The sequence below is a fragment of the Rhizobium sp. 05L429 genome, assembly GCF_056397645.1.
On record NZ_JBFTNV010000009.1, the window covers coordinates 57,672 to 173,014 of the forward strand.

Annotated in this window: 97 protein-coding genes, 1 tRNA gene and 2 pseudogenes (1 of these 100 only partly in view); 40 read left to right on the plus strand and 60 right to left on the minus strand. The window is 58.8% G+C overall.

The features are described 5' to 3' along the window. Positions 1-39: 39 nt before the first annotated feature. Positions 40-522, plus strand: a complete 483-nt coding sequence (gene secB, locus AC1DNW_RS11770; protein ID WP_477852757.1) for a protein-export chaperone SecB — start codon at positions 40-42, stop codon at positions 520-522. A gap of 58 nt (positions 523-580) precedes the next feature. Here the strand turns inward: secB and dnaQ are convergent, their stop codons facing one another. The 5 genes from dnaQ to AC1DNW_RS11795 are packed head-to-tail and all read right to left on the minus strand — an operon-like array spanning position 581 to position 4,199. After that, positions 581-1,291, minus strand: a complete 711-nt coding sequence (gene dnaQ / locus AC1DNW_RS11775; RefSeq protein ID WP_113310249.1) for a DNA polymerase III subunit epsilon — start codon at positions 1,289-1,291, stop codon at positions 581-583. Further along, positions 1,284-1,895, minus strand: a complete 612-nt coding sequence (gene coaE / locus AC1DNW_RS11780; RefSeq protein WP_113310248.1) for a dephospho-CoA kinase — start codon at positions 1,893-1,895, stop codon at positions 1,284-1,286. Before coaE ends, dnaQ begins: the two co-directional genes overlap by 8 nt. Next, positions 1,895-2,752, minus strand: coding sequence for a shikimate dehydrogenase (locus AC1DNW_RS11785; protein WP_477852758.1), 858 nt, complete (start codon positions 2,750-2,752; stop codon positions 1,895-1,897). Before AC1DNW_RS11785 ends, coaE begins: the two co-directional genes overlap by 1 nt. Further along, on the minus strand, positions 2,745-3,344 hold the full coding sequence (locus AC1DNW_RS11790; protein ID WP_113310246.1) for a Maf-like protein: 600 nt from the start codon (positions 3,342-3,344) through the stop codon (positions 2,745-2,747). The genes AC1DNW_RS11785 and AC1DNW_RS11790 overlap by 8 nt, the downstream gene beginning before the upstream one ends. Positions 3,345-3,377: 33 nt before the next feature. Further along, the gene (locus AC1DNW_RS11795; RefSeq protein ID WP_477852760.1) at positions 3,378-4,199 is read right to left on the minus strand and encodes a pyruvate, water dikinase regulatory protein; all 822 of its coding nucleotides are present in this window, start codon (positions 4,197-4,199) and stop codon (positions 3,378-3,380) included. Positions 4,200-4,600: 401 nt separating this feature from the next. Between AC1DNW_RS11795 and hemE the strand changes: the two genes are divergently transcribed. The 8 genes from hemE (at position 4,601) to AC1DNW_RS11835 (ending at position 13,380) form a co-directional block, all read left to right on the plus strand. After that, positions 4,601-5,638, plus strand: a complete 1,038-nt coding sequence (gene hemE / locus AC1DNW_RS11800) for a uroporphyrinogen decarboxylase (protein ID WP_113300837.1) — start codon at positions 4,601-4,603, stop codon at positions 5,636-5,638. Next, positions 5,638-6,174 carry a protoporphyrinogen oxidase HemJ gene (hemJ, locus tag AC1DNW_RS11805; RefSeq protein ID WP_113310244.1) on the plus strand — a complete coding sequence of 179 codons (537 nt, stop codon included), beginning with the start codon at positions 5,638-5,640 and terminating at the stop codon, positions 6,172-6,174. The genes hemE and hemJ overlap by 1 nt, the downstream gene beginning before the upstream one ends. A gap of 197 nt (positions 6,175-6,371) precedes the next feature. Beyond that, the gene (gene rho / locus AC1DNW_RS11810; protein WP_477852763.1) at positions 6,372-7,637 is read left to right on the plus strand and encodes a transcription termination factor Rho; all 1,266 of its coding nucleotides are present in this window, start codon (positions 6,372-6,374) and stop codon (positions 7,635-7,637) included. A gap of 105 nt (positions 7,638-7,742) precedes the next feature. After that, a complete protein-coding gene (gene mnmE / locus AC1DNW_RS11815) occupies positions 7,743-9,065 on the plus strand; it encodes a tRNA uridine-5-carboxymethylaminomethyl(34) synthesis GTPase MnmE (protein ID WP_113310243.1) in 1,323 nt (440 codons plus the stop codon). 66 nt (positions 9,066-9,131) lie between these two features. After that, the gene (mnmG, locus tag AC1DNW_RS11820; RefSeq protein WP_113310242.1) at positions 9,132-11,006 is read left to right on the plus strand and encodes a tRNA uridine-5-carboxymethylaminomethyl(34) synthesis enzyme MnmG; all 1,875 of its coding nucleotides are present in this window, start codon (positions 9,132-9,134) and stop codon (positions 11,004-11,006) included. A gap of 28 nt (positions 11,007-11,034) precedes the next feature. Then, positions 11,035-11,652 carry a 16S rRNA (guanine(527)-N(7))-methyltransferase RsmG gene (rsmG, locus tag AC1DNW_RS11825; RefSeq protein ID WP_113300832.1) on the plus strand — a complete coding sequence of 206 codons (618 nt, stop codon included), beginning with the start codon at positions 11,035-11,037 and terminating at the stop codon, positions 11,650-11,652. Positions 11,653-11,671: 19 nt separating this feature from the next. After that, complete coding sequence (locus tag AC1DNW_RS11830) at positions 11,672-12,466, plus strand: ParA family protein (protein WP_477852765.1); 795 nt, start codon at positions 11,672-11,674, stop codon at positions 12,464-12,466. A 32-nt stretch (positions 12,467-12,498) separates the two neighbouring features. Then, entirely contained in the window at positions 12,499-13,380 is an 882-nt protein-coding gene (locus AC1DNW_RS11835) for a ParB/RepB/Spo0J family partition protein (RefSeq protein ID WP_113300830.1), read from the plus strand. Here the strand turns inward: AC1DNW_RS11835 and holA are convergent, their stop codons facing one another. Genes holA through leuS form a run of 3 tightly spaced genes read right to left on the minus strand, consistent with a single transcriptional unit; the run spans position 13,381 to position 17,578 of the window. After that, complete coding sequence (gene holA, locus AC1DNW_RS11840) at positions 13,381-14,424, minus strand: DNA polymerase III subunit delta (RefSeq protein WP_477852767.1); 1,044 nt, start codon at positions 14,422-14,424, stop codon at positions 13,381-13,383. Between the two features lie 12 nt (positions 14,425-14,436). Continuing rightward, positions 14,437-14,958 (minus strand): LPS assembly lipoprotein LptE, encoded by a 522-nt coding sequence (gene lptE / locus AC1DNW_RS11845; protein ID WP_113300828.1) that lies wholly within the window; start codon positions 14,956-14,958, stop codon positions 14,437-14,439. Beyond that, the gene (gene leuS / locus AC1DNW_RS11850; RefSeq protein WP_477852769.1) at positions 14,948-17,578 is read right to left on the minus strand and encodes a leucine--tRNA ligase; all 2,631 of its coding nucleotides are present in this window, start codon (positions 17,576-17,578) and stop codon (positions 14,948-14,950) included. The genes lptE and leuS overlap by 11 nt, the downstream gene beginning before the upstream one ends. Before the next feature lie 194 nt (positions 17,579-17,772). Here leuS and AC1DNW_RS11855 point away from each other — a divergent pair, with 194 nt between their 5' ends. Both AC1DNW_RS11855 and AC1DNW_RS11860 read left to right on the plus strand, forming a co-directional pair. Then, on the plus strand, positions 17,773-18,432 hold the full coding sequence (locus AC1DNW_RS11855) for a YggS family pyridoxal phosphate-dependent enzyme (RefSeq protein ID WP_477852771.1): 660 nt from the start codon (positions 17,773-17,775) through the stop codon (positions 18,430-18,432). 416 nt (positions 18,433-18,848) lie between these two features. Then, positions 18,849-19,784, plus strand: coding sequence for a flagellin N-terminal helical domain-containing protein (locus AC1DNW_RS11860; RefSeq protein WP_113300825.1), 936 nt, complete (start codon positions 18,849-18,851; stop codon positions 19,782-19,784). Between the two features lie 71 nt (positions 19,785-19,855). Here AC1DNW_RS11860 and AC1DNW_RS11865 read toward each other — a convergent pair whose 3' ends face one another. After that, a complete protein-coding gene (locus tag AC1DNW_RS11865) occupies positions 19,856-20,557 on the minus strand; it encodes a DUF1013 domain-containing protein (protein WP_113300824.1) in 702 nt (233 codons plus the stop codon). A 230-nt stretch (positions 20,558-20,787) separates the two neighbouring features. Between AC1DNW_RS11865 and acs the strand changes: the two genes are divergently transcribed. After that, the gene (gene acs / locus AC1DNW_RS11870) at positions 20,788-22,743 is read left to right on the plus strand and encodes an acetate--CoA ligase (RefSeq protein WP_477852773.1); all 1,956 of its coding nucleotides are present in this window, start codon (positions 20,788-20,790) and stop codon (positions 22,741-22,743) included. A gap of 31 nt (positions 22,744-22,774) precedes the next feature. Here the strand turns inward: acs and AC1DNW_RS11875 are convergent, their stop codons facing one another. Together AC1DNW_RS11875 and AC1DNW_RS11880 are read right to left on the minus strand one after the other, a co-directional pair. Continuing rightward, entirely contained in the window at positions 22,775-23,218 is a 444-nt protein-coding gene (locus AC1DNW_RS11875) for a thermonuclease family protein (protein WP_113310237.1), read from the minus strand. Between the two features lie 48 nt (positions 23,219-23,266). Then, complete coding sequence (locus AC1DNW_RS11880) at positions 23,267-23,491, minus strand: DUF1674 domain-containing protein (RefSeq protein WP_113310236.1); 225 nt, start codon at positions 23,489-23,491, stop codon at positions 23,267-23,269. Positions 23,492-23,602: 111 nt separating this feature from the next. Here AC1DNW_RS11880 and htpX point away from each other — a divergent pair, with 111 nt between their 5' ends. The 4 genes from htpX to purH all read left to right on the plus strand — a co-directional run bounded on the left by htpX (position 23,603) and on the right by purH (position 29,529). Beyond that, on the plus strand, positions 23,603-24,565 hold the full coding sequence (gene htpX / locus AC1DNW_RS11885) for a zinc metalloprotease HtpX (protein ID WP_477852775.1): 963 nt from the start codon (positions 23,603-23,605) through the stop codon (positions 24,563-24,565). Beyond that, positions 24,556-25,947, plus strand: a complete 1,392-nt coding sequence (locus tag AC1DNW_RS11890; protein WP_113300819.1) for an RsmB/NOP family class I SAM-dependent RNA methyltransferase — start codon at positions 24,556-24,558, stop codon at positions 25,945-25,947. Before htpX ends, AC1DNW_RS11890 begins: the two co-directional genes overlap by 10 nt. 102 nt (positions 25,948-26,049) lie before the next feature. Then, positions 26,050-27,717, plus strand: coding sequence for a heparinase II/III domain-containing protein (locus AC1DNW_RS11895; RefSeq protein WP_113310234.1), 1,668 nt, complete (start codon positions 26,050-26,052; stop codon positions 27,715-27,717). A 195-nt stretch (positions 27,718-27,912) separates the two neighbouring features. Beyond that, positions 27,913-29,529, plus strand: a complete 1,617-nt coding sequence (purH, locus tag AC1DNW_RS11900; protein ID WP_113310233.1) for a bifunctional phosphoribosylaminoimidazolecarboxamide formyltransferase/IMP cyclohydrolase — start codon at positions 27,913-27,915, stop codon at positions 29,527-29,529. A 44-nt stretch (positions 29,530-29,573) separates the two neighbouring features. Here purH and AC1DNW_RS11905 read toward each other — a convergent pair whose 3' ends face one another. Together AC1DNW_RS11905 and AC1DNW_RS11910 are read right to left on the minus strand one after the other, a co-directional pair. Further along, positions 29,574-30,992: an MFS transporter gene (locus AC1DNW_RS11905; protein WP_113310232.1), complete on the minus strand. Its 1,419-nt coding sequence runs from the start codon at positions 30,990-30,992 to the stop codon at positions 29,574-29,576. Further along, on the minus strand, positions 30,989-35,767 hold the full coding sequence (locus AC1DNW_RS11910; protein ID WP_477852777.1) for an NAD-glutamate dehydrogenase: 4,779 nt from the start codon (positions 35,765-35,767) through the stop codon (positions 30,989-30,991). The genes AC1DNW_RS11905 and AC1DNW_RS11910 overlap by 4 nt, the downstream gene beginning before the upstream one ends. Positions 35,768-36,044: 277 nt before the next feature. Between AC1DNW_RS11910 and pdxY the strand changes: the two genes are divergently transcribed. The 3 genes from pdxY (at position 36,045) to AC1DNW_RS11925 (ending at position 39,339) form a co-directional block, all read left to right on the plus strand. Continuing rightward, positions 36,045-36,920 (plus strand): pyridoxal kinase PdxY, encoded by an 876-nt coding sequence (pdxY, locus tag AC1DNW_RS11915; RefSeq protein WP_113300814.1) that lies wholly within the window; start codon positions 36,045-36,047, stop codon positions 36,918-36,920. Between the two features lie 60 nt (positions 36,921-36,980). Continuing rightward, positions 36,981-37,622, plus strand: coding sequence for a carbonic anhydrase (locus AC1DNW_RS11920; protein ID WP_477852779.1), 642 nt, complete (start codon positions 36,981-36,983; stop codon positions 37,620-37,622). A gap of 91 nt (positions 37,623-37,713) precedes the next feature. Next, positions 37,714-39,339: a GGDEF domain-containing protein gene (locus AC1DNW_RS11925; RefSeq protein WP_113310253.1), complete on the plus strand. Its 1,626-nt coding sequence runs from the start codon at positions 37,714-37,716 to the stop codon at positions 39,337-39,339. Positions 39,340-39,392: 53 nt separating this feature from the next. On the opposite strand, the gene AC1DNW_RS11930 is transcribed toward AC1DNW_RS11925, so the two are convergent. The 3 genes and pseudogenes from AC1DNW_RS11930 to AC1DNW_RS11940 all read right to left on the minus strand — a co-directional run bounded on the left by AC1DNW_RS11930 (position 39,393) and on the right by AC1DNW_RS11940 (position 41,758). Then, positions 39,393-40,214, minus strand: a complete 822-nt coding sequence (locus AC1DNW_RS11930) for a lytic murein transglycosylase (RefSeq protein WP_113310229.1) — start codon at positions 40,212-40,214, stop codon at positions 39,393-39,395. A 168-nt stretch (positions 40,215-40,382) separates the two neighbouring features. Beyond that, the gene (locus AC1DNW_RS11935) at positions 40,383-41,417 is read right to left on the minus strand and encodes an aspartate-semialdehyde dehydrogenase (RefSeq protein ID WP_113300811.1); all 1,035 of its coding nucleotides are present in this window, start codon (positions 41,415-41,417) and stop codon (positions 40,383-40,385) included. A gap of 111 nt (positions 41,418-41,528) precedes the next feature. Continuing rightward, a pseudogene (locus tag AC1DNW_RS11940) lies at positions 41,529-41,758 on the minus strand (hypothetical protein). A 69-nt stretch (positions 41,759-41,827) separates the two neighbouring features. Here AC1DNW_RS11940 and AC1DNW_RS11945 point away from each other — a divergent pair. From AC1DNW_RS11945 to AC1DNW_RS11965, 5 genes are all read left to right on the plus strand, one after another. After that, positions 41,828-43,582, plus strand: a complete 1,755-nt coding sequence (locus AC1DNW_RS11945; protein WP_113310252.1) for an alkaline phosphatase — start codon at positions 41,828-41,830, stop codon at positions 43,580-43,582. 100 nt (positions 43,583-43,682) lie between these two features. Then, the gene (locus AC1DNW_RS11950) at positions 43,683-44,144 is read left to right on the plus strand and encodes a hypothetical protein (RefSeq protein WP_477852781.1); all 462 of its coding nucleotides are present in this window, start codon (positions 43,683-43,685) and stop codon (positions 44,142-44,144) included. A gap of 6 nt (positions 44,145-44,150) precedes the next feature. Next, the gene (locus tag AC1DNW_RS11955) at positions 44,151-44,840 is read left to right on the plus strand and encodes an ABC transporter ATP-binding protein (RefSeq protein WP_477852783.1); all 690 of its coding nucleotides are present in this window, start codon (positions 44,151-44,153) and stop codon (positions 44,838-44,840) included. Further along, the gene (locus AC1DNW_RS11960; protein ID WP_477852784.1) at positions 44,837-46,129 is read left to right on the plus strand and encodes an ABC transporter permease; all 1,293 of its coding nucleotides are present in this window, start codon (positions 44,837-44,839) and stop codon (positions 46,127-46,129) included. The genes AC1DNW_RS11955 and AC1DNW_RS11960 overlap by 4 nt, the downstream gene beginning before the upstream one ends. 208 nt (positions 46,130-46,337) lie before the next feature. Beyond that, positions 46,338-48,224 carry an MFS transporter gene (locus AC1DNW_RS11965; RefSeq protein ID WP_477852786.1) on the plus strand — a complete coding sequence of 629 codons (1,887 nt, stop codon included), beginning with the start codon at positions 46,338-46,340 and terminating at the stop codon, positions 48,222-48,224. A gap of 88 nt (positions 48,225-48,312) precedes the next feature. Here AC1DNW_RS11965 and lpxE read toward each other — a convergent pair whose 3' ends face one another. Together lpxE and leuB are read right to left on the minus strand one after the other, a co-directional pair. Further along, complete coding sequence (lpxE, locus tag AC1DNW_RS11970; RefSeq protein ID WP_477852788.1) at positions 48,313-49,047, minus strand: lipid A 1-phosphatase LpxE; 735 nt, start codon at positions 49,045-49,047, stop codon at positions 48,313-48,315. A 260-nt stretch (positions 49,048-49,307) separates the two neighbouring features. Further along, positions 49,308-50,420: a 3-isopropylmalate dehydrogenase gene (leuB, locus tag AC1DNW_RS11975; protein ID WP_113310225.1), complete on the minus strand. Its 1,113-nt coding sequence runs from the start codon at positions 50,418-50,420 to the stop codon at positions 49,308-49,310. A gap of 181 nt (positions 50,421-50,601) precedes the next feature. Between leuB and AC1DNW_RS11980 the strand changes: the two genes are divergently transcribed. Beyond that, on the plus strand, positions 50,602-51,534 hold the full coding sequence (locus AC1DNW_RS11980; protein WP_113310224.1) for a pyridoxal-phosphate dependent enzyme: 933 nt from the start codon (positions 50,602-50,604) through the stop codon (positions 51,532-51,534). A 62-nt stretch (positions 51,535-51,596) separates the two neighbouring features. Here the strand turns inward: AC1DNW_RS11980 and leuD are convergent, their stop codons facing one another. From leuD to AC1DNW_RS11995, 3 genes are all read right to left on the minus strand, one after another. Beyond that, entirely contained in the window at positions 51,597-52,205 is a 609-nt protein-coding gene (gene leuD, locus AC1DNW_RS11985; RefSeq protein WP_113300804.1) for a 3-isopropylmalate dehydratase small subunit, read from the minus strand. Positions 52,206-52,337: 132 nt separating this feature from the next. Beyond that, complete coding sequence (locus AC1DNW_RS11990; RefSeq protein WP_113300803.1) at positions 52,338-52,757, minus strand: VOC family protein; 420 nt, start codon at positions 52,755-52,757, stop codon at positions 52,338-52,340. 108 nt (positions 52,758-52,865) lie between these two features. After that, entirely contained in the window at positions 52,866-53,096 is a 231-nt protein-coding gene (locus AC1DNW_RS11995; RefSeq protein ID WP_113310222.1) for a hypothetical protein, read from the minus strand. 113 nt (positions 53,097-53,209) lie between these two features. On the opposite strand from AC1DNW_RS11995, the gene AC1DNW_RS12000 reads away from it, so the two are divergent. Both AC1DNW_RS12000 and AC1DNW_RS12005 read left to right on the plus strand, forming a co-directional pair. Next, positions 53,210-54,115, plus strand: a complete 906-nt coding sequence (locus AC1DNW_RS12000; protein WP_113310221.1) for an HpcH/HpaI aldolase/citrate lyase family protein — start codon at positions 53,210-53,212, stop codon at positions 54,113-54,115. Further along, positions 54,115-54,321 carry a DUF1737 domain-containing protein gene (locus tag AC1DNW_RS12005; RefSeq protein WP_113310220.1) on the plus strand — a complete coding sequence of 69 codons (207 nt, stop codon included), beginning with the start codon at positions 54,115-54,117 and terminating at the stop codon, positions 54,319-54,321. Before AC1DNW_RS12000 ends, AC1DNW_RS12005 begins: the two co-directional genes overlap by 1 nt. 1 nt (position 54,322) lies before the next feature. On the opposite strand, the gene AC1DNW_RS12010 is transcribed toward AC1DNW_RS12005, so the two are convergent. Then, positions 54,323-54,760 (minus strand): metallopeptidase family protein, encoded by a 438-nt coding sequence (locus tag AC1DNW_RS12010; protein ID WP_113300799.1) that lies wholly within the window; start codon positions 54,758-54,760, stop codon positions 54,323-54,325. Positions 54,761-54,921: 161 nt separating this feature from the next. Between AC1DNW_RS12010 and AC1DNW_RS12015 the strand changes: the two genes are divergently transcribed. The 5 genes from AC1DNW_RS12015 (at position 54,922) to bfr (ending at position 61,738) form a co-directional block, all read left to right on the plus strand. Further along, a complete protein-coding gene (locus AC1DNW_RS12015) occupies positions 54,922-55,866 on the plus strand; it encodes an ImuA family protein (protein ID WP_477852789.1) in 945 nt (314 codons plus the stop codon). A 10-nt stretch (positions 55,867-55,876) separates the two neighbouring features. Beyond that, positions 55,877-57,325: a Y-family DNA polymerase gene (locus AC1DNW_RS12020; RefSeq protein WP_477852855.1), complete on the plus strand. Its 1,449-nt coding sequence runs from the start codon at positions 55,877-55,879 to the stop codon at positions 57,323-57,325. Beyond that, a complete protein-coding gene (locus AC1DNW_RS12025; protein ID WP_477852791.1) occupies positions 57,322-60,804 on the plus strand; it encodes an error-prone DNA polymerase in 3,483 nt (1,160 codons plus the stop codon). Before AC1DNW_RS12020 ends, AC1DNW_RS12025 begins: the two co-directional genes overlap by 4 nt. A 96-nt stretch (positions 60,805-60,900) precedes the next feature. Further along, positions 60,901-61,287 carry a (2Fe-2S)-binding protein gene (locus AC1DNW_RS12030; protein ID WP_113310217.1) on the plus strand — a complete coding sequence of 129 codons (387 nt, stop codon included), beginning with the start codon at positions 60,901-60,903 and terminating at the stop codon, positions 61,285-61,287. Further along, entirely contained in the window at positions 61,253-61,738 is a 486-nt protein-coding gene (bfr, locus tag AC1DNW_RS12035) for a bacterioferritin (protein WP_113300795.1), read from the plus strand. Before AC1DNW_RS12030 ends, bfr begins: the two co-directional genes overlap by 35 nt. 88 nt (positions 61,739-61,826) lie before the next feature. Here the strand turns inward: bfr and AC1DNW_RS12040 are convergent, their stop codons facing one another. The 6 genes from AC1DNW_RS12040 to rsfS all read right to left on the minus strand — a co-directional run bounded on the left by AC1DNW_RS12040 (position 61,827) and on the right by rsfS (position 67,569). Then, positions 61,827-62,360: an RNA pyrophosphohydrolase gene (locus AC1DNW_RS12040; RefSeq protein ID WP_477852792.1), complete on the minus strand. Its 534-nt coding sequence runs from the start codon at positions 62,358-62,360 to the stop codon at positions 61,827-61,829. 12 nt (positions 62,361-62,372) lie between these two features. Next, positions 62,373-63,572 carry a divergent polysaccharide deacetylase family protein gene (locus AC1DNW_RS12045; protein WP_477852793.1) on the minus strand — a complete coding sequence of 400 codons (1,200 nt, stop codon included), beginning with the start codon at positions 63,570-63,572 and terminating at the stop codon, positions 62,373-62,375. 76 nt (positions 63,573-63,648) lie between these two features. Beyond that, a complete protein-coding gene (locus AC1DNW_RS12050; protein ID WP_477852795.1) occupies positions 63,649-64,971 on the minus strand; it encodes a S41 family peptidase in 1,323 nt (440 codons plus the stop codon). Next, positions 64,961-66,370: a murein hydrolase activator EnvC family protein gene (locus AC1DNW_RS12055; protein ID WP_113310250.1), complete on the minus strand. Its 1,410-nt coding sequence runs from the start codon at positions 66,368-66,370 to the stop codon at positions 64,961-64,963. Before AC1DNW_RS12055 ends, AC1DNW_RS12050 begins: the two co-directional genes overlap by 11 nt. Positions 66,371-66,524: 154 nt before the next feature. Beyond that, a complete protein-coding gene (gene rlmH, locus AC1DNW_RS12060; RefSeq protein ID WP_477852797.1) occupies positions 66,525-67,007 on the minus strand; it encodes a 23S rRNA (pseudouridine(1915)-N(3))-methyltransferase RlmH in 483 nt (160 codons plus the stop codon). Between the two features lie 118 nt (positions 67,008-67,125). Beyond that, a complete protein-coding gene (gene rsfS, locus AC1DNW_RS12065) occupies positions 67,126-67,569 on the minus strand; it encodes a ribosome silencing factor (protein WP_113300790.1) in 444 nt (147 codons plus the stop codon). A gap of 209 nt (positions 67,570-67,778) precedes the next feature. Here rsfS and AC1DNW_RS12070 point away from each other — a divergent pair, with 209 nt between their 5' ends. Beyond that, complete coding sequence (locus AC1DNW_RS12070) at positions 67,779-68,156, plus strand: winged helix-turn-helix domain-containing protein (protein WP_113300789.1); 378 nt, start codon at positions 67,779-67,781, stop codon at positions 68,154-68,156. Here the strand turns inward: AC1DNW_RS12070 and modC are convergent, their stop codons facing one another. From modC to obgE, 7 genes are all read right to left on the minus strand, one after another. Continuing rightward, positions 68,157-69,227: a molybdenum ABC transporter ATP-binding protein gene (gene modC, locus AC1DNW_RS12075; RefSeq protein WP_113310214.1), complete on the minus strand. Its 1,071-nt coding sequence runs from the start codon at positions 69,225-69,227 to the stop codon at positions 68,157-68,159. Further along, positions 69,224-69,925, minus strand: a complete 702-nt coding sequence (gene modB / locus AC1DNW_RS12080) for a molybdate ABC transporter permease subunit (protein ID WP_477852799.1) — start codon at positions 69,923-69,925, stop codon at positions 69,224-69,226. Before modB ends, modC begins: the two co-directional genes overlap by 4 nt. A 76-nt stretch (positions 69,926-70,001) precedes the next feature. After that, positions 70,002-70,793, minus strand: coding sequence for a molybdate ABC transporter substrate-binding protein (modA, locus tag AC1DNW_RS12085; protein ID WP_113310213.1), 792 nt, complete (start codon positions 70,791-70,793; stop codon positions 70,002-70,004). 494 nt (positions 70,794-71,287) lie between these two features. Further along, on the minus strand, positions 71,288-71,887 hold the full coding sequence (locus AC1DNW_RS12090; protein WP_477835800.1) for a nicotinate-nucleotide adenylyltransferase: 600 nt from the start codon (positions 71,885-71,887) through the stop codon (positions 71,288-71,290). A gap of 37 nt (positions 71,888-71,924) precedes the next feature. Then, the gene (locus AC1DNW_RS12095) at positions 71,925-73,208 is read right to left on the minus strand and encodes a glutamate-5-semialdehyde dehydrogenase (protein WP_477852800.1); all 1,284 of its coding nucleotides are present in this window, start codon (positions 73,206-73,208) and stop codon (positions 71,925-71,927) included. Further along, on the minus strand, positions 73,201-74,370 hold the full coding sequence (gene proB / locus AC1DNW_RS12100) for a glutamate 5-kinase (RefSeq protein ID WP_113310209.1): 1,170 nt from the start codon (positions 74,368-74,370) through the stop codon (positions 73,201-73,203). The genes AC1DNW_RS12095 and proB overlap by 8 nt, the downstream gene beginning before the upstream one ends. Then, complete coding sequence (obgE, locus tag AC1DNW_RS12105; protein ID WP_113300781.1) at positions 74,363-75,433, minus strand: GTPase ObgE; 1,071 nt, start codon at positions 75,431-75,433, stop codon at positions 74,363-74,365. The genes proB and obgE overlap by 8 nt, the downstream gene beginning before the upstream one ends. A gap of 83 nt (positions 75,434-75,516) precedes the next feature. On the opposite strand from obgE, the gene AC1DNW_RS12110 reads away from it, so the two are divergent. Then, on the plus strand, positions 75,517-76,383 hold the full coding sequence (locus AC1DNW_RS12110; RefSeq protein ID WP_113310208.1) for an endonuclease/exonuclease/phosphatase family protein: 867 nt from the start codon (positions 75,517-75,519) through the stop codon (positions 76,381-76,383). Between the two features lie 38 nt (positions 76,384-76,421). Here AC1DNW_RS12110 and AC1DNW_RS12115 read toward each other — a convergent pair whose 3' ends face one another. The 4 genes from AC1DNW_RS12115 to rplU form a co-directional block, all read right to left on the minus strand. Next, entirely contained in the window at positions 76,422-77,009 is a 588-nt protein-coding gene (locus AC1DNW_RS12115) for a GNAT family N-acetyltransferase (RefSeq protein ID WP_113310207.1), read from the minus strand. Continuing rightward, on the minus strand, positions 77,006-77,662 hold the full coding sequence (locus tag AC1DNW_RS12120; protein ID WP_113204273.1) for a GNAT family N-acetyltransferase: 657 nt from the start codon (positions 77,660-77,662) through the stop codon (positions 77,006-77,008). Before AC1DNW_RS12120 ends, AC1DNW_RS12115 begins: the two co-directional genes overlap by 4 nt. Positions 77,663-77,787: 125 nt before the next feature. Further along, the gene (rpmA, locus tag AC1DNW_RS12125) at positions 77,788-78,057 is read right to left on the minus strand and encodes a 50S ribosomal protein L27 (RefSeq protein ID WP_007824841.1); all 270 of its coding nucleotides are present in this window, start codon (positions 78,055-78,057) and stop codon (positions 77,788-77,790) included. Between the two features lie 34 nt (positions 78,058-78,091). After that, a complete protein-coding gene (gene rplU / locus AC1DNW_RS12130) occupies positions 78,092-78,409 on the minus strand; it encodes a 50S ribosomal protein L21 (RefSeq protein WP_037102071.1) in 318 nt (105 codons plus the stop codon). A gap of 302 nt (positions 78,410-78,711) precedes the next feature. Between rplU and AC1DNW_RS12135 the strand changes: the two genes are divergently transcribed. Further along, a tRNA-Ser gene (locus AC1DNW_RS12135) sits at positions 78,712-78,801 on the plus strand. Positions 78,802-79,138: 337 nt separating this feature from the next. Next, positions 79,139-80,752 (plus strand): site-specific integrase, encoded by a 1,614-nt coding sequence (locus AC1DNW_RS12140; protein WP_477852801.1) that lies wholly within the window; start codon positions 79,139-79,141, stop codon positions 80,750-80,752. Between the two features lie 51 nt (positions 80,753-80,803). Here AC1DNW_RS12140 and AC1DNW_RS12145 read toward each other — a convergent pair whose 3' ends face one another. The 20 genes from AC1DNW_RS12145 to AC1DNW_RS12240 all read right to left on the minus strand — a co-directional run bounded on the left by AC1DNW_RS12145 (position 80,804) and on the right by AC1DNW_RS12240 (position 109,841). Continuing rightward, positions 80,804-81,271: a hypothetical protein gene (locus AC1DNW_RS12145; RefSeq protein WP_477852802.1), complete on the minus strand. Its 468-nt coding sequence runs from the start codon at positions 81,269-81,271 to the stop codon at positions 80,804-80,806. A gap of 126 nt (positions 81,272-81,397) precedes the next feature. Continuing rightward, entirely contained in the window at positions 81,398-81,745 is a 348-nt protein-coding gene (locus tag AC1DNW_RS12150) for a hypothetical protein (protein WP_477852804.1), read from the minus strand. 494 nt (positions 81,746-82,239) lie between these two features. Continuing rightward, entirely contained in the window at positions 82,240-83,046 is an 807-nt protein-coding gene (locus AC1DNW_RS12155; RefSeq protein WP_477852806.1) for an ATP-dependent metallopeptidase FtsH/Yme1/Tma family protein, read from the minus strand. Continuing rightward, entirely contained in the window at positions 83,043-84,899 is a 1,857-nt protein-coding gene (locus AC1DNW_RS12160) for an AAA family ATPase (protein ID WP_477852808.1), read from the minus strand. The genes AC1DNW_RS12155 and AC1DNW_RS12160 overlap by 4 nt, the downstream gene beginning before the upstream one ends. Next, positions 84,899-85,252, minus strand: a complete 354-nt coding sequence (locus AC1DNW_RS12165; RefSeq protein WP_477852809.1) for a hypothetical protein — start codon at positions 85,250-85,252, stop codon at positions 84,899-84,901. Before AC1DNW_RS12165 ends, AC1DNW_RS12160 begins: the two co-directional genes overlap by 1 nt. 98 nt (positions 85,253-85,350) lie before the next feature. Then, a complete protein-coding gene (locus AC1DNW_RS12170; RefSeq protein WP_477852811.1) occupies positions 85,351-86,418 on the minus strand; it encodes a hypothetical protein in 1,068 nt (355 codons plus the stop codon). Positions 86,419-86,945: 527 nt separating this feature from the next. Continuing rightward, the gene (locus tag AC1DNW_RS12175; RefSeq protein ID WP_477852812.1) at positions 86,946-88,076 is read right to left on the minus strand and encodes a hypothetical protein; all 1,131 of its coding nucleotides are present in this window, start codon (positions 88,074-88,076) and stop codon (positions 86,946-86,948) included. A 746-nt stretch (positions 88,077-88,822) separates the two neighbouring features. Continuing rightward, a complete protein-coding gene (locus tag AC1DNW_RS12180) occupies positions 88,823-92,134 on the minus strand; it encodes a DUF499 domain-containing protein (protein ID WP_477852814.1) in 3,312 nt (1,103 codons plus the stop codon). A gap of 20 nt (positions 92,135-92,154) precedes the next feature. Further along, positions 92,155-95,031 (minus strand): DUF1156 domain-containing protein, encoded by a 2,877-nt coding sequence (locus AC1DNW_RS12185; RefSeq protein WP_477852815.1) that lies wholly within the window; start codon positions 95,029-95,031, stop codon positions 92,155-92,157. A gap of 79 nt (positions 95,032-95,110) precedes the next feature. Beyond that, the gene (locus AC1DNW_RS12190) at positions 95,111-98,611 is read right to left on the minus strand and encodes a helicase-related protein (RefSeq protein ID WP_477852816.1); all 3,501 of its coding nucleotides are present in this window, start codon (positions 98,609-98,611) and stop codon (positions 95,111-95,113) included. A gap of 373 nt (positions 98,612-98,984) precedes the next feature. Then, on the minus strand, positions 98,985-99,716 hold the full coding sequence (locus AC1DNW_RS12195; RefSeq protein ID WP_477852818.1) for a hypothetical protein: 732 nt from the start codon (positions 99,714-99,716) through the stop codon (positions 98,985-98,987). Next, the gene (locus AC1DNW_RS12200; protein ID WP_477852819.1) at positions 99,713-102,724 is read right to left on the minus strand and encodes an HsdM family class I SAM-dependent methyltransferase; all 3,012 of its coding nucleotides are present in this window, start codon (positions 102,722-102,724) and stop codon (positions 99,713-99,715) included. The genes AC1DNW_RS12195 and AC1DNW_RS12200 overlap by 4 nt, the downstream gene beginning before the upstream one ends. 30 nt (positions 102,725-102,754) lie before the next feature. Then, positions 102,755-103,042, minus strand: coding sequence for an XRE family transcriptional regulator (locus AC1DNW_RS12205; protein WP_477852821.1), 288 nt, complete (start codon positions 103,040-103,042; stop codon positions 102,755-102,757). A gap of 321 nt (positions 103,043-103,363) precedes the next feature. Then, the gene (locus AC1DNW_RS12210) at positions 103,364-104,989 is read right to left on the minus strand and encodes a hypothetical protein (RefSeq protein ID WP_477852823.1); all 1,626 of its coding nucleotides are present in this window, start codon (positions 104,987-104,989) and stop codon (positions 103,364-103,366) included. Between the two features lie 16 nt (positions 104,990-105,005). Next, positions 105,006-106,433 (minus strand): hypothetical protein, encoded by a 1,428-nt coding sequence (locus AC1DNW_RS12215; protein ID WP_477852825.1) that lies wholly within the window; start codon positions 106,431-106,433, stop codon positions 105,006-105,008. A 778-nt stretch (positions 106,434-107,211) separates the two neighbouring features. Then, a complete protein-coding gene (locus tag AC1DNW_RS12220; RefSeq protein ID WP_162748646.1) occupies positions 107,212-107,445 on the minus strand; it encodes a hypothetical protein in 234 nt (77 codons plus the stop codon). Positions 107,446-107,628: 183 nt separating this feature from the next. Continuing rightward, on the minus strand, positions 107,629-107,916 hold the full coding sequence (locus AC1DNW_RS12225; protein WP_113300894.1) for a hypothetical protein: 288 nt from the start codon (positions 107,914-107,916) through the stop codon (positions 107,629-107,631). 345 nt (positions 107,917-108,261) lie between these two features. After that, a complete protein-coding gene (locus AC1DNW_RS12230; RefSeq protein ID WP_113300893.1) occupies positions 108,262-108,471 on the minus strand; it encodes a cold-shock protein in 210 nt (69 codons plus the stop codon). 23 nt (positions 108,472-108,494) lie between these two features. Then, on the minus strand, positions 108,495-108,623 hold the full coding sequence (locus AC1DNW_RS12235; protein ID WP_477835805.1) for a hypothetical protein: 129 nt from the start codon (positions 108,621-108,623) through the stop codon (positions 108,495-108,497). Positions 108,624-108,917: 294 nt separating this feature from the next. Beyond that, entirely contained in the window at positions 108,918-109,841 is a 924-nt protein-coding gene (locus AC1DNW_RS12240) for a LysR family transcriptional regulator (protein WP_113300892.1), read from the minus strand. A 170-nt stretch (positions 109,842-110,011) separates the two neighbouring features. Here AC1DNW_RS12240 and AC1DNW_RS12245 point away from each other — a divergent pair. Further along, a pseudogene (locus tag AC1DNW_RS12245) lies at positions 110,012-111,540 on the plus strand (MFS transporter). Between the two features lie 176 nt (positions 111,541-111,716). Continuing rightward, positions 111,717-111,986 (plus strand): DUF2934 domain-containing protein, encoded by a 270-nt coding sequence (locus AC1DNW_RS12250; RefSeq protein WP_113311983.1) that lies wholly within the window; start codon positions 111,717-111,719, stop codon positions 111,984-111,986. Between the two features lie 180 nt (positions 111,987-112,166). On the opposite strand, the gene AC1DNW_RS12255 is transcribed toward AC1DNW_RS12250, so the two are convergent. Beyond that, a complete protein-coding gene (locus AC1DNW_RS12255) occupies positions 112,167-112,811 on the minus strand; it encodes a ThuA domain-containing protein (RefSeq protein WP_477852827.1) in 645 nt (214 codons plus the stop codon). A 368-nt stretch (positions 112,812-113,179) separates the two neighbouring features. On the opposite strand from AC1DNW_RS12255, the gene galE reads away from it, so the two are divergent. Together galE and AC1DNW_RS12265 are read left to right on the plus strand one after the other, a co-directional pair. Further along, entirely contained in the window at positions 113,180-114,163 is a 984-nt protein-coding gene (gene galE, locus AC1DNW_RS12260; RefSeq protein WP_113311984.1) for a UDP-glucose 4-epimerase GalE, read from the plus strand. Next, positions 114,141-115,343: the 5' portion of an alkaline phosphatase family protein gene (locus AC1DNW_RS12265; RefSeq protein ID WP_113311985.1), read on the plus strand. Its footprint extends 342 nt past the window's final position; 1,203 of the gene's 1,545 nt are visible here — the first part of the coding sequence; it begins with the start codon at positions 114,141-114,143; the stop codon falls past the right edge of the window. Before galE ends, AC1DNW_RS12265 begins: the two co-directional genes overlap by 23 nt.

Consider the following 115,343-nt stretch of genomic DNA (forward strand, 5'->3'; position numbering starts at 1 on the left):
AGATGGCGGCACCATCCAATGCCCCTCGAGGAAAATCCCATGGCAGACGACAACAACAGCAACGGTGCAGCGAGCCCGACCCTTTCGATCCTTGCCCAGTACGTCAAGGATCTCTCCTTCGAAAATCCGGGCGCCCCGCGCTCGCTTCAGGCCCGCGACAAGGCACCGGCGATCAACATCAATGTGAACGTCAATGCCAATCCGCTGTCCGATACGGATTTCGATGTCGTGCTTTCGCTGATCGCCGAAGCCAAGGAAGGCGACAAGACGGTATTCCATACCGAGCTCGTCTATGGCGGCGTCTTCCGCGTTGCCGGCTTCCCGCAGGAGCACATGCTGCCGGTTCTCTTCATCGAGTGCCCGCGGATGCTCTTCCCGTTCGCCCGTCAAATCATTGCCGACGTCACGCGCAATGGCGGCTTCCMGCCGCTGATGATCGATCCGATCGACTTCGCGCAGATGTTTGCGCAGCGCGTTGCCGAAGAGCAGACCCGTTCCAAGGTTCAGGCCGTTCCGAACTAAGCCGGTCTCACAGGCACTCAAATTCAAATGCCCGGGTTTTGCCCGGGCATTTTTGTTTTCAGTTGAGCTGATCGTATTTCGACCAGACCGCCTTCTGACCAAGCTTGGCGATCAGGGTGTCGTGGGCCTCGGCCTCCGCTTCGCTCAATCGCGGCGCCAGCGGCCGTGGCCGCTCGATGATGGCGGCGATCACAACCTCTTCCACCGAGACATCATCAGCGCGCTGTCTCGCGGGACCGGCAAGACCGAGTGCTGTCTGCCGGCCGCCGATCATCTCGATATAAACTTCGGCGAGAAGTTCGGAGTCGAGAAGGGCGCCGTGTTTCGTACGGTGCGAGTTGTCGATGCCATAACGACGGCAGAGAGCATCCAGCGAATTCGGACCCATCGGATGCTTGCGACGGGCAAGCGACAGGGTATCGATAACGCGATCCGGCAAGATTGGCGGCAAGCTGATCCTGGCTAGTTCGGAGTTGATGAAGCCCATATCGAAGGTAGCGTTGTGGGCGATCCATTTGCCATCGCCGAAGAATTCCAGGATCTGCTCGACGACATCGGCAAAAGGCGGCTTGTCCTTCAGGAATTCGTCTGTGATGCCATGAACGGCAAGCGCGTCAGGATGAACTTTCTGATCGCCCGGATTGACGAAAAGGTGGATCGTCCTTCCTGTCGGAAAATGATTGAAGAGTTCGATGCCGCCGATTTCGATGATGCGGTCCGTGCGGTTATCGAGGCCGGTGGTTTCCGTATCGAAAATGATCTCACGCATGCGGGGCTTCTTCCTTCGCTATCCGTCTTTTCAGGTCGGCGATGATCTCAGCCACCTGCTTTCTTGCCGCCTCAATTTCGTGGCTGGTATCCACGATATAGTCAGCTCGCCGGCGTTTTTCCGCATCGGGCGTCTGACGGGAGAGAATCATATTAAATTTCTCCTCCGTCATGTTCGGACGCGCAAGCACTCTTTCACGCTGAATCTGTGGATTGGCGCTGACGACGACGATGGCGTCGACCCTTTGCTCGGCGCCGGTTTCGAAAAGCAGGGGGATATCGAGCAGCACCATGTCCACGCCCGCCTGCTGCTGCCGGTCCAGGAATTCACTTTCGCGCTTGCGCACCAGCGGATGAACGATCTGTTCGAGCCGTTTGAAACCGTCAGGATTCTGCGCGAGCTGTCGGCCAAGTTCCTGACGGTCAACGGCACCGTTTTTCATCGTGCCGGGAAATGCGGCATCGACCAGGGGAGCTGCCTCGCCGGCATAGAGATCATGGACGACAGCATCGGAATCGTTGACCGCGACACCGGCTTCGGCAAAGAGCTTCGCCGTCGTCGACTTGCCCATTCCGATGGAGCCGGTGAGGCCGATCTTCAGCATCAGTGTTTTTCCATATCCGCGATGATCAGCGCGCGCAGCGTTTCATCGACGACCGGCCGTTTGCCAAACCATTTTTCAAACCCCGGCACGGCCTGATGCAGCAGCATACCGAGACCATCGACGATGGCGAAACCTTGTTCCTCCGCCTGGGCGAGGATCGGTGTTTTCAGCGGCACGTAGACAATGTCGGTGACCACGGCATCCGAGGCCAGCGGCGAGAAGTCGATCACGGGCGCTGCCTCGCCATCCATCCCGAGAGATGTGGTGTTGATGAACAGCCCCGCGCCTTTCATGACTTCACCAAGTGCGGCTGTGGGATGAGCATGGACCTTCGAACCGAAGCGATCGGCCAGTTCTCTCGCTCGCTCGACGGTGCGATTGACGACGTGGATTTCTCTGAAGCCACGGTCACGGACGGCCTGGATGACCGCACGGCTTGCGCCGCCGGCGCCGAAGACAACGACCTTATCATGACCGTCCCAGCCGGGGTGGCGTTCGTCGAGATTGGCGGTGAAACCGCGACCGTCGGTGTTGGTGGCAAGAAGTCTTCCGTCCTCCAKCCAAAGCGTATTCGATGCGCCGAGTTCGMCCGAGAGCTCGTCCGGCCGGTCGGCAAGTTTGAAGGCCAATTCCTTGTGAGGGATCGTGACGTTGCCGCCGACAAAACCGGCGCTGCCATCCCGCAAGGAAGTGATGAAATCCGCAAAGGCTTCCGGAGCGACCTCATGGGCTCGGTAGCTGCCAGGCAGATCGAGCGTTTTCAGCCAATGGCCATGGATCAATGGCGAGCGCGAGTGCTTGACGGGAAAGCCAGTGACAAACGCTTTCGGCCCATGTGTTTCACGTGAATCATCCATCGATCGCTTCCAGTTCCCGGAGTTTTGCAAGAAGGGGTAACATCGGCAGGCCGAGGATCGTGAAATAATCGCCGTCGATCTTCTCGAACAGCTGGATCCCCTCCCCCTCCAGCTGATAGGCACCGACACTCGCCAATGCCTTTGTACCGACGCGCTGCAGATGACGCGTGATGAAATCATCTGTCAGCGGGCGCATCGTCAGTACGGCATGTGCAACATGCCGCCACAAGACTTCTTCGTTCCGGACAATTGCGATTGCGCTGTTCAGGCGATGCGTCTTACCCGCGAGTACACGGAGATGATTGGCAGCATCAGCCATATCCTTCGGCTTGTGAAAGACCTGGGGACCGAGCGACATTGTCTGGTCCGAGCCGATGATTAGCGCGCCACTGAAGCGCCGGCTKACGTCGTTCGCCTTTGCTTCCGCGAGAACGAGTGCMACCTCATCCGGCGTTGCGCCCGATTTTTCCAGCCGAGCCTCGATTGCCCGTTCGTCGATTTGGGCGGCATGCGCTTCGAAAACCAGACCGGCATTTTCCATCAGCATCCGCCGGAACGGGCTCGACGATGCAAGAACGAGCTTCGGTGTCATTAATTCCTCGGCAGCGATTCAGTTGTTCAGCGCTTAACGCAGCTTCGGCCGCAGGGCAACGATGGCCGCTGCCGTTTCCTCTATCGAGCGTCGCGTCACGTCGATCATCGGCCAGTTATGCCGGGCGCAGAGGGAGCGCGCATATTTCAGCTCCTCCGAGATTGCCGCGCGATCGGTATAGTGCTCGCGGTCGAAACCGGGTGTCGTTCCGAGCAGACGATTTTCGCGAACTTGAGAAATACGGTCGGTGGTGGCGATCAAGCACACGACAAGAGGTTTGGTCGCAGTCAGCAAACCCTCCGGCAAAGGCACGCCATAGACGATCGGTATGTTCGCTGTCTTGATGCCGCGGTTTGCGAGATAGATGCTAGTCGGCGTTTTTGACGTACGACTGATGCCGACGATGACGACATCAGCCTCATTGTAATCCTCATGCACCTGACCGTCGTCATGATCCATGGTGAAGTTCAGGGCTTCGATACGGGCGAAGTATCCGGCGTTCATGACGTGCTGTGCGCCGACACGGCGCCTCGATGGCGCACCAAGATAGATCTGGAATKCACCAATGACCGGCTCCAGCACATTGACCGATGCCACGCCCATCTCTGCGCAACGCTCATCGATGAGGGTTGCGAGTTCCCGGTCAACGATTGTGTAGAGCACGATGCCGGGCTCATTGTCGATCGCCTGGAGGACCGGCATCAGCTGTTTGCGATTCCGGATCAGCGGATAGACATGTTCGATTGGCTGGCTGGACTTGAATTGCGCCGATGCAGCGCGGCCGGCAGAGATGAGAGTCTCTCCCGTTGAGTCAGAAATCAGATGCAGATGGAAGAAGTTCGTTCTGTTCTCCACGCTATTTTCCGTCACCTGTTGAAAAGACTGGATGGCGAAGAGCTAATGGGCCGGGGTGGACCGAGGCAAGGGAAAACCTGCCTCCTTATCCACATTCGGGTTTTTGCGATGTCATATCTTCGATGCTTGTGGATGACGGGGACGATATCGATATGTCCTACATTCATCCACAGTCTATCCACAGAGTGGGTTTCAAACCGGTGTCGACGAAGCCTCTGGAATCTTTTCAGGATTCGAATTTTCCATAGTTTTTGAAACGATAGGCGATTTTTTATTCGAGTTGTTCCGGGCTGCGTGACAATTGGCGTCGGCGGTGGATGGATTTTAATCCTTGATAGACACCGACTCTAAGAAATAGAAACCTTTTAAAATATCTTTGATTTTTTATAGGGAAGAAGCGCTTGAGCGAAACGCGCCGGAAAATTATGCGGGTTCTCGATGGTGAGACCCTCACGCCCCCTCCCCTCTGGTTGATGAGGCAGGCAGGTCGTTATCTGCCGGAATACAGGCAAACACGCGCCAAGGCAGGAAGTTTCCTCGATCTCTGTTATTCGCCCGACTATGCGGTGGAGGTCACGCTTCAGCCGATACGGCGCTATGGCTTTGACGCAGCCATCTTGTTTTCCGATATCCTGGTCATCCCTGATGCGATGAAGCGCAATGTGCGCTTTACCGAAGGGCATGGTCCGGAAATGGATCCGATCGATGAGACAGGCATCGCCGGACTGGATGGAGAATATGTCGTCGATTATCTGCAGCCAGTCCTGGAGACGGTGAAGCGTCTGAGGGACGAGCTTCCTCCAGAGACGACGCTCCTCGGCTTCTGTGGCGCTCCCTGGACGGTTGCGACCTATATGATTGCCGGTCACGGCACCCCGGACCAGGCGCCTGCCCGTCTGTTCGCCTACAAGCATCCGCGCGCGTTCGAGCATTTGTTGATGCTGCTTGCCGATGTCTCCGCCGACTATCTCGTGGCGCAGATCGATGCCGGCGCCGATGCAGTCCAGATCTTCGATTCCTGGGCCGGCGTTCTTGGCGAGAGGGAATTCGAAGCCTTTGCTATCCGTCCGGTTGCCCGCATGATTGCTTCGATCAAGGCGCAGCGACCGCAAGCGCGGATCATCGCCTTTGCCAAAGGTGCCGGCTACCAGCTGAAGACCTATCGGCAGAAGACGGGCGCAGATGCGATCGGGCTCGATTGGTCGGTCCCGCTTGCCTTTGCGGCCGAGCTGCAGAAGGACGGACCGGTTCAAGGCAATCTCGATCCGATGCGTGTCGTGGCGGGCGGCCGTTCGCTTGAGGATGGTATCGATGATATTCTTCAGGCGCTTGGAAACGGGCCGCTGATCTTCAATCTCGGTCATGGCATTACGCCACAGGCGGACCCGGAGAATGTGCGCCTGCTTGTCGAGCGCGTGCGTGGCGCTGGGGTTGCGTGATGGAAAAGCAGACGGATCAAAAACCGGGTGCCTATGCCCGCCGGCGTGCCCATTTTGCGCTCGCCTTTTTCGCTCTTCTTGCAGTCGGCCTCTTCGTCTGGAACCCCGACAATCTCTATCTCTGGATCAAGGCGCTGCATATCATCGCCGTGATCTCGTGGATGGCCGGGCTTTTCTACATGCCCCGCCTTTTCATCTACCACACGGATGCAGAACCCGGTTCGATTCAATCCGAGACCTTCAAGGTGATGGAACGCCGGTTGCTCAAGATCATCATGAACCCGGCGATGATGCTGACCTGGATCTTGGGCCTTTATCTTGCCTGGTCGGTTTATGATTTCCAGGGCGGGTGGCTGCATGCAAAGATCGGACTGGTTGTTCTCCTGACAATCGTGCATGTCTTTTTCAGCAGGGCTGTGCTGGCCTTCGAGCGGGATGAAAACCGTCGTTCGGCGCGTTACTGGCGCTTCATGAATGAAGCGCCAACGGCCCTGATGATCCTCATCGTCATCCTGGTGGTGGTGAAGCCTTTTTGAAGCCCAGGAGTTGCTGAAGTTAAATTTCAGTCATTTTAAGCAGCCCCCTTGCGGGCGGGGTTCTGACTCGCTATTTTCCGGCCACCTCATCTTCGTGGCATGTGTGTAGAGTTCAGTCGCCTGCGAGCCCTTTCGCAGTACCGAAAACGACCCAACATCGCCTTTCCCCTTATAAAATAACGAGTATTGGTCACTTCATGGCTGAAATGAAGCTTCAGGAACTTAAGAGTAAATCCCCGACGGATCTTCTGGCTTTCGCCGAATCGCTCGAGGTCGAGAATGCGAGCACGATGCGCAAGCAGGAGCTCATGTTTGCAATCCTCAAGGTTCTTGCCAGCCAGGACATCGAAATCATCGGCGAAGGCGTCGTTGAAGTCCTGCAGGATGGTTTCGGGTTCCTGCGCTCGGCAAATGCTAACTATCTTCCCGGTCCTGACGATATCTACATCTCCCCGTCCCAGATCCGCCGCTTCTCGCTGAAGACCGGCGATACTGTCGAGGGTCCGATCCGCGGTCCGAAAGAGGGCGAACGTTATTTTGCGCTCCTGAAGGTCAACACAATCAACTTCGACGATCCGGAAAAGATCCGTCACAAGGTTCACTTCGACAATCYGACGCCGCTCTATCCGAACGAGCGCTTCAAGATGGAACTGGATGTCCCGACCACCAAGGATCTTTCGCCTCGCGTGATCGATCTCGTGGCGCCTCTCGGCAAGGGCCAGCGCGGCCTGATCGTTGCTCCGCCGCGTACGGGCAAAACGGTTCTCTTGCAGAACATCGCTCACTCAATTACCGCGAACCATCCGGAATGCTATCTGATTGTTCTATTGATCGATGAACGCCCGGAAGAAGTCACGGACATGCAGCGGTCGGTCCGCGGCGAAGTCATTTCTTCCACATTCGACGAGCCGGCCGTCCGCCACGTTCAGGTCGCCGAGATGGTGATCGAAAAGGCTAAGCGGCTCGTGGAACATGGCCGCGATGTTGTCATCCTGCTCGACTCGATCACGCGCCTTGGCAGAGCCTACAATACGGTCGTACCTTCTTCTGGCAAGGTTCTGACCGGTGGTGTTGACGCAAATGCGCTGCAGCGCCCGAAGCGCTTCTTCGGTGCGGCACGTAACATCGAAGAAGGTGGTTCACTGACCATCATTGCGACGGCTCTGATCGACACCGGCAGCCGTATGGACGAAGTCATCTTCGAAGAGTTCAAGGGTACCGGCAACTCGGAAATCGTTCTTGATMGTAAGGTCGCGGACAAGCGTATCTTCCCGGCAATGGATATTCTCAAGTCCGGCACACGTAAGGAAKACCTGCTGGTTCCCCGTCAGGATCTGCAGAAGATCTTCGTTCTCCGTCGTATCCTTGCCCCGATGGGCACGACCGATGCGATCGAATTCCTTATCGACAAGCTGAAGCAGACGAAGAATAATGGTGACTTCTTCGAGTCGATGAATACCTGATTATTAGCCGGATTCTTCGGATCGAGGCTGGTGAGTCGTTCGTGCGACCGCCAGCCTTTTCTGTTTTGAATTGATTCGGAAACGAACCGATAGGCCGCACACAATATGGAAATGTGGAACGACACCATATTCGCTCTCTCCAGCGGTGCTCCTCCGTCAGGCGTATCTGTCGTTCGTGTCAGTGGAGCACAGAGCCAGGAAATCCTTCAGAGACTGATCGGGGAGATCCCGTCACCGCGAAATGCTGCTTATCGAACGATTCGGACTCGGAACGGTTTGCCGATCGACGCCGGACTGGTCCTTTTCTTTCCTGGTCCAGCTTCTTTCACCGGTGAAGACTCTGTGGAATTCCAGATACATGGTTCAAGAGCGGTCATATCGGCTCTCTTGGGCGAATTGGCAACATTTCCCGGGACCCGGCTAGCAATGGAAGGCGAGTTTAGTCGTCGCGCATTCGAAAACGGCAAGCTTGATCTTGTTGAAGTCGAAGGTTTAGCGGACCTAATCGCGGCCGAGACCGAAATGCAGCGTCGTTTGGCGCTCGAGCAGAGCTTAGGTGGTTTGTCGCGCCTATACGATTCGTGGGCGGAACGAATTACGCGCTCTCGCGCTCTGATCGAAGCGGAACTTGATTTTCCGGACGAGGATGACATCCCCGGATCTGTTTCCGACCAGGTCTGGGCGTCGTTAATGGAGCTGCGCGGGCAGATAGAGAATCATGTTTCCCATGCCGCAGTAGGAGAGATTGTCCGCGACGGTTTTAAGATTGTCATTGCGGGCGCCCCAAATGCAGGCAAGTCCAGCTTGATGAACTGGTTTGCTCAACGGGACGTGGCAATCGTCACTGATATCGCCGGTACGACACGCGATGTGCTCCATGTTGATATCAATCTGAACGGCTATCTGGTGAGGCTCTACGACACCGCGGGGTTACGAGAGACAGCCGATATCGTCGAGCAGGAAGGCGTCAGGAGAGCACATGTTGCGTTGGGCAATGCCGATCTCGTCGTCTTTTTGGCGGATATGGGATCTCCATCGCCGATAGATCCTTCCGACTTGGAGCGAGCATCGTCGCATGTTATTGTCGGCACCAAGCGAGACCTATATCCTTCCGCTGCCTTATATGACCTTCAAATTTCGACAGTGACGGGTGACGGCCTACTCGAGCTTCGGAGCTTTGTTTCTTCCTTCATCGAGCAGAAGTTCGGAGGATTGTCTTTGTCTGTACCCACCAGGCAGCGACACAGAAATTCGCTCTTTGAATGTTTGAGTGCTTTGTCGATGGCGATTGATCAGACGGGCCAGAGCTTGGAGATCAGAGCGGAGTCTTTAAGACTTGCAGGCGATCATCTGGGGCGTATTACCGGACGGGTTGACGTTGAGGATCTTCTTGGCGTGATCTTCTCGGAATTCTGTGTCGGAAAATGATTCACGTGGAACAATATTCGTCGAGGTCGCGAATAGTTTCACGTGAAACCTTTTGTGGAGTTGCGCATGAGCGCCAATAATTTTGATGTGATAGTAATCGGCGGTGGTCACGCTGGATCCGAAGCAGCTGCGGCTGCGGCGCGGATGGGTGCAAAAACCGCTTTGATCACGCATCGACGCGATACGATAGGTGTCATGTCCTGCAACCCGGCCATTGGCGGTCTGGGTAAGGGACATCTGGTTCGTGAGATCGACGCCATGGATGGCCTTATGGGCCGAATCGCTGATGCTGCCGGCATTCAATTCCGGATGCTGAATAAGAAAAAGGGTGCAGCGGTTCGCGGTCCACGCACGCAGGCGGATCGAAAGCTCTACCGCCTGGCGATGCTGGAGGCGATTGAATCCATCGCGAACCTTGAAGTTGTCGAGGGCGATGCGTTCGATCTCGATGTGAAGGAAAATCGAGTCGCTGGCGTAATAATGCAGGATGGGAGGCTCTTCTCGAGCCCTTCGGTTGTCATTACCACAGGAACGTTTCTGCGGGGCCTGATCCATATCGGAAGTGAAAAGACTCCCGCAGGCCGCACTGGAGAGCCGCCTTCGACTGGACTTTCAGCGACACTTGGTCGATTGGGCCTGAAGTTGGGTCGACTGAAGACCGGAACTCCTGCGCGGCTAAGTGGAAAGACGATCGATTGGGATTCGGTCGGGCGCCAGGCGGCGGATGAGGAACTGGTCCCCTTTTCTTTCATGACGGATCGCATTGTGAATCCGCAGGTCGAGTGCGGCGTGACGCGGACGACCGAGGCAACGCATCGTATCATCGTCGAGAATCTGCAAAAATCGGCGATGTATTCAGGGCAGATCGAAGGTGTTGGCCCTCGTTATTGCCCTTCKATTGAGGACAAGCTTGTTAAGTTTGGGGAGAGAGACGGTCATCAGATATTCCTGGAGCCAGAGGGGCTGGATGACGATACCGTTTACCCGAACGGGATTTCTACCTCGCTTCCCGCCGACGTGCAGGCGGCGTTCATCCATACAATTCCCGGCCTCGAACGCGTAGAGATTCTGCACCCCGGCTACGCCATTGAATATGACCACGTTGATCCGCGGGAGCTGTCGGCCACATTGGAGGTCAAGAAGCTTCCGGGTCTTTTTCTGGCCGGCCAGATTAATGGGACAACGGGCTACGAGGAAGCTGGTGCGCAAGGGCTCGCGGCTGGCCTTAACGCGGCACTTTCGAGCAGCAACTCAGCGCCCTTTGTCTTCAGTCGCACCAACTCCTATATCGGTGTGATGATTGATGATCTGACATCGCGCGGTGTTACGGAACCGTATCGAATGTTCACTTCACGCGCGGAATATCGGTTGACTCTTCGCGCAGACAACGCCGATGCACGGCTTACGCCGGTTGCACTTGAGCTTGGATGTATTTCCGCTGAGCGAAACAAGCGGTTTACCGACTATCGGGAGATGCTCGATAGCGGCCGGTCGCTGCTTCAGTCGTTGGCGGTGACGCCTACCGAAGCCCGCAAAGCTGGTCTTAATCTAAACCTGGATGGTCAGCGCCGTAGCGCCTATGAACTTCTTTCCTACCCCGAGTATGGCCTGGGGGACCTGGTCAGAGTGTGGAACGACCTAGGCTCTTTCTCCAAAAGGGTGGCGGAAGCACTAGAGATTGAGGCGAGCTACTCGGTTTATATGGATCGCCAGGCAACTGCTATCGAGATACAACGTCGAGACGAGAATCGATTGATCCCCGATGGCTTTGATTACAGCACACTATCGGGACTTTCAAACGAGCTGAAAAACAAGCTTGGCGCCCAAAAGCCTTCGAATATCGCGCAAGCTATGAAAGTGGATGGCATGACGCCAGCGGCAATTTCCCTCTTGTTGGTGCATATTCGTCGTCGCCCGGACGGCGGTAAGCATGTTGCGTAGTGACTGCACGGTTTGAGAGTCGGCTGGAATGGAATTAAACGGATTGCGTGTTTCACGTGAAACACAGGAACGGCTACAGCATTTCGCTGATCTCTTCACGAAATGGGCCAAGGCGATCAACCTTGTGGCTCCATCGACCATGGGGGATATGTGGAGCCGGCATATCTCAGATAGTGCTCAGATATTCCAAATCTCCCCTCACCCTCAAAACTGGGTCGATCTTGGAAGCGGCGGTGGCTTTCCCGGCATAATTACGGCGATCTTTCTGGCTGAGCAGCAGGGTGGCTGGGTCCATATGGTGGAAAGCAATAATAAGAAGGCAGCATTTCTGCGAACCGCTCTGCGAGAAACCGGCGCACGAGGCGAGGTGCATGCGATCAGAATCGAGGATGCAGCAGCGGCAATACCCGCTTGCGATGCCATTTCCGCCCGTGCACTGGCTGATCTCGATAAGCTGATCGAATATGCTGCGCCCTGGATGGTCGGTAAGGAAAATACCCGCGCTTTTTTTCACAAAGGGCGGGATTACCAGAGGGAAACCCAGAAAGCGCGTGGTCGCTGGGTCTTCGATCTGCTAGAACATAATAGCGCTGTTGAGCAAGATTCTGTAATTCTCGAAATATCGAAGCTCCAGCGCTTGTTTTAACAAATTGGATAATGCGGCAATGGCTGGCGAACGTAATCGGATTATCACCATAGCAAATCAAAAAGGTGGCGTGGGGAAAACGACCACCGCGATCAATTTGGCCACCGCTCTCGCTGCCATCGGCGAGCGGGTTCTAATTATCGATTTGGACCCACAAGGCAATGCAAGCACTGGTTTGGGAATCGACCGCCGCAATCGTAAGCTTTCCTCTTATGATTTGATGGTGGGGGAAGCTGGTGTCGCTCAGACCGCGCTTGAAACGGCTGTTCCTAATCTTTTCATCATTCCGTCGACGATGGATCTGCTCGGTGTCGAGATGGAAATCTCCCAGGACAGCGATCGCGTCTTCAAGCTCAGGAAGGCATTGTCTTCCTCTGAAGCTCTGGCCTTTTCTTATATTCTTCTCGACTGCCCACCTTCGTTCAATCTCTTGACGATGAACGCCATGGCGGCAGCTCATTCTGTGCTGGTGCCGTTGCAGTGCGAGTTCTTCGCGCTTGAAGGCTTGAGCCAGCTTCTGGAGACCGTTAATCAGGTCCGTCGAACAGTCAATCCGCAGTTGGATATCCAGGGCATTGTGTTGACGATGTTCGACGCTCGCAACAATCTGGCGCAGCAGGTCGTCAACGATGTTCGGACCCACCTTGGTGAGAAGGTGTATCACACGCTCATCCCGCGGAATGTCCGTGTCTCCGAAGCACCCTCATATGGTAAACCGRCAATTCTCTACGATCTTAAATGCGCCGGTAGCCAAGCCTATCTGCAGCTTGCATCCGAAGTTATCCAGCGGGAGCGGCAAAGACTGGCAGCTTGAAAGAGTGTATGACACAGTAGGCGAGTTTAGACATGAATGACGATACATCAAAAAGACGGCTGGGCCGCGGTCTCGCAGCCCTTATAGGCGAAATGGATCAGCCAGTCGCTGCTGAAACAGATCGGCCGTCGGTGAGCGCCGACCGGATGATCCCGATCGAGTTCGTCACTCGCAACCCTCGCAACCCTCGCCGTTTCTTTGATGATTCCGAACTTCACGACCTCGCGAGTTCGATCCGCCAGCACGGAATCGTGCAGCCGATCGTCGTTAGGACACTCGCCCGGGATCGTTACGAAATCATTGCCGGCGAAAGACGTTGGCGTGCCGCCCAGCTTGCAGGTTTGATCGAAATCCCTGTCATTATCAGGGACGTGGATGATAAGACGGCGCTGGAAATCGCGATTGTTGAGAATGTCCAGCGTTCCGATCTCAACGCACTTGAAGAGGCGCTCGGCTATGAGCAGCTGATAGCCGAGTATGGATACACCCAAAACGATCTCGGCGAAATCATCGGCAAGAGCCGAAGCCATGTCGCTAATTCCCTGCGCCTGCTGAAACTGCCGGAACCTGTCCGTGATATGCTGGCCGCTGGCAGCCTTTCGGCGGGTCATGCCCGCGCACTGGTTTCGACGTCGGATCCCTCCGCATTGGCGCGTACAATCGTCTCCAAGGGCATGTCAGTACGCGATGCTGAGAAGCTTGCGCAGAACGACATCAAAGCCCAGTCGGAGCCGCAGGTATCCGTTCAGAAGAACCAGAAGGATTCCGATACGTTGGCTTTAGAGCGTACGCTATCGGATACGCTTGGGCTTGATGTCTCCATCAATCACAAAGCCAGCGGCGGGCAGATCCGGATTTCTTATAAGTCCCTGGAGCAGCTCGAGGAAGTCTGCCGGCTTCTTGAACGGCGCTGATCAGGCCTGGGGGCGCCTTCCAGATTGCAGCGTCGTGGAGAGCAGCGTCTGCAGGGCGATGCTATCCTCCAGCATTTGGCGTTGTCTCGTTTGCAGTACGGCTGCCTGCAGACGTTTTGTTTCACGAGAAATGGCGTCTGCGCTCCAGGTTTTTAGCGCCTGTTCTATGATCGGCTTGCGACGGAAATGAAGATGCCTGCCCAAGGCCTGCATGATTTGCGCTGCCGGCAATCTTTTCTCATCCATCTCCGCGCGCATTGTGTCGAGAAGCTGGAATTGTCGAAGGCAAGCTTGAAGAACCAGAAAAACCGAGGTTTTGGAACTGGTGATCTTCTGCATCGCGTGTAGGAAGTTATTGCTATTGCCGCTCAATATCGCGTCGACTGCATCATCGACCGAAATTGCGCTGGCGTCACCGATTATTTCGGTAACGTGATGATCTTCAATCGTTCCCATGCCGCGGCAATAGAGAGCCAGTTTGCGAATCTCATTTCTGGACGCGATTCTGTCGCCGCCAATCAGCATGACGAGGGCCTGCCTGGCAGCCGGCGTAATGCCCAGTCCTTCAGGGGCGAGCTCACTGTCTATCAGCGCGTTCAACGCGCGGCCGTCGTCAGCGTAGCAGGGGATGGCGACGGCGATGCGGGCAGCTTCGACCGCCTTGCGCAAGGCCGATCCCTTCTTCAGGTCACTTGCTTCAACGATGATGCTGGCGGCCTCGAGCGAAGCACCTGATAGAAATGAGATAGCGTCGACGAGGTATTTCTCGTTTGCAGCACCCCTCACCCATATCAGCTTTTCACCGCCGAAAAGACCCATGGACTGGGCTTCATCGACCAGCCGTCCGGGCTCTTTCTGGAGATCGCCGACATCGAGCTTGGTAACGGAAAAGGGATCATTCTGATCGATTCCCGTTTTTCCAGCAATCATGCCCGCGCGCTCAGAAACAAGCCCGCGGTCTGGGCCATAGATCAGATAAATGCGATACTGGCGTGAGGATCTCTGCAGAAACCCTTCGAACTCATGGGATTTGATTTCCGCCACGCCACCGCTCCCCTAGCGGCTGAGCGCAGCAGCGAGGTCCGCTCCCACGAATTCGGCCGCCTGATTGGCGGCGCGATTTTCGGCATCGCGGATGGCGCGCTGCTTTGCAAATTCCTGACTTGGAAAGTCTACCAGGGCCGTCGCTTCGCGTCTGCCAGCCTTGATCACCTGATCGTCTTTGGTGGTGCGCAAAGTGTAGCTTACCGAAACAGTCGCACGGCCTGCGCGAGACGTATCCGAGGACTGAACAAGCAAAGTATCGGCAACGTAGGACGAAACCTGCATATCAACCATGTAATCGGGCTTGTCCGGTTCACCAGCACCGCGTGAAGCCAGGAAGATCAGATGGTTGCGAACTTCCTGTCCGACGCGCGTACCTGCTTCGGAAAAGCCAACGGAGCCGAGCTTCTCGTTAACCCCGGTGTTTTCGGAATAGAGTGGCCGAACCTGGCAGGCGGAAACGAACGCCGTGGACACAAGGATCGTGACGATGCCGGCGCGGCGCGCAAGCTTGCGGGCGAAATCAGACGACAATGTTTACAATCCTCTGTGGAACCACGATGATCTTCTTCGGTGCCTGACCGTTCAGGACATTCTTCACCGCGTCCAATTCCAGCACGGCTTCGGTGACGGCATTTTGATCTGCGTCGCGAGAAATTGTCAATTCGGCGCGCTTCTTGCCGTTGATCTGGACGGGCAGGATCACGTCGTTCTCCACGACGAGCGATTCGTCGTAGTCCGGCCAGGCCGCGTGGGCGATAAGATCCTTGTTGCCAAGGGTCAACCAGCATTCTTCGGCCAGATGTGGCGTCATGGGCGCAACGAGCTGGATCAGGATCTCGGCCGCGTTTCGGATGGCAGCCCGATAGCCTGCGTCGCCCTCCCCGGCTGCAACCTTCGTCAGCGGGCCTCCCAGCGCGTTGACCAGTTCGTAGATGCGAGCGACCGCTTTATTAAACCAGAGCCTGTCGTAGTCGTTCTGCACCGCCTTCAGCGTCTTGTGGGCGAGTTGCGAGATCGCCAGCGCTTCGCCTTCCTGTGCCGGCTTGGGTTCGACGGTGGACAGCGCCTCCGCCGCTTCCGACACCAGGCGCCAGAGGCGCTGCGTGAAGCGATGAGCGCCCTCCACGCCGGCTTCGGACCAGATGACGTCACGATCGGGCGGGGAGTCCGACAGAACGAAGAAACGCGCGGTATCGGCGCCGTATGAGGCGATGATATCGTCGGGGTCTACAACGTTCTTCTTCGACTTCGACATCTTTTCGATCGAGCCGATTGCGATTTCTTCGCCGCCTTCCAGCAGATAGGCGCAGCGCTTCCCGTCGATCTCCTCGATGCGAATGTCGGCAGGCGAAATCCATTCGCGGTGCATGCCGGCACCGCGGCTGTAGGTTTCGTGGACCACCATGCCCTGCGTGAAGAGGCCCTTGAACGGCTCCTTGACGTCTACATGGCCGGTCTCGCGCATCGCGCGGGTGAAGAAACGTGAATAGAGCAGGTGCAGGATCGCGTGTTCGATACCGCCGATATATTGGTCGACGGGCAGCCAGCGGTTGGCCGCAGCCGGATCTGTCGGCTGCTTCTCCCAAGGTGCCGTGAAGCGGGTGAAATACCAGCTCGAATCGACGAAGGTGTCCATCGTATCCGTCTCGCGGCGCGCATCCTTGCCGCATTGCGGGCAGGCGACGTGCCGCCAGGTCGGGTGGCGGTCCAGCGGGTTGCCAGGCTGATCGAAAGTCACATCCTGCGGCAGCTTAACCGGCAGGTCCTTCTTCGGAACCGGTATGACGCCGCAATCATCGCAATGGATGACCGGGATGGGGCAACCCCAGTAACGCTGCCGGGAAATGCCCCAGTCGCGCAGGCGGAAATTGACCCTGCGTTCGCCTTGTGGCGCATTGCCAAGCAAGGAGGAAGACAGCTTGTCGGCAACGGCCTGGAAGGCTTCGTCCGTCGTCTTGCCATCGAGGAAGCGCGAGTTGATCATCACGCCCTCGCCGTCATAGGCGGTATCGCCGACGGTGAAACTTGCGGCATCGCTATCCCTGGGCATGACAACCGGAACGACCGGCAGGCCATATTTGCGAGCGAAATCCAGATCCCGCTGGTCGCCGGAGGGGCAACCGAAGATGGCGCCCGTGCCGTAATCCATCAGAACGAAGTTGGCGACATAGACCGGCAGCTCCCAGGAAGCATCCAGCGGATGCTTGACGCGGATACCGGTATCCATGCCCTTCTTTTCGGCCGTCTCAAGGGCGGCAAGAGAGGTACCGGCGCGGCGGCATTCTTCACAGAAGGCTTCGATATCGGGATTCTTGCCCGCTATTTCCTTGGCAAGCGGATGGTCGGCAGCGATCGCCAAGAAGGACGCGCCGAACAGCGTATCCGGGCGCGTTGTATAGACTATGACCTCGGTTTCGCCTGCGGGGGCGGTTTCCGGAACGATTTCCCAGCGGATCGTCAGACCTTCGGAGCGACCGATCCAGTTCTTCTGCATCAGGCGTACTWTTTCCGGCCATTGGTCGAGCGTGTCGAGCGCGTCCAGCAGGTCCTGGCTGAAATCGGTGATCTTGAAGAACCACTGCGTCAGCTCGCGCTGTTCGACCAGCGCGCCGGAACGCCAGCCCCGGCCGTCGATGACCTGTTCATTGGCGAGAACGGTGTTGTCGACCGGATCCCAATTCACCTTGGACTGCTTGCGGTAGACGAGGCCCTTTTCCAGGAAGTCCAGGAAAAGGTGCTGCTGCTGCTGATAGTATTCGACATCGCAGGTCGCGAATTCGCGCGACCAATCCAGCGACAAACCCATCGCCTTCAGCTGCGCTTTCATCGAGCCGATGTTCTGATAGGTCCAGGATGCGGGGTGGACGCCGCGCTCCATAGCCGCATTTTCTGCCGGCATGCCAAAAGCGTCCCAACCCATCGGATGGAGGACGTTGTAGCCACGGGCGCGCTTGTAGCGCGCCACGACGTCGCCCATGGCGTAGTTGCGGACATGGCCCATGTGGATGCGGCCCGACGGATAAGGGAACATCTCTAGGACGTAATATTTCTCGCGCGGATCGGAGTTGTCGGTCTCGAAGACCTTTTCCTCGTTCCATTTCTGCTGCCAGCGGGGCTCAGCATCGCGCGGATTGTAACGTTCGGTGGCCATGTATCAGAATTTCCGGAAAATCAGGGGAGGTTGGTCGAGACCTTCACCATGAAACCACACAAGCGTCAAGTTTTGCGGGCGCTTCATGCGTTCGATCTCGGCTTTGAGGCGATTTTGCAGAGAGAAGTCTTGGCAAGGCTACGGCAGCCCAGTAGTGCATGCCGATGGATTTAGCCTGATGTCGGGACAAAGCGATGGAACTTCAAGAGCGATTGAACGAAGTATGGTCTAAGGTCGGTGCTGCGGAGCGGGATGCGGGTCGTCAGGCGCACACAGTGCAGCTCGTGGCAGTATCTAAGACCTTCGAGGCAGACACCATTCGCCTGGCAATCGAAGCCGKCCAGCGCATCTTCGGAGAAAACCGTGTTCAGGAAAGCCAGGGAAAATGGCMGGAGCTGAAGGCGGAAACGCCCGGCATCGAGCTGCACCTCATCGGCCCGCTTCAGTCCAACAAGGCTGCCGAAGCGGTCGCGCTCTTCGACGTCATCGAGACCATTGACCGTGAGAAGATTGCGCGTGCCATTGCCGAGGAAATGAAGCGGCAGGGCAAGGCGCTGCGTCTCTATGTACAGGTCAATACCGGCCTGGAGCCACAGAAGGCCGGCATAGTACCAGAGGATACAGCGACTTTCGTAAACTTCTGTCGCGATGAGCTCGGTCTTATCATCGAGGGGCTGATGTGTATTCCGCCGGCGGAAGAGAATCCCGGCCCGCATTTCGCCTTGCTCACCAAGCTTGCCGAAAAAAGTGGCGTGAAAAAGCTTTCGATGGGCATGTCCGGCGATTACGAAACTGCCATCGCGTTCGGCGCCACCAGCGTGCGCGTCGGCTCGGCGATTTTCGGAGCACGTTAACGAATAGCGGAAATACGCTCTTCGAATCAGAGGATCACTCATGATTGGGATGGGGTATCCAGCGGCCGTTGTTTGGAAAGCGATAATATTCATTAATATGAAAAAAGTTTAAGCCGGTGGTTTCCCTGGTTAACGCGCTATCACGCGACGGTCGCAAAAATCCCATAAGCTACTTAAATCATTGCGTAATTTTTGTCGATCCTCTTGGCTTTTCCAAAGTTCGTCGAGCGCTGCCGCAAGCCCTAACGAGAGCTTAAATTAAATTTTCCGCAAAGCTAATTGAGGAATTATTAACTATGTTGGGCGCAACCATTCGTTAACGGCAATGACCCGGCTCTCTCGGGTTTTGCATGAAGCGTCGCCGTTACCGGACTCGTCCGGATGACCCCTTTCACTTTGATTGCGGAAAACGGAACATGACAAGCATCCTTACCAACAACGCTGCTATGGCAGCGCTGCAGACCTTGCGCGGCGTAAATGACAGCCTCAAGGATACCCAGGGCCGAGTCTCCTCGGGCTATCGCATCGACAAAGCTGCTGACAACGCTGCCTATTGGTCCATCGCGACGACCATGCGTTCGGACAACAAGGCCCTCTCGGCCGTTTCCGACGCCCTCGGCCTCGGCGCTGCCAAGGTCGATACGGCCTACACCGCCATGGACAACGCCATCGACGTCGTCAGCGAAATCAAGTCCAAGATCGTCGCCGCTACAGAAAAGGGCGTCGACAAGACCAAGATCCAGGAAGAAATCGACCAGCTGCAGGAACAGCTGGTGAGCATTGCTCAGTCGGCCTCCTTCTCCGGTGAAAACTGGGTTGCCGGCGCTTCGGGCACAAAGAGCGTCGTCTCCTCCTTCGTCCGTGACGGTTCCAATGCCGTTTCGGTCAAGATGACGGACTATGTTCTCAATGCAGGTACGCTCGGTAACGTGCTGTTCGGCATGAACAGCAACGGAACGATCCAGACGACCAGCGGCATTATCGGCACCGCATTCAACGGCACCTATGGTAACGTCACCATCGTCATGCCGTCGATTTACGCACTCGACATCACCACCTTCACTCAGGGCCAGCTCGATGGAGCGCTTTCCGGCGTCGAACTCGTGCTTCAGGCCATGACGAATGCGGGCTCGCAGCTCGGCTCGATTTCGACCCGAATTCAGTTGCAGGAAACCTTCGTCAGCGCTCTGGGTGACTCGATCGACTCCGGTGTCGGTCGCCTCGTCGACGCCGACATGGAAGAAGAGTCGTCCAAGCTCTCCGCCCTGCAGACGCAACAGCAGCTTGCGATCCAGTCACTCTCGATCGCCAATTCCTCGGCACAGAACATTCTCTCGCTCTTCCGCAGCTAACAGCGCGCAGGAGAAAGGCAACAAAAAACCCCGCCAGTGGCGGGGTTTATTCGTTTCGGGAGCAGACGATCTCAGAACTGGTCGTCTTCGTCCTCATCCTTGGGGGCCGAGCGCAGCGAGCTCAGCTTGCGGAAGACGGCATCGGCGTCGATTTCCTTTTCTTCCTCACGCTCGTAGCTCGGCGTCAGACGCTCGGTTTCCTGAGCGGATTGCAGCGTTGCTCCGAGTTCGGCAGCTGTCGGCAGCGGACGGCCCTTGGACGCCTTTTCCACCTCCATGTCGAGATCGATCTGGCTGCAGAGGCCGAGCGTGACGGGATCCATCGGGGCCAGGTTTGCCGAATTCCAATGGGTGCGCTCGCGGATCTGCTCAATCGTCGACTTGGTGGTGCCGACGAGACGCGAGATCTGGGCATCCTTCAGTTCCGGATGGTTGCGAACCAGCCAGAGAATGGCGTTCGGGCGGTCCTGACGCTTGGAAACCGGCGTATAGCGCGGGCCACGGCGCTTGGATTCCGGCACGCGGACCTTCGGTTCGGAAAGCTTCAGCTTGTAGTTCGGGTTGCCTTCGGCGCGGGCAATCTCATCGCGGGAAAGCTGGCCGGTGGCGATCGGGTCGAGGCCCTTGATGCCCTGCGCGGCTTCGCCATCGGCAATCGCCTTGACTTCGAGCGGATGCAGTTTGCAGAACTGAGCGATCTGGTCGAAAGACAGGGCTGTATTGTCGACGAGCCAGATGGCAGTCGCCTTCGGCATGAGCAGCTGTTGAGCCATGGATATAGTCCTTCTATCGTCCGCGCCGGTCGCGGTCCGTGGATTGTCACCACAATGTCCGGGAAATATGGCGCTATATAACCGCACTGTCGCAGAATTGCAATTCTTCAGAAATGAAATGACCTTTGTCTAATTGCCGTCATCAGACTACCTGATATGAATTGCGCAATTCGAGTCCCGGCCGCTTCGAAACGATCGGCCGTCGCATAGCCTTGTGAGGAGGAGTTCCCATGTCGGAGAAGATCTATCCGGTTTCCAAACCGGTAAAGACCCGTGCGCTGATCGATCAGGCCAAGTACGAGCAATGGTACGAGGAAAGCATTGAAAACCCCGACAAGTTCTGGGGCAAACACGGCAAGCGGATCGACTGGTTCAAGCCTTATACCAAGGTCAAGAACACATCCTTCACCGGCAAGGTCTCGATCAAATGGTTCGAAGACGGCCAGACCAATGTTTCCTACAACTGTATCGACCGTCACCTGAAGACGAACGGCAATCAAACTGCCATCATTTTCGAGGGCGACAACCCCTATATCGACAAGAAGATCACCTATAACGAGCTTTACGAGCACGTCTGCCGCATGGCGAACGTGCTGAAGAAGCATGGCGTCAAGAAGGGTGATCGGGTCACCATCTATATGCCGATGATCCCGGAAGCGGCCTATGCGATGCTCGCCTGCGCCCGCATCGGCGCGGTCCATTCCGTCGTCTTCGGCGGCTTCTCGCCGGAAGCGCTTGCGGGGCGTATCGTCGACTGCGAGTCTACTTTCGTCATCACCTGCGACGAAGGCATTCGCGGCGGCAAGCCGGTCCCGCTGAAAGACAATACGGATACCGCCATCCACATAGCAGCCCGCCAGCATGTGACGGTCAGCAAGGTCCTCGTCGTGCGCCGTACCGGCGGCAAAACGGGTTGGGCGCCGGGTCGCGACCTCTGGCACCATCAGGAAATCGCCACGGTGAAAGCCGAATGCCCGCCGGTGAAGATGAAGGCGGAAGATCCGCTCTTCATCCTCTATACCTCGGGCTCGACGGGTAAGCCGAAGGGTGTCCTGCACACGACGGGTGGTTATCTCGTCTATGCGGCAATGACCCATGAATATGTCTTCGACTACCATCCCGGCGATATCTACTGGTGCACGGCCGACGTCGGCTGGGTGACAGGTCACTCCTATATCGTCTATGGACCGCTCGCGAACTGTGCCACCACGCTGATGTTCGAAGGTGTGCCTAACTTTCCGGATCAAGGCCGCTTCTGGGAAATCATCGACAAGCATAAGGTCAATATCTTCTACACGGCACCGACGGCGATCCGCTCGCTCATGGGCGCCRGCGACCACTTCGTCACTCGCTCTTCGCGCGAGAGCCTTCGCCTGCTCGGCACCGTCGGCGAGCCGATCAATCCGGAAGCCTGGGAATGGTATTATAATGTCGTTGGGGACAAGCGATCCCCAGTCATCGATACCTGGTGGCAAACGGAAACCGGTGGCCACATGATCACGCCGCTGCCGGGCGCCACCGACCTGAAGCCCGGTTCGGCCACGAAGCCCTTCTTCGGCGTCAAGCCACAGCTTGTCGATAATGAGGGCAAGGTGCTCGAAGGTGCGGCTGACGGCAATCTCTGCATTACCGATAGCTGGCCGGGCCAGATGCGTACGGTTTACGGCGACCACGAGCGTTTCATCCAGACCTACTTCTCCACCTATAAGGGCAAGTATTTCACGGGTGATGGCTGCCGCCGCGACGAGGACGGATATTATTGGATCACCGGCCGCGTCGATGACGTTCTGAACGTTTCCGGCCATCGCCTGGGTACGGCGGAAGTCGAATCCGCCCTCGTCTCGCATAATCTCGTCTCGGAGGCCGCCGTCGTCGGCTATCCGCACCCGATCAAGGGCCAGGGCATCTATTGTTATGTTACGCTGATGGCCGGCAATGAGGGCACGGATGAACTGCGCCAGCAGCTCGTCAAACATGTGCGCGCGGAAATCGGCCCGATCGCAGCGCCCGACAAGATTCAGTTCGCGCCGGGGCTGCCGAAGACCCGTTCGGGCAAGATCATGCGGCGTATCCTGCGCAAGATCGCCGAGGATGATTTCGGCTCGCTTGGCGATACATCGACGCTCGCCGATCCGGCTGTCGTCGAAGACCTGATCGCCAACCGGCAGAACAAGGCCACCGCCTGAGTTAGAGGGCCGCTTCGGAAACGGAGCGGCCTTATTCTTCCGCGCAGGCAAGCTGCGGTTTACGACCGCCATCATAGGCGCGGACCAACCCTTCCGTCAGCAGGTCCTGTGCGGGGTTGCGCCCGTCCATCAATGTGACATTGGCGAGGATACGTCCGAAATATTTGTCGCCGCTGATCTCGGTCAATTTGATGTCGGCGATGCCTGATGTCATTTCTTCCAGAGCATGGTGCGCGTCGATGCCAGCTTTTCTGATCTCAGGGCATTTAGAATGCATTTCGGGCGCGTCGATGCCGCGGATGCGGACGTAGACTTCCATCGTCTGCTGTGGCCAGGGCGTTGCAGCGACCAGCAGCGTGTCTCCATCGACGATCCGGATAATCCTAGCCGAAACCGGCCCGTCGATCTCATCCCGCGCGGCGAAAGCCGGCACGGCGCCAATAAACAGTAGAAGAATCGGAATTAACTTGCACATGAAAGGAATAAATTCCGTTCATGCCGMGAAGTCAATAGGAATATTTACTTAGAAGTCGATTGCGCGCCCGTTGATTTCATAGTCGCCGAAACGTGAGGGTTCCGCGCCTCCCCGTCCACCGATCTCCGGCGGCAGTTCGGCAAGCTTAGCATTCTTGCGGCGTTCTTCGGCCTCGGCCAGGGCCCGTCGGGCAGGAGGAGAAAGCATCTTACGCGGCGGTTCGGAACCTTCAGGCGCCGGGGTTTCCACATTATCGTTATCGGCCGTCTGCATGCTGCACTCCCGCCTGAAAATATTGAAAATGGCTGGCGAATAACCAAATCATAGTGCGTCGGCGGCAGGATTTAAAGCAGCGCGCCGCAATCAAGGAGATGGAGACCTCTGATGAACCTCGTGCGTACTGCCATGTTGCTTGCCTTCATGACGGCGCTTTTCATGTTTGTAGGCTTTTTGATCGGTGGCCGAGGCGGCATGATGATCGCCTTTCTCATCGCTGCAGGCATGAATTTCTTCTCCTACTGGAATGCCGACCGGATGGTGTTGTCGGCCTATCGGGCTCAGGAGGTCGATGAGTGCAACGCCCCGGAATTCTACCGTATCGTGCGCGATCTCGCCCGTAATGCCGGCCTGCCAATGCCGAAGGTTTATCTCTATGACAGCCCTCAGCCGAATGCCTTTGCGACAGGCCGCAATCCGGAGAATGCCGCAGTTGCCGCTTCGACTGGCCTGCTCTCGGCCCTCTCCCCGCAAGAGGTTGCGGGCGTGATGGCGCATGAGCTCGCCCACGTCCAGAACCGCGATACGCTGACCATGACGATCACCGCCACGCTTGCCGGCGCGATCTCGATGCTCGGTAATTTCGCCTTCTTCTTTGGAGGCAATCGCGAAAACAACAACAATCCCCTGGGCTTCGTCGGCGTACTCGTCGCGATGATCGTTGCACCGCTTGCCGCCATGCTGGTGCAGATGGCGATCAGCCGGACGCGTGAATATTCGGCGGACAGGCGCGGCGCTGAAATCTGCGGCAACCCGCTGTGGCTGGCTTCCGCGCTCGGGAAGATCGCCCGCGGGGCGGCACATGTGCCGAACTATGATGCGGAGCGCAATCCGGCCACCGCACACATGTTCATCATCAATCCGCTTTCCGGCGAGCGCATGGACAACCTGTTCTCGACCCATCCGAACACTGAAAATCGTATCGCCGCCCTGCAGGAAATGGCGCAGGGAGGCTTCGACGTCTCGACGCCGCCGGTTCGCGCTGCTAATCCGACACGCAAATCGCGGTCGGTTCCGAATACGKGTTCCGGCGGCGGTGACTCGCAACCACCGAAGGGTCCGTGGTCTTGAATTCAGACGGCAAGAAGAAGCCAGCTCACAAACATAAACCTTCCGCAGAACGCTCGGCGTCGGCGCCGGTAAAACCCGGCCTGCCGGCGCGGGCCACTGCCGCCAAGATCCTTGCCGCCGTAGTCGACAAGAAATTGCCGCTCGATGGAGCGCTGGATCACGAACATGGAAATCCKGCTTACAAGGCGCTCATTGAAAGCGATCGTGCGCTGGTGCGCGCCATTCTGAACACCACACTCAGGCATCTGCCGCGCATCGATGCGGCCATTGCTTCGCTGCTCGAAACGCCGCTGCCAGAAGGTGCGCGCGCTTTGCATCATGTGCTTGCCGTCGGTGCTGCGCAGATTCTCTATCTCGACGTTCCCGATCATTCGGCCGTCGACCTTGCGGTCGAACAGGCCAATCAGGATCCGCGTAACCGCCGTTTCGCCAAGCTCGTCAATGCGATCCTGCGCCGTCTCGGCCGCGAGAAGGAGCAAATCCTTGCGGAGATTGCAGACATTCCGCCGATGCCATCCTGGTTTATCGAGCGGCTCACCAAGGCCTATGGGCGAGAAGCGGCGCTTGCCATTTCCGAATCGCAGCTCGAGCCCGCTGCCATCGATCTCACCGTGAAATCCGATGCTGCTGGCTGGGCGGAACGGCTGAATGGCGTCGTTCTTCCGACCGGCGGCGTGCGACTTGCCGCTTTCGAAGGCAGCATTCCTTCGCTCGCCGGTTTTGAAGATGGCGAATGGTGGGTTCAGGATGCCGCTGCCTGCATCCCTGCAAAGCTCTTCGGGGATCTCACCGGCAAACGGGTTGCCGATCTCTGCGCTGCGCCGGGCGGCAAGACCGCCCAGCTCATCCTTGCCGGCGGCAGAGTGACGGCAATCGACCAATCGGAAAACCGATTGAAGCGTTTGCGCTCCAATCTGGAACGGCTTGGCCTCGAAGCGGAAACGATTGCGGTGGATCTTACAAAATTTGAACCGTCCGAGCGTTTCGACGCGATCCTTCTCGACGCGCCCTGCTCATCGACGGGCACGACCCGCCGGCATCCCGATGTGCTCTGGACGAAAGGGGCCGAGGATATCACCAAGCTGGCTGCGCTGCAGGAACGTCTCCTGCGCCATGCGGTAACGTTGCTGAACCCCGGCGGATTGCTCGTCTTCTCCAATTGCTCGCTTGATCCGCAGGAAGGCGAGGAGGTCGTGGCGCGCGTTCTCGAAGATGTGAACGGCGTTGAACGTGTTCCGATCGATGCCGGAAAATGGCCTGATATGCGCCAGGCCATTACACCGGCGGGCGAGTTCCGCACGCTCCCTACAATGCTGGATATGCCTGATGGTTTTGCGTCGGGCCTGGACGGCTTCTACGCGGCGGTGCTCAGACGCATCTGAATGCTATTATATTCTTATTTCATCACAAAATAATACATCGTGGCTGGTGAAATCGCTTTTGATTCATCTATTCTTAACCACGAGGGTCAATAGACAATTGATATGCAGTCCGGTCGGCGTCTTGCGAGCATGTATGTTCGKGAAGCTTGGCGGCGCGGTACGCGCCGTGCCGCACTTCTGCGCTTGCGTTTCTTCCGCCATGCCATATCTGCGCCGGAACGCCTGATCGTCGCGCCGACGGATCTGAGAGGCGTCGATTCACACGTTGCCGAAGAAATCATGGATGGCCGGTTTCCGCTTGCCGGGCGTATGTTGGAAACCGGCGGGAAGTCCCCCTTCACGCTGACGCTTCCGTCGCGCGCTTTCGCGGTCAGGCTCCATAGCTTCGGCTGGCTGCGGCATATGCGAGCCAACAAGAGCGAGCGCGGTTCGGCTGTTGCCCGCGTGATCGTCGATAGTTGGCTCTCGATCCATGGGGGCCGCATCGAAGGCATCGCATGGGAAACCGACGTCGTCTCGCAGCGCGTCATTGCCTGGCTGGCGCACTCTCCGGTCGTCCTGCAGAATGCCGATCGTGGTTTCTATCGCCGCTTCATGAAGTCGCTCGCCTTTCATATCGGTTATCTGCGCCGCATGGCGCCCTATTCGACTGGTGAAGTCCGCTTCCGGCTCCGCATCGCGCTCGCGACGGCCTCTGTCGCCATGCCGGTGCGTGCCTCGACAGTGCGGCGGGCAGCTCAAGCACTCGACCGCGAATTCGATAACCAGATTCTGCCTGACGGAGGTCATATCTCCCGCAACCCGCGCATCGGGCTGGAACTGTTGCTTGACCTGCTGCCGCTCCGGCAGACCTATGTCAATCTCGGCCACGATCTGCCGCAGAAGCTGATTTCGGGCATCGACCGCATGTATCCTGCCCTGCGCTTCTTCCGGCATCAGGACGGCGATCTGTCGCTTTTCAACGGCGCCACCTCGACGCTGGCGGACGAACTGATGTCCGTGCTGCGATATGACGAGACCGCGGGCCAACCTTTCAAAGCGCTGCCGCATTCACGTTACCAGCGGCTTGCGGCCGGCAAGACAGTGATCATCGCCGATACCGGACCGCCCTCGCCCGGCTGCTTCAGAACAGCCCACGCAGGCAGTCTCTCCTTTGAAATGTCCTCCGGTCGCTACCGTTTCATCGTCAATTCAGGATCGCCAAAATTTGCCGGCCAGCGCTATGTCCAGATGGCCCGCACCACAGCCGCCCATTCCACCGTGGTTCTGAACGATACGTCCTCGAGCCGGTTTTCTCCCTCGGCCTTTTTGGCCCATATGATGACGGAGCCGGTGGAAACGGTCATCGCCGCGCGCGTGGAAACCGAGGATGGCCGTGAAGGCATCAAGGCTAGCCATGACGGCTATCTCGATGTTTTCGGCGTCGTTCATGAGCGGGAGCTGACACTGAATGCCGCCGGTTCCATCGTGACCGGCATGGACCGCTTCGTAGCTGATGACCGGTATCACAGCGAAGGTCCGCTGCGGGCGGTTGCCCGCTTCCACATCCACCCCGCCATCGTGCCGCGGCAGAACGATACGGAATCGGTGCTGCTGACGGCGCCGGATGGCGAAAGCTGGCTGTTTTCCTCTCCTGGCAATGAAGTGCTGATCGCGGAAGATATCTTCTTCGCCGATAGCGCCGGCATCAGCAGCTCGGACCAGATCGAGATAGACTTCGATCTGGCGGAGAAACCCGAAATTCGCTGGTTTTTATCGCGCAAGGGATAGAGCATTTCTGTTTTTCTTTGAATTACGGAAATCGTCTATCTCTTTGTCTTCATGCAATTCCATACGCAAAACCGCTACACAGTTTTGCTGGAATTGCTTGGTGACTGTTTGCGCCGGCTCCAAGCTGTGCTAACGCGGCCTCATCAAACATCCCTTGCCCGGATGTCTCCCGCGAAGCCCGAACGGAGAAGGTTCATGGCCGTCATTTCCAAGAAAATCCCTGCCCCTGACAAGGTCGAGATCAAGACCGCGCTGCTCTCTGTCTTCGACAAGGCCGGCATCATCGAACTTGCCCGCGCGCTTTCGGTGCGTGGCGTGCGCCTGCTGTCGACCGGCGGCACCTACAAGGCTATCGCGGCAGAAGGTCTTGCCGTGACCGATGTTTCCGAAGTGACGCAGTTTCCGGAAATCATGGATGGCCGCGTGAAGACCCTGCATCCCAAGGTGCATGGAGGCCTCTTGGCGATCCGCGACGATGCCGAACACCAGGAAGCCATGAAGACCCATGGGATCGACGGCATCGACCTGTTGGTCGTCAATCTCTATCCTTTCGAGGATGTGCGTGCGGCTGGCGGTGACTATCCGACGACGGTGGAGAATATCGATATCGGCGGCCCTGCAATGATCCGCGCTTCGGCGAAAAACCATGCCTATGTCACCGTCATTACCGACCCGGCAGACTATGCCGAGTTGACCGAGCAACTGTCGGCCGATGCCGGCAAGACGGTCTATGCCTTCCGTCAGCGCATGGCGGCCAAAGCCTATGCCCGCACCGCTGCCTATGACGCTGTCATCTCCAACTGGTTTGCCGAAGCGCTTTCCATTGATACGCCGCGCCACCGCACCATTGGTGGGGTCCTGAAGGAAGAAATGCGCTACGGTGAAAACCCGCACCAGAAGGCCGCCTTCTACGTGACGGGCGAAAAGCGTCCGGGCGTTTCGACAGCTGCCCTGCTGCAGGGCAAGCAGCTTTCTTATAACAACATCAACGATACCGATGCGGCCTATGAGCTCGTTGCCGAGTTCCTGCCGGAGAAGTCGCCGGCCTGTGCCATCATCAAGCACGCCAACCCCTGTGGTGTCGCGACCGGTTCGACGCTTCTGGAAGCCTACAAGCGTGCGCTTGCCTGCGATTCCGTTTCCGCTTTCGGCGGCATCATCGCGCTGAACCAGACGCTCGATGCAGCGACGGCTGAAGAAATCATCAAGCTCTTCACTGAGGTCATCATCGCCCCTGACGTCACCGAGGAAGCCAAGGCGATCGTCGCCCGCAAGCCGAACCTGCGCCTGCTCTCGGCCGGCGGCCTGCCGGATGCGCGTGCGGCCGGCATCACTGCCAAGACCGTTTCCGGCGGCCTGCTCGTCCAGAGCCGCGACAACGGCATGGTCGAGGATCTGGAACTGAAAATCGTCACCAAACGTGCCCCGACTGCCCAGGAGCTCGAAGACATGAAGTTCGCCTTCAAGGTCGGCAAGCATGTGAAGTCGAATGCCGTGGTCTATGCCAAGGGCGGCCAGACGGCAGGTATCGGCGCCGGTCAGATGAGCCGCGTCGATTCCGCCCGCATCGCGGCGCTCAAAGCTGAGGAAGCGGCCAAGGCGCTCGGCCTCGCCGTTCCGATGACGCATGGTTCGGCCGTCGCCTCCGAGGCTTTCCTGCCTTTCGCTGATGGCCTGCTGTCGATGATTGCCGCCGGCGCCACCGCCGTAATCCAGCCGGGCGGCTCGATGCGCGACCAGGAAGTCATCGATGCAGCAAACGAACACAATGTCGCGATGGTCTTTACCGGCATGCGCCATTTCCGCCACTGAAGCGAAGTAGCTGATACACCCCGGCCTCGCGGCCGGRGAATCCCCTAGGCGCGGTCCGCCGGATAAGGTGTCCGGACCAGCAGCACCAGGCCGCCGGCCAGGAACAGGATCAGCGTCGACATGCCGAGATGCGCTGATCCGGTCAAATAAGTCACGATCGAAAACAGCAGCGTCGCCATGAAGCTTGTGGCGCGGCCGGAGAGAGCATAGATGCCGAAATAGCGGCCGGCTTCCTCGATGCTGACGCTGCGGGCCAGATAGGAGCGCGACGAGGCCTGCACCGGTCCAAAGGCAAGGCCGATCAGCAGGCCGTAGAGGATGTAGGCCTTTTCCGCAGCCGTGCCGAATAGCCCGCCACTATCGGCAGCTGAAAGCGGCATCAATCCGAAGAAGGTGTAGCCGGGGCCGGTGGAGATGATGCCGATCGTGGCCAGCAACAGCATAGTGAGGCTGATGATGACGGTCGTCTTCGAGCCGATGCTCTTGTCGATGCGACCCGCAATCAGGCAGCCGAGGATCGCGACGATGTTGAGGACGATGCCGTAGATGCCGATCTCGATCGTCGCCCAGCCGAACATGCCTGCCGCGAAGGCGCCGCCGAGGATCAGCAGGCCGTTGACGCCATCCTGATAGATCATTCGGGCGATGAGGAAAGTCCGGATACTGCGGCGTGTCTTCAGCTCACCGAGCGTATTGCGCAATTCCTTGACGCCGAAGCGCACGGCGAAGCCGAAAGGCAGGCCTTTGCGGGCATCCGGCGTGAAGAAAAACATCGGCAGGATGAAGATCAGATACCAGACGGCTGAGATCGGCCCGGTGATGCGTGCGTCTTCGCCAGTGTGAGGATCGAGACCGAAGAGAGGATCGAGACCCAGAATGGTCTTGCCGCCTTCAAGGCTGCCGGCCAGCAGTGCCACGACAGCGATCAGCACAATCATGCCGCCGAGATAGCCGAGACCCCAGGCGGTGTTGGAAAGCCTGCCCACCTCATCCTTGCTGACAAGGCGGGGCATCATGGAATCGTTGAAGACGATCGAAAACTCCGCCGAAATCGAGGCGAGGATCATGAAGATGACGGGATATATGATCGGCGAACCGGGMGCCGCAAACCAGAGGCAGCAGAGGCTCACGATCTTGATGACGGCGAAGAAGGCGATCCAGGGTTTGCGTGCGCCGGACTGGTCGGCAATGGAGCCCAATACCGGAGACAGGATGGCGATGATAACAGAGGAGATCGTCGCCATATTGCTCCACATCGTCTGGGCGGCGACCGGATCGGTCGTCAGCCGCGAGACGAAGTAGGGACCGAAAATGAAGGTAGTCACCACGGTGAAGAAAGGCTGGGCCGCCCAATCGAAGAGCATCCAGCCCCATATGCCCTTCTCCGTGGCTTTCGGCGGCTGCGTTCCTGTCCAGTCAATGCGATTCAAGCGTCCGCTCCTTTTTGGGGCGGACTGTCTCATCTCGCCCGGTCGCGCGCAAGATCGGTCAGGATGCCTGCGGCAACAGTGATGCGTGCAAGATTCGGATCGGCGCCATCACTGAGGCTCGCAAGCTCCTCGACGATGCGGTTGATGCGCACCCTGTCCTGCGCATGCCAGGCCTGCACTGGCTGCTTTTCCTTGCCGTGATCGGAAAGCGCAGAGATCACGATATCGCGACGGGCGCTGGCGATCTGGTCGATGCTGCGGGCAAGCGCGAGGTTTTCATAGTGGTCCGACGTAATGATGCGGTTGCCCGCAGCAAGCAGCCGGCCGACGCGGAAGGTCCGGGTGACGGCAAAGTAGTTTTCGGCTGCACGCGGTAGCGCCTCGCCGGTCCGTTCAGCGATCTGCATTATTTCCGGCACGAGCGCGAGGGTCGGCAGGGCTGCAATTTCTGCAGCCAGTTTTTCCGGCAGGCCTGCCTGTTGGTACTCCTGCTGGCGCGCTGAGACTTCGGCTGCCGCTTGCTCCGCAAAGGCCGGTTTGAGCTTTTTCAGGGCAGCCTGCAGCCGGCTAATGATTTCAGCCATACCGTCTCGGGTCATGCCGGTCTTCAGCAGCAGACGCGTCAGCACGGTGAAGCTATTGGTGATTTCCTCGTAAGTCCGGTTCTGGACCTCGCCGGAAACCTTGTTGTCCAAGGCGTCGGTTTCGGCCCATAGCCGGTTGAGATCAAAGCCGTCACGGGCGACGATAGCAGCGCGGACGACCTCAGAGGCAGAGGCCGCTGTGGCATCAATCATGCTCACGGCAAAGCCCGGCCCGCCGCGGTTGATCGCCTCATTTGCGAGGACAGTCGCGACGATTTCCCGCTTCAGCCGGTGAGTGTCGATGTCGGATGCGTTCGACTTCTGCATCTTGGCCGGGAAGTAGTTGAAGAGCGTGCTGACGAAATAAGGGTCATCAGGCAATTCACTGGCGATCAGCGCGTCGAAGAGCACGATCTTGGCATAGGAGAGCAGCACGCCGATCTCGGGGCGCGTCAGCGGCCGTCCGGCCGTGTAACGTTCGGACAACGAGGCGTCGTCAGGAAGCGTCTCGACCTTGCGGTTCAGTTGTCCGGCCGCTTCCAGCACGCTCATGAAACGGCCGAGTTCCAGGCCGTTTGCCGTTCCCTTGCGGGATGTCAGCGAGATCGCCAGGGACTGCAGGTAGTTGTTGCGCAGCACGAGGCCGGCCACTTCATCGGTCATGCTGCCGAGAAGCTGGTCGCGCTTTGCCCGGCTGAGACGCTGTTCATGCATGGCGTTTGCCAGCGCGATCTTGATATTGACCTCGACGTCCGACGTGTTGACGCCGGCGGAGTTGTCGATAGCATCGGAATTGCTGCGTCCGCCCTTCAGGCCATAGGCAATGCGGCCCTTCTGCGTGACGCCCAGATTGGCGCCTTCGCCGATTACCTTGGCGCGCACTTCGTCGGCCGTAATGCGGATCGGATCGTTGGCGCGGTCACCCACTTCCGCATCGGTTTCCGACGCGGCCTTTACGTAAGTGCCGATGCCGCCAAACCAGAGCAGGTCGACCGGGCTCTTCAGGATCGCCGTCATGATCTCGAAGGGCGTGGCGACCGCCTTGTCGATGCCGATTGCCGCTACAGCCTCCGACGTCAGCGTAACCGACTTTGCCGAGCGCGAGATGATCATGGCGCCTTTCGAGAGCACGGACTTGTCAAAGTCCTGCCAGCTCGAGCGCGGAAGATTGAAGAGGCGCTGGCGCTCACGAAGCGTCTTTTCCATATCCGGGTCGGGGTCGATGACGATGTCGCGATGATCGAAAGCGGCGATCAGCCTGATCTTCGGCGAGAGCAGCATGCCGTTGCCGAAAACGTCACCCGACATGTCGCCAACACCGGAAACGGTAAAAGGCGTGGTCTGGATGTCGATGTCCACTTCGCGGAAGTGGCGCTTCACCGTTTCCCAGGCGCCACGGGCAGTGATGCCCATTTTCTTGTGGTCGTAACCGGCCGAACCACCCGAAGCGAAGGCGTCGTCCAGCCAGAAGCCCGCTTCCTGAGCAAGGGCATTGGCAGTGTCGGAAAAGGTTGCCGTACCCTTGTCGGCAGCGACGACGAAATAGGGGTCATCGCCATCGAGACGCACCGTATTATCAGGCGGGAGGATATCGGCGCCGGAAATGTTGTCAGTGATGGAAAGCAGCGTACGGATATAGGTCTTGTAGGCTTCCCTGCCTGCATTGAAGATCTCATCGCGGCTGCCACCGACCGGGAGTTTCTTGGGATAGAAACCACCTTTTGCGCCGACGGGCACGATTACGGCGTTCTTGACCTGCTGCGCCTTCACGAGACCCAGAACTTCGGTGCGGTAGTCCTCGGCGCGGTCCGACCAGCGCAGGCCGCCACGGGCGACGCGGCCGAAGCGCAGGTGCACCCCTTCTACTTCCACGCCGTAGACGAAGATTTCGCGGAAGGGCTTCGGTTCCGGCAGGCCATCCACCAAGTGCGGGTCAAGCTTGAAGGCGAGCATCGCCTTCGGTGTCCCATCGGCATTGCGCTGGAAATAATTGGTGCGCAGCGTTGCATCGATGATATTGACATAGCGGCGCAGGATACGGTCGTCATCCAGGCTCGGCACGTCGGCAAGCTCGGCTTMGATTGCCCGATGCAGTTCGGCGAGCTTTTTGATACGCGCCTTTTCCGACAGCTTCGTATCGAGGGTGTCGTGGAACAGGCGGAAGATAGAAGCGGCGATAACAGGATATTTGTCGAGGGTGGTTGCGATATAATCCTGCGAATAGGCGATGCCGGCCTGGCGCAGATAGCGCGCATAGGCGCGCAGCACACTAACCTCGCGGGCCGAGAGAGCGGCCGACAGGATCAGCCGGTTGAAGCTGTCATTGTCGATCGTGTCGCTGAAGGCTGCGACGAAGGCTTCTTCGAGCGGTGCGCCAAAACGTGCGAGGTCAATGTCCGCACCGCTGCGAGCCTCGAGTTCCATGTCGTGCAGCACGACGATGTTGATGGCGCTGTCGGTGGCCGGAATTTCGATATCGAAGGTCCGTTCGCTAAGGACGTTGAAGCCGAGGTTTTCGAGTAGAGGCACGCGGCGCGACAGCGGCAGCTGCTCGCCGCTATGGAAGATCTTCAGCGACAGGATACGGCCGCGTTCGTCGTCCTGGCGATAGTAGAATTCGATGCGGATCGGCTCGCCGGCGGCGCATGCGGCGATGTCGGGCAGATCGCCGACCGCTTCATCCGGCGTGAAGGCTTCCTGGAAAGCGTTGCTGACGCCGAGCTTCGGCGCCTTGGGGCCGGCGAGCATCTCGAAGCKGCTGTCCCAGCGCGCGGTGATCTGGCGGATCGTCTCCTCGAGCTTGGCCTGATGGATGCGCGGCGTCTTACCGCCCGAGCGGCCGATGATGAAATGCACGCGCGCCACACCGCCTTCCGGGAAGGCCGGATAATAGGCGGAAACACGGCCATCATAGACGGTTTTCAGATAGGCACCGATGCGTTCACGCACGATCGAGTCATATTCCTCGCGCGGTACGAAGATGATGACCGAGACGAAACGGTCGAAATGGTCGATGCGCGGCAGCACCCGCACGCGCGGGCGATCGGCGAGGTCATTGATCTGCTCTGCAAAGGTCGCGAGCAGCGGCGTATCGATCTGAAAGAGATCGTCACGCGGATAGGATTCCAGGGTGTTGTCGAGCATGCGGCCCGAGTGGCTCATCGGGTCGAAGCCGAAATGCTCCTTCACCTTTTCGATCTTGGACCGCAGCAACGGAATTTCGCTGGCAGAGGAAGTGTAAGCAGTCGAGGTGAACAGGCCGACGATGCGGAGTTCCCCCGTTACGTTGCCCTGTGCGTCGAAGCGTTTGACGCCGACATAATCCATGTAGGCGCGGCGATGGACCGTGGATTTCACGTTGGCTTTGGTGACGATCAGGAAATCGGGACCATCGAGGAAGGCGAGAATTTCGGGTGTCGTCGTCACGGCGTCCTTGCCGGTGCGCAGAACAAGAACCTCGGGGTTGGAGAGTATGCCGAGGCCTGTTCCCTTGTCGCGTTCGACCTTGGAATCGGGACCCTTGCCGGAATAGACGTAGTCGCGCATGCCCAGGAAGGTGAAGTTCTCGTCGTGCAGCCAGGTCAGGAAGGCGATCGCCTCGTCGCGGTCGGCTTTCTTGCGGCTGGCACTGTAATTCGAAAGCTCTGAAATCACCTCATCGACGCGGGCAAGCATCGGCTTCCAGTCGGAAACGGCAAGCTCTACCTGCTCGAGCACTGCCTTGATCCGCTTGATCAGGTCGCCGGCCTGGGAGGGGCTGAGCGGCGAAATGTGAAGCTGGATATGGCTCACCCGCTTTGCCGGATCGCTCGGCACATCGGCGGAATAGAGTTCCGGGGCCTTGTCTTCTTCCAGGATCAGGATCGGATGAACTGCCATGTAGATGTCGCGGTAGGTGCTGGTCACCTCGCCCATGACGGATTCGTAGAGGAAGGGCTTGTTGTGATCGGTCACCGAAAGGATGGAGATTGCGACGCCATCGGGGGTGACGTCGGCGACCGTGTCGATACTGACACGCGGCGTTTTGCCGTTCCAGGCGGTGAGCTCGGCTGCCGAGTGCACGGCGGAAAGGGCAAGCATTTCCGGTGTGTAGAGGTCGAGGTCGTCGCCGCTTGCGCGGCCAAAGAGGAATTCGGGATCGAGATGGGGCTCGCCGGTCGCGGCGGCGATCTTGCGCGCGCTCTCGATCTGCTTTTCCCGTTTCGGATTGTTTCTGGCGGCCATGGATCATCCCCCCGATTTGTTTTGATGTGGGCAAGTTAGCAGAAGGCTCTTCGAAAGAATCCTTAAAAGAGGGCTTCGAAAAGTAGTTTTCGTTCTTTTTTGACGGTGCTGATGAGAGATTTCGAAAGTTTTCGGGTCGTTTTGTGCCGATGGACTGCAAAGCGTCCTTATCTGGCTTTTCCGACCCGCTGCACATTTCCACGCTCGCATGAAGAATGGTTGACAGCGCCTCGTCAAAAAGATCATCAACGGCGGTCGAAATTCGGAATCGGATGCCATGTCGGAAAACGCATCAGGCGCAGTCATCGTCATCTCCAGCCATGTCGTGCGGGGGTCGGTTGGAAACCGCGCCGCGGTCTTCGCGCTGGAAACGCTCGGCCACCAGGTCTGGGCGCTGCCGACGATCGTGTTGCCTTGGCATCCCGGTCACGGCCGTTCGACACGCCTCACCTTCGCAGAGGCCGATTTCGATGCGGCGATCGACGATCTCATCCGTGCGCCGTGGATCGGCGAGGTCAAGGCTGTCTTGTCGGGTTATTTTGGCAACGCTGCCCAGGCCCGCTCCGTCGCGAAACTCGTTGCATCCCTGCGCGAAAATAACCCGGAACTGCTCTATGTCTGCGATCCAGTCATGGGTGATCTCGGCGGCCTCTACGTGCCGGAAGCGACAGCCGAGGCGATCCGTGACCACCTGATACCGATCGCCTCGCTCGCAACGCCGAACCGCTACGAACTTGCCTGGCTTTCGGGCGCCGCGCTCGATGACAACAGCGCGGTCATGGAAGCCGCACTTGCGCTCGGTCCCTCACGCATGCTGGTTACATCCGCGGTGCCGATGATGGCGGGCGGTACCGGCAATCTCTATCTCTCCGGAAAGCATGCCTTGCTTGCCGAACATCGTGTCGTCGAGAACCCGCCGAACGGGCTCGGCGACCTGCTCGCTGCCCTTTTCCTGTCCCGCCTGCTATCGGGCATGGAGGATGAAAAGGCGCTGCAGCTTGCGACGGCAAGTGTGTTCGAAGTGCTGGCACGCGCCGTCAAGCGCGGTAGCAACGAATTGATGCTGGCAAGCGATGCCTCCAGCCTTTCGACACCTATGGCGATGGTGCAGATGCGTCACCTTGTCCACCCGGCCCAGCGACGGAAGAAATAGGCTTCACGCTTTTGCAGTGCAGCAGTTGATCTTGGGTTCGCCGCGCTGTAATCCAAGGGTATGATGAGCTTTCCCAACTCCCTTCTGGACGGTTATCGCAACTTCATGAACGGGCGCTATGCCGATGCCCGCKATCGGTATCGGCAGCTTGCGGAAAATGGGCAGAACCCGACAACGCTCATGATTGCCTGTTCGGACTCTCGCGCGGCTCCCGAACTGATCTTTGATGCTGGACCAGGTGAACTCTTCGTGATCCGCAATGTCGCCAACTTGGTGCCACCCTATGAGCCGGATGGTCACTTCCATTCGACGTCGGCGGCGCTCGAATTTGCGGTTCAGGCTCTGAAGGTCCAGAATATCGTCGTCATGGGCCACGGCCGCTGTGGCGGCATCCGCGCCGCACTCGATCCGGACGCCGAGCCTTTGTCGCAGGGCGATTTCATCGGCCGTTGGATGTMGCTCGTTCGTCCCGCCGCCGAACAGATCGGCAGCAATGACGTGATGACGCAGGGCGAACGGCAGACTGCGCTGGAGCGGGTTTCGATCCGTAACTCGATCAACAATCTCAGGAGTTTCCCCGAAATCAAGGTTCTCGAGGAAGAGGGCAAACTGGCGCTTCACGGTGCCTGGTTCGATATCTCGACAGGTGAGCTCTGGGTGATGGATTCTGAGACACTCGATTTTGTCCRTCCCGAAATCTAGGGATAGACCGCTTTATCAGTTTTTTAAGATATTCCAATAAGCTCGCTGGCGGGGTGTATACGCGCGCGGATTGGTCATGAATTTCGAAGTGGTGAAATTCAAAAATACGAGTAGGGCAGTGCTGGTCGCTATCCTGCTGCCGTTTGTCTTCATGATTGCCGAGGGGGTGGTGCTAATCCGCTCCTCGCTCATGCAGTACCGMGCGCTCGAAACTGACCATCTCTTTGCCGATGTTCTTGCCCGTGGAGGATCGATTGCCGCCAACGAGATCCTGGCAGAGCTCGTGGCGACGCGAATCTACGTCAACAATCCCAATGAGATGACCAGGGCGGCCATGATGGAAAGACGCAGCTCGCTCGACAGCGAACGCGCGCGTTTCAACGCCAGCCTCCCGCCCGTTGAAACGCTCGATCTCGGTCTGCAGTCACAGCTTTCCGATCTCCGCCTTGCTTATAGCCGTATCGTTGCAACGCGTTCGGCGGTCGATCGAGGTTATTACCGCAAAGGTGGCAACCCCGTTCATATCTATGGTCAGGCCGGATTGAAGCAACTTGGTCTCGTCGAGTCGCTTTCGTCGAGAATCCATGATCCGGTATTGATGCGCAAATCCAGCGAGTTGATGAGTATCCTGCTGACCTATTACGGCGAGCGGCTGATCGGCAACCTGGGCCAGCGTTATTTCGACCGAACCGACTTTTCCGCCATGTCGCACGAGCAACTCGTTCAAGGCGAAATGATGCTCGGCAACGGCATGGATCGCTTGCGTTTTCATTCTTCCTCGCCTGTCGTACGGGAGATTCTTGCTTATAGGGCTCAACCCGACGAGGTCTGGGCCGATACTTTCACAAAGGCCATGGTTTCCGGTGCGCTACGGCCGAACAAAGCGATCCGAGACAAATGGATTGGTATCCAGAACGAACGGCTGGATTTCCTGCGACAGAAAATCGCCTCCGTCACCGATGATATTCATGTGACGGGGCAGCAGTTGTCGATGCGCTCGCACATTCACATGACGATCGTGCTCGCGCTGTCATCCGGACTGGTGCTGCTCGTTGCCCTTATTGCGGTGCTCGCGGTTCGGGGCATCCGTCTCGTCGCCCGTGTCACCGAAGAGCGTGAACTGCTCGTGAACGAGTTGCGCAATGCCGCCCAGACCGATCTCCTGACGGGCCTCTACAATCGCCGTGGCTTCGAGGCTGCGGCTTCAGGGCTTCTGATGCAGGCCGAGTATGGATCACGCTGGATTTCCGTCGTCTTGTTCGATCTCGATCACTTCAAGAAGATCAACGACATCCATGGCCATGACGCCGGCGATATCGTGCTGAAGCACGTAGCCGGCATTGCACGGGAGAGCTTCCGTTCTTTCGATCTCCTGGTGCGTCACGGCGGCGAGGAGTTCATGGCGCTGTTGCCGGATTCGACACCCGAAGATGCGGTCATCGTTGCGGAACGTGTCCGACTGGCCATCGAGGTTGCTGACATCGCGCTGCCGAGCGGCGAGCTTCTGCGGGTTACGGCGAGCTTCGGCTGCGCGGGGCGCGCAAATGCCGCGAGCAATCGCAATTTCGATGATCTGGTGAAGCGCGCCGACCTGGCGCTCTATGCGGCCAAGGCCTCGGGACGCAATTGCGTTGTTGCAGGGCCTATTGTTCCTGCCGCGGCACCGCAGGAAGAGCGGCGCAAGGCTGCCGGCGGAACCCACGATTTCCGCATATGAAAAACGCCGCATTCACATGCGGCGCTCGTATCATTTTCCTATTGGACGTCTCTTCAGTTACCGTCGATCTGCTCGCCGATATAGGCGATTGCCTGCTGATAGACCGTCGCGGCATTCCAGCCCTGGATGGCGACGAAATTCGGCTCGCCCGGCTGATAACCGGCGCCGGCACGCCAGCCATGGCCCCTGAGGAAATTGGCGGTCGAGGCAAGCGCATCAGCGCGGGAGCCGACCATATCCACGCGGCCGTCACCGTCACCGTCGGCGCCGAAGCTTACGACGTTGCGCGGCAGGAATTGCGTCTGGCCGATTTCGCCGTGGGCAGCGCCTCGAGCTTGCGGGCTGAGATAGCCTTCCGAAACGAGCTGCAGAGCGGCATAGAGCTGGTCAGTGAAATATTCCGAGCGGCGGCAGTCATAGGCGAGGGTGGAGACGGCGGACATCGTATGCTGGTTGCCCATATAGCTGCCGAAGCCGGTCTCCATGCCCCAGATGGCGATCAGCGGACCGGCCGGAACACCGAAGCGGCGCTCGATCGAAGCGAAGAGAGCCTGGTTGGCGGCTTTCATCGAACGGCCGCGGGAGATGACCGCGGCACCGCCACGCTTCTTCATGAAAGCGTCGAAGGACAGCTTGAAGCTCTTCTGGCCCCGGTCGGCGGCGATCGTCGGCTTGTTATAGCTGACATTGGCGAAGGCACGGCTCAGGACCGACTGGCTGACGCCATTGGCCGCAGCCGTCTGCTTGAAGTCGGCGACCCAGGCATCGAAACCGGCACTGGTATTGCCGCATTGCGCGCCCTGCGCAAACGCCGGTACAGCATGGAGGACGCCCATAGCCACGGCGGCCACCAGAAACAACTTTGTCATGCGCATTGAGAAACCCCGCTCTCGATCTGCATAGCTTGAAGCCGAGCAAAAGAATGTCAGCCACCCGCGATTTTGTCACGATCACCTTTTAGCGAACGCTTATACGGCCGCATATGCCCGAAAAAGCCCCACCCGTCGAGCAGGGCTTTAGCATATTATGGTTTACAAATGGTATCAGGCCGCCTGCTTGCGCGGCTTAATGAGGCCACGATTGACGAGCAGTTCGGCGATCTGGATGGCGTTGAGAGCCGCACCCTTGCGCAGGTTGTCGGAGACTACCCAGATGTTGAGGCCGTTTTCGACGGTCGCATCTTCGCGGATGCGCGAGATGAAGGTTGCGTCCTCGCCAGCGGATTCGTACGGCGTGATGTAGCCGCCATCCTCGTGCTTGTCGATAACTAGGCAACCCGGCGCATCGCGCAGGATATCGCGGGCCTGGTCGGCCGTGATCTCGTTTTCGAATTCGATGTTGACCGATTCCGAGTGGCCGATGAAAACAGGAACGCGCACGGCGGTGCAGGTCACCTTGATCTTCGGGTCCAGCATCTTCTTCGTTTCAGCCAGAACCTTCCACTCTTCCTTCGTGTAGCCGTCTTCCATGAAGGTGTCGATGTGAGGGATGACGTTGAAGGCGATGCGCTTGGTGAACTTCTTGTTCTCGATCGGATCGGCAACGAAGACGGCGCGCGTCTGGTTGAAGAGTTCGTCCATGCCATCCTTGCCGGCGCCAGAAACCGACTGATAGGTAGAAACAACCACACGCTTGATCTTGGCGAAGTCGTGCAGCGGCTTCAGCGCGACGACGAGCTGGGCGGTCGAGCAATTCGGGTTGGCGATGATGTTGCGCTTGGAGAAGAGCGTGATCGCGTCCGGATTTACCTCCGGGACGATCAGCGGCACGTCGGCGTCGTAGCGCCAGGCCGAGGAATTGTCGATGACGACGCAGCCCTGCTGGCCAATCTTCGGAGAAACGCGCTTGGAAACTTCGCCGCCAGCCGACATCAGGCAGATATCGGTGTCGGAGAAATCGTAGTTCTCCAGGTTGGAGACCTTCAGCGTCCGGTCGCCGTAGGAAACCTCCGTACCCTGGGAGCGGGCGGAGGCGAGTGCTACGACTTCATCGGCAGGGAAACCGCGCTCGGAGAGAATGTTGAGCATTTCCCGCCCGACATTTCCGGTCGCTCCCGCAACTGCAACTTTGAAACCCATTTCTCAAGCTCTCTTTCTCTTCTCTCCTCTTGTCCGGTGAGGGGAAAGCGCGACATCATCGCAGCTTCCTGTCCCCAGCCGGGCCGGGGAGAGAGCGGCAGGCCAGAGACGTCAGACGGTTTTCGTCGTCGTTTTGGCCTTGGTTTTGGAAGAAACCGGAACGGCAAAATCCAGCACGGCATTTTCTGCCAGGTCATTGCGCTCAGCGATGGCGTGCTCGTGGCGAACCATGGATATTCCTTTTCCGCTGTTGCTCATAAAAGGTTTTCCACAGGAGTCAAGGTTTTTGCGCGTGCGGCTGGAGCAGGGGAGGGCATCGCAATCCTGCGGCGTTTTGTCATGCCTCTGTCATTGCCGGAGGGTATCCCGGCCCCGTTGTAATGACTGCAACGAAAAACGGGGGTTTTTCCATGCGTATGCTTCTCGCCGCTTTCGCGGCTACCACGATTCTTGCCGGCGCTGCTCAGGCAACTTCGATCTATCCGCTTGATCGTGCTACGATTCTCGCCGGTTCACCGTTCGACTTCAAGGTCGAGCTCAGCAAGCAGGTCAAGCCGGAAGACGTGAAAATTACGGTCAACGGCCAGGACTACAAGACTGTCCTCGGCGGCGAGGCACAGTTCGTCGAGCTGGAAAAGGGCAAGGAAGACAAGGCTCTTGGTTCCGCGCTCCTGCTGCGCGACCTGAAGATTTCCGCTCCGGGCGCCTACAAGGTCGAAATCGTCGCCGGCGACGAGACGAAGTCCGTTACCTGGAACGTCTACGACACCGCTGCCCAGCCGAAGGCAAAAAACATCATCTTCCTGCTCGGCGACGGTCTTTCCGTTGCGCACCGCACCGCTGCCCGCATCATGTCCAAAGGCATGACGGAAGGTAAAGCGAATGGCCGCCTGAACATGGACGATCTCGATCGCATGGCGTTCATCGGAACGTCGGCGACGAATGCAGTCGATACGGACTCGGCCAACACCATGTCGGCTTACATGACGGGCCATAAGACGGCCGTCAACGCTATCGGCGTTTACGCAGATCGCACGCCCTCCTCGCTCGATGATCCGCGCGTTGAAACCTTCGCAGAAGCCGTCCGCCGCCTGACCAAGAAGTCGATCGGCATCGTTGTAACGGCCGAGGTCGAAGACGCGACGCCGGCTGCCGTCGTTGCCCATACCCGCAACCGTAATGACAAGGCGGATGTCGTCGGCATGCTGCTCGACGTCAAACCGGAAGTCCTCCTTGGCGGCGGCTCGGCCTATTTCCTCGGCAAAGAGGTTGCCGGCTCCAAGCGCAAGGACAATCAGGATTACATCAAGCTGTTCCAGGATGCCGGCTACAAGCTTGCGACCGACAAGAACGAGCTTGCAGCCAATGCATCTGCTGAAGGCAATCTGCTCGGTCTGTTCCACACCGGCAACATGGATGTGACGCTCGATCGCGAATTCCTGAAAAAGGGCACGGTCGAAAAGTTCCCGAACCAGCCGGGCCTCGTCGACATGACCAAGGTCGCGCTCGACCGCCTGTCCAAGAATCCGGAAGGCTTCTTCCTGATGGTCGAAGGTTCCTCGATCGACAAGATGTCCCATCCGCTCGATTGGGATCGTGCCGTCGTCGAAACCATCGAATTCGACAAGGCCATCGGTGTTGCCCGCGAATTCCAGAAGGCCCACCCGGACACGCTGATCGTCGTCACCGGTGACCATACGCACGGCGTTTCCATCATCGGCACCGTCGATGATGAAAAGCCAGGCACGGAAATGCGCGAAAAGGTCGGGACCTATGCCGAAGCCGGCTTCCCGAACTACAAGGACGAAAATGGCGACGGTTATCCCGATAAGATCGACGTCAGCCGTCGCCTGTTCCTGAGCGCCAACAACGGACCTGACCACTACGAGACCTTCCGTCCGAAACTCGAAGGCCCGTTCGTTCCGGCTATCCAGAACGAAAAGAAGGAATACGTCGCCAACGAACAGTACAAGGATGTTCCCGGCGCCGTCTTCGTTCAGGGCAATATCCCGAAAAGCGGCGACAGCGGCGTTCATGCAGTTGACGACGTCGTTTTGCAGTCGGCCGGCCCGGGTGCAGAAGGCTTCCATGGCTACTTGGAACAGAGCGATGTCTACCGTGTGCTGGCAGACACCTTCGCTCTCGGCGTCAAGCAGACGAATTGATCCCCAAGCCGATCCGGCATGGCCGCTTGCCGGCCTTGCCTCTTTCATCGATCATGATCCCGGCCGCTTGGCGGCCGGGATTTGGCTCCTGGAGATCGCCGTGGAAAAATTCTCTTCGCTGCAACTCAGCAGACGCCAGCTGATCGGTGCTGCCGTCGCGCTCCCCTTCACCGCCTTCCTTGCTCGCGCTGCCGATCCTTCGCTCACTTTCGACGAGCTCTACGGTAAGTTCGGCGTGCTCGGGCTCGAATTCTCTGACAAGGTGAAAACGCTTGCCGGTAAAGACATCAGCATGAAGGGCTTCATGGCCCCGCCACTGAAGGCCGAGGCGCAATTCTTCGTGCTGACCGAAGTGCCGATGTCGCTCTGCCCGTTCTGTTCGTCGGATGCGGACTGGCCAGACAATATCGTCGTCGTTTATCTAGGCGAGAAGCAGACTTTCGTGCAGCCAAGCCAGACGATCGAGGTGMGTGGTACACTGGAATATGGGTCCTGGCAGGATCCTGAGACCGGCTTTGTCAGCCTGCTGCGTATTCGCCAGGCCGAATATTCCAGCGTCTGAGCATCGATGCTGGCTCTTGAGATCGAACATCTGGCCATGGTGTTTCCCGGCCTTTCGGCGCCGGCGCTCGCCATTGATAATCTGTCGATTGCTGCGGGTAGCCGTGTCGTAGTTACCGGCGCCTCGGGCTCCGGCAAAAGTACCTTCGTCAATGTCGTCACCGGACTGGAGCGGGTCCGCGAAKGCCGCATCCGCTGGAACGGCGAGAACATTGCCGGGCTCTCCGAAAGTCGCCGCGACCGCTTCAGGGCTGCCAATATCGGATTGGTCATGCAGGAGTTTCACCTTTTCCCCGGCCTATCGGCTGTCGAAAACGTGTTGTTGYCTGCGCGTCTTGCGCGTGCCGCGACGTCAGCGGCGATCGAGCGCGCTCACGATCTCCTTGGCATCGTCGGCCTTGAGCGCGCAGGGCAGAAAATCGAGACCATGTCGCGCGGCGAAATGCAGCGCGTGGCGATTGCCCGGGCGCTCCTGCGCAAGCCCGGGGTCATCGTTGCCGACGAGCCAACCGCCAGCCTCGATGCGGAAAGCGGCGATTCCGTCGGCGATCTGCTGCTCGATCTTGCGGTGGCCGAAGGCAGTACTCTGATCGTCGTGTCGCATGATCCCCGCCTTGCCAGTCGTCTCGATCGCCGCCTGACGTTCCGCTCCGGCCGTATCATTGACGATTCCGACATCAAGGGAGTGGCTGCGTGAYCCGCTTCATCCTCGCCGATCTGCGCCGCTTGTGGGCTGGTTCCCTTGTTGTCGTGCTGCTGGTGGCGCTTGCGACGGCGCTCGGCGTTTCCGTTATCCTGCAGGAACGAGCCCTGCGCMTCGRCAGTGCGCGGGCGGCCGACAAGTTCGATCTCGTTATCGGCGCAGGCGGCAGCGAAACCCAGCTCGTGCTCTCATCCGTCTTCCTGCAACCGTCCGCGTTGCCGCTGATGTCCGGGGACGTTCTGGCCAGGCTTGCCGCCGATCCGCGCGTCGAATGGGCTGCCCCCGTCGGCTTCGGCGATTCCTTTTCGGGTTATCCAATCGTCGGCACGACGAGGGCGTTGGCGGACACGATTTCCGGCGGCTTTTCCGAAGGCCAGGTTTTCGCCGGCGAGGGCGAGGCTGTCATCGGATCGAACGTCGACCTTGCGATCGGCGGCGAGATCAAGCCGATGCACGGCACGATCGAAACCGGCGGCCATACCCATACGGAGCTCGCCTATCACGTGACCGGGCGCCTGCAGCCGACAGGCACGGCCTGGGACCGCGCTATCCTCGTTCCAATCCAGGCCGTCTGGCATATCCATGGACTGGAAGCGGGCGAAGAGCATGACCATGACCACGCGGCGGAGGCGGGTCATCATGGGGAGGCTGGTGAAGCCGGCGCTGCAGAAGTCGCCCATGAAGATGCCGACCATCATGCGGAGCCTGATCCCCATGCCGGCCTGAACGAGAGCTGGACCGCGGAAACGCCCGGTCTTCCGGCCATCCTCGTCAAGCCGAAGACGATTGCCGATGCCTACAAGCTGCGGCAGGACTATCGCAACGGCACGACGATTGCCGTCTTTCCCGGCGAGGTGTTGACCAATCTTTATGCGACGCTCGGCGATGCCAAGCAGATTCTCGTTGCCGTCGCCTCCGGTGCGCAGGTGCTTGTTGCCGCCTCGCTGATCCTCGTGACCGTCATCCATATCGGCCAGCGCCGGCGGCAGATTGGCGCGCTACGCGCCTTCGGCGCTCCCCGAGGCTCGATCTTCGGCATTGTCTGGGTGGAATTCTTTGTCCTCGTCGCTGTTGGAATTGGGCTCGGCTTTACACTTGGCTATGGCGCGGCGCTCATTCTTTCCGGCTTCTTCTCGCAGAGCAGCGGCGTCAACCTGCCCGTCGGCTTTGCGCGCCAAGACGGGACGCTCGCGATGATCCTTCTCGCCTTCGCTGCTGTCCTCGCCGCCTTGCCGGCGGTGCTCGCTTACCGACAGTCCCCGGCCCAGGCTTTGCGGGGGTGACGATTGCGGCGTGCCGGGCGTGCTCAGCCACGGCAAGAGCCATGCCTGCGGCAATCATGCACAAAAATTAGACTAAAGTCATAATCCCAAAGCATCCCTCTTTCTGGCACTTCTTTTCTGTCAAACTCTCGTCAGGCGTGTCGTGGCCAGGGGTATGCTTTGAGGAGAGCAGGCCGCGACCGTGCTCATCACTCTGGGAGGACAGACAATGGCAAATGTCGCAAGCGTCGATGGTGCGAAAGCCGGTCCGATGACGGGCGAGGAGAAGAAGGTCATCTTCGCCTCGTCGCTCGGCACGGTTTTCGAATGGTACGACTTCTATCTTTACGGTTCGCTTGCCACCTWTATCGGCGCGACCTATTTCACCCAATATCCGGAAGCGACGCGTAATATCTTCACGCTGCTCGCTTTCGCTGCCGGCTTCCTGGTACGGCCATTCGGCGCGCTGGTTTTCGGCCGTCTCGGCGATCTCGTCGGCCGCAAATACACCTTCCTGGTGACCATTCTCATCATGGGCTTCTCGACCTTCCTGGTCGGCATCCTGCCKGGTGCTGCCTCCATCGGCATTGCCGCTCCGATCATTCTGATCGGTCTGCGCCTGCTACAGGGCCTGGCGCTCGGCGGCGAATATGGCGGTGCGGCCACTTACGTTGCCGAACATGCCCCCAACGGCCGCCGCGGCTATTTCACGTCCTGGATCCAGACGACGGCAACGCTCGGCCTGTTCCTGTCGCTAATCGTCATCGTCACGGTCCAGTCAATCATGGGCACGACCGCCTTTGCTGCCTGGGGCTGGCGCATTCCGTTCCTCGTCTCGGTCGTCCTGCTCGGTATCTCCGTCTGGATCCGGTTGAAGATGAACGAGTCGCCCGCCTTCCAGCGCATGAAGGCGGAAGGCAAGGGATCGAAGGCGCCGCTGACGGAAGCATTCGGCCAGTGGAAGAATGCCAAGATCGCGCTGATMGCGCTTTTCGGCGCTACCATGGGCCAGGCGGTCATCTGGTACGGTGGTCAGTTCTACGCCCTGTTCTTCCTGCAGAACGTGCTGAAGGTCGATCTGCAGTCGGCCAACATCATGGTCGCGATTGCTCTCTTCCTCGCCACGCCATTCTTCGTCATCTTTGGCGGACTGTCGGACAGGATCGGTCGCAAGCCGATCATCATGGCGGGGCTGCTCATCGCAGCGGTCACCTACTTCCCGCTGTTCAAGGCGATGACTTATACGGCAAATCCAGCTCTCTATGAGGCGCAGGCGACGATCCGGGCAACCGTGACGGCGGACCCGGCGGATTGCAAGTTCCAGTTCAACCCGACCGGTACCTCCAAGTTCACCAACTCCTGCGATATCGCAACGGCGTTCCTGACCAAGAACTCGGTGCCTTATGACGTGGTGCCGGGTCCTGCCGGCCAGCCGGCGACTGTGAAGGTCGGTGACGACACGATCACCGGTTACGACGCCGTCGCAGCCGGTGCCGATGCCGCCAAGACCAATGCTGCCTTCGAAAAGGGCATCAATCTCGCCCTTCATGATGCCGGCTATCCGCTGAAGCGCGGTGCTGCCAAGGTTGCCGATGCCAAGCTCGATGCTTTCATCGCGGCCAATCCGGAACTCACCCTCAATGCCGATGCGATACGCGCCGGCCAGAAGGAAACGCTGCCGGGCGACAAACTCGTTGCCGGCAAGCTGCTGACGGCGGATGAAGCGAAAAGCGTCACCGACATGGCCGTCTACACGATCCCTGGCGGCGGCTCGTTCGCKATGGTTGCCGATCCTGCTCGTGTCAATTGGGCTGGCACGATCGCCATCCTGTTCGTGCTCGTGTTCTACGTGACGATGGTTTACGGCCCGATCGCAGCGCTGCTGGTCGAGCTCTTTCCGACCCGCATCCGCTATACAGGCATGTCGCTGCCCTATCATATCGGCAACGGCTGGTTCGGCGGCTTGCTGCCTGCGACGGCCTTTGCGATGAGCGCGGCCGCCGGCAACATCTATTACGGCCTCTGGTATCCGATCGTCTTCGCATCGATCACGCTGGTCATCGGCGTGTTGTTCCTGCCGGAAACCAAGAATCGGGATATTCATGCGCTGGACTAAGGCGCGGCGAATATCCTGAAATCAAAGACCCGGCGCTCGAAAGGCGCCGGGTTTTTCATGCGCTGTTTTTCTTATGCGCCATTTTTTCTCATGCGTCCGGGAAGTACCGCTTGGACATAGGCCAGCCATCTGGCGCAAGTCTGAAAAGCAGGCCGTAGCGGGCATAGACGATTGCCGTCAGCAGCGAGAACCAGGCGCCGAAGGCGAGGCCGGCAATGACATCGCTCKGATAGTGCGCGCCGACCATGACGCGCGTCATGCCGAGCCAGATGGCACCGGCGATGAAGGGAACCCGGTAGCGCGGGAAGAGCAGAGCGAAGGCAGCGAAGAAGGCACCCACGGTGGTCGAATGTCCTGACGGAAAGCTCTCCAGTGCTGCATGGCCGGAGAAAGGCGTGAAGGAAAGCACCCCGAGGTCCTGAAAATGTTCGGGGCGCGCGCGGCCGATCGTRCGTTTCAGCAGGTTGGCGAGCAGGCCGGAAAAGACGACGGTCGTAAACAGGAAGGCGCCGATCCAGCTCACATAGAGTGCCTGGGCTCTTGCCTTTGCGCTGTTTAAAAGCTTGTAGCCAGCTCTGCCTTGGAAGAAGAGCAGGACGCTGGTGAGGATCAGCCAGGCGGAATCGCCGAAATCGGTCAATATCTCCCCGAAACGCTGAATAGGCTCAGGCAGATGGCCAGCCCCGATCGGCGCATCGAATATCAGCATGGAAAGGATAACGGCGTTCAACGTAATGAAAAGGCATGCGCGCCACCGCAATGGTGGCATGACGCACCCATTTCTGCGCCAGCGCCTGTCCAAGGAGACTAGAAGTTCCCGCATTCCCACTATCCGTATAACCCTTGGGTATGAGATAGGCGGTAAAAATGCACAGGATTACGACAGAGAACGGGCTTCCTCAGATAATTCTAATCAATTTTGGTTATGCCTAATCCGTACTCCTGAAGGAGAGGACGAGACGAGGCGGTGAGTTGATAGCGGTGGCACATGCGACCCATGCGCCAAATGCCAGACCTGCTGGCTTCAATATAAAAGCCCTCCGCACGAGGTGCGAAGGGCTGAAAAGCGTTTCACGTGAAATATCAGGCAGAAAGGGTCTTGAACTCGTCAAGGATGGCGTCGCCCATCTCGACGGTGCCGACCTGGCGGCTGCCCGGTGCCATGATGTCGCCAGTGCGGATGCCCTTGTCGAGCACGTTGGCGATCGCCTTTTCCAGGTTGTCTGCTTCCTTGACCAAATTGAAGGAGTAGCGAAGGCACATGGCGAAGGAGGCAATCATGGCGATCGGATTGGCGATGCCCTTGCCGGCGATRTCGGGYGCCGAGCCGTGAACCGGCTCATAGAGCGCCTTGCGCTTGCCGGTCTTACCGTCAGGTGCTCCGAGCGAGGCCGAGGGCAGCATGCCGAGTGAGCCGGTCAGCATGGCGGCAACGTCGGAGAGCATGTCGCCGAAGAGGTTGTCGGTGACGATGACGTCGAACTGCTTCGGCTGGCGCACGAGCTGCATGCCGCCAGCATCCGCCAGCATATGCTCCAGCTGTACGTCGGAATATTTCGCCTTATGCGTTTCAGTCACGACCTGGTTCCAGAGCACGCCTGATTTCATGACATTGCGCTTTTCCATGGAGCAGACGCGGTTGTTGCGGGTGCGGGCCATTTCAAAGGCGACACCGGCGATGCGCTCGATCTCGTAGGTATCGTAGACCTGCGTATCGATGCCGCGCTTCTGGCCATTGCCGAGATCGATGATTTCCTTCGGCTCACCGAAGTAAACACCGCCCGTCAACTCGCGGATGATGAGGACGTCGAGGCCTTCGACCAGTTCCGGCTTCAATGAGGAAGCGGAGGCGAGTGCAGGATAGCAGATCGCCGGGCGCAGGTTTGCGAAAAGTTCCAGATCCTTGCGCAGGCGCAGCAGGCCGGCTTCCGGGCGCACTTCATAGGGAACGCTATCCCACTTCGGGCCGCCGACGGCGCCGAAAAGTACAGCATCAGCGGCAAGTGCCTTTTTCATGTCGTCTTCGGAGATTGCCGCACCATGCGCATCGTAGGCGCTGCCGCCGACGAGGCCTTCATCGGTGACGAAGCCGGCATTCATCGCCTCGTTCATATAGGCGATGATCTTGCGGACCTCACCCATGGCTTCAGGGCCGATGCCGTCGCCCGGCAGCAGGAAAAGATTGCGCACTGTCATGAAACCCTCCGCAGAAAAACAAGCTGCGGCTTCTTAGACCTCGGAAATCGGCATTTCAAGCGAGAGAAGGGGTGAATCGGTACGCTTGCCTCCGCGTCATGTGATGTCTGATGTGGTTGCTCCCGCACCTTCAAACAGGCTAGAACGACAGCTCGTCCTTTCTTTCCCCGGATATTCTTCCATGTCTTTTGCACCCCTTCATCTCGACACGCCCCTCATCCAGACAGCGCCCGATTACAGCGCCAGCGGCAAGCCGCTTTGGTTGAAGCTTGACGCACTGCAGCCTTCCGGCAGCTTCAAGCTGCGCGGCGTCGGCCGGCTATGCCAGCACGAGGTGGAAAGCGGCGCGCGTGAGATCTTCTGCGCCTCCGGTGGCAATGCCGGCATTGCGGCAGCTTATGCCGGGCGGGCGCTCGGTGTACCGGTCACGATCGTGGTGCCGGAGACGACGGCGTCTGATGTGCGCAAGACGATCGCTGCAACGGGTGCCAGTGTGCTGGTTCACGGGTCCGTCTTTGATGAGGCAAATGCGCATGCGATCGAACTCGCCGAGAGCCGCAAGGCAACCTATGTGCATCCTTTCGACCATCCGCTTTTGTGGGATGGCCATGCCACGTTGATCGATGAGGTCGTCGCGAAGGGCGCAAAATTCGATTGCGTGGTCACGAGTGTCGGCGGAGGCGGGCTGCTTGCCGGCATTGTCGAGGGGTTGAAGCGGAACGGGCTTACCGATGTGCCTGTTATCGCCGTCGAGACGGAAGGGGCGGCGTCTTTCAATGCCAGCCTCAAGGCCAATGAGCGTATTTCGCTACCGGCCATCACCTCGATTGCCACGTCGCTCGGGGCGCGGCAGGTGGCGCCCCATGTCTTCGACCTGCCGAAGCATCACCCGATCGAAAGCGTTCTCGTCAGCGATGCCGATGCCGTGGCTGCCTGCCTGAAATTTGCCGATGCGCAGCGCATCCTGGTCGAGCCGGCCTGCGGTGCAGCGCTTGCCGTCGCCGATGTGCATGCCGGCCTGCTCTCACGCTTCGACAATCCGCTCATCGAAGTCTGCGGCGGCATCGGCGTGTCGCTCGAAAAGCTCAGGGTTTGGAAAGAGAAGTTTCTCTGATCGCCGGACAAAGAAAAAGCCGGGCGAGAGCCCGGCTTGATCGAAAGCAATTTTGATTTTGCTCAGGCGGCCCACGGATGCGAGGCAGCATTCTTCTTTTCGAAGTCGTCGATCGCCTTGCTCTTTTCCATCGTCAGGCCGATATCGTCGAGACCGTTCAGCAGGCAGTGACGCCTGAATTCATCGAGACCGAACTTGATCGAGCCGCCATCYGGGCCGGTGATTTCGAGGTTTTCGAGGTCAACCGTAAGAACAGCGTTGGAACCGCGCTCGGCGTCATCCATCAGCTTGTCGAGGTCTTCGTGGCTGACCTGGATCGGCAAAATGCCGTTCTTGAAGCAGTTGTTGTAGAAAATGTCGGCGAAGCTGGTGGAGATCACACAGCGGATACCGAAATCGAGCAGCGCCCACGGAGCGTGCTCACGCGAAGAGCCGCAGCCGAAGTTGTCACCGGCAACCAGGATCTTGGCATCGCGGTAGGCCGGCTTGTTCAGTACGAAATCGGGGTTTTCGGAGCCGTCTTCATTATAACGGGCTTCGGCGAAAAGGCCCTTGCCGAGGCCGGTGCGCTTGATGGTCTTCAGATAGTCCTTCGGAATGATCATGTCGGTGTCGATGTTGACGACCGGCAGAGGGGCTGCAACGCCCGTGAGCTTCACGAATTTATCCATGACCCATGCTCCATTTCAGCAAACGTACTTTCTATTTTTGCATCTAGTCCAGTTTTCAGCCGAAATGAAGAAGAATCTTTCGCTGACGGAGGCCACGCGACGTTTCGCGCAGCCGGCCAATTGTGTGTCTTCTTACTTCGACGGTGCATTCAGACCCCAGAGGACGCCAAACGGATCGCGAAGCTGGCCGTAGCGATCGCCCCAGAACATCAGCTCGACCGGCATGACGACTTCGGCGCCGGCAGCGACGGCGCGATCCCACCAGCTATCGATATCGTCGATAATCAGCTGAATGGCGAAGCCCTCATGGCCTTTGAAGGGATGGCCGTATTCGGGATAGGCATCCGACAGCATGAGCGAGCTGCCGTTGATGTAGAGATGCACATGCATCGTCCGGCCGCTTTCGTCTGATGGTACGAGATAGGCTTCCTCTGCACCGAAAGCCTTCTTATAGAATTCTGCAGCCTTTAGCGCGCCGTCGACCGTCAGATAGGGCAGCAGGCCATTCTTGACCGGCGGCATCTTGGTCGGGCTGTTTTCCGTCGCATCCATGCTCATCCTCCATTTGTTTTCAAACGCCGGTCAATGCCTGGCTGCTTCAAAGACGTTACGGGGGAGCGTGAGCCGACAATGCCGGTCAGAATTTTCAGCGAAAAGTGATCAGAGATCGATGATCGTGCCGCGGCCGTCGTTCCAGACGCGCATCTCGCGCTTTCCATCGGCGCGGGCGCGGACGGGAGCGGGCTTCATCTTCATCGAAAGGGCGCGGCCGACCATAAGCACGGTCAGGATGCCGCCAACGGCGAGCGTGACCGAGAAGGTGAGGAGCAGCATAGCCACAAAAACGGTGGCGCCGGCAAGCATGAAGAAGATGGAGCGAATGTTCTGCATTGGTTTGAAACCTTTCTAAGGAAAGGAATGTGGTCCTTCTTTTTCCTCTCTGCAAGTCAAGCATGGCTTTTTGTTGTCTTGCCGGGCTTTGTGAAGCTTGGCACTAATGGCCCATGAGCCGAACACCACCTCTCCGTTCCTTGCGTCTGCGCCGCTCTGTGCTGAGCGTACCCGCCATCAATGTGCGGGCGCTTAGAAAGACCCATTCCCTTGATTGCGATGCGGTAATTTTCGATCTTGAGGATTCCGTCGCGCCTGAAAAAAAGGCGGAAGCACGCGACAATCTGAAGACGTTTTTTGCGGGACCGCCACTCGAGGGCAAGGAAAGGATCATCCGTATCAACTCTTTGTCATCCGGCTTCGGGCTGGCGGATCTGGAACTGGTCAAGGCGCTGTTGCCAGATGCCGTTCTGCTGCCGAAGGTGGACGAGCCGCAGGATGTCACTGATATCAGCGATCCTCTTGCCGATGCGGATGTGCCGGAGGAGCTGCGCATCTGGGCGATGATCGAAACGCCGCGCGGCGTGCTGAATGTCGCAGCCATCACCGAATCCGGCCGCACGCCGGGATCGCGGCTCGATTGCCTCGTCGTCGGCCTCAACGACCTGCGCAAGGAAACGGGTGTTTTGCCGCTGCCGGGGCGGACCTATCTTGTACCCTGGCTGATGCAGGTCATTCTGGCGGTCAAGGCCTACGGGCTCGATGCGCTGGACAGCGTGTTCAACGATTTCCGGGATGGCGAAGGTTTCGATGCCGAGTGCGGGCAGGGCCGCGCCATGGGCTTTGCGGGCAAGATGCTGATCCATCCGGCGCAGATTACAGCCGCCAACCGGCATTTCGGGCCGAGCGCGGAAGAAATCGCGGAGGCTGAGGCTATCATCGCCGCCTTCGCCGATCCGGCTGCCGAGGGGCTGAACGTCATCAATGCGGACGGGCGGATGATCGAGCGGCTGCATCTTGTCCAGGCCGAGGCTCTGGTTCATAAAGCGCACCTGATTTCTGCAAGAAAGCCCGCCTGATGAAACTCTACCGCTTCCTGACCGGTCCCGACGACGCTTCCTTCTGCCACAAGGTGACGGCGGCGCTGAACAAGGGCTGGTTAATGTCCGGCTCGCCCACCTATGCCTTCAACGCTGCGACCGGCCAGATGCAGTGCGGCCAGGCTGTCGTCAAGGAGGTCGAGGGCAAGGACTATGACCCGGACATGAAGCTGTCCGAGCAATAGGTCAGCGTTCAGCAGCCTCTTCGGCGCTTGCCTCGATGCGTTCCATGTCATCGTCGCTGAGGCCGAAGTGGTGGCCGATCTCATGGATCAGCACATGGGTGATGATGTCACCCAGCGTCTCGTCGTTTTCTGCCCAGTAGTCGAGGATCGGACGGCGATAGAGACGAATGCGGTTCGGCATCTCGCCGGTTTCCAGGGTGAAACGCTCCGAAATGCCGCGGCCCTCGAAAAGACCGAGCAGGTCGAAAGGTGTTTCCAGCGCCATATCCTCGAAGACTTCGTCATCGGGAAAGTCTTCGATTTCGATGGTCAGATTGGTCGTCAGCTTGCGAAATTCGTCCGGCAGATGGCTGTAGGCCTCCATTGCCAGCGACTCGAAGGTGCTGATCGTCGGCGCATGGCGGTCCCCCCAATCATCGCTCTGGTCTATGCGGGCCATTAATATTCCTTCCTTTGCGGCCCATATAGAACCTTTATCGCCGATTTTCGAGTGCGGAATCAAAGGCAGGAATAAATTCTTATAAAATGGCCGTTGACTCTTCATTAGAGCTCTGGAATCTATAAGAACATAACAGGAACAATACGGATGGAGAGAACGCCATGGCGCAGACCGCCCTGGCGCGCGAGCGGCTTTTTGCGCTCCGCGAAACCATTGCCCGACTGGAGGGAAAACCCGCACCGGCGCTTGCCGCGGCGGAACGGGAAGCCTTTGCAGAAGGGCGTGAGAGGCGGCAGGAGCGCATTCTGCCACGCTTGCCTTTCGGTGTGGGATTACTCGATGACGCCTTGGAAGGCGGCCTGCAGCTCGATGGGATTACCGAGTTCCGCGCGGCAGGCTCCCGCGGTGCGGGAGCGGCAAGCGGCTTGGCGATGGCCGTTGCAGCACGGCTGCAGAGGCAGGAGGAGGATGCCGGCAGGCTGCTGCCGCTGCTCTGGATCGGTGATGCCGTTGGCACACTGGAGGCGGGTCGCCCCTATGCTCCGGGGCTGAAGGATTTCGGGCTGAAGCCGGAAAGGTTTTTCCATGCCGCGCCGCGCAAGCTGGAGGATGCGCTCTGGCTGGCGGAAGCGGCCATCGAAAGTGCTGCCTTCTCGGCTGTCGTCTTCGAAATGCGCGGCAATCCCTTGCATTTCGGCCTGACCGAAAGCCGGAGGCTCAGTCTCAGGGCGCGCGCCGTCCGGCGTCCGCTCTTTCTCGTCCGCCAGGCCGGGGAGGAGGAGGCGAGCAGCGCTGCCTTCCGTCTGCATGTCGAGCCGGCGCCGTCTGACCTGCGATCGTTGCCGGATGGATCAAAATTTTCCGGCAGCATCGGCAATCCGATTTTCCGTCTTACGCTGGAGAAGAGCCGCAATCCGGCCCCGCTCTCCTGTCTTCTGGAGTGGAACCCCCATGAACGCGAATTTCTCCCCGTCGACGAACCAAGCTTCGCTCGCCCTCCAGGCGAACAGTCAGCGCATTCTGGCGCTCAGCTTTCCACATCTGGCGACGGACCGCATCGCACGCAGGCGATGGGGTCTCTCCTGGCGTTCGAAAGGGCGTCCTGAAGCGTCACCGATGGTCTGTTCGGGCAAGCTCAACAATGCCATGCGGCTGACGGCGCTGGACGAGTTTGCCGAGAGGCTGGGGCTGAGGAAGGAACAGGGMGTTGCCGAAGCGCGCGCCATGTATCCAGCGCTCGATGTCGTGGAAGAGGATCTGGCGGCCGACCGCCGGCTGCTGGAAGCGATCGCCGACTGGTGCGACCGATATACACGGATGGTGGCGCTCGATGGCAAGGACGGGCTATTTCTCGACATTACCGGCTGTGCCCATCTCTTCGGCGGCGAAAAGGCGCTTCTGAGGGATATCCTGTCGCGGCTCTTCCATATGGGGCTCGATGCGCGTGGCGCGATCGCCTCATCACCGGGCCTTTCCTGGGCTGTCTCCCGCTTCGGACAGGGCGGCGTGGTGGAGGATGAGGAGACGGAGCGCATGCTGATGCCGCTGCCTGTCGCAGCCCTTCGACTGGAAGGTCAGACCGTCGATGCCCTGAAGAAGCTCGGCCTCAAATATATCGGCGATATCGTTCATGCGCCGCGGGCGCCGCTGACCCGCCGCTTCGGATCGACACTGCTTCTGCGCCTCGATCAAGCACTGGGGCGCGAGGAGGAGCCGATCTCCCCCCGGCTTCCCATCGCCAGCCTGTCGTCCGAACGCCGCCTGGTCGAACCGATCGGAACGGAAGAACAGATCCTTGCTGTCACCGGCCAGATCGCCGTGTCGCTGAAACCGTCGCTGGAGGCGCGTGGAGCCGGCGGGCGAGTGTTCGAGCTGGTGCTGTTTCGCGTCGACGGCAGGGTTTTCCGCATCTCCGTCGGCGCCTCGCAGCCGCTTCGCGAGCCCAAACTCGTTGCCGGCCTGTTTTCCGAGCGGCTGCAAGTGATCCATGACGATCTCGATGCCGGCTATGGCTTCGAGATCCTGCGCCTGAATGTGCTGCGGCATGATCCGTTCAACGAGACGCAGGGTGATTTCGAGGGCGACCGGGAGGGGGAGATCTCGCTTTCGAGCTTTGTCGACCGTGTTGCGGCCCGGCTCGGTGCGGACTGCCTGCAAAGCTTCCAGCTTCGCGAGAGCCATGTGCCGGAGCGCGCCGTGATCACGGTGCCGGCAATGGAGAGCCTTCCTGCACGGCGCAAGGCAGAGCAGGAAAGCGCGCTTCCTTTCCGTCAGGAGCGCCCCTTGCGGCTCTTTGCAACACCGGAACCTGTCGAGGTCGTGTTTGCCGAAGTGCCTGACGGTCCGCCGCAGATTTTCCGCTGGCGACGTCTGCAGCATCAGGTGGCAAGAAGTGAAGGACCGGAACGGATCGCCATGGAATGGTGGATCGACGGAGATGGTGCCGAGGCGCGCGACTATTTCCGGATCGAGGATGAGACCGGGCACCGCTTCTGGATCTATCGCCGAGGCTTCTATGGTCAGGAACTCGATCCCCGCTGGTTCATGCATGGGGTCTTTGCATGAGGCCCGAATCCGCATTCTTTGAGATCGGCACGAGGACGAATTTCTCGTTCCTCGAAGGCGCGTCGAAGCCGGAAGAGATGGTCGTGCAGGCCGCTTACCTGAAGCTCGGCGGCCTCGGTATTGCAGACCGGAATTCGGTTGCCGGCGTGGTGCGAGCACATGCGCAGGCAGAGCAGCTTGAGGAGAGATACAAGAACAGAGATGAAATTCTGGCCCAGGCGAAGAAGGAAGGAAAAAAGGAGGTGATCCTCGATCCTATCCGGGTTCAGCTGGGCGCCCGCCTCGTCTTTTGCGATGGAACGCCTGATATCCTTGCCTATCCGCGCAACCGGCGAGGTTGGGCAAACCTTTGTCGCCTGCTCAGCGCCGGCAACCTGAAGGAAGAGTCGGTCAAGGGAACCTGCATCCTGACGGAAGCAGAGCTCATGGAATGGGGCGATGACATGATGCTTGCTCTCGTCCCCGAGCGAGCCATTGTGAATGACATCACCAAACAGCCGGAATTCGAAGATTATCTCGAGCGGTTTCGCAAACGCTTTCGCAAGGCATTTTTCATGGCGCTGTCGCCGGCCTATGACGGTCGTGATCGGCAGGCTTTTGCGGTGCTTGCCATGCTTGCCGCTCGAAATCGCGTGCCGCTGATTGCAAGCAATCAACCGCTCTATCACCACCCCGAGCGCCGACCGCTTTCGGATATCGTCATCGCAATCCGGGAGCATGTGGAGATATCGAAAGCCGGATTCCTTCTAGCGCCGAATGGAGAGCGGTATCTCAAGGATTCACGTGAAATATTGAGGATCTTCCGGGATTACCCTGACGCGGTTGAGAACACGCAGGTCTTTTTCGGCAAGCTGAGCTTTTCGCTGAACGAGCTAAAGCACAATTATCCACCTGAAAATGATCCCGGTGAAACGCCGCAGGAGACTCTCGAAAGACTGACAAGAGYGGGTGCGGTAAAACGTTATCCTGATGGTGTTCCTGAAAAAGTGGCGAAACAGATCGATTACGAACTGAGGCTCGTCGGCGACAAGAACTACGCCTCCTACTTCCTGACGGTTCACAGGATCATTCACCACGCCCGCCATGTGCTCGAAGTTCTGTGTCAGGGGCGAGGGTCGGCGGCTAATTCGGTTATCTGCTATTGCCTAGAAATTACTGAAGTCGATCCTCAAAAGAGCACGCTCCTCTTCGATCGTTTCATTTCAATGGATCGGGACGAACCGCCGGATATCGACGTGGATTTCGAGCATGAGCGGCGGGAAGAGGTGATTCAGTCTATTTATAAAAGATACGGCGTTGATCATGCCGGGCTGACGGCTGCCGTCACCAGCTATCGCACTCGCTCGGCTGGCCGTGAGGTCGCCAAGGCTTTTGGCCTATCGGAGGATGTTCAGTCGGCGATCAGCAGCCTCGTCTGGGGCTGGTCGGAGGACAACCTCTCGGAACGAGACGCGAAGGCGGCCGGCCTCGATATCAAGGATCCGGTGACACGAAACGTACTGAAATATGCATCTGAGCTTCTGAGTTTTCCACGGCACCTTACCCAGCATGTCGGGGGTTTCGTCATCACGCGTGACCGGCTCGATGAGGTTGTGCCCATCATGAAGACGGCAATGCCGGATCGCTATATGATTGAATGGGATAAGGATGATCTCGACAACGTCAAAATCCTCAAGGTGGATGTCCTGGCGCTTGGTATGCTCACCTGCTTGCGCAGAGCTTTCACGCTGCTTGAGCTGCATTACGACGTGAAGAAAACACTCGCCGATCTCGGCCATAAGGAGCACGGAGAGGAGGGCGAGCCGGTTTACGATATGATGGGCCGGGCCGACACACTAGGCGTCTTCCAGATCGAAAGCCGGGCGCAGATGAGCATGCTGCCGCGCCTGAAGCCTAGGGTGTTTTACGACCTTGTCATTGAAGTGGCGATCGTCCGGCCGGGACCGATCCAAGGCGACATGGTGCATCCCTATCTGAAACGCAGAGAGCTGCGGAATAAAAATCTGCCAATCGAATATCCAAGCGATGAGCTGAAGACTGTTCTTGAAAGAACCCTAGGGGTTCCGCTGTTTCAAGAGCAAGCCATGCAGATCGCAATCACCGCGGCGGGTTTCAAGCCAGCAGAAGCCGACCGGCTTCGTCGGGCAATGGCGACCTTCAAAAGGACTGGCACTATCGGCAATTTCGAGCAGCGATTCATCGATGGAATGACGGCAGATGATCGCTACACAAAAGAGTTTTCCCAGCAATGCTTCAACCAGATCAAGGGCTTCGGCGAGTACGGGTTCCCAGAAAGCCATGCCGCTTCCTTCGCGCTGCTTGTCTACGCTTCCTCATGGCTGAAAGCCTACTATCCCGACGTCTTCTGCGCGGCGATGCTGAATTCGCAGCCGATGGGGTTTTATGCGCCGGCACAGCTGGTACGGGATGCGCGTGAGCATGGTGTGAAAATCCTACCGGTCGACATCAATCACTCGGACTGGGAGTGCACACTGGAAACGGCGGCCTTCGACCGGTCGGCTGTCGATTTCCGCCATGGCGAGATGCGAGGTGTCATCAAGACCCGTCATGCTGTGCGGCTCGGTCTTCGGCAAATCAAGGGCGTTTCCTCTGATGATATGAAGCAGCTCGTCAAAAAACGTGATGACAAATACCACTCAGTGCGTGACCTCTGGCTGCGTTCCGGCTTGCAAAAGTCCGCCATCGAGCGGCTGGCAGATGCGGATGCCTTCCGGTCCATCGGGCTATCGCGACGTGAGGCGCTTTGGGCGGTCCGGGCACTGGATGTGAAGAGCGCGACCGAGGAACTGCCGCTCTTCGAACAGGTTCGCCATATCGACCTCCAGCCCGAGCCTGCTGCAAAGTTGCCGGACATGCTGCCGGGAGAGCAGGTCATCGAGGATTACCGCTACCTGTCGCTGTCTTTGAAGGGGCATCCCGTTTCCTTCCTGCGCGAGGAATTTCGCAAGGCAGGCGTGACGCGCAATGTCGATCTGCTTCGAGTCCCAAATGGACGGAGAGTCACGATTGCAGGGCTGGTGCTGGTGCGCCAGCGGCCGGGCTCGGCCAATGGCGTGATCTTCATGACGCTGGAGGACGAAACCGGTGTTGCCAATGCGATTGTGTGGTCAAAGATGTTCGACAAATATCGCTCGGTCGTCATGGGCGCGCGGCTGGTGAAGATCTATGGCCGCCTGCAAAGCCATAGTGGTGTCATCCATACCGTCGTCGAACATATCGAAGATATGACACCGCTGCTCGGCATCCTTCAGCGGGAGACGAAACGCTTCGGCGTTAGCGAGCGTTCGGATGAGGTCTTGCGGCCAACCCAGGATCATAGACAACAGAAAAAAGTGGATGCACTGGCAAGAGAGGGGTTGGTCAGAAAGATCGCAGACGGGCGCTCGTCGGAGAGGGGTAGGGGTGGCGATATCGCCGAGACGGCAAGCGTAATGCCGCGTGGCCGCAATTTCCACTGACACGCCCTTGAATCCCCGATCGTCATCTTTCTCAAGAGCTTAGGCATAGGCTCACCGGCGTGTGATCGTTGACTGCGGAACAGTGAACGGTTTCGATTGCGAATTTTCTTGACAGTTCCTATCTTCTTTTGCAGAAAACACGATAGTAAGTGTCATGTTTGGAATGAAGACGTGCTCGTCTGCAGTTGCAACTACATAACCGACAAGGAAATCCGGGAGGTTATCAACAACCTTCTCGATGAGGATTGCTGGCAGCTTATCGTGCCTGCGAAGGTCTATCACGCCATGGCCAAGCGTGGCCGTTGCTGTGGTTGCTTCCCCAATGTTGTCGATATCATCATCCAGACAACCGAAGATTATCACGCCCGTCGCCACTCGACGGAGACCGAAATATTTGATTTCATGTCTCGCTTGAAACAATTCCACGAGGAAAACAGGAGAGCGGACATTGAAAGGCGACAAAAAAGTCATCGAGCGGCTTAACGAGGCCCTTTTTCTAGAACTCGGCGCAGTCAACCAGTATTGGGTTCACTATCGTCTCCTCGAGGACTGGGGTTACACCAAGCTCGCCAAGAAGGAACGTGCCGAATCGATCGAAGAAATGCATCATGCTGACCGTCTGGTCGCGCGTATCATCTTCCTCGAAGGCCATCCCAATCTACAGACACTCGCGCCGCTGCGCATCGGTCAGAACGTCAAGGAAGTTCTGGAGGCGGATCTTGCCGGCGAATACGACGCCCGCGCCGCTTACAAGAAGTCGCGTGACATCTGTCATGACGCCGGCGACTACGTTTCCATGAAGCTTTTCGAAGAACTGCTGGCAGACGAGGAAGGTCATATCGACTTCCTCGAAACGCAGCTCGACCTGCTCGGAAAGATCGGTGAAGGGAAGTACGGTCAGCTCAACGCGGACTCGGCCAACGAAGCCGAATAACCTGCCATTGGCGATGGAATTTCAGCCGGCCGCCCTTAAGGCGGCCGGTTTCATTTGGGAGACTTGATCCGCCGCTTTGGCCGATCGCTCAATCCTCGGGGATCAGGCCGGGGAGGTGCCTGAATTCCGACACCACGCGCTCATAGACGGCACGCTTGAAGGGAACGATCAGGCCGGGCAGGTGTTCCATCGGCTTCCATTCCCAGGCGTCGAATTCCGGCTCATGGCCGCCGGGCGGCGGGTTGATGGCGATCTCATTTTCGTCGCCCTCGAAGCGGAAGGCGAACCAGCGCTGCGTCTGGCCGCGGTACTTGCCCTTCAGGCCGATACCGATCAGTTGCGGGGGCAGGTCGTAATTGATCCAGTCCTTCGCCTCGGCGAGCAAGGTCACGGTCTTGATGCCGGTTTCTTCATAAAGCTCTCGATAGGCCGCCTCCAGCGGGTCTTCGCCCTTGTCGATGCCGCCCTGCGGCATCTGCCAGAGTTGGGGAGAGCCGTCATATTCGGAATTGCCGTCGGGAATGCGTCGTCCAGCCCAGACCAGGCCCTCACGGTTCAGGATCATCACGCCGACGCAGGGGCGATAGGGCAGATCCTCGGCTCTTACGGTCGCCTGGCTCATGGGTTTCTCCGCTCAGGGATTCTTGGGGTCATTGACGAGTGCTGCAATGCCGACAATCTCGATGCCGCGCATGGTCGCTTCCTCGCTCCATTTGGAGATCGCGTCAATGCTCTCGTCGAAAGCCGAGGCGACGCCGATCGCCTGGCCATTACGGCGGGCGATGCGCTCAAGTTCATCGAGCTTCTGCAGGATGGTGTTCACATCGACCTGACTGTCCAATTGCAGATCGGCGAAGGCGTAAGGAAGCTCCGTGCCCTTGGCGACCACGGCGGTCTTGGATTGCGCCGAAGTGCCGTCGTCGAGAAAGAGGAGACCGCGCTTACCAATGTCCCGCATGACCGGTTCCATGGCCTTGGGATCGGAGAGGAAACGTCCGCCCAGATAGTTCATGATGCCGGTATAGTTGGTGATCTCGCCCATCGCCCGGTGCAGGCTTTCGATATTCCTCGTCACGGGCTTCGACGTCAGCAGCGTATCCGGTCCCGGATCGTTAGCTGGATAATCGAACGGCTCCAGCGGCACCTGCAGCAATATTTCATGGCCGCCGCGCCGCGCATCCTRCATCCAGCGCTGCAGGCTGTTGCCGCTGGCGGCAAAGGCAAAGGTGATTTCTTCCGGCAATTGCTTTATGGCGCGCTGCGTGCCAGTCTGGCTGAGACCGAGGCCGCTGAGGACGATTGCTATGCGGGTGCCGCGCGTGCCGGACCATGGCCGCGCATATTGATCCATCGCCCGCTGGCCATCAGGACCTGTGATCGGTAGGCGGCCGAAGGGCGTATCTTCAATGAGATTGTCGTTGGGGATGGCCGCCATACGCGGATCCTGTCCCCTCTGCGTGGCATCGACCAGAACCGGGCCGCTGCCGTCGCGTGGACGAGGGCTGTATTTGGTGACGACGGAACCGTCGCCGGTCACCATGTGCTCTACGTTGGCGCCGGATTGCGGCTCGGAACGCGGTATGCCGTTTGCAGCCTGATTGCCAGATGCCTGCGGCTCCTGGATCGTATCGGTCGGCGGCGCGGCAGACCTGTCCTGCGATGCCGGAGGCTTCGACTGTTCGAGGCCATCATTGCGAAATGCCGTGTAAAGGGAAAAGCCGCCAATCGCGACAAGACAGACGCTCGCGGCAATCTGTCCGATCCGCAATATGCCTGGGCGCTTTCGCGTGGCCTTGCGGTTGCGGCCTAGAGGTGCATGCAGGTCCGTTCCCAATTCGTTGCCACTCCAAAACCGGGAAACAGCAGAAAGCCTCAAGGCCGGGCGGGTGCCCGGCCTTGAGAACGATGAATTACTTGGCGACGACGGCCTTCTCCGGGTCCGGTGGGAAGGACGGGTCAGTCTTYTTGCCGCGCAACAGATCGAGCGCGTAGTTGAGCTGTACGTCATCCTTCGGATCCGGCGGGACGTAGGCAACCGAGCCCGAACCTTCGTCAGTCTCGCTCTGGCCCTTGATGTGACCGCGCAGGCTGGATTCGCCTTCGGTTACCATCTTGCCCTGCAATTCCTGGGGCAGCGGCTCCTCGACCTTGATGTCAGGCGTGATGCCGGTGCCCTGGATCGAGCGGCCCGACGGCGTGTAGTAGAGCGCCGTCGTCAGGCGCAACGCGCCGTTTTCGCCAAGCGGAATGATCGTCTGGACCGAGCCCTTGCCGAATGAACGCGTGCCGAGAACGGTGCCACGGCGCAGATCCTGCAGGGCGCCGGCGACGATTTCCGATGCCGAAGCCGAGCCGCCGTTGATGAGGACGATCAGCGGCTTACCATCCGTCAGATCGCCCGGGCCAGCGTTGAAGCGGCGGGTTTCGTCCGGATTGCGGCCACGGGTGGACACCACTTCGCCGCGCTGCAGGAAGGCGTCCGAAACGTTGATCGCCTGATCGAGCAGACCGCCGGGGTTGAGACGCAGGTCAAGGACGAAGCCCTTGAGCTTGTCGGCCGGAACGGTCGCTTTGATCTTCTGGATCGCCTTTTCGAGGTCTGGATAGGTCTTCTCGGTGAAGGAGATGACGCGCAGGTAGCCGACATCATCTTMAACGCGCGACTTGACCGCCTGAACGGCAACGACGTCACGTACGATCGTCAGTTCGATCGGCTTGTCGGCGCCCTTGCGGATGAGCGTCAGCTTGATCGGCGTGTTGACGGCGCCGCGCATCTTCTCGACGGCGTCTTCGAGCTTCAGGCCGCGAACGGACTGGCCGTCGATTTCCGAGATGTAGTCGCCGGCTAGAACGCCGGCTTTGGCAGCCGGGGTGTCGTCGATCGGGGTGATGACCTTGACGAGCTCGTCTTCCATGGTGACTTCGATACCGAGGCCGCCGAACTCACCCTTGGTCTGGGTGCGCATGTCTTCGGCGTCCTTCGCATTCATGTAGCTGGAATGCGGATCGAGCGAGGAAAGCATACCATTGATGGCGCTTTCGATCAGCTTGTCCTCGGCCGGCGGCGTCACATATTGCGCACGTACGCGTTCGAAGACATCACCGAATACCGAAAGCTCCTTATAGGTCGATGCTCCCGCCGCCTCTGCAGGCACACCTGCCGAGTAAATGACGCTCATGGCGGTCGCGCCCATCAGTGCGCCGACCAGAACAAGAGAAGCCCTACGAATCATTGCGTGCCTTTCCAGTGTCTTTGGCGGTCCACCACGGTCGGGAATCGACCGGTTTACCGTCCTTTCGAAACTCAATGTAAAGCGTTGGCCGATCTGTTTCCAGCGCCAATGCTGTTGCGCTTGCCACTCTTTTCGCACCCATCACGGCCAGGGGCTCCCCGGAGAAAACAAATTTTCCCTGACGGGTGTTGATCGTATCCATGCCTGAAAGAACCAGGTGGTATCCGTTGCCAGCGTCGAGGATGATCATCTGGCCATAGCTGCGGAAAGCACCGGCAAAAACCACCAGCCCATCAGCAGGGGCCGTCACCACCGTTTCCGGGTTGGTCGCGACCGTCATTCCCATGGCCTCGTGTCCGGTGCCGTCGGCATCGCCGAACTGACGCAGAGTATCGCCTGCCACAGGCAGCTCCAGTTTCGCCTTCAATTCTCCGAAGGGATATGCGGGCGCAATGCGGTTTTTATCGGGCACACCGCTGTCGGCAAGGGCCTTTGCCTGGGCGCGCTGTTCGTCCGTCAGAAGCTTGCGGTTCTCCTCCGCCTGTCGGGCGGCGGCCGCGGCGTCGCGCACCGACGCGATCTCCGTCTCCATCGAGGCGACGAGGCTTTCCAGTGTGGTCGCTTTGCTCGCCAGCTCCTCTGAGCGCTGCTTTTCGGCTCCCAGCTCCGCTGCGTTGGAGCGGCTCAGCTTGTCGTTTTCGGCAAGCAGCAGGTCCATGCGCCGTTCCTCCTCCAGGCTGTTTGCCATGGTGGTGGTCAGGCCTTCCTTCTCCTTGGCGCTTGCCGTCTGCAGTGCTGCAAGGCCGGCAAGATCAGCCGCCAGCTTTTCCGTCTCGTTGCGGATGCCCGGCACTACTGCGCCAAGCAGAATGGCGCTGCGAACGGAGGCAAGTGCATCGTCGGGGCTGACGAGAAGGGCGGGCGGCGGGTTGCGGCCCATGCGCTGGAGAGCGGCGAGAACCTCAGCAAGGACGCCGCGACGTTCGTGCAGCGAGCGGCGGATGCCGTCTTCCTTGACGCCGAGCTCAGCGAGCTTCTTTTCGCTTTCGAGGATCTTGCCTTCCAGGGATTTGCGCCGCGCAGCGGATTCGATCAGCGCCTGGCGGATGCTCGCGGTGCTCTTTTCCAGATTGCCGATGCTGCTTTGAAGCTCGGTCACCTTGTCGGAGGAAAGGCTGATCGTCTTCGACAGCGCTTCCAGCTGGGTTCTCGTCTCGTCGCGCTTCTTCGCAAGTTCAGCGGCAGGATCAGGCGGCTGCTGTTCGGCGGGTGTTGCGGGAGCAGCTGTTTCGGCAGCGGCAGGCGGTGGCGGAGCATCCTGCGCCATTACAGCAAAGGGGTTTCCCGAAATGGCAATGCTGGCCGCGCCGAGCCCTGCGGCAACGGCCGGCAGGAACAGGCGGGATCGCTTGGGGGCAGCTCTCGTCATGCGTGTCGGGGTTTACTCGTTCAAATCGCCCGGAACCTAAGCTGATTTGGGGCTGTTGACCAGAAAGTTTGAAGGAGAAGGGGCCGGGACGCAAAACACGGCTGCGTGACCATTTTCGGCTGTATCAGACGCGATGATAGGGGTGGCCGGACAGGATGGTGACAGCGCGGTAGAGCTGTTCGGCAATCAGCGTGCGAACAATCTGGTGCGGCCATGTMATCTTGCCAAGGCAGATCGTCATGTTGGCCCGGTCGTAGAGGGAAGGATCAAGGCCGTCGGCGCCGCCGATCGCGATCGTCAGGTCGCGCTTGCCCTGATCGCGATAGCCACCCAGAAGATTGGCGAAGGCTTCGCTGTCCAGCGCCTTGCCGCGTTCGTCGAGGAGAACGAGGATACTGCCTTCGGCAAGCGATTTCAGCAATATTGCCGCTTCCTCACGCTTGCGGGTCTCCGCATTTGAAGCGCGGCTTTCGGCCACTTCGGCGATACGAGAAAATTCGAGGCCGACGGCGGGACCGGCCTTCGCAAAACGGTCGAAATAACGGGCCGCAAGATCCTTTTCGGGGCCGGACTTCAGCCGTCCCACCGCAAAAAGACCAATCCGCATTCCTCCGCTCCTGCTATGCCGCGCTTTAGAAGCGCAGCGTGGACTTTCCGGCCGGCTATCGAAAGCCGGCCCGGTCAGTTAMCACGTTTCAGGCGCCGGACGAATGCCTGGCTGCCTGTCAGTGCCGGGTTTCTTCGTCCATATCCGGAGCCGCCCACATCTTTTCGATGTTATAGAACTCGCGGATTTCGGGACGGAACACATGCACGATGATGTCACCGGTGTCGATCAGGATCCAGTCACCACCTTCCTGACCTTCGACGCGGGCAGTACCGAAGCCCTCGTCCTTGAGATCAGTCAGAAGATGATCGGCGATCGCCATGACATGCCTGTTCGAGCGGCCGGAGACGACAACCATGTAGTCTCCCAGCGCCGATTTTCCGGCAATGTTTATGGTGACGATATCTTCAGCTTTGGAATCCTCGAGGCTCACGAGGACGGCGTCCAGAGCACGGGCAGCGGCATCGGCGCCACGTTCTGCACTCTTCGGGATAACGGCCAGCGTTTTTCCCTTGGCGTGTACTGTTGTCAGTGCTTTCCCTTTCCTGGAATGACAAACCATGCACAACACAGATCCGATAGAACCGGATCATGGTTAAGATAGGCATCAAACTATTAATGTTTCAAGACGCGGCGCAGCGCGCGAACGGCCGAAAGCCGTATTTGGCGTCACGAAATCGAGATTTCGACCCTCGGTCGAGATGGAGGGGCTGTGTACAGCGTCAGCGGTCGGGCGTAAAGTGTCGCTGACTTCTGCAAATCCCGATCGATATGACCGAAACCACCAAAAATCCGCTCACACCCGTCCTGCGAATCACCTTCCCCGACGACGATCGCCTCGGCCACGGCAAGATGGAACTGCTCGAGCATATCCGCGAGACAGGTTCGATCTCGGCGGCCGGTCGGGCAATGGACATGTCCTATCGCCGCGCATGGATGCTGGTTGCCGAGATGAACCGCATGTTCAAGGCCCCGGTGGTGGAGTCGCAGCGCGGCGGCCAGAAGGGTGGGGGAGCGGCGCTGACGCCATTCGGGGAGGAACTGCTGGCGCGCTTTCGCGAAATGGAAGAGACGGTGCGCGCCAGCCTTGCCGACGATCTCGTCTGGCTGCAGAACAACCGCAATCTGCAGCACGAAGGCCAAAGCTGATCAGCCTTCCAGCGCAACCGTCTTGATGACCGCGAAGGCCGCCATGCCAGGATGCAGGCCCAGGCGCTCGCAGGACAACGCGGTAATGCGCGAAAGTATGGCGTCGCCTGTGCAATCGAGGCGGATCTCGACAGTACCCTCCTCCACCGGCGACACCTGCGTGATGGTTCCTGCCAAAATGTTGAGAGCGCTCAATCCTTCCGGCTTCTGTGTTGCCAGCATCACGTCGCGCGCGGGGATKCGGATGCGCACAGGCTTTCCAGCAGCAGGCGCGACACCTGGAACATAGAGTCTGCCCGCCTTCAGCAACACCGTTGCGATTCGGTTGGCCGGATCGACGCTCTCGACCGTGCCCTCCAGCACGGCACCGGCTTCCTTTCGGTCCTCCGGAAGAAGTGACGAACGGCTGAGGACATCCACAGCGGGGCCGGCCGCTTCGACCTTGCCGTCGCGCATGACGACGACCTTGTTGGCCAGGCGGGTTACTTCGGCAATCGAGTGGCTGACATAGACGATCGGAATATCCATCTCGTCGCGCAGGCGCTCGAGATAGGGCAGAATTTCGGCCTTGCGGGCTTCGTCCAGTGCTGCCAGCGGCTCGTCCATCAGAAGCAGACGGGGTGAGGAAAGAAGTGCACGGCCAATCGCCACACGTTGCTTCTCGCCTCCCGACAGCTTTGAAGGGCTGCGGGCGAGCAATTGACCGAGGCCGAGCAGGTCGACGACGCGATCGAAATTTTCGGCGCGTGTGGATTTCGGCGCGAACCAGCGGCCGTACGAGAGGTTCGCCCGGACGCTCAGGTGCGGAAAGAGCCGCGCTTCCTGGAAGACATAGCCGAAACGGCGCCGGTGACGGGGAATAAAGGTACCCTTTGCCGTATCCATCAGCACCTCGCCACCAAGCAGGACACGACCTTCTGCCGGTCGGGTGAGGCCGGCGATGATGCGGATCATGGAGGTCTTGCCGGAGCCGGATCGCCCGAACAGCGCCGTCACGCCGCGCTCGGAGGTGAAGGCGGCGTCGAGTGCGAAGGCGCCGAGACGATGTCTTGCTTCGACGATGAGCGTCATTCCGGATCGATCCTCCGGCCGGCGAGATGGGCAAGAAATTCCGAAGCGAGGAGCGCGAGCATGGAAATGACGATGGAAACGAGGGTGAGCCGCATGGCATTCGCATCGCCGCCCGGCACCTGTGTAAAGGTATAGATGGCCGCAGACAGTGTCTGCGTTTCGCCCGGGATATTGGAGACGAAGGTGATGGTGGCGCCGAACTCGCCCATCGCCTTGGCAAAGCAGAGGATCATGCCGGCAATGATGCCGGGAATGATCAGGGGCAGCGTGATGGTCAGGAAAACCCATGTCGGGCTCGCGCCGAGTGTACCGGCCGCCTCCTCGAGCTTGCGGTCGACGGCCTCGAGGGACAGGCGGATGCTGCGCACCATCAACGGAAAGCCCATAACGCCGCAGGCKAGCGCCGCACCCGTCCAGCGGAAGGAGAGCACGATACCCAGATATTGATCCAGCAGGCTGCCGATCGGGCCACGCCGGCCGAAAAGGATGAGGAGGATGAAGCCGGTGACGACGGGTGGCAGGATCAGCGGCAGGTGAACGATGCCGTTCACTATGGACTTGCCCCAGAAGCGGCCGCGGGCGAGCAGCAGGGCGATGAGGATGCCGAGTGGCAGGCCCGCCACCGTGGCGACGAAGGAAATGCGCAGGCTGAGCAGGATTGCCGTCAACTCCTCATCGCTCAAGCCGAACATATTCAAACGTTGTCTTCTCCCGAAACATCGAAGGCCCGCCGAAGCGAGCCTTCACGCTAAGCTCTCACCGCAGATTGCGGGATTATTTCAGGATGGTGAAGCCCTGTGCAGTGAAGAAGGAGGCTGCCTTGTCCGACTTAAGGAAGTCGAGATAGGCAACGGCGTCCGGATTCTTGCTCTCGGCGAGGAGAGCGATCGGATAGATAATCGGCGGGTGGGACTCGGCCGGGAAGGTGCCGACGATCGCAACGCCCTTATCGGCAGCGGCATCCGTCTGGTAAACGATACCGAAAGGTGCTTCACCGCGGGAAACGAAGGCGAGGGCGGCGCGCACGCTCTCCGAATAGGCAACCTTGGTTTCGACAGACTTCCAGACGCCGAGCTTGTCGAGCGCCGCTTGACCGTATTTGCCGGCCGGAACCGACTTCGGCTCACCCATGGCGAGTTTACCGTCGCCGATGAGGCCGGCGAGATCGAAGCCGGACTTTATTTCGACAGGCTTCTGCTTGCCGTTTTCCGCAACCAGGACGAGGCGGTTGCCGAGCAGGTTGGAGCGTGTGTCCGGCTTGATCAGTTTTTTATCGGCGACGTAATCCATCCAGTTCAGGTCGGCAGAAATGAAAACGTCAGCGGGGGCGGCATTTTCGATCTGCTTGGCCAGCGCACCGCTTGCTGCATAGGAGGCAACGGCTTCCTTGCCGCTTTCCTTGGCCCAGGCCGCGTTGGCGGCATCAAGCGCATCCTTCAGGCTTGCCGCGGCAAAGACAGTTACCTTTTCCGCGGCTGCGGCAGACGTCGAAAGCGCTGCTGCGCCAAGCCAGATGGCCGAGATCGCGACAGTTGCCAGTTTCATCCAGTGGCGGCGGCTCTGCATGATTTCTTCACTCCGAAGTTCGAAATATTTAGACGAATATAACGGCGTGTGAGCTTTGGCTAGAGTTGTATTTCATAAAACATAACGATAGCGGAGCCGCAATTTCCCGGGGTCGCCTCTTCACGCATTCGTGAGGTGCATGGCTCCCGCCAAAGCGAGAGCTCGTGAGGCAAAAATGTGGCGCTTCTGCTTGGCAAACAGCAAGAGATCTGGCCGATCAGTTTGGATCAATCTGCTTTTGCTGATTAAACCGGCAGCGAATTCGATCTGTTCCGCGGAGGTTTGCATTTTTTGCATTGCTGCAATGCACCGGTATATATTCACCTTCTGAACAAATGTGCTAAATGACAATCATCCGACGGCTTCTCCTCCTCCCATAGCCGTCCGATAGGATCGACAACACTCCTCCTCCCAGTTGTCGATCAAGTTTTAAGCCCGACGCACCTCCTCCCGCGTCGGGCTTTTCATTTCTGGGAACTTTCAAACAAACCGATTTATTCTGCGGCCTTGTGCTGATCGCCGTTGCGGATGGCCGTCGAGCTCAAAGTCGAGCGAGGACCGTGAATGAAGGTCCAGGCGGGCGCCCGCTTCTTCCAGAGAACACGGGCATCATCTTCGTCGATTCGGGCAAAGGCAAAGGTCTTGGCCATTTTCGAGGAAAGGTAAGAAAGCGTCGAGCCTGGCCGGTCGATGACAGCGATCGGGAAGGTTCGCGCGATATTCTGCCATTTCTGCCACCGATGGAAATTTTCCAGGCTGTCGGCGCCCATGATCCAGATGAAATGCACATGCGGATTGCGCGCCTTCACGCGGGCAAGCGTATTGGCCGTGTAGCTTACACCAAATGCCTGTTCGAAGGCGGTGACCTTGATATGCGGGTCGGTGGCGATGCTTTCGCTGCGCGCCAAACGCTCCGAAAGTGGTGCCAGATGATTGCGGCTTTTCAGCGGATTGCCGGGAGTCACCATCCACCAGAGCTGATCCAGGCCCAGGCGGCGGATGGCGATTTCGGCGACTAGGCCGTGGCCTTCATGTGGCGGATTGAACGAGCCGCCGAATAGACCGACGATCATGCCGCGTTCGCTATGCGGCATGCGGAGATAACGCCGGTCTATATGCTCCGTGGTCACGTCAGGGCCGCGTCTGTCCGTGACCGCGAACGCGGTATTTGAAGGAGGTGAGTTGCTCGACGCCAACAGGGCCACGCGCATGCATCTTGCCGGTGGCGATACCGATCTCCGCACCCATGCCGAATTCGCCGCCATCGGCAAACTGGGTGGAGGCGTTGTGCAGCAGGATGGCCGAGTCGATCTCCGTGAAGAAGCGTTCGACTACCTCAGGGTCTTCGGCAAGCACGGCTTCKGTATGGTTCGACGAATATTTCTGGATATGGTCGATCGCACCGGAAATGCCGTCAACGACGGCAACGGAAATGATGGCATCCAGATATTCGGTCGACCAGTCTTCGTCGGTGGCAGGCTTCAGGCCCGGCACGACCTTGAGAACCGTGGCCGAGCCGCGAACCTCGCAGCCGGCTTCAATGAGAGCCTCGATCAGCGGCGTCAGGTGCGTTCCGATGGCGCCGCCGTCGACCAGCAGGGTCTCGGCTGCGCCGCAGACGCCGGTGCGGCGCATCTTGGCATTGACGACGATCTTCTTCGCCATATCGATATCGGCTGATGCATCGACATAGATATGGCAGAGGCCTTCGAGATGGGCGAAAACCGGTACGCGTGCCTCGCTCTGAACGCGAGCAACGAGGCTCTTGCCGCCGCGCGGCACGATGACGTCGATTGCACCATCAAGCCCGCGCAGCATGGCGCCGACAGCGGCACGGTCGGTCACGGGCACGAGCTGGATCGCATGTTCCGGCAGGCCTACGGCTTTCAGGCCCTCGACCATGCAGGCATGGATGGCGGCTGAGGAACGGCGCGAATCCGAACCGCAGCGCAGGATCACGGCATTGCCGGCCTTCAGGCACAGCGCGCCGGCATCCGCCGTCACGTTCGGCCGGCTTTCGAAGATGACGCCGATGACGCCGAGCGGGGTGCGGACGCGCTCGATCTTCAGGCCGTTCGGCCGATCCCAGGCGGTAATCACTTCGCCAACAGGATCGGGAAGGGCGGCGATGGCGCGGATGCCTTCGGCCATTTCCGTGACGCGCTTGTCGTTCAGCGTCAGGCGATCAATGAAGGAGGCGAGCATGTCGGTGCCCGCCACATCCTTCAAGTCCTTGGTGTTTTCCGAGAGTATATGAGCCTTGTTCGCCAGGATGGCGTCGGCCATGGCGTCCAGAGCCTTGTTCTTGGCATCGGTGGAAGCAAAGCCCAATGGTCGCGCGGCGGCCTTGGCCTTGCGGCCGATGTCGTTCATCAGCACGTCAATGTCAGGGCTCTGCGCAACTGTATCAAGCATAACTTGCGTCCTTCTTCTGCCTTTCAGATTTGGAGCCGATCTGCGCCGTCATGACCATATCGTCGCGATGGACCATGGCGGCGCGGCCGGGATAACCGAGGATGGCCTCGATCTCCGCCGATTTGCGGCCGGCGATCTGGCGGGCTTCCTCTGCGTCGTAACTGACGAGCCCACGGGCGATCTCGCGGCCGGAGGGGGCGATGATTGCAACAGTATCGCCGCGGGAAAAATTGCCGGAGATGCTGCGCACGCCTGCCGGCAGCAGGCTCTTGCCTGCGCCGAGAGCCGTGACGGCACCTTCATCGAGATGGAGCGTTCCGGCGGGCTGAAGCTGTCCTGCAATCCAGGTTTTGCGAGCAGTCACGGGCGTACCAGACGGTGCAAACCAGGAAGAGCGCGCACCATTTTCAATGGCCGAAAGCGGGCTTTCCGTCTTGCCTGACGCGATGATCATGGCGCAGCCTGAAGTCGTGGCGATCTTGCCGGCATCGATCTTGGTGCGCATGCCGCCACGGGAGAGTTCGGAGGCTGCGCCGCCAGCCATGGCCTCGATCTCGGGGGTAATTTCCGCAATGGTTTCCAGGAATTGCGCATTCGGATCGAGATGCGGCGGAGCGGTATAGAGACCGTCGATATCGGAGAGAAGGATCAGCAGGTCGGCGCCAGTCATGGTGGCGACGCGGGCGGCGAGGCGGTCGTTATCGCCGTAGCGGATCTCGCTGGTCGCGACCGTGTCATTCTCGTTGATGATCGGCACGGCGCTGATCTTCAGAAGCTGGTTGATGGTGGCGCGGGCATTGAGGTAACGGCGCCGCTCTTCGGTATCACCCAAGGTCAGCAGGATCTGGCCGGCGATGATCGCATCACGCGAAAGGCTTTCCGACCAGGCTCTCGCCAGCGCGATCTGGCCGACGGCCGCTGCCGCCTGGCTCTCCTCGAGCTTCAGGGCGCCGGAGGGAAGGTCGAGTACCGAGCGGCCAAGTGCGATAGCGCCGGAGGAGACGACGAGGATATCGGCGCCTTTGGACTTCAGCGCGGCGATGTCTGCGCACATGGCATCAAGCCAGTCTTTCCGCAGGCCGGTCTTGCGGTCCACCAGCAGGGCGGAACCGATCTTGATGACGACGCGGCGATAGCGGTCCAGAGGCTTGCGGTTACTCATCCACCTCGTCCTCGTCGCTCGCGATCATGTCGCGATGGCGCAGCTTCGGCGTCTTGGCAGGCTTTTCCTCGGTATTGGCTTCGACGATGATGTCGCGCAGCGCGCGCAACACTTCCGTCATTCCCTTGCCGGTGACGGCAGAAATCTGGAAAGGCGTCTTGCCGCAGGCCTTGGCGAGTTCCTTGGCCTTCTTCTTCAGTGTCGCATCATCAAGCACATCGATCTGCGACAGTGCGACGATCTCCGGCTTGTCGGCCAGCTCGTTGCCATAGGCTTCGAGCTCATGCTTCACCGTCTTATAGGCTTTGCCGACCTTTTCTTCCTGGGCGGAGACGAGATGCAGCAGCACGCGGGTGCGCTCGACATGGCCGAGGAAGCGGTCGCCGATACCCACACCTTCATGCGCGCCTTCGATGAGACCGGGAATATCGGCAAGGATGAATTCCCGCTCGTCGATGGTCGCGACACCGAGGTTCGGATGCAGCGTCGTGAAGGGGTAATTCGCGATCTTCGGACGGGCGCGCGTTACCGAAGCAAGGAAGGTGGACTTGCCGGCATTCGGCAGCCCGACGAGGCCGGCATCGGCAATCAGCTTCAGATGCAGCCAGAGGGTCTTTTCCTCGCCGGCGAGGCCGGGATTGGCCCAGTCCGGCGCCTGGTTGACCGAAGACTTGAAGTGGGAGTTGCCGAAGCCGCCATTGCCACCCTTGGCGAGACAGAAGCGCTGGCCCTCTTCGGTGAGGTCGCAGATCAGGGTTTCTTGATCCTCTTCGAGGATCTGCGTGCCGACGGGAACCTTGAGCGTCACGTCGTCGCCATTGGCGCCGGTGCGGTTCTTGCCCATGCCGTGCATGCCGACCTTGGCCTTGAAGTGCTGCTGGAAGCGGAAATCGATCAGCGTGTTGAGGCCGTTGACGGCCTCCACCCAGACGTCGCCGCCGCGTCCGCCGTCGCCGCCGTCAGGCCCGCCGAACTCGATGAATTTCTCACGGCGGAAGGAAACGCTGCCAGCGCCACCATCACCCGACCGGATATAGACCTTTGCTTCATCGAGAAATTTCATTTTACTTCCAGTACTCAGTGCGTTTGGGCGACCCCTCTTGGGCCACTCGATATAGGCGGTTCAAGCGGAGGTCAAAGAATATCGTGATTTTTGCGAGCTATAACATACAGTACGGCTTCGGTCTCGATGGTAGATACGATCTGGAACGCATCGCCAAGAGTCTCGAAAGCGCCGACGTCATAGCCCTGCAGGAGGTGACGAGAGGCTTCGTCCGGAACGATTATGCCGATATGCCGGCTACTATCGCGGCCCTGTTTCCCGACTATTTCTGGGTCTATGGAGCGGCCTGCGACATTCATGCTGTGGCGCCGGAAGGCCAGGTTTCCCCGCCGCGCGGCACCCGTTTCCAGTTCGGCAACATGGTGCTGTCGCGCTGGCCTATCCTGTCGACGCGGACGCTGCTTCTGCCGCGCAGCCGCACCGTCGACAAGATCAATCTGCAGCGCGGCGCGACGGAAGCCGTTATTGCAATGCCCGATGGTGCTGTCCGCTTCTATTCCGTCCATCTCGACCATGTTTCCATCGACGAGCGCATTGCGCAGCTCCACCATCTCGGCGACCGCATCAATGCGTTCATTCAGGAAGGCGCATCGCTGACCGGAGCCTACGAATTCGGGCTTCCCGAGCCGCCACTGCCGGAGGATTACGTCATCATGGGCGATTTCAACATGGAGCCGGAATCGCCGGAATACTGTATTTTTGCCGGCGCTTTCGACGGCTTTTACGGCCGCACGGCGCGGATCGGCACGCCGATCGATGCCCTTGCGGCGCTCGGGGCCTATACGCCCGGAAGCTATAGCTGGATGGATCCGGAAGATCACGGCAAGCGCATGCATATCGATTACTGTTTCGTCAGCTGCGGCCTCAGGGACCGGTTGAAATCCGCTGTCATCGATACGAATTCCCTGGGTTCCGATCATTTTCCCCTGCGGGTCGAGATCCGCGATTGAAAGGACGCCGCCTTTGGCGCGGCGTCCTTATTCTTATGTCAGGCGACTTTTTTCTGCTGCAGCGCGCCCGGCTGCAGTAGGGTCTCGATATGGGCGACCATGGTGTTGCGGGCGAAAGAGTAGATTTCGCTGCAACCGGTCATCCGGAACCCGAGCTTTTCCTGCAGCCGGAGCGAGGCAGGATTGTCGGCAAAGACACCCGAATGAACCGGGACGTCGGGCATGCGCCGCGAGAAACGCTCCAGCACGGCTTCCGCCGCCTCGCCCATATAGCCGCGCCGCCAGTAGTAGCGGTTCAGCCAGTAGCCGAGGTGCCAGCGACCGTGACGAAGTTCGATCGACACATTGCCGATATGAACGTCGTCACTACCTGTTATCGCCAAAGTCCAGTCCGGCAGGACGCCCGACGTGACCGGAACCAGCCAGTCCAGCGCGTCCTGCCGATCAAAAGGGGCAGGAACGCGGGCCAGCATGCGGGTGACCGCGAAATCGGAAAGCGATTCCGCGATCGCAGGAGCGTCGCTCAGCCTATGCGGGCGAAGCGTCAGCCTTGCCGTTGATATGACCGGCACGGGGCCGGGCACCATGGGATTGATCCTCGGCCTCTGCAGGGGTGCAGCACTCATGAGATTGCCCCCCAGCTTCTCAGCGACATCCAGGTCTTGCGGTCGAGCCGGTACCATTCGACTGGCACGTTGCTGCCGAGCGCCAGCGAAGCGGCAAGGCCGGATCCCTGGAACTGGAAGCCGCACTTCTGGATGACGCGACGCGAAGCAACGTTCATGACCCGGCAGCGCGCGTCGATTTGCTCGACCTGCTGCCGCGTCCTGAATACCATGTCGACGAGGGCGTGGCAGGCTTCGGTCATATAGCCCTGGTTCCAATAGGGCTCGCCCAGCCAGTAACCGATCTCGACGGTCTTCTCGTCGGTATGCGGTTCCACGCCGCAGCAGCCCATAAAGGCACCGTTTTCGGCCTTGGTGATGGCATAGACGCACTTGCCAATCTCGCCATTTCGCGTACGCCAAACAAAGTCGGCGGCATCATTGGCGGTATATGGGTGCGGCATACGCGATACCATGGTGGCGACTTTGGCGTTGTTGGCGAGATGGGCAAGGGCGTCAATGTCTTCTTCGTGGGGCGCGCGCATGACGAGCCTTTCCGATAACAAGACAGGGCAATCGGTCCTTAACCGCTCCGGCCTCAGCCGTTCCATGGGAGACTTTTGGTCCTCCCTGGTCGACCGTGATTGGTCGACCCTTATCATTTCGCCTTGCATGTTCAGTCCTCCTGTTTGGACAAAGAAAAAGGGGAGATGGCGCCCCATCTCCCCTGTTTTCTGGACTGAACCTGGTATGGCCAGCCGGGTCGATGAGACGCCGGCTGTTTTAGAGCGCTACCGGCTTATTCCGCTGCTTCCGCTTTCGGCATTACAGACACGTACACGCGACCATTGGCCTTCGTTCGGTAGTCCACATTGCCTGCCGTAAGCGCAAAAATAGTATGATCCTTGCCGAGGCCGACATTGGCGCCCGGGTGCCACTGCGTACCGCGCTGGCGAACGATGATGTTGCCAGCTACGACGTTCTCGCCGCCAAACTTCTTCACGCCGAGGCGCTTGGAATCGGAATCGCGACCGTTGCGCGAGGAACCGCCAGCTTTTTTATGTGCCATTGGAGTTCTCCTTTAAACCTGAAACCCGTTGATCTTACTTGGCGGCCACGATGTCCGTGATACGGACAACCGTGTGATGCTGGCGATGGCCGCGCGAACGCTTCGAATTCTGACGACGACGCTTCTTGAAGGCGATGACCTTCTTGCCGCGGGTCTGGTCGACGACTTCCGCCTTGACGGAGGCGCCGGTTACGAAGGGCGCACCGATCGCTGCGTCGGCACCTTCGCCGATCACGAGGACTTCGGTGAATTCAATGGAGTCGCCAGCGGTGGCTTCAAGCTTCTCGATGGTCAGCACGTCGTTGGCTGCCACACGGTACTGCTTACCGCCGGTCTTGATGACTGCGAACATTATTTTATCCTTTCATGTTCGATCCAGCTCTCCCCGCAATACGCAGGTGGCTGTCTTCTTATCAGTCGAAGTTAAGCAGAGATTTCAGGGAACTGACCCGGAACTCTTGTCTGCCGGTGAACCCTGCGCGAGCGCGAGGCGGGCAAGGCGCGGAATACTCCGCCCCTATTGCGAAAGCGGGATACGCGAGTGACAAAAAGGTGTCAAGGCAAAAGGATGGAAAAGCTTGAGATTTCGGCTTGCCAGCCTGTCATTTGCTCGTTATGAGAACGCCCGCGCCGAACAAGCGCCGACCAGACCGCGGAGAGGTGGCAGAGTGGTCGAATGCACCGCACTCGAAATGCGGCATGCCTGCAAGGGCATCGTGGGTTCAAATCCCACCCTCTCCGCCACTGGGTGACCCACTCTTCCCCAATTTCCTGCAAGATCTTGGTTTTCTTCGCAAATCTCTGACCGAAAGCCCACAATACAGGGTCTTCAGTCATGAAAGTATCGCGCCGAGTACACCTCGAAGTATCGCTTCCGGTATCGCAAATCCAAAAGCAAAAGAAGGCGAGGGGKGACGGGCGGCAGCCATCCCCAGGTCCCTATCTTGTCAGGTCAGGTTCGGTTTATCTTTTTCAGATTAAACTGCCGAAKCAGATCTGTGGCACTGGAGACCCAGCACTGATCCGGATCAGCATGGGAGGCCGGTCTCACAAGGCCGCTCGCCGGCTTGCGGATCTCCTCGTGGCAAGAGCGCGTATTCTTTTCGATGAAGCAGGCAGGAAGGTGATGACTCAGCATCCGACGGACAAGGACGAAGGCGGCGTCGAACCGATGTTCTCCGGGGAGACGCCCGAAGAAACGGTTATCGAGATGCGGGGTGCGCTGAAAGAGTACCTGCGCATGATCGACAGACCCGAAGCACCCTTCACGCCGGAAGAGCTGCAAAAAACGGCAGCCATTCGTGATCTTGTCCGTCTCAACCAAGAAATCGCCAAACGTGATGATGGGCAGGCCTATGAGGAAATGCTCGTCGAGAATGCTGAGTTTCTGAAACAGAAGGCGCTCCAGAAACTGCAGGGATCCACGATGCTGCACGGGGCGGTCCCGTTAGCGGTTCCGATCGTAGTTCCCGAGCAGCAAGCTCGGCCCCCAATCGAGCTTCCCGAAAAGCGGTGGCCACCTCTTGACGAGCAGGGCAATCCGATCCCCGCCTTCAAGCTGGATCGCCGCACCGTACCGCGCAAACCGTCATCGAGACCATTATTCAGCGACATTGCGGCCACCTATCTCGCTTTAAGGGAAACAGCGCTGGGTGTAGGTCATAGTGATGTCAGGATCGCCCGCGCTCGGATCGACGTGTTTCTGGAGCTGATCGGCGACCATCCCGTCGACACCTATAACGGCACGGATCTGCAGGCCTTCGTTGACTTGATGCAATACTGGCCCGGCGACAGCAACAAGCGTGACCCCAACATGTCGGTCCGGGAGATCCTTGCTGGCAATCGGGATCTTCACCTGCAGCCGATGGCAATCAAGACCTTCAAGGAGGGCTATGTCTCGGTTGTCAAGACGACAGCTCGATCCGGCATGACGGAGCATGAGTATCAGGACCCGTTCGGCGGCGCCAAAATCCATTATCCCAAAACGGCTGCCGAACCAGCTTCGGCTGAGCCCCTGGGCGCGAGCCAGATCTCCGGAATTTTTCGGACTGGCATGTCCACAGGCTTTCTCGATAACGCAATGCTGCCGTTGCTCGGTCATTTGACGGGCCGTCGACTGGGGCTGCTCGTCCATCTTACCGGAAATGATTTCCGCGAAAAGTTCGACCATGTCTGGGTGGCTCAGACGTCGGGCATCGCCCTCATCAACGGCACGTGGAAGCGCGTGCCCTACAAGACCGGCGCTAGTCTCACCTTCTTCGTACTTCATGAGTTTTTGCACGAGATCGGCTTCGTACAATGGGCAATGACTCAAGGCGATAAATTTATCTTTTCGGAGCTGATGAAACTGGCAGACCCCAGCAAAAGCGCCTCATCCTATATGCAGCGGCTGTTCGAAAAAGCCGGGATCCTGGGTGGTAACCGGGAAGTGTTCCATTCTCTTCGTGGAGGCCAGATCGAAGAGATGCGTGATGCCAATGTCGATGCGCGCGATCGGAGGATGCAAGCGGGTCACCAGCTTGGCAATGATGAGCATGATAAATACGGTTTCCGTAACATCACCGAGAAGCGTGCTCGCGAGCTTGCAAGGCTACCTCTCAATCCCGATGTCGATTTCTCGGTGTTTCGGGGCCTCGATTTCGGGAAACTTGCCGCGAAAAAGCGGACGCTCGGCCGGGCAGCGAAGGCAAAATAGCTGGCAATATAAGAGCGGGATGCGAACAGATTTCGTCCTACGGACGGCCGGTTATTCCAATCCATCACCAACAAGCGCATCGACCGCGATAATTGCCAAGGTCGATGCATCCTGGTCGATCGCCTGGAGCATGCTGATTGCTTGATCGGGCGTTGCCGAAACCGGGCTAGCGGCACGATGCCCGATCGCGATCCAGCCCTTTATCGGAGCCGGGGCCGGGATCTCCTTGACCAAATCGAGTGGCCGATCGACTCCCTTCCGCACACGTCCGTCGATGCTCCAGGAGCACACGTGGTTCACGCCTTCGACATAGCCAATCAAGGGGTAGAAATCGATCCGGTTTTCCCGGAAGGGGTTAATGCCGACATCACTGGAAATGAAAGCCCGCAGGCCGCTGCGGGTCCTGTAATACAGGCCGACTTCGGGGAGAAACATCAAGCTTTCTTGCACCAAATCGGTACCTTTAAATGAGCTGAGGAACGTGCCCTTGCACTCGGAACAGCCGTTTGGCCGCAGCAAACTTTCCAGATATTCGATTCAGAATCAAACGGCGTTTCAGGAAGTAACGGGGAGAAGAGTCTCCCCCAATGAGAACGCCGTTTGCATAAGGCCATATCCTTTCCGTAACGGGAGGGCGTCGAAGCCCTAATGGCGCGGTTCTTCCTCGAAAAGATGGTCGGATTGAAAAAGCAGATGGGTTTTCCTTCGGAAAGCCCAGTCGGTATCAGCGTACTTGTCGACGAGATCGTCAAAGACGGCATAGCAAGCCTGCTTGTCAAAGCCCTGCGCAACTAGCCTCTCGACCACAACTTCCTCGACGGCGCCGAGCTGCCTCTCGTTGTCCGTCTTGATTGACCGCGTGATCATCCAATGAAGCGTGATCCGGGCGATGTCGTCACGATCCGGACGCCGCTCTTCCTTCTGGCGCTCCCGAAGCTGTCGCTGTCGGTCCCTCTGTTTCCTGTTGCGCTCGCTGCGCGATTGGCGTGCCATTAGCTCCTCCTCTTTTCGTTGATGGCACCTTTCATGGTCAGGGGACCGGCGGATCGACGCAAGCCTTTTGTCAACGAATCGGAATTCTCGGCATTCGAATCAATAACCTTCAATCTCGAATCGAATGAGCGCAATTTGTCTCAACATGTGGGCACGTCGAGACCGGTTGCCGGCAACTCATTACGCATACCGGCGTTCGTCAGGGCGGTTCACGGAGACCTAGCAGAATCTTTCGTTCCGATTTCTGAATCAGAAATCCAGAGATCTGAATCGACCGCCTAAAACTTCGAATCGATGGCCAAGAGTTTGGGAACGAATGAGCGCAATTTGTTTCACATTGCCAGCACGTTGAAGCGATGGGGTTGCAACGTGCCAGCGATTGATTGTCGGCCCGCGCGACCGTTCCGTCCATCGGCGGACCTGACGTCGAAGCCAGATCAGCGCCGCCCATTTGCTGATGGACAGCCGGCGCCCGGCCGGCTGCTTGCAGCGTTTCAACCGGACGCGGACAGAATCTCCATCGCGGCATCGCCATCGAGGGCCTGGGCGTCGAACAATTCCCGAACCAGACGATCGAACGTGGCACGGTGTTCAAGGATGATCTGCGTTGCTCTCGCCTGCGCGAACTCGAGCCGCCGATGGACACGCCCTGCTAGATCGGCGTCGCGGCTGAGGATCCMTGTCGGCTCGCGGTGATCGAGATAAAGGAGTGGATGTCTACCGCCGAAGCCCAGCGCCTGCTCCATATCGAGGGCAATTCGGGTCGCGCGTGCGAGATCGCTGTTCTCGCCGCCGCCAGAGCCAGCCGAGACTGACTTGAAGAGGATGAGTTCGGCCGCGCGTCCGGCCAGCAACATCGCAAGGATGCGACCGTACCATTCCTCGTTCTCGGAACCCCCGTTGGCGAACGTGAGAGAATTGTGGCCGCCATCCTTGGTATCGATCGTCAGTTCCTTGATCGCGCCAAGCCGCAGGGCATGATGAACGACAGCATGACCGGATTCATGGATGGCGTAACGCCAACGAACGTCGTAGGGGACCGGCGGGCGATGTCCGCGAATGCCAGCTTCCAGGTCATCATAGGTAATTGAGCGCTTCTCGCGTCTTGCCTTCAGCCTTGCCTCGCGAACGATGCGCTCGATGTCCGCGCCGGTTAGGCCCACCGCCCGCGTGGCCAGATGCCGCAATGCCTGTTCCGTCGGATCGAGCGGCTTCGACTTAGGCTGCCGCCTCGAGGTGAGCGGATCGTGGGTGCCTTCGATGGCATCGTCGTTCCTGTTATCGGATCCGGTTCTGATCATGACGTCGTTCCTTCATGCTCCGCATTCGCGGCGATGTGGCCAATGTCGGCGCCAAGATGATGCGCGATAATGCCGGCCAGCGCCGGGATGTCCGGACGCGGAATTGCGATATGGGTTTCGAGGCGTCCAGAGCGCCGGATAGCTTCATCGATCTCGTGTGGACGGTTCGTGGCCCCGACGACGATGACGCCATCGCTCTTCACCGCCCCGTCGAGCAATTCGAGCAACTTGTTGACGCAGGCATTCCAATAGTCCGCGTAGTGTCGCGAGGCACTCACGCGCATGCCGATGCCATCGATCTCGTCGATGAACAGAATACAGGGTGCATTGGTGCGTGCCTCGGCGAACGTGTCTGCCATGCGGTCAAGAACCGCGTGCAGATATTCACCCTGCAGCCAGGTTGAGACCGACGTGACGACCAAAGGGATCTGCAAGCTATTGCAGAGCGCTCGTGCAAATGTCGTCTTGCCAGTTCCCGGCGGACCGGACAGCAGCAACTTGGTGCTCATCTCCGACCAGTCGAGATCGCCGGCCAGATAATCGGCAAGGTCGCCCTTCAATCCCAGTGCCCAGTCCCTGGCGCCACCATAACCGGATAGGGATTCGACGATCAGCGGCGGCTTGGCATCTCCATCATCCCCCGGTGCCAAAGGCTGCGGCTTTACGACCTCGGCCCCGGTGGGCTTGCGTTTCGATTTGTCCTTGCGATCGGCATCGGACTTAGAAGACGCATTCTTCGTCGCCTCGTCGTCATCCGCTCGGACCTTCTGTGACGGAGTTTGCGAGACGATTCTGCGGGTAGAGGAACCATCACCGCGCTCGTCGTCATTGTTTTCGTCACGGTTTCGCGCCGCAAGCTTGGTGAGCGCTTCGATCGTTGTCTCGATTGCCCGGCCGTGACGGATGGCAAGACCGAGATCACCTAGCGTCAGCGCCGTCGAATCGATCTGACTGATGCCTTTCGCGTGCTCGGACACCGCCTCACCGTAGACCACTTCCAGAAGATCGGTGATCAGCCGTCTATCCATCCCGCCCCCGGTCAGCCGGAGATCCGAGACGATGTCGATCTGGTCAGACACGCCATCTCCCGTCTCTGCGATGGCAAGCACCGGCGAGCCGTGCGCCAGCGCTGACACCAGTCTGCGGCGCATAGCAGGCCGGTTCAGCCGAGCATCGTCTCTGCTCAGCACGTGGAGGAAAACACGCTTGACCTCGCTCTCTTTCCAAGCCCAGATTTCATCACCCTCCATGAACTCGGCGGTCATTCCGAGATAGGGACCAAACGGAACGAGCGCAGTCTCCTCGACAAGCTGCAGCAAAGCCCGCTCGAAGCCGTCGACGCTGACCTCTACCGAGATGATCGGCGCCGGCTGACGAAGAAGATCGACAACCATGCACAGGGAAACCCCAGCCTCGCGAATAGCGCCGGCAAGCAGCAATGTAGGAGCGAGATGTTTGACGCTGGCCGCAGCACCAGCTTCGCCGACAACCCTAACGGCATAGGCGAGCCACCCATCCCTCAGTGCGCGGCGATCTGCCGGCCCTACTCCGGAGCTGCGACGCAGATAAGCGGGCAGAGCCGGCGCAGAGGCGAACGGATCGACATGATCACGCCGGTTGGTCGGCGGCTCAGTGAGGAAAGCCGCGAAACGAGCACGGATCCATCTTGCATCCTGTTCAGCATCGCCGGTCAGATGAGATGGATCGAAGGTCGGCGCATAGCGGGCGACCAGATGTCCGTCAATCTCGGTGATCTTGAGGGTCAACAGTCCGTTCCGCAAAGCCAGGCGCCGCACTTCGCGGCGGTTCAGGTGTTGCAGGCGCCGGACAAGGAAAGCGGCAAGACGATCCATCAATGCGCCTCCGCTGTCGCCGTCGCGGAAATAAATTCCGCGGAGAGAGCGAGTTGGGGGCGATGCGATCTGTGGGCAAGTGGAAGCCGGTCGCTTTCCGGATGCTTGCGTTCGAGCCAGTCGCGGACCATTCGGCAGGTCGGCTCGCCCTGATCTGCCAGAGTATCGAGCCGAGCCAAGACAGCCTCCGGAATAGAGGCGGCACCGGTCGCTTGGCGGGCATCGCTAAGGGCAACCCCGATGATTATGGCGGCATCGTTATCATGGGTGAAGGATGCGCGAACCGTATTGGCATGCTGGTCGACGGCTTCGCAACGAATGCCGCGGGCGGCGGTATGAATTCTTCTGGACATGCGGTCTCTCCTCGCCGGACCGGGCTAAGTCCGTCGGCGTTGTTCAGAACGGGACTAGGGAGTTGGCTGCGGCTTCAATCGCCGCAGCCGAAAGGAGGTCAGGCGTCGAGCAGCCGGCGCGCAAATCCGACGCGAATGCGTACAGCGGGCAGAACGTCTTCGTCATCTGCCTCCGCCGCTTCAGCATCCGGCTCGTCGCCACTCTCGTCGACGGCATGGATATCGCGCGTTTCCGGCACCGGGGACACACCCGTCATGTCCAGCGTCGGACGACGGGCGGGCTGCCGCGGCCGGAAGCGCGAGATATGCGGAAAGCTTGCCGAGATGTGGGCATCGACAATTCCGAGTGCKCGGCGCGCCTCTGCCTCGAGCAACGTTTGAACCCGGCGGCCGAAGCGGCGCCGCAACTCCACCATGCAGGCCGCAGCGCCATCGACCTCAAGGAGATCATCAATCTCCGAGAGAGCCCACACGCCGGCTGCATGATCGCTCGGCCGGCTCGCACCATCGATAATCGCGACGCCAACGCTGTCGACCATCATCCGCTTGTGGTTCTTGTAAAGCCAGTCGGGCAGGATCATTGCCGAGGCCAGCATCTTGAGCTTCAACTCCTCAAGCCGCGTCGTATCCCCGTAGGAGGCGAGCGACCGCTTCAGGTCGAGGAGGAATGCCAGGTGCCTTGCGCGGTTCACCAGAATGACGTCGGGCGTATAACTTCCCTTAGCCGGGGCCTCGCAGTCGAGCCTGATACCGTCGAGATGCCGCCAATCGTTTCCGGTGACGGCTTCGACCGCGGCCTTGACCAGGGGGAGTTTGAGCGACTGGATAAGGACAGTAAGATCCGGATTGACCTTCGACAACCGCTCGAACGCCAGCTCGAGCAACTTGCCCTCGMGAAACGATACGGCCCGGACCATCGACGCGATGTTGACGTAGCGGCCAAGGATCTCATCCTCGACCGGCTCGCCGTCGGAAATCGCCGCAATGGCCTTGTCGATCAGGGCATCGAAGTCGGCCTCGACATCAAGGTAGCGGACGAGATGCGGATGATGGCGGAGGACCGGCGGCTCCGGCTGGCGCTCAGGGGCCGATCCGAATGAGCGGCGAAAGGCCGGCGACGTTGCGGTTGCCGTGGTGGGCGAAGTGAAAGAAGAGGTGTTGGGCATGCTGTTCTCCATCGGACGTATGAGACGATCGATCCCGTCCCGCCGCCACGTCCAGGTGGTCGGCAGATACGGCAATCGCCGAATTGCTGGGTGACGTCATTCCTGGCCGAGGCGCCTTGGGGCGCCGAAGGCGGCGGCCAAGCGGCGGAAACACGGACGCGCGATTGCGACGATGGGATGGAGAACTTCCCCATTGCGGGGGATGGAGGTATGGATGGTCACAGCCTGATTCCTTCTAAACCAAGGTTGAGGGTCAGGCCCATGTCGGTGTTACCAGCACCGGCTTGGGCCGCTAAGCTTCGATCGCGTCGAAGCCACCCATATCTGGCAGGACCGGGACCAGATCTCAAGGATCTCAAATGCTACAAAGAGAACAGGTCCGGAACAAGGTTAACGCCGGGCTCAGGTCCGGTGTATCCCAATGGCGATGGTGAAGTCCGGAAAGGGCGACCAGATTTCGTTGCGCGCAGTCGATCATGCAGCTAAAGCGGAATCAAAAAAAGGGGGCCGAAGCCCCCTTTTATGTTTCACTCGACTGCCGGCTCCGGAACCTTCCTTGGAAGGAAGCCAGGTCGCAATCCCTTTCCCGGCTTGGTAAGCGGGACCACGTCGGAGGTCGGGACCTCCGGTTCATCATCGTCGAAGTCAGCGGCCTCCAGCACATCGACCGGATCGATGCTCGGCGCCTCGACGTGATTTCCGTCGTCATCAGCCTCGACCTTCGTTGAAGTCGATGTCCGGGTTTCACTGACGCCGAGTGGCCACCCCGGCAACTTGCTACGCGTCGTTGCCCACTCGAGCAACGGCAGCACAGTCCCGCTCAGCCAGGCTTCGAGTGTATCCTTGCTCGGCCATGCTTCCACGTCCCCAAGGTCTTCCAAGACCTTGAGCACTGCAGCCCAACGGGTCCATGCCGGCAACTTCTCTTCGTGAATGACACGCGGTTCCGTGTCGTCAGGCAGCACGAAGAGAATGAGGCTTTCGAGCTCATGCCTTGCAAGCCGTGCCGTCGGCAACACTTCGTCGGTGAGCTTGCCCTTCACCAGACGCTTGCGTTTGCCTTTGTCTGTTGGGACAAGGGCGTTGCCGATGATCTTGTGGATCGCCGTTGCGTGCTTGAGGAAAGCCGTCAACCCGGATTTTGCCTTCAAGGCGACCAATGCCTTCAGACCATCCACGCCGCCGATATCTGCCGGCTCCGCATCTACCTCGGGTTCAACGGAGTTCTCACCCCGGAGCAGAGTCTTGACCTCATCGACCTGAATGCGCCCGTGTTCTTCGGCATGGACAAAGGCTGCTTCCAGCTTTTCCTCCGATGCAAAGCTCAGATGGACCAGCACCGTTGGACTGATGCCGAGATCAAGGATCCGCTCCTTGTGCGGCGTCAGGTTCCGGTGAATAGCACGGTAATTCCGCGCTGTCTTAGGTTCGACACCGCAGCGTTGCTTCACCCACTCGCCGAACTGTCCGTTCGGAATAAGTTCGGCTGCCTTGTCCAGAAGTGCACCGGTCAGGAAGACCTGCTCGGTGCTCTTACGGCCAAGACTGAGAATGTCGGTTGCCGCCTTCTCCAGCTCGTTCACCAGCTCGCTCGGGATTTCAAGCGCAGCGTAGTTGAAGCCAGCGCCGCGCGCCCGCTTTTCTGTCGTATTCGTCATGTCAAACATCCCTGTTCACACAGTACACACACAGTCACACCATGTGACTKATTTATCCATTATAACAAGAAAAGACAAATCTGTGAATGTTTACAATAGGTTGCGCAACTTTTTCGTCTAAAAGTGTACCGTTTTTACTTTGGATAACGCAACTTATACATCAGATGTTGGTTGGATAACGCTGCGCGGGCGCGCAAAATAAAAACGCTATACTTAATGCAATCTTAGGTTGCACTTGAAGGGAATATGACCACCTTCGTGGCAAACTGAACTAGCGTCCCTCAGCCTTTAAGGTGCCATCGACCATCGAAAGGAGGAGCACATTGAATGTATTTTGCAGAAAGATCGTAGCCGGAAACAACCGGATCGGCAGAATGGCTCCCGGATTGCGATGATACCACGCAGATCGTACTCCATTGCTTGATCGCCCGGTCCATGCAGACTGGGAACGAACGGCAACCCGGTCTCATCAAGGAATTGGCGGTCCGCCGGATGGTGGCCCTCAAGGCGCTTCCATTCAGKCGTCAGACGCCCCCTTGGAATCACCGTGGGCTCAATCACTCAATCCAATACTCCAACAGGCTTTGGGGCGGGAGTCTTCGTAACTTTCCAGTCACTGACAGTACGTATCGGACCAAATCTGTTAGAGGGCAGCAGAAACGGAAATTATTTCCGAAGCTTCATACGAGACGGCACAAGCAGAGTCCTAAAGTTAACAGCCACGACAATCGAGGATTCGAAAACCGTCACTCCTCGAAGCCTGTCGACTCAGACTTAAACTTGAGTTGCCGAGCATTGTCGCGAATGACGCTCACTTCACCTTCTGCGAAACCATCGCTGGCCTCGGCTTCGATTTCAAGCGTCAGCTTTACCTTGGCTCCTTGGGTCCTTTGCAGCTCCATCACAATGGCGTTGAGGATAGCATCAAAAGATTTGACGGGCCGCACCATGTCGAGTTCGACTGACCCGTAGAAACGCCGTGGCTTTTCTGGCGCGGAAGGTCCAGACACCACGGGACCAAGGTTGCCCGGCTGCGGCATCGGGCCGGGCTGCGCCCCTGGCGCAGGCCGAGAACCCGGCATGCCTTCTTCCTGTAGCTGCTTCTGCGCCTCCGCTTCCCGTACGATCATAGCAGTTGAAGATGAGAGCTCGGGCGGGTTCTTGGCCCAAATCAGTTTGTGATACTTACCGGTTTCCTCGTCGAAGCCTTCAGCGTAGCCGAACTGTGGATCAAGCTTCGCGACTGCATCACGGATCGATCCTTCCAGCACAACCTTATCGCGGATTTTCGGCAGATAGACGTAGGCCGCAAACCAATCAGCAATCTCGGCGATCGTTAGATGTGGCCGATCGTCCGGCCAGATCGGTTTGAGCGCATGCCAAAGTCGCTCGGTACCCAGCTTCTCAAGAGCGACGCCGTCCGCTTTCGCCTTGTCATAAACGACGACCGGGATCGCAGCGCGATCCCGAGACGAGATCAGGCTGTGTTCGAGATCAAACGGCTTGCCTGCGGTTTCGCTCTTCACCGGATAGAGGATGTGGCTCCAAGCCGTACGGATCGCCTTCAAGGCCGACTCACGGTTCGTCTTCGCCTTGTCCTTCGCGTCCGCCGCTTGGGCCTGCGTCATCTGCTGCTGAAGCCGACCGTCCTTGTCGATCGACGCCCAAGCCATTGCTTTGCGCATCACCTCGCGGGCTGTGGCGAGATTCGCTTCATCCGGCGCGACGAAGACGAGCGTGTTCCGCATCCGGCGTTGCGAGGCGCGGCAGCGCATCAGCGCGTCGGCGACGGCATCGGTCGCGGGCGACTTTGCCGTGCCCTTCCCGGCATGCGCTAGCGCGGGGCTCAAGATCACGAGGGAAAGCGATTGTGCTTCGTCGATCGTAACCGGATCGTCAGGCGCGGCGAAGATGCGATGGAAGCCGCCCTTGCTGACCGCGTCCTCGCGAAGTACGTCCGCGATTGCCGCATCGACTTCGTGATCGGGCAGCGCCTTGGCGCGATCATCGGCGAGCCGGTTCAACGTTGGCTGGGTTGAGAACCAATAACGCCCGGCCTCTTCATAGAGATAGGTCGCTTTTTCTGTGAGCTCGCGCAGCGCTTCGCCAAAGATTGCCAACTGATCGCCTGGTTCGGCGCAGGCCAGGCGCAAGCCCTGGCCGGTGAGCCCCGCATTCGGTTGTCCCACCAGAGGCGCCGAGCAGATGAAGACGGCCCGTGCAGCGCGGGTCGCGGCCCGCAATTGCGAGATCCGCCGAGAGGGGTTCGCTTCCATCCGGTTCGGCAGCGATCCTTCGCCATCGACTTCCTTATCGACCACCGATCCGAAGGCCGGGTCGAGGGGATACAGGACGCTCACCCGGACGCGTTCGTGGGCGACGGGCACCCGCGCAGGCGTGATCAAAGGATCGCGCATCTGGCCGTGCCACAGCACGCCGACGACATTCGCCATGAAGCGCAAAACGCCGCGCGTCCGCTGGAACTTCTCGAGGCTCGCCCAATCCTTCGAGAGCCGATCGAACAGTTCGGGGTGAATCGGATAGGACAGACGCAGCAGTTCGAGATAGCGCGCTTCCTTCGCCTCAGGCGGAAACTCGGCCGGGTTCTTCTTGTAGAGATCGTGGAAGGCTTTGACGGTTTCGTCGCGCGCCTTTTCGCCTTCTGCATCGAGTGGCTGGAACAGGCGCCGCCGGATGATCTCATAGGTTTCGTCGCCGGAAGCGGGCAGCCAGGCCGATTGCACGCGGCCGAAGATTTTCTCAAGCCGAAGGAGCGCCGCTTCGCCGCGCGGGCCACCGGCTTCCGCGTTGCTTTCGGGCAGCGAGCCGACGATCAGAATGCCGGGCACCATTTTCGCCGATTCGGTGAGCGACTGGATGAACGACAGGAACGCCTCGAAGCGGTCGTCATCGAGCTGGCGGGMGAACATCGTCAGTTCGTCGAGAAGGATCACGCTCGGCCCGGCGAGCTTGAACACTTCGACCATCAGTTCGGAGCCGGGACTGGTTCGCGCGGCTTCCGCCTCCGCAACCAGTTTCAACCCGGCATCGCCCGCGATCCGCCAGGCGATATAGCCCCAGAGCGTGTTGACGCGCGGCCCATCTTTCAGGTTCAGCGAAACGTCCGCGCCCTTCGACGAGCCGACGAACACGGCCACCTTCGGCTTCGGCAGGGACGATACGCCTGCCCGATCGAGTATCTCGCTAAGGCCCGGCAGGCCACGCGGATCGCCGCCATCGCGGAGATGCTTCACGAGATGGAAGATCGCGAGCATGGTGTGCGTCTTGCCGCCACCGAAGGCGGTTTGCAGGCCGATCACCGGATCGCCGCCACCACCGCCAAGGCGTTGCGTCGCCGTGGTTAGCACGCGCTTCAATCCTTCGGTAAGGAAAGTGATGCCGTAGAAGGCGCTCGGCGTTGCATAGCCTTCGCCGGCATAGCCCGCATCGACGGCGAACAGATCGGCCGCGAATTCGGCTTCCTTAAACCGGTTCGCGATCACATCGGGATGTGGCAGCGCGACTTCGATCCAGGGCTTCAGCGGCTTCAGCAACGCATCGCCGATCGCCAGATCGAGCTTCTGCGGCGCGGGTGGCGCAACGGGAGCGGCAGGCGCGCGAGCAAGGCCCGACTGGCGCTGCTGGTCGTAAATCTTCTTGAGTTCGTCAATCTCGCTTTCAGGGCCTTTCACCAACTTCAGCAACTGGTGCATAGCGTCGAGATACCGCAGCGCCTCGTCGTCTTGCAGCCCGATCGCCAAATGCGAGATCGCGTTGCGGGCTTCGAGCGCCATCGAGGTGAAATTGCGCGCCTTGTGCTTCTCGTTGCGGCCGAAGGCGTCGTCGAACACTTCGCGCCAGCGATCGATCATGGTCTTGACGAGGCCATAGGCATCGAGCGGTGCATTCGGCGCGCCGCCAGCGGCGCGGCTGGCATAGYGCAGCCAATTCGCACCATGTACGGCCTTCATCCGCGCTTCAACGAACGGCGTTAGGCCCTTCTGAAGATGGAATAGCCCGCCCTGAACCCGTTGCAGTGTTTCTTTTTCGGACGACATTGCGATCCTCCCCCGACCGATCAGAACAGTTCCGCTTGCGCGGTTGCGGTTGTCGCTTGGGATTGTGCGCTTGAAGCCAGATCTTCGAGCTTCGGCCATTCCTGCGCKAGTTCGTTATAAATTAGAGCCTCAGCGGCCCAACCCTTCTGCGTGGCGATTTCGAACAGGCGATAGGCGAGCGATCGCGCTTCCGCGGCCTTCGGACCCATTTCGGCGACGAGCCTACCGGCCGCAGCCCCGCCGCCATCCTGGGCATTGAGGACACGGGCCGTATGCTGCGCGCACTCCCACACAGTGAGGGATTTGTCTTTGGAGGGGGACCAGTCTTTAGGCAAGTCCTCGCGCGGCGTCAAAGCGGATTTGCCCTTCAAGTCCTTGAAGACGCCGGATTCGAAGAGAGCGCTTGTGCTGATATTTTTCGCGTTCGCGAGGGTAATCAATTCACCAGATTGGCGCGCATCGAAGCCGTAGGTTGCAAACCACGCAAGAGCAACTTGTGTCTCTGCGTCGAAGACGGCCTCGAGCTCCTGGTCGATTTCCTCCCAGACGCGATTGATGAGTGAGAGTGCGGTCTTTACCGGCATCGCGCTGTCGTCGTCTTCGAGCACTTTTGCATGACGTGAGAATACGCCCATGCCAGGACCGATGACGGATTGCTGCATGTCAACTGGGCCGACGCCGGCTTTACGTATATCGTCGATCGCCTCGGGCATCGACTTTTTCAGAAGACGAACGAATTCCGCCCGCGTAATAGTCGGCGCTTCAGAAGATCTCTTTCGGCAAATCAGGACGATCGAGGAGGCAAGTGCGTTTGCGCCTCGACCGATGAGTCTCCCCGCACTTTCGGTCCGAAGTGGCCAAGTCCCATCTACAACCAAACCAGCATCGACTATAGCCTGCAAAAAAGTAGCCCAACCGGCTGACGTAACCCCGTCCTCAGCGATCTCGGATTGCTTGAATGCATAGTATATTGCTAAAGGCTCGTTATCTGAAGCGGCGTTGCGCATAGCATTCAACGCGTCTGACATTCCTTGCATGAAAAATGCCTCAGCTTCCGACTTACCGCCGTAACGATATGGCTTCGCTACTAATTCTTCCATTTTAGGAGTTGTCAGCCGCCTAAATTCTTCTGGCCAAATTGTCGCCAAAGACCGCTTCAGCCAAACGTAGAAAAAGTCTGATAAGTCAGCGTAACCAATGTTGTCATAGTAAGGAGGGTCGGTATTTATAATACAGGGTCTGATAGGGAAGCCGTTTTTGGCTGCGTCGACTATAGAAATACTCGCTATCCCTTGCGACTGTTGATGGGCGATAACATCTGGGATCGTTCGATAAATAGTACTCAGCGCGACGCTGGAATCGCCAAAGTAGTTCCCCTCACAAAAATCCCAGGTCATCGGTAGCGCTTGCCGACCGAAAGTGCCACGAATTGCATTGTCATCTGTAAGCCAAGTGGAAATAGAGCTTCCATAATCGGCGGCTCTACTGATTCCAAACGCCAGATAAGTTGCAATTGCATCTGCATATGCAGTCGCTCCAGCGCCGCCGGAGTGCAGTGGGCTATCATCGTCGGGCAAACCGGCTGCAATGCTATCGAGGAGTGCCTGTTGCCGAGCTTCGATCACCAAGTCCGTAAAGGTCGCCAAGGCAACAAGTTGTCGAGATGTGAAAAGCGATGCTACGGTTTTCATACCGTACTCGACAACGTTCGTTCGTCCAGGCCAATGAGAGATTTCACCGGGAGGAGTGTCTAGGACATCTACTCGGGCAGCTTGTTCATGGTCGGCAGTGGGACTTAGGTAGATTCTCCCTCGTTGCCCTTCAGCAACTATCGCCATGAGTCGGTCCTGAAATCTGCCTGCATTTGCTTCGCTCCGAAGATAGGCAAACGGCATAGCCGCGCCAGTGAGAATACAAGTCCCACCAGCGCTTCGAGACACGATTCCCTTCTTGAGCTTGTCTTCTTCGGCTTTTTTCAGGGGGCCCGTTCTAACGTCAAAATGCCAACCCTCCGGAGAAGCTGAATCGATAACTGGTTCAACCCAAACTTTCCTTCCTTCTTTCGTTGAGATCATGAACGAAGACACGAGCGGAACCATTGCCCCATTGGCCGCGGGATCTGGCGAGCGCACCGTTCGCGCCCAAAGCCAAGCGATCACCGTGGCTTCAGAACCATCCGGCAGTTTTGCCTTCGGATATAGATGACCGATCCGCTTCTCCGCCTCGTCGCGTATCCATTGACCATAGTAGCGAACATCATCAGCAAGCCCCTGCGCGCCCTTCCAGCTACGGAGTTCGCCATGTTTTGCGTCGGTTCTGGACCTGGGGTTGACGGGGCGGCCACCTGCGAACTTTGGGGGTATTTCAACCAGCGCTTTACCGATCAAAACTGCCAGAGGATTGAGATCTGAGCCGTAAGCACGTAAACCTAATCGTTGGGCTTCCAGTGGAATTGATCCGGCACCCGAAAACGGGTCGTAAACCGGCGGCGCTTTAGTTTGAAGATAGTCGAGGATCGCTTTTCCGTCGTTCTGGGCCGGCGGCTCTTCCCCGAGGCCCCAGGCCACAGAGCGTGCGATTTCCCATCTCGCTCGGTTGAGGATCACCTCGTTGTTCGAGGCATCCCAAGGGACCAGGTCTTCGATCACCTTGTGCAAACGGCGTCGTTCGATGTCTTGCTCTTCTTCGCTTGGAAACCGGTCAGGCCAACTTGAAGGATCGTCCACAAGCTGAGCGAAAAGAACCCCCCGACAGGCTGCAAGTGGCCGTTGTGCCCAGTATTTGTGAAGCGCAGTCGGATAGCCCTTTGGCGCTTTTTGTTTTTTGGACGCAAGGTTGATCGCTTCGAGCGGGATAGACACTTCGATGAGCTTCTTGCGTGGGGCCATTTCCGTCATGCCAAACCTCTAATTTTTCCCCCGAAAGGGCCGGTTCGGCTCAAACGATCACGGATAGGCCTCCGAGGGAATCAGGGCCTCACGACGGCCCGGAGCCTATCGATAGCAGATCACCCACGTTGAACACCACCGCCGTTTCCGCAAACCCCAGTTCTCTGTTGAAGAATCGGCGGATATAGACCGGCTCGCGGACGAATCCCGTATCGATCTGAACTATCGCAAGAATAAAGGCCTCTGCGGCATTGAGTGACGCAAGGATTTCGTTCTTGGTGAGAATGACATCTCGTCCATCCGCATGCCGACCCTTGACCTCGATAAAGCGCAGATGGCCCGTCCGGACATCGCGGCTTTCGATGTCCCAGCCCTTCTTCTCGGCCGACACGTCGCGGGGCTCGTGGCCAAGCGCCCGCTCCGCCGCGAAGACCGCTTCCATCGCCTTCCACTCGGATTCAGCACGGAGGATCGGGTCTTCCGCAAACCCGAGCGGCTCGATTGTCGTGGCCGGCGGGGCCTTCGCCTTGAGCAGCCCGGCCGGGATCACCAGTGCCGCGCCTTTCAACACCGGTGGCAGGGCGGAAATCTGGCGTTCGCGATCCAGTTCGGATTGGCGCCGGTGAAGTCGTTCCACGAGGCGCGCCGCAGTTGCTTCAGCGTTCTGCGCATTAATGCGCTGCTCCTTGCCCGCGCGCTCTTCCTCACGAAGCCGGGCGGCGCGGGCATCCCAATAGTTGATCTCTCGATTGAGACGGGCGCGCACCTCGCGCTCCACCTTGTCGATCTCGGCAATCCGGCGTGTGCGGACCTCGTTCAAGTGATCTGGCACTAGCGAACGCACCGCAAAGCCGAGCGCTTGCGCTTCGACATTCCCCGAAAGCCAAGGCGCGACGATCTCATCGGCGACGGCGACGCGTTCCTCGGGCGTGATCGGTCGGCAATCCAGATAGGGCGCGGGACCGCCATCCACCGCCGAACCGTCTTCCTTCAAAAATAAGAATTGAAGGCGCTGTGAAATTGCGCGCGGTTCGCCGGAGCGGCCGGTGCGCGCGTCGCGGATCGCGTGCTCGAGATAGACGAGGAGTTTGGGATCGAGGCTTTCGTCGGTATCGTCCACCAGCACGCCGCCCTGACTGAGCAGCGGCTGGAACCGTTCGAGGATCACATCGACGAGTGATTCCAGCAGGGGATGACCTGGCGCCACCAGTTCGGCCTGCGGCTGGCCGATGATCAGGGACTTCTCGAAGGTGATCCGCGCATAGCGATCTAGTACAGGATCTGATCGACCGATCAGCCGGTCACGCTCTTTCAGGATCGACGGGACGCGCAGGATTTCGAAGCGACCCTTTTCGCGTTCGGCGATCCGGCCGCCGAGCATGGTGAAGGCTTCGCGGAAGAACGAGCCGATGAAATGCGGTTGCAGACGGCGAGCGGCTGCGCGTTCCATCTGCTCGCGGATTTCGGCGACTGAACTCGGGTTCATGCCTTCTGAGGTCAGCTTGCGTTCGGCGACGAGCTTCTCGATTGTTTCGACATCGACCGCGCCATCGACTTTGCGGAACAGTTCGGCTTTCTTCTCGGGTCGGTCGCCGTAGCGAATCGCATCGACGAGCAGATCGCGCAGCGCGTGGCCTTCGAACAATTCACCGAGCACGTCATAGACCTTGCCGCCAAGCGCCGTGCGGGCCTCTTCCAGCTTTTCCAGCAACCGGCGATAGACTTCGCCTTCGCGCGTGTTGGCCGCACAAAGATTCCAGAGGTGGCAGACTTCCGTCTGACCGATGCGATGGATGCGGCCAAAGCGTTGTTCGAGGCGGTTCGGGTTCCAGGGCAGATCGTAGTTGACCATCAGATGCGCGCCTCGCTGAAGGTTCACGCCTTCGCCGGCCGCGTCGTTCGCGATCATCACGCGCACACGCGGGTCGGAATTGAAGGCGGCGATGGCCCCCCGTCGTGCTTCACGGGCGATGCCGCCGTGGATCACGACCACGGCCGACGGATCGCCGACCAACGCGCCAATCTTCTGTTGCAGATATTCGAGCGTGTCCTTCGGCTCGGTGAAGATTAGCACCTTTCGACGCAAGCCAGTCGTTGCGTCGAGCATCAGGGGCTCGTCGAGAATCGATTCGAGCTCGCGCCATTTGGCATCCTGGCCGGAAAGCTTCAGCCGGAGCGCCCGGTCTTCCAGATCCTTGAGGATGAGAATTTCGGCTTCGAGTTCCGCAAGCGTGGCGGCGGCGGTCGCCTGATCGACGATCTGTTCCTCGGCGTCTTCCGCTTCCGTGCCTGGCACTTCTTCGAGATCGTCCGGATCGTAGCTCGGCAAAGCCGGCCCGTGCGTCAGCGGCGCCGAGCCAGTCTGGCGCATCACCCGCTCTTCGCGCAGCCGGTCTTCAAGACGCCGACGCCGCCGTTCGAGCGAGCGATGTATTGCGGCCGGAGAAGAGGCAAGTCGCCGCTGAAGGATTTGCAAGGCGAACCCGACGTTGGATCGGCGCTTGTCGTCGCCCGAACGATCCGCGCGGTTCATCTCCTCGCGCACATAGGTCGTCACGGCCTGATAGAGATCGGCTTCGACCGGCGACAGAGCGAAGCTTGCGGTATAAGCCCGACGCTCGGGAAAGAGCGGCGTTCCGTCGAAGCGATAGAGTTCTTCTTTCGTAAGCCGTCGCATCATGTCGGACACGTCGGCCTTGTGAACGCCTTCGCGGAAGCGGCCTTCGAAGCGGTCGGCATCGAGTAGGCTCATGAAGAGCTGGAAGTCGGCTTCCTTGCCATTGTGCGGCGTCGCCGACATCAGAAGGAAGTTTCGCGTGCGCGTCCCGAGCAGCTTACCGAGCTTGTGACGCTGGGTTTCCTTCACCTCGCCGCCGAAATAGGACGCGGCCATGCGATGGGCCTCATCGCAGATAATCAGATCCCAATCGCCCGCCGCCTCAAGTTTGGCTTTCAATTCGTCTGATCGCGCTGCCATATCGAGGCGCATGATCAGCCGGTTCTTCTCGACGAAGGGGTTGCCGGTGACGGATGCTTCGATCTGATCACGGGTGAGGAGGTCGAAATGCAGGCCGAACTTTTCGGCCATTTCTTCCTGCCACTGCTCTACCAGACTTCCGGGGGCGACAATCAAGCAGCGCTCGAGATCGCCTCGTATCAGGAGTTCTTTGATCAGGAGACCGGCCATTACGGTTTTTCCCGCGCCGGGATCGTCCGCCAACAAGAATCGAAGGGGCTGGCGCGGTAACATCTCGCCATATACGGCTGTGATCTGGTGCGGCAGCGCCTCGATCTGCGAAGCACTTACCGCAAGATAGGGGTCGAAAAGATGGGCGAGACGAATTCGATAAGCTTCCGACGCCAAACGCAGAAGCCCCGCGTCCGCATCAAACGCGTAAGCACGTCCACCGACGATGAATTCAAAGCTTGTCTCTTCGCCGCGGTAGACCAATCGCTCGGCGACTTTACCACCGACACGGAAGACAAGATTGAGTGCGTCAGCGCCGAAACGGGACACAGATATGACTTCCGCAATACCTGCGGCATCGAGACCTTTAATCCGTGCTCCGGGCTTAATTGCTTCAAACATGTTATGAGATCCATCGTTTCAGAATAGAAATTTAGTGAAAGCGCTCTGCAGACGAAAGGCAGCGACGCGGATTGTGGCGTTGCCTTTAGCCAGACCATCCTTCTAGCTTCACAAACGACCTCTGTGCAGGGGCTCGCGTTAATGATTTCTACCTGAACACTCATGATGGCCCGAGCCAAAGGCAATCGGCGCGAGCGCCCGCGCCTTTAAAATAGAGCGTTGGCAGATAGTATTACGGTATAACGGAAAGACCGCTGACCGATCGGTGAGGTTAGCTAACGCCAATGAAAATGACAGCTAAAAATCATTGGCTAATTAAGAGAGAGCAATTGCGGCAATAATTTCCGCTGCTGGAAAAAATCGAGACCGTTCGTTAAATAGTTTGGGTTGACGCGATAACGGATGCGTCAACCCATAGGTGCCATAATGTGATGGTGCCCGGATCATTGGCAGGCGGCCTCGTGTGCGCATAGACAAAAGATCGGCTGTGCGCGGAGCGGGCGGCGTCGCATGTCCCCCATCCGAGGGACGTCGGGCCACTTTCGACGGCATACTTGGTCGATTGTGCCGGAATTGCAAGATAGGGCTGGAGGCGGGTTGCAATGGTGGTCCCGTCGCGCACATAGGCTATCATCAATGCCTCACGGCCACCCCAGCCATATTCTCCATTCAGGAAGCGTTTTAAGCCTTGGCTGCAGTAGAGGTGTTCTCCCTTTATGGCGTCGATGATCTTGGCTTCAGCAATCAACGGAAATCGGCGCGTTCGAGCAGTGAGATGAATGGAAAGGTCGGGTCGCTTTTCCAGATGTGAGCCGTCGAAACTTAAGCTTTCTTTTCCTCGCACGACGGAGGCTACGAGCTGCCTCCATACCACGTCCTCCTCGATCATCCGGTTAAGGCGGGCCTCGAGCAACGCGGTTAGCTCGGCTTCATCGCCCGTCGCGACCGTTCCCGGAGCGCTTTGGCGGATGTCCACGAACGCCTGGGCTACGCCATCAGCGATTACGTGCAGGTGGACGTCATCGATCGCCGCCAACGGCAGATCAACACCACGTGTCAGTTCCGCAATTTGGTCCGGTCGCGGCACAAGCGCTGGAGAACTCATCTACGATTGAGTCCTCTCAAGAAATCGACGCGTGACCAGACGATATGTTGGGCCAACAGATGCGCCTGAGTATCGCTCCAGTAGCGGTTTTGGGCTAGACGGCCGATTAGGAGCGCCCCGCTGCGATCTTCCACTATCATCTCTGTGGCTGCCGTGGCATCGGCGACTGCGAGCAGCCCTTCCCAATCTTCTTCGATCCCAGCGTCGGTTGCGCTAGGTTCGCTATGCAACAGGAGCCCTAGCCAGGGTGACGTTGGACGATCAGTCACCATGCGCACGCTTATCAGCGTATTGAAGCGTTTCGCCCAAGGCTCAAGTTCGCTTTGGAGCCGCGTGCAAAAGTTGGCCGTGGTCTTCGGATCGGGCCGGGCCTGAGCTGCCGTCTTTGTCTCGGCAAAGGGCAAATTGAAGGCGAGCGTGTCGGAGATAATCTGCAGATCAGTTAGGCCTAGCCCGTACAAATCCGCGACCCACCGATCAACATCCTCCCAGTTCGCCTCCGACAAGTGCAGCCTATCGAAGAGTTGGTTGATTTCATCCAATTTAGCAGGTGCTAGCTTGCGGAAGTCGGGCAAAGGAAGGCGGTCGAGCGCGGCCTTCTCAATAACCTCTCGTTCGAACCCGAATTCTCCGCTTGTTAGAAGCGCTAGCCATAGAGTAAATTTGCTGCCTAGCACGAGCGCGAGGTAGCGTACTAGCGTATCAGCATCTTCGACGTCTCCCGGACAATATCCATAGAAGTTCTCACTATAGGCGACAGGCTTTCCGGCGACCCCGACACGAATCCGCCTAAGGTCCGCCGGCGGCGATTTGTGGACGATCGCGATTGGTGCCTCGAATAGACGCGAATCACGGGGATCGTGTATTCGCGCGTGTCGAAACGGTTGGAGTTGGTCGCTATCTATTAGAACGTCGCGTAGAGATTCGACTGTGACGTCGGGCAACCCATGCAAATAACGCGCGTCGGCGCCAGGTTGACCATCGCCATGCTTCCTCTTCCGGCTGCTTAACCGAAGGTGTTGATATCCCTGTCCTGAACCGGTCATGCGGCCACGAGCGGATACGCCAATTGCCCCGCGCCAAAATCTGTCCAGAGTAGGAAATTCCTTGGCCCTGATCCGCTCGATGAGCCCCAGGTCCGCCTTCGTTCCCCTGAAGAGGATCTTGAGTATGTCCGGGGTCTCGACCATCTGCTGGGTCGCGATGATCTCGGACGAATGCACATCGATGCGCATGGCTCCCGACGCATTAAGCGCGGTTTCTACTCTTGGGCTGATCAATCGGAACCCCGTACCGGTCTCCGGCCTGCGATTGGTTGCAATAAGCAAGCAGAAGGGCGCCGAGATTTCCGGCCAGACCTTCGTTTGTCGTAACTCGACACCATTGATGACCGACGTTACATCCAGCGCCTGAAATAGCGTTTGGCGTGCTTCGATCATGCCGTCACCCTGTTGGAACAGCAGACGGGCATGCAGCGCGAACGCAATTTGGGCGTTTGGCTTTGCCCACTCCATCGCACGCCAGACGAACGGAAGGTCAAGTACTTCGTTGGGAATTGGCGGCGCCATCTTGGCACCGGTTCGTTCGCTGGCGATACGAGCGACCGTCGATAGCACCAACGACCAGTCAGGCAGTTTTGTGCCTGTCGACCACGGGGGGTTGCCGACTACCATGTCGTAGCGCCCACGATGCTCCTCGCCGACCAGGGGGCCCAGGCTGCCCAGCGATGCGCCGGGCTCGTCGGCATCCCCTCCGATTCGATGGAGTACCTTGCCACGTAGATCGTCAAAGCGGAGCTTGTCCACGGGTTGGGGTTCGGGATCGAGTTCAATCGAAATCAAGTAAAGCGCTAGGGCGGCGAAACGCAGCGCTGCTTCGTTGATATCGAAACCGGTGACCTGATCATAGAGGATTTCGCGCAGACGCTGTGTGTCGGGCCGCCTGCCGTCCGCGCGCCAGCGGGCTGCCACCAATTCTCTGAATGCCGTGAGCAGGAATACGCCGGCGCCGGCGGCCGGATCAAGAATCCGCGCATCTGCGGTCGTGCCGTTACGCTCCAGCGCCCGAAATGACGCGCGCACGAGCAAGTCGGCGATGGGCCGGGGGGTATAATATCCACCTTCTTGTCGCTGCTTCGCTGGCGCATGGCTGCGCAGATAGAGTTCATATGCTTGGCTGAGTACGCCGACGGGAATGTGGGCGAAATCGAGCCGATCCCAGCGCTCTGCCCAACCCAGAAAAAGTTGGCTGCCTGGCGCGCGCATCATAATGTTCCCTAGAACGCGATAGCTTTCGAGCGGCAGATGATCGAATATGTTATCAGACAGAGGTAGAAGATCGCCGTTGAAAGTCCCGTCGAGCCAGGTGCAGGTCTTGTGTGCATTTTCGGCATTGTTGAACATTGCCGCCGCGGTCTCCGGCAAGGCCAGATTTGCCGGCAGGAGGCCACGATCCCCCAGAAAGCGGGCAAAGAGCGCTCGGCCAACTAACGAGATCGCGTCGTCATGATCAAGTTCCAGACCGATCAGATGATCGATAGCTTCGGTCAGGAGATTAAGAACGACGTTGGAAATCCAGCCCTGTTTCGTTCGCAGGGCATTGGGGCGGCGATTGGCCAGGTGCGGGAACAGGTCCTTGGCCGCTTTAGTCGACACATCGACGGCGATCCGCGCTTGCGCGGCCGTTTTGCGATCGAGGGCGATGGCGTAGACATCGAGCCGACCGGGCGCGACAACGCCGAGGTAGGGCGCATCGCCTCGCATCGCCAGCAGGCGTCGCAGTTGATGGATTTGTTCGTTGCCATTGATCAAGTCGGCATCGACTAAGAAGACGAGGGGAGCATCCTGCCATTCATAAACTGCACCAACCACACCCAAGATCGAGTTACTGTCGCGTCGGGCGCTGGTCAGTGTAGCATAGGGAAGAAGCTCAGGGCTGTCGGCATCAAGCGAGTGCAGCGCCYGCTGATCGGCACCAAAAGGTTCAAGTCGAGCCAGCCAGTTAGTCATGGTGGCCGTGTCCAATTACCAGTGGTGTGCTCACGACAGCAAATCCAGGCTTTCCTGCCGATCTCCTCCGAAATGGCCACGACGGGTAGCGCCACGCGGCTTCTTCGTCGGCGCAACCTTGGCAACGGCACTCCGATAGTCGGCCCCGCACGTCGCCATTTCGGCGACGAGCACGGCAATAAGCGCGATGTGCTGCGGGAGTTTTCCCTGTCTTGCGTAGTTTGTTATCGAATTGGGGTTCATACCAATCAACTCGGCAAAACTGCGCACAGTGAGACCGGCGCGCTCAAGTTGGGCAAGGAAGTCAGCGTATGGCACCGCACCATTTCATCTCTACACATCGTTTGATGTATGGTAGCACATAATATGATGTGTGCAATGCCAGTTGGGTGCTCCACATTCGAGGTCCTATACGGGCGAAAATCCTCTGTTTTAGGTCTGTCGCCGAGCTCTTCGCAGGACATCGAGAAGACCGATGCGCTATTGAAACACAGCCCAGCGCTTTGATGTCGAGCAATATTCACCGTATCGGTCAAGAGGACAGAACGCCCGAGAACATCCAACCCAAGTTGAGAGCTCAACGGAAATAATTTCCGCCTGATGCCTTTCCAAAGGAACCACTCGGGGCTGCCAGATTTCCTACGACTTATACATAGGTGCGATAAGGCGTTTCGGAGCATGCTCTATTCCTGTCGGCACGCTCGACCGTTGTTCAGGTAGCTCTCGAAGAGATCCGCCAAATGCGACGGCGACTTGGGGGAACGCGTCGCTGAGTTCGGGGTTCGTTTCAGCCAGCGTAATAGGCATTGCTTCGACAAGATCGAACTCAATGTGACGCTTGTTGAGCTGAACTCCTTCTTCCGCCAATTTTCTCACAAATGGCAGCCGACTGCCGCCTCCAGTCGCCACCAGCTTGATTCGCGAAGCGGCTCCTGCAACGATTCCGGCCGATTCCGCTACGAGGTCGTGGAGCGTCTTCGAAAAGTMCCGCATCTGAGGTAGATTGAGGAAGGCTGCAAGATCGACCTCGACTGTTTCGTCCGTCGGAAGCAGAACGACCAGTCGGCCTTCTGCGAAGAGCTGTTCCTTCAGTGCCCGCCGCTGTCGCCGGATGTCCAGCGACGCGGAACGGTATTCGGTGGTGTCTTGTGTTAGCGAGCTCTTATCGAGAATATATTTGTGTAGGATCTGATCCAACATGTTACCCGCCTTGTTCATGGCGGTAGCGGCGGTCGAGATTTCAAAGACGCGCGCCTGATCCCAGTTCGGGTTGTTGACGCAAAGAAAACCTGYGACGTCAGTCGTGCCTGCTCCAACGTCCACGATAAGATAGGCCTGACGTGCGTTTTCTGGCGTAGATAGGAGGGCGCCAGCTCCTGCGGCGGTGGCCTCCCGCACAGGTTCGCCGATCAACGCGACCGGCAGCAATTCCTCGGACAAGGTCTTCAGTTGTTCGAGAAGCGTCAGCGCACTCGCGAGATCCATGACGTCTGCAAGGTCAGCACCGACCGAGCGCGCTAGCACAATCGCCTCCGCCATAAGACKGCGCATCTCCTTGGCGTTTTCTTCCTTGGAATGGTCTTTCCAAGCGGGGTGAGCGAACCGGCGCAAAAGGTTCCTGGGTAAGCCCGCGCCTGCGAGAGCCGTTTCCGTGAGATGCATCAAATGTGCGAGGTAAAGAACGAGCACATCGCGCTGAGTCAAGCTGCCGTTCTTGTCCTGAATTGCGGGCAGTCGTGCCGCACCCAGCTTGGAGACCTCCTTTCCGAGCGTGATAAATTGCTTGATCGAATCTATGATTGCTTCAGTGGACGTCTGCGTGTCTTCAACATGCTGGCGCGCCTTTGAGCCGAAGAAGATCTTGCCATCAGTTACAAGAAGTTCGGACGGCGTGGTAAGCCTGCTTCCGGAGGATCCGTCTCCGATAGGCAGATCGACGTATCTGGTACCGCCTGCTCCGGTTACGGTCGCGAATGCTTTGGAGAAGGAAGTGCCGAAATCCACGCAGACTATCGAATTGGGGTCTTCGTTTTCGGCGCTGCCGAGGTCCAGAGCCAGCTTGTACGTTTTGGCGGCCTTAGGCTTCGACGGTTGCGGGGCCGAGAGTGGAGTCACCGCAACGGCTTCCGCGCTCGGTTGTTCAACCTGGTCGAGCAAAAGCGATTTTAGCGCCTCCACTTCCCGTGAAGTCAGGAAGGTCCGCTCGCCGCTCATGGCTCGCTCGAGCAGGTTCATCAGTAAGTCTTTGGCGCGTTCCTTGTCCACCCACGTCCCCTTTGCCCTATTTCACTATAGCTTTCACTAGGATAACCGGAGGTCTCCCGGATGTCGTTTTGACTGCTCCTGGTACTACAACCTTCGCTTCCATCGATGTTGTTATCGGCTTAGAAGCCTCGTGCGAGCGGGGATCGTATTTCACTATCTCGTCGCGCTCCGGCGAAACGGAAATCCCGCGCTTGCGTAGGATGATGTCGATCGACTGTCCAAGGAGGTCAAGGTGCGTGCCGAAGGTCTTGATTGTCGATGCGTGGACCGGTTCGAAGGCTTCGATGGCGTCACCAATCTGACGCACATCCGCAGGCGTCATCTCGAACCTTTTTCTCTCGATCGCCATCCGTGCAATGAGCACGTCCAGATCTTGGTCGAGAACCTCTCCGAGGGTCTCGTTCTTGGCGGCGGCTTGAAGTTCCCGACCGGTCGACAGCCAGTGGGATACTTTCGGCAAAAGACCTGGATCGGCGGCGGCCCTGCGTGATGCTATCTCGTCTATCTTCTTGTTTCCCAGAGCGCCAGCTATTGATCGCCTCAACTCGACGTCCATGTGACCCTGTCGAGCCACGACAAGAAGCGCGTCGACTGCTAGATTAGCCGAGCGGTTTAAGCGCTCATCCACGCTGGGGGGAGGGGTGGCGGGCCGCCACCAGTTCAGGGGCGCGCTTACCGCTCTGTACATGTCTCGGTCGAAAAGCGTGTCAACCCGAAGGCGCAGAATCGTGATCACCAGATCCATGGCTGCCAACGCAGCCGTTTCGCGAACCTTGACGAATTCTGCGGTTGAACTTCCCGCTGACAAGCTGAAAAGGGAGCGAAGCGCCGCTCCCAGACCCGCTCCCGCTGGAAGTTCGGAAACACGGAGGGGCTTTAAGAGAGATTCGCACACCCTGGTGAGCCGGCGAAATGGAGTTAGGGGGTCGTCCGGTCCTTCACCTTGTTGGCTCGTTAATCCGTCCGCTATTTCTTCGATGGCCTCGGCGATGCTGCCGCAGTTGGCGAGCGCAAGTTCGGCCCACACGTCTTTGGAGCGGACCTCTGAGGTTCCGGCTAGCGCGAGTTCACGCGCAGCATAGCGACCAATCCACTTGTTGGTCGAAGCCGACACCGCCTTAGCAAAGTAGTACCTGTCATCGGCGTTGCCCCATTCTCCCGTGTGTGGGGGGCTTTCAGATAACGCGCTTATTATCAGCGGTCTGACCGCCGCCGCTATGGGCACGGAAACCTCCGCTGCCTTGCCGAGAACTGAAAGCGCCTCTAGGCGAATCTGAACCGATCCCCGCGAAGCCGCCCAAGCAAGGCGGCGCAGGTCTGCGATAACGCGGTCGTCCTGCAGTTGCTTTTTCTTAAATGTCCGGGTCTCGATCAGCGACTTAAAATGCGCAATTGCTTCCTCCGCTTCAGATGAAGAATAATTCTCTAGTTCTTGAAATATCATGCGATCGACGCTTTCCGAAGTCGTACGCGTACAGATTAGCGAATTGATGTTTGGCACGCAATGAACCCAACTGACGTAATCGCGAGGCTTTCGAGCTCGGCTCCATTCTTGGGTAGGGTCGGTCATGTTGTTAGCGGCTAGGCCGATGCCGACGCCACGGAAATAATTACAGATGCGGGGACGATCTTCGAAACTAACAATCCCGAAGTTCTTGTTTCCGTCAGACCGTGCAAGGCGGGCCTGTTCTTGAGATCCGGTATCGTGCGTGGTATCGCTTCAGGTATCGCAATCGGTGCTTTTGCGTTAGTGATTTGACGGCAACCCCAGAAAACCGGGTATCGTACGGCTAATTGGGGAAGAGTCCCACCCTCTCCGCCATTTTATATCGCCTAAACCCTTGTAATGTAAGTTTTTTTGAACATAGCCCAAACCCTGATCCTAGAAGCGATCCTAGCAGGCTATTGCGTCCAGCTTTTTTTCGCTGKGGTCTCGTGCTGATTCACAACATATCCTAGATATTTGTCAGGGACGTAATGTCCCGAGCGAACTGGGGTATGTCTTGGGAACTCTATTGGCAGCTATGGGGCGGGAAACGCTTCGCTTTATTGTAGTGGAGATCTGGGCTTACTGGCGCAAGCAGCGTCAAGAGCGCAAGTACGAAGCCGACATGGCCGCTTTCAGGGCTGGCGAGGGCAACCTTCGGCGCCTGTCAGCGACGAGGCCCGGTAACGTCGATCAGCGGCGAACCGCCTCCTTCGCTTCTGGCACCAACACCCCGTCAACCAACCACCGCCATTAAAGCAAGCTCGCAAACGGCGTCAGCCGGCGTATCGTCGCCTCCGGCTTCAATACTGGCAACCTTCATGCCATTGAGCGTTTCGCCTTGGCGGGCGAAGAACCGGCCCAGGTCTTCGGCGCGCTGCTTGCCGATGCCGAGAGAGCCCATATAGGCACGTTCCTTCGCCGGGAGGGAAGCAAAGCCGCTTTGCGCCGCCATCTCGGCATTCGCCAAAATGCGGTTCCGGATCATTCGCGAGGCAAGCGTTTTTTTGAAAATCATCCCAGTGCAGCAGGCGGGTCATAAGCGAGAAGCCGACTGTCAGATTGCCCAGGAAGCGCTCGAACACGGCGCCGTGGGCATACCGATGTCACAGATCAAACCTGCGGTGCTCACAACATCCGTTCTGCCTAGCGATCATTTATTCTTCAAGAGCCACATCTTGCCTGCCATGGTAATGCCCTGCGCGGAGGTCTCCGGGGCCGCATCTGCGTCTAGGCTTTGCAGAAAGCCGTAGTCTCGCAATTCGTTCAACGTGGCCGTTGTCAGGAATTTCACCTTGATCGGCCGCTCCTTGAAACGGTCGGTCCTGGCATAGGTGACGGTCGCGTTCAGATGGGTCCACTTGTTGGCGTCCTGGGCGAACAGGTCACCGTCCTTGGCGAGCTTCAACCCCCTGATCTGGGTCGGTGTCAGCGAAACAATCGTCGCCACCACGGTGCCTGTGCTGTTTTTTTCGGTCGTAGTCAAAGTTCGGTCCTTGAATGGTGTAATCGTTTTGAAATGCGGGTCTGTGGCATTCTCTGCAGTCGCCGCTTATCGTTGCGCCGCATCATGGATATGGCAGGCCTGACAGCGGGTTTGCGACCGGCATCTTCGATTTCGACCCAGCACGGGGCGTTGGAAGCCGGCGGTGTAGGCAGCTCTTCGGCATGGGCAGATTGCGGATCGGCGGCAGTTCAATACCAACGAAAAAGGCCAGACATCCGCCTGGCCTTCCATGCCTTCATCACCCATGCCAGTACATCCGTGGTCATGGGGAGTTAAGCCTTAAGCGGCCTGAAGCTGGCCTGCGGACATTTTGCCCGACCTTTGGTCCTGCTCAAGTTGATAGCCAAGCTTCTGACCTTCAACGATTGAGCCCATGCCGGCGCGCTCGACTGCGGAGATGTGAACGAAGACGTCCGCACTGCCGTCGTCAGGCTGAATGAAGCCGAAGCCCTTGGTGGCGTTAAACCATTTAACTGTGCCGGTGGCCATAACAAACCCTTTCATAGCAACGACTAATCTGCCGCCGGGCGACGCACGGCGGTTGTTTCGACTTTTGAGAGGGAAAGTTGATCAAGAAGCGCAAAGCGCAGCAAAAACAAATAACGGCAAACAAAGTATCGATGGCGCTCTATATCCATCATGGGTTATCTCGTCAACCTTTGTTCCTCAAAGTTTTGGATTTGCTACTAAGGGGTGTGTTTCAGCGCCGTTGATCTGGATCTCCTCTAGTCGGCTCCGGAGATCGATATTGCGTTCGCGGGTTGGGTTGTGTGTGCGACCGACAAGATCAGCTTTCTCTTCGAGACGGCAAGCATCCTGACATTTCATCCAGCGTACCCGTAACGGATTTACCCCTCCCCGGTTTCTCTTGAGAAACTATGCAATCATCTGCGGTGGTGCAGCTGTTCAGGGCTTCAAGGCTTCAAGGGCTGTGATCATCGCTCTTCTTCCGTGCAAATTTCGCAACGATTCGAAAAAAGCTTTTCACTCAGAAAATCGACGAGGACGCGGACCTTGGGCGAGAGATGACGGTTAGAGGGCCAGAGCAGGTGGAACTGGGCGGGGCCGTCTATATGGGTATCAAGCACAGTGCGCAGCCTGCCATCGGCCAATGGATCGCGGGCGAGGAAATCCGGCATGCAGCCGATGCCCATTCCGCTGATGGTGGCACCGCGCAGCGCTTCCATGTTGTTGCAGGTCAGCACGGTTCGGGTTCTGATTTCCGGATGGTCGGGCGAGAGGCTGAGCGGCCAGGGCTGCAGTTTTCCGGAGTTGGGAAATCTGAACCGGACGCTGAGATGACCCTCGAGGTCGCGGAGGCAATCCGGGGTTCCGTGTTTATCCAGATAGGCCGGCGCGGCGCACAGCAGGAGCTGAAACGGGCGAAGTGCGCGCGACATCAGTCTCGAATCCGGCAAGGTCCCGCTGCGGATCGCGACATCGACGCCTTCTTCGATCAGATCGACGATCCGGTCGTTGAAGTCGAGATCCAGTTCGATCTCCGGATAGAGCCCAACGAATTCCGGCAGGATCGGCAGGATCAGATGGTAGCTGACGAGGGGTACGCTGACGCGCAATCGTCCCCGAGGAGCCGCAACAGCCTGTGCCAGTGAGGCCTGGGCATCTTCCAGGTCGTCGAGTATGCGCCGGCAGCGCTCGTGAAACAGCCGGCCTTCCTCCGTCAGCCGCAAGCTCCGCGTCGAGCGTTGGAACAGACGAACACCGAGCTGTTGTTCAAGCGCCGTAACGGCCTTGCCGACAGCGGAGGCCGATAGGCCGAGAGCGCGGCCGGCGGCGACGAAACTTCCAAGATCGGCAGTCCTGACAAAGGCCGTGAGGCTACCAAAGGGTTGGTCCATGTAGAGATCCATTCGAGCGATTTCTTCCGTTATATGCGGAACAAACCGTAGGTTATTGATGGATTGTCTGTAATTTATGCTGCTTTCCGCATTCGAAGTCCAGGCGTCTGAACGCCTTCTCACACGCGAGCCTCCCAAGCGCGTCCCACCCTCGAACCAGCGGAAGTCTTATGACCGTTCCCTACAAGCCCAAACCAACCGGCATTGCGGAAAAAATCTTCGTTTTGATTGCCGTCTGCTCCGCGGCTGCGGCCATGCCTCTCACCTTTACCGGTCCCGCCGTGGCCCTGCCGGCGATCAGTGCTGAGCTCGGCGGCAGCCCGATCGCCCATAACTGGGTCACCAATGCCTTCATGCTGACCTTCGGCAGCACATTGATGGCTGCCGGCGCGCTGGCGGACAGCTACGGCCGCAAACGCGTCTTCCTGTGTGGTCTTGCGGCCTTCATCCTGTTTTCCGGCGGGCTGGCCTTTTCGCCTGATATTGTCTGGTTCGACAGCCTTCGCGCGCTCCAGGGCTTCGGCTCGGCTGCGGCCTTTTCCGGCGGAATGGCGTCGCTGGCGCAGGAATTCGACGGGAAGGAGCGGATGCGCGCTTTCAGCCTTGTCGGGGCGAGCTTCGGCGTCGGCCTGGCGTTCGGGCCGATGGCATCAGGTATGATGATCGAGGCTTTCGGCTGGCGGGCGATCTTCGCTCTTGTGCTCGGCCTCAGTATCATTGCCTTCATTCTCGGGGCGATATTCCTGACGGAAACCCGAGATCCCGAGGCCAGCGGGCTCGACTGGCCGGGCGCGATCAGCTTCACGCTAGCCTTGTCGCTTTTCACTACGGTGTGTTGCGAGCGCCTGAAAGCGGATGGAGCGATGCGCTGACACTTGGACTCGTTCTGGGTTCAATGCTCCTTATGGCCCTCTTCTGTTTCATCGAACGCCTTGTGAAGCGACCGATGCTTGATCTGACGCTTTTCCGGTACCCCCGATTTGTCGGTGTGCAGTTGCTGGCAGCCGCTCCCGCCTATGCTTTCGTTGTGTTGCTCATCCTGTTGCCGGTGCGTTTTGTCGGTGTCGAGCGCCTGAGCGCGGTTGCTGCCGGACAGATGATGATCGCGCTTTCCGGCCCCTTGCTCATCCTGCCCATTGCGGCCGGATTGCTGACCCGGTGGTTGCCGGTAGCGACGATCTGCAGTGTCGGTCTTTTCATTTCCGCGGCCGGTCTCTTCTGGCTCGCGCATATTCCCGTTGGTTCGGATCATGCGGCGCTCATTGCACCGCTGCTGACGATCGGTATCGGTATCAGCCTGCCCTGGGGCCTCATGGATGGGCTCGCGGTCAGCGTCGTGCCCAAGGAACGCGCTGGGATGGCAACCGGGATATTCAGCACGACGCGCGTCGCCGGTGAAGGCGTGGCGCTCGCCATCGTCAGTGCGCTCCTGTCCGGACTGACACAATCCTATCTTGGATCAAGCCATGAGGCGACAATTGCGGCACAGCGATTGGTGACGGGGGATATCAACGGTGCGGGCCAGGCTCTCTCCGGCATGGGCGAACTGGAGCTCATCCATGCCTATAACAATGCATTCAGCCTGCTTTTGTGGCTTCTGACCGGTATTACGATCCTGACGGCGATCGTTATTTTCACCTTCATGGGTCGCGGTACCGGCGAGGCCGACGAAGTGGCTGAAGAAACCATCGCTGCCTGATGATATGAGGGTGGAGGAACGTTTCCACCCTTTTAACTATAGCTACCGAAAAACTACTCTTCCTGATGCAATTTATCCTGCAAAATTACATACCGCAGTAACGACTCCTAAAGTCCCCTTTGCCACTTTATTCCCATCAATATTGCGTTCGCCTATTTACTCGCTGGGGTTTTCTAATGAGTCGTAATCGGGATGATTGGGTCAGCCAGCGGGCATACTCCATCTGGGAAGAAGAAGGCCGGCCGCATGACCGGGGCGAAAGCCACTGGGCACAGGCGCTCCGGGAATTCGAGCAGCTTGAAGCCACCAAGGCATCCGTCGATGGAAGCGATCTCATCGAGAGGCTCAAGGCTGCCGGACGGATTTTGCGGACCTATGACGAGGCGTCCAGCGAGCAGGAAAATCAGAGTGGCCGGCGCAAGGCAGCCAGCCGCCGCCTAGGCTGAAGCCGACGCCGCCGAGGCACTTTTGTGTGTTCAATGCTATGGGCCGCCGCTCATCGAGTCGGCGGCTTACGCTTTTATCAGGCCTGCCTGTCCGAAAATTTATGCGGGCGTTCTTCAGCTCCGACTATTCGTTGAGGCCACGCTGGCCGCGCATCGCAGCTCATTCCAATCCTACTCCGATTACTGTCGAGCGGCCCAGCTGAGGCCGCGCCGGAGAATGAGGGGCATGTAGGGATGGCTGAATTCGGCCGCGACATGGCCAAGTGCGGAATAGAAAACGCGTCMCTCGCCGAAATGCCGCTTGAAGACGACGGGCATCACGACATTGCGCGCGGCAGCATCGTATTGGCCGGTAAAGGTCGTGGCGGCTAGGATCTCGACTGAGGGGTCGTAGTGCAGATAATACTGCTCCGAGTGGTAATCGAAATCCGGAATGCCTTCCATTAGCGGATCATCTTGCCGCGTCACAGCAACCCGGAAGTCGATGATATTGCCGGGATGGGCAACCCAGGTGACGCCGGAGACGTAACGGAAGGGTGCGCTTTCCTTGAAGGAGGTGGCAAGACAGCCATGGTGTCCACCGAGGCCGAGGCCCCCGCGGACAGCTTTGACCAGAGCATCCGCATGCGGCTTTTCCAGCTTCTCGCCGGTAATGACCGGCACCAGAAGATCGGCCCCGGTCAGTTGCGGTGAGCCGAAGATGTCGAGATCATTGGTGATTTCGACTGCAAAGCCGTCCTCGCGCAGCAACTCGCCAACGATGTTGGCGCAGGGTTCCGGCTCGTGGCCCGACCAGCCGCCCCAGACGATGATCGCCTTTCTCATATTTCCTCCCCTGGTTACGAATTAAGCAGGCTTTCGACGGTAACACTATAGCGCAACGGCTCGTCTGCCAGATGTCGCGCGATCTCTTCGACCACTAAAAGACCGAAACGGCAGCGTTCATTGCCGATGACGCCAGCGATATAATGAATGTCTTCGACGTGGAAGCCGTACCGGCGGACCTGCCGGCGACTCGGTGCACGCCGGTTTTCGATGGGGCCGGCAACGCAATCGTCCTGTAAGCAGGCGCATTTCGTATGAAAGACATCTCTAATCTTCTTCTTTTTGCAGATATGTAACCGAGATAACTTTTTACTGACGTGTAACTTGGCTAATGTCCGTGCATCTGTGGCTTGTAAGAGGTGAAATGCATGGCAGGTGAAACGGTTCTTGTGGTCGGTGGCGCTGGTTATATCGGCTCGCATACGTGTCTCGATCTGGCGAACAAGGGCTACACGCCCGTCGTCTTCGATAATTTCTCCAACGGCCATCGCGAATTCGTCAAATGGGGACCGGCGGAAGAGGGCGATATTCGCGATCGCGCCCGGCTCGATGAGGTGCTGGCAAAACACAAGCCGTCGGCAATCCTGCATTTTGCGGCGCTGATCGAAGTCGGTGAGTCGGTCAAGGATCCGGTCTCCTTCTACGAGAACAATGTCATTGGCACGCTGACGCTCTTGTCGGCGGCGCAGGCAGCCGGCATCAATGCGTTCGTCTTCTCTTCCACCTGCGCGACCTATGGTCTGCCGCAGAGCGTGCCGCTCGACGAGACGCACCGTCAGGTGCCGATCAATCCCTACGGACGCACCAAGTACATCGTCGAGCAGGCGCTTGCCGATTACGACCAGTACAAGAGTCTTCGCTCCGTCGTGCTGCGCTATTTCAATGCCGCCGGCGCCGATTTCGAGGGCCGTATCGGCGAATGGCACCAGCCGGAAACGCATGCCATCCCGCTGGCGATCGATGCGGCGCTGGGCCGCCGCCAGGGCTTCAAGGTGTTCGGCAGCGATTATGAGACGCGCGACGGCACCTGCGTGCGCGATTACATCCACGTTTTGGATCTTGCCGATGCGCATGTGCGCGCCGTCGAATATCTCCTGAAGGGTGGAGATTCCGTTGCGCTGAACCTCGGCACCGGCACCGGCACCACGGTGAAGGAATTGCTGGGCGCCATCGAAGACGTTTCCAACAAGCCGTTCCCCGTCGAGTATATCGGTCGTCGTGAAGGCGATTCGCACACACTGGTCGCCAATAACGACAAGGCGCGGGACATACTGGGCTGGGTGCCGCAGTATGATCTCTCGCAGATCATCCAGTCGGCCTGGAACTGGCATGCGAGATCAAATCAGCACTGAACGCGGGCCGAAGCCCAACGTTCTCATCATCACTGCGGATCAATGGCGCGGCGATTGCCTCTCGGCTGTGGGGCACGCCTGCGTCAGGACGCCTGCTGTGGACGCTCTGGCGAAAGAGGGGACGCTCTTCCGGCGGCATTATGCCGGGGCTGCTCCCTGCTCGCCGGCGCGCGCGACACTTTATACCGGCCTCTACCAGATGAACCACCGCGTCTGCCGGAACGGATCGCCGCTCGACCGGCGGTTCGATAATCTGGCGCTGGCGGCAAGGCGGGCAGGTTATGATCCGACGCTGTTCGGCTATACCGATACGGCGCCCGATCCGCGGGAAATGGACGCCAATGATCCACATCTGACGACCTATGAAGGCGTGCTGCCCGGCTTCACAGTTCGCCAGCTCCTGCCCGAACATGAGAGACAGTGGCTTTCCTGGCTGCGCTCGCGCGGTCGCACCGGCGCTGTCAGCCGCGATATCCATATTCCGGTGGGTGCCGCGGCCGGGGAAATTTCCAACGGGGCTCCCGTCTATTCACGCGAAGAGACACAGACGGCCTTCCTGACCGGCGAATTCATCCGCTGGATGGGCGAGCAGGACGCACCGTGGTTCGCGCATATTTCTTTCCTGCGGCCGCATCCGCCTTTCTCTGTGCCGGAGCCGTTCAACCGGATGTTCAAACCAGGTGAAGGTCCGGCCTTTGCGCGTGGGACAGACCGCGAAACGGAACAGCGCAGCCATCCCTATCTCGCCTATGCCATGCCGCGTGCTGGCAAGGGCAGTTTCATCCATGGGGCTGAAGGGCCGCTCAGCGACTGGAATGCTGCCGATTTCGATGCTGTCCGGTCGATCTACTATGGCATGATCGCTGAAGTGGACGATCAGCTCGGTCGCATCTGGCAAGCAGTGAAGGATGCCGGTGAATGGGATAACACGATCGTCGTCTTCACCTCCGATCACGCGGAGATGGCGGGCGATCACTGGACRCTCGGAAAAGGCGGCTATTTCGACGGCAGCTATCATATTCCGCTCGTCATCCGAGATCCCAGCGGGGCCGCAGCCGGTGGTATCGTTGATGATTTCACCAGCGCTGCCGATGTGTTCCCTACGCTCTGCGATCGGCTTGGGATCGCGCCTGCTAACGGCATCGACGGGCACTCGCTTGCGCCTTTCCTTGATGGCGGC

Bases quoted from the DNA above. Each gene is read 5' to 3' on its own strand.
- AC1DNW_RS11990 (WP_113300803.1), bottom strand. From the start codon at position 52,757: ATGGATGCGACGGAAAACAGCCCGACCAAGATGCCGCCGGTCAAGAAT.
- proB (WP_113310209.1), bottom strand. From the start codon at position 74,370: ATGAGTAACCGCAAGCCTCTGGACCGCTATCGCCGCGTCGTCATCAAG.
- rplU (WP_037102071.1), bottom strand. From the start codon at position 78,409: ATGTTCGCAGTCATCAAGACCGGCGGTAAGCAGTACCGTGTGGCAGCC.
- AC1DNW_RS12150 (WP_477852804.1), bottom strand. From the start codon at position 81,745: ATGGCACGCCAATCGCGCAGCGAGCGCAACAGGAAACAGAGGGACCGA.
- rsfS (WP_113300790.1), bottom strand. From the start codon at position 67,569: ATGGTTTGTCATTCCAGGAAAGGGAAAGCACTGACAACAGTACACGCC.
- AC1DNW_RS12175 (WP_477852812.1), bottom strand. From the start codon at position 88,076: ATGACGAATACGACAGAAAAGCGGGCGCGCGGCGCTGGCTTCAACTAC.
- rsmG (WP_113300832.1), top strand. From the start codon at position 11,035: ATGGAATTAAACGGATTGCGTGTTTCACGTGAAACACAGGAACGGCTA.
- coaE (WP_113310248.1), bottom strand. From the start codon at position 1,895: ATGCTGAAGATCGGCCTCACCGGCTCCATCGGAATGGGCAAGTCGACG.
- AC1DNW_RS12070 (WP_113300789.1), top strand. From the start codon at position 67,779: ATGACCGAAACCACCAAAAATCCGCTCACACCCGTCCTGCGAATCACC.
- AC1DNW_RS12040 (WP_477852792.1), bottom strand. From the start codon at position 62,360: ATGAGCCAGGCGACCGTAAGAGCCGAGGATCTGCCCTATCGCCCCTGC.
- dnaQ (WP_113310249.1), bottom strand. From the start codon at position 1,291: ATGCGTGAGATCATTTTCGATACGGAAACCACCGGCCTCGATAACCGC.
- galE (WP_113311984.1), top strand. From the start codon at position 113,180: ATGGCAGGTGAAACGGTTCTTGTGGTCGGTGGCGCTGGTTATATCGGC.
- AC1DNW_RS12015 (WP_477852789.1), top strand. From the start codon at position 54,922: ATGGCGCAGACCGCCCTGGCGCGCGAGCGGCTTTTTGCGCTCCGCGAA.
- AC1DNW_RS12010 (WP_113300799.1), bottom strand. From the start codon at position 54,760: ATGGCCCGCATAGACCAGAGCGATGATTGGGGGGACCGCCATGCGCCG.
- AC1DNW_RS11860 (WP_113300825.1), top strand. From the start codon at position 18,849: ATGACAAGCATCCTTACCAACAACGCTGCTATGGCAGCGCTGCAGACC.
- AC1DNW_RS12250 (WP_113311983.1), top strand. From the start codon at position 111,717: ATGAGTCGTAATCGGGATGATTGGGTCAGCCAGCGGGCATACTCCATC.
- AC1DNW_RS12120 (WP_113204273.1), bottom strand. From the start codon at position 77,662: ATGCAAGGCGAAATGATAAGGGTCGACCAATCACGGTCGACCAGGGAG.
- AC1DNW_RS11945 (WP_113310252.1), top strand. From the start codon at position 41,828: ATGCGTATGCTTCTCGCCGCTTTCGCGGCTACCACGATTCTTGCCGGC.
- AC1DNW_RS11835 (WP_113300830.1), top strand. From the start codon at position 12,499: ATGAATGACGATACATCAAAAAGACGGCTGGGCCGCGGTCTCGCAGCC.
- AC1DNW_RS12235 (WP_477835805.1), bottom strand. From the start codon at position 108,623: ATGATGGATATAGAGCGCCATCGATACTTTGTTTGCCGTTATTTGTTT.
- obgE (WP_113300781.1), bottom strand. From the start codon at position 75,433: ATGAAATTTCTCGATGAAGCAAAGGTCTATATCCGGTCGGGTGATGGT.
- AC1DNW_RS12240 (WP_113300892.1), bottom strand. From the start codon at position 109,841: ATGGACCAACCCTTTGGTAGCCTCACGGCCTTTGTCAGGACTGCCGAT.
- AC1DNW_RS12115 (WP_113310207.1), bottom strand. From the start codon at position 77,009: ATGAGTGCTGCACCCCTGCAGAGGCCGAGGATCAATCCCATGGTGCCC.
- modA (WP_113310213.1), bottom strand. From the start codon at position 70,793: ATGCAGAGCCGCCGCCACTGGATGAAACTGGCAACTGTCGCGATCTCG.
- pdxY (WP_113300814.1), top strand. From the start codon at position 36,045: ATGTCGGAAAACGCATCAGGCGCAGTCATCGTCATCTCCAGCCATGTC.
- AC1DNW_RS12090 (WP_477835800.1), bottom strand. From the start codon at position 71,887: ATGCCGCATAGCGAACGCGGCATGATCGTCGGTCTATTCGGCGGCTCG.
- AC1DNW_RS11875 (WP_113310237.1), bottom strand. From the start codon at position 23,218: ATGTGCAAGTTAATTCCGATTCTTCTACTGTTTATTGGCGCCGTGCCG.
- AC1DNW_RS11935 (WP_113300811.1), bottom strand. From the start codon at position 41,417: ATGGGTTTCAAAGTTGCAGTTGCGGGAGCGACCGGAAATGTCGGGCGG.
- AC1DNW_RS12215 (WP_477852825.1), bottom strand. From the start codon at position 106,433: ATGATATTTCAAGAACTAGAGAATTATTCTTCATCTGAAGCGGAGGAA.
- AC1DNW_RS12005 (WP_113310220.1), top strand. From the start codon at position 54,115: ATGAAACTCTACCGCTTCCTGACCGGTCCCGACGACGCTTCCTTCTGC.
- AC1DNW_RS12000 (WP_113310221.1), top strand. From the start codon at position 53,210: ATGAGCCGAACACCACCTCTCCGTTCCTTGCGTCTGCGCCGCTCTGTG.
- AC1DNW_RS12190 (WP_477852816.1), bottom strand. From the start codon at position 98,611: ATGTTTGAAGCAATTAAGCCCGGAGCACGGATTAAAGGTCTCGATGCC.
- AC1DNW_RS11880 (WP_113310236.1), bottom strand. From the start codon at position 23,491: ATGCAGACGGCCGATAACGATAATGTGGAAACCCCGGCGCCTGAAGGT.
- rpmA (WP_007824841.1), bottom strand. From the start codon at position 78,057: ATGGCACATAAAAAAGCTGGCGGTTCCTCGCGCAACGGTCGCGATTCC.
- mnmE (WP_113310243.1), top strand. From the start codon at position 7,743: ATGGAAATGTGGAACGACACCATATTCGCTCTCTCCAGCGGTGCTCCT.
- AC1DNW_RS11865 (WP_113300824.1), bottom strand. From the start codon at position 20,557: ATGGCTCAACAGCTGCTCATGCCGAAGGCGACTGCCATCTGGCTCGTC.
- AC1DNW_RS12165 (WP_477852809.1), bottom strand. From the start codon at position 85,252: ATGTCCAGAAGAATTCATACCGCCGCCCGCGGCATTCGTTGCGAAGCC.
- AC1DNW_RS11930 (WP_113310229.1), bottom strand. From the start codon at position 40,214: ATGCGCATGACAAAGTTGTTTCTGGTGGCCGCCGTGGCTATGGGCGTC.
- purH (WP_113310233.1), top strand. From the start codon at position 27,913: ATGGCCGTCATTTCCAAGAAAATCCCTGCCCCTGACAAGGTCGAGATC.
- AC1DNW_RS11995 (WP_113310222.1), bottom strand. From the start codon at position 53,096: ATGCAGAACATTCGCTCCATCTTCTTCATGCTTGCCGGCGCCACCGTT.
- hemJ (WP_113310244.1), top strand. From the start codon at position 5,638: ATGGAAAAGCAGACGGATCAAAAACCGGGTGCCTATGCCCGCCGGCGT.
- AC1DNW_RS12195 (WP_477852818.1), bottom strand. From the start codon at position 99,716: ATGAGTTCTCCAGCGCTTGTGCCGCGACCGGACCAAATTGCGGAACTG.
- AC1DNW_RS11980 (WP_113310224.1), top strand. From the start codon at position 50,602: ATGTCTTTTGCACCCCTTCATCTCGACACGCCCCTCATCCAGACAGCG.
- AC1DNW_RS12160 (WP_477852808.1), bottom strand. From the start codon at position 84,899: ATGGATCGTCTTGCCGCTTTCCTTGTCCGGCGCCTGCAACACCTGAAC.
- AC1DNW_RS12230 (WP_113300893.1), bottom strand. From the start codon at position 108,471: ATGGCCACCGGCACAGTTAAATGGTTTAACGCCACCAAGGGCTTCGGC.